This window comes from Pantoea sp. Ap-870 (assembly GCF_011752515.1).
Classification (GTDB): Bacteria; Pseudomonadota; Gammaproteobacteria; order Enterobacterales; family Enterobacteriaceae; genus Pantoea; species Pantoea dispersa.
This window is the reverse complement of the sequence record NZ_VWXG01000002.1, coordinates 115,343-230,685: the sequence shown is the minus strand read 5'-3', so window position 1 is coordinate 230,685 and position 115,343 is coordinate 115,343. Positions and strand designations below refer to the sequence as shown.

95 protein-coding genes and 3 pseudogenes (2 of these 98 running past the window's edge) are annotated in these 115,343 nt (G+C 57.8%); 52 read left to right on the top strand and 46 right to left on the bottom strand.

What is annotated here, in order from left to right:
* The 3 genes in view from F3J41_RS07115 to F3J41_RS07105 are tightly spaced (each overlapping or abutting the next) and all read right to left on the bottom strand, a layout consistent with a single transcriptional unit that may run on beyond the window.
* Positions 1 to 618, bottom strand: partial view of an MmgE/PrpD family protein gene (locus tag F3J41_RS07115; RefSeq protein ID WP_166710437.1) — the beginning only. Its footprint begins 699 nt before the window's first position; the window shows 618 of its 1,317 coding nt (coding positions 1-618); its start codon is at positions 616 to 618; its stop codon lies beyond the left edge, outside the window.
* A complete protein-coding gene (locus tag F3J41_RS07110; protein ID WP_058775941.1) occupies positions 615 to 1,766 on the bottom strand; it encodes an amidohydrolase in 1,152 nt (383 codons plus the stop codon). The genes F3J41_RS07115 and F3J41_RS07110 overlap by 4 nt, the downstream gene beginning before the upstream one ends.
* Complete coding sequence (locus tag F3J41_RS07105; RefSeq protein ID WP_166710435.1) at positions 1,763 to 2,308, bottom strand: GNAT family N-acetyltransferase; 546 nt, start codon at positions 2,306 to 2,308, stop codon at positions 1,763 to 1,765. Before F3J41_RS07105 ends, F3J41_RS07110 begins: the two co-directional genes overlap by 4 nt.
* A 252-nt stretch (positions 2,309 to 2,560) precedes the next feature.
* Here F3J41_RS07105 and F3J41_RS07100 point away from each other — a divergent pair, with 252 nt between their 5' ends.
* Genes F3J41_RS07100 through F3J41_RS07090 form a run of 3 tightly spaced genes read left to right on the top strand, consistent with a single transcriptional unit; the run spans position 2,561 to position 6,184 of the window.
* Positions 2,561 to 3,631 (top strand): iron-containing alcohol dehydrogenase family protein, encoded by a 1,071-nt coding sequence (locus tag F3J41_RS07100; RefSeq protein WP_058770256.1) that lies wholly within the window; start codon positions 2,561 to 2,563, stop codon positions 3,629 to 3,631.
* A 34-nt stretch (positions 3,632 to 3,665) separates the two neighbouring features.
* On the top strand, positions 3,666 to 4,964 hold the full coding sequence (locus tag F3J41_RS07095; RefSeq protein WP_166710433.1) for an LLM class flavin-dependent oxidoreductase: 1,299 nt from the start codon (positions 3,666 to 3,668) through the stop codon (positions 4,962 to 4,964).
* A 20-nt stretch (positions 4,965 to 4,984) separates the two neighbouring features.
* Positions 4,985 to 6,184: an aminotransferase class I/II-fold pyridoxal phosphate-dependent enzyme gene (locus F3J41_RS07090; RefSeq protein WP_166710431.1), complete on the top strand. Its 1,200-nt coding sequence runs from the start codon at positions 4,985 to 4,987 to the stop codon at positions 6,182 to 6,184.
* Positions 6,185 to 6,353: 169 nt separating this feature from the next.
* Here the strand turns inward: F3J41_RS07090 and F3J41_RS07085 are convergent, their stop codons facing one another.
* Complete coding sequence (locus tag F3J41_RS07085) at positions 6,354 to 6,755, bottom strand: H-NS family nucleoid-associated regulatory protein (protein WP_021509031.1); 402 nt, start codon at positions 6,753 to 6,755, stop codon at positions 6,354 to 6,356.
* A gap of 712 nt (positions 6,756 to 7,467) precedes the next feature.
* On the opposite strand from F3J41_RS07085, the gene fhuE reads away from it, so the two are divergent.
* Positions 7,468 to 9,666, top strand: coding sequence for a ferric-rhodotorulic acid/ferric-coprogen receptor FhuE (fhuE, locus tag F3J41_RS07080; protein ID WP_166710429.1), 2,199 nt, complete (start codon positions 7,468 to 7,470; stop codon positions 9,664 to 9,666).
* Positions 9,667 to 9,765: 99 nt separating this feature from the next.
* On the opposite strand, the gene F3J41_RS07075 is transcribed toward fhuE, so the two are convergent.
* Positions 9,766 to 10,665 carry a nickel/cobalt transporter gene (locus F3J41_RS07075; RefSeq protein WP_166710806.1) on the bottom strand — a complete coding sequence of 300 codons (900 nt, stop codon included), beginning with the start codon at positions 10,663 to 10,665 and terminating at the stop codon, positions 9,766 to 9,768.
* Positions 10,666 to 10,825: 160 nt separating this feature from the next.
* Between F3J41_RS07075 and fetA the strand changes: the two genes are divergently transcribed.
* Both fetA and fetB read left to right on the top strand, forming a co-directional pair.
* The gene (gene fetA / locus F3J41_RS07070) at positions 10,826 to 11,494 is read left to right on the top strand and encodes an iron ABC transporter ATP-binding protein FetA (RefSeq protein WP_021509034.1); all 669 of its coding nucleotides are present in this window, start codon (positions 10,826 to 10,828) and stop codon (positions 11,492 to 11,494) included.
* Positions 11,481 to 12,242: an iron export ABC transporter permease subunit FetB gene (gene fetB / locus F3J41_RS07065; RefSeq protein WP_166710427.1), complete on the top strand. Its 762-nt coding sequence runs from the start codon at positions 11,481 to 11,483 to the stop codon at positions 12,240 to 12,242. Before fetA ends, fetB begins: the two co-directional genes overlap by 14 nt.
* 83 nt (positions 12,243 to 12,325) lie before the next feature.
* Here the strand turns inward: fetB and F3J41_RS07060 are convergent, their stop codons facing one another.
* Genes F3J41_RS07060 through F3J41_RS07015 form a run of 10 tightly spaced genes read right to left on the bottom strand, consistent with a single transcriptional unit; the run spans position 12,326 to position 22,392 of the window.
* Positions 12,326 to 12,625: a YicS family protein gene (locus F3J41_RS07060; RefSeq protein ID WP_166710425.1), complete on the bottom strand. Its 300-nt coding sequence runs from the start codon at positions 12,623 to 12,625 to the stop codon at positions 12,326 to 12,328.
* Positions 12,622 to 13,644, bottom strand: a complete 1,023-nt coding sequence (locus F3J41_RS07055) for an HAD family phosphatase (RefSeq protein WP_166710423.1) — start codon at positions 13,642 to 13,644, stop codon at positions 12,622 to 12,624. Before F3J41_RS07055 ends, F3J41_RS07060 begins: the two co-directional genes overlap by 4 nt.
* Positions 13,641 to 14,657, bottom strand: coding sequence for a BatD family protein (locus F3J41_RS07050; protein WP_166710421.1), 1,017 nt, complete (start codon positions 14,655 to 14,657; stop codon positions 13,641 to 13,643). The genes F3J41_RS07055 and F3J41_RS07050 overlap by 4 nt, the downstream gene beginning before the upstream one ends.
* Entirely contained in the window at positions 14,654 to 16,156 is a 1,503-nt protein-coding gene (locus F3J41_RS07045; RefSeq protein WP_166710419.1) for a VWA domain-containing protein, read from the bottom strand. The genes F3J41_RS07050 and F3J41_RS07045 overlap by 4 nt, the downstream gene beginning before the upstream one ends.
* Positions 16,153 to 17,130: a VWA domain-containing protein gene (locus tag F3J41_RS07040; RefSeq protein WP_166710417.1), complete on the bottom strand. Its 978-nt coding sequence runs from the start codon at positions 17,128 to 17,130 to the stop codon at positions 16,153 to 16,155. The genes F3J41_RS07045 and F3J41_RS07040 overlap by 4 nt, the downstream gene beginning before the upstream one ends.
* Complete coding sequence (locus F3J41_RS07035) at positions 17,123 to 17,560, bottom strand: DUF4381 family protein (RefSeq protein WP_166710415.1); 438 nt, start codon at positions 17,558 to 17,560, stop codon at positions 17,123 to 17,125. Before F3J41_RS07035 ends, F3J41_RS07040 begins: the two co-directional genes overlap by 8 nt.
* Positions 17,541 to 18,470 (bottom strand): DUF58 domain-containing protein, encoded by a 930-nt coding sequence (locus tag F3J41_RS07030; protein WP_021509042.1) that lies wholly within the window; start codon positions 18,468 to 18,470, stop codon positions 17,541 to 17,543. Before F3J41_RS07030 ends, F3J41_RS07035 begins: the two co-directional genes overlap by 20 nt.
* Positions 18,467 to 19,468 (bottom strand): MoxR family ATPase, encoded by a 1,002-nt coding sequence (locus F3J41_RS07025; RefSeq protein WP_059012126.1) that lies wholly within the window; start codon positions 19,466 to 19,468, stop codon positions 18,467 to 18,469. The genes F3J41_RS07030 and F3J41_RS07025 overlap by 4 nt, the downstream gene beginning before the upstream one ends.
* Entirely contained in the window at positions 19,465 to 20,760 is a 1,296-nt protein-coding gene (locus F3J41_RS07020) for an anaerobic sulfatase maturase (protein WP_166710413.1), read from the bottom strand. Before F3J41_RS07020 ends, F3J41_RS07025 begins: the two co-directional genes overlap by 4 nt.
* A 48-nt stretch (positions 20,761 to 20,808) precedes the next feature.
* Positions 20,809 to 22,392 (bottom strand): arylsulfatase, encoded by a 1,584-nt coding sequence (locus tag F3J41_RS07015; protein WP_166710411.1) that lies wholly within the window; start codon positions 22,390 to 22,392, stop codon positions 20,809 to 20,811.
* Between the two features lie 621 nt (positions 22,393 to 23,013).
* Between F3J41_RS07015 and F3J41_RS07010 the strand changes: the two genes are divergently transcribed.
* A complete protein-coding gene (locus tag F3J41_RS07010) occupies positions 23,014 to 23,280 on the top strand; it encodes a YdgH/BhsA/McbA-like domain containing protein (RefSeq protein ID WP_058770242.1) in 267 nt (88 codons plus the stop codon).
* Positions 23,281 to 23,434: 154 nt separating this feature from the next.
* Here F3J41_RS07010 and F3J41_RS07005 read toward each other — a convergent pair whose 3' ends face one another.
* The 8 genes from F3J41_RS07005 to F3J41_RS06970 are packed head-to-tail and all read right to left on the bottom strand — an operon-like array spanning position 23,435 to position 31,842.
* Positions 23,435 to 24,283 (bottom strand): VOC family protein, encoded by an 849-nt coding sequence (locus F3J41_RS07005; RefSeq protein ID WP_166710409.1) that lies wholly within the window; start codon positions 24,281 to 24,283, stop codon positions 23,435 to 23,437.
* Positions 24,284 to 24,306: 23 nt separating this feature from the next.
* Positions 24,307 to 24,684: a peptidase dimerization domain-containing protein gene (locus F3J41_RS07000; RefSeq protein ID WP_166710407.1), complete on the bottom strand. Its 378-nt coding sequence runs from the start codon at positions 24,682 to 24,684 to the stop codon at positions 24,307 to 24,309.
* A gap of 2 nt (positions 24,685 to 24,686) precedes the next feature.
* Positions 24,687 to 25,790 (bottom strand): alkylhydroperoxidase domain protein, encoded by a 1,104-nt coding sequence (locus F3J41_RS06995; RefSeq protein WP_166710405.1) that lies wholly within the window; start codon positions 25,788 to 25,790, stop codon positions 24,687 to 24,689.
* Positions 25,791 to 25,802: 12 nt separating this feature from the next.
* Entirely contained in the window at positions 25,803 to 26,807 is a 1,005-nt protein-coding gene (locus F3J41_RS06990) for a putative FMN-dependent luciferase-like monooxygenase (RefSeq protein WP_059012114.1), read from the bottom strand.
* Positions 26,804 to 28,414: an ABC transporter ATP-binding protein gene (locus F3J41_RS06985; RefSeq protein ID WP_166710403.1), complete on the bottom strand. Its 1,611-nt coding sequence runs from the start codon at positions 28,412 to 28,414 to the stop codon at positions 26,804 to 26,806. The genes F3J41_RS06990 and F3J41_RS06985 overlap by 4 nt, the downstream gene beginning before the upstream one ends.
* On the bottom strand, positions 28,411 to 29,268 hold the full coding sequence (locus tag F3J41_RS06980; RefSeq protein WP_058770236.1) for an ABC transporter permease: 858 nt from the start codon (positions 29,266 to 29,268) through the stop codon (positions 28,411 to 28,413). The genes F3J41_RS06985 and F3J41_RS06980 overlap by 4 nt, the downstream gene beginning before the upstream one ends.
* Positions 29,265 to 30,209, bottom strand: coding sequence for an ABC transporter permease (locus F3J41_RS06975; RefSeq protein WP_199188986.1), 945 nt, complete (start codon positions 30,207 to 30,209; stop codon positions 29,265 to 29,267). The genes F3J41_RS06980 and F3J41_RS06975 overlap by 4 nt, the downstream gene beginning before the upstream one ends.
* Positions 30,210 to 30,219: 10 nt before the next feature.
* The gene (locus F3J41_RS06970) at positions 30,220 to 31,842 is read right to left on the bottom strand and encodes a TIGR04028 family ABC transporter substrate-binding protein (RefSeq protein ID WP_104093335.1); all 1,623 of its coding nucleotides are present in this window, start codon (positions 31,840 to 31,842) and stop codon (positions 30,220 to 30,222) included.
* A gap of 417 nt (positions 31,843 to 32,259) precedes the next feature.
* Between F3J41_RS06970 and F3J41_RS06965 the strand changes: the two genes are divergently transcribed.
* From F3J41_RS06965 to F3J41_RS06930, 8 genes are all read left to right on the top strand, one after another.
* Entirely contained in the window at positions 32,260 to 33,255 is a 996-nt protein-coding gene (locus F3J41_RS06965; protein WP_058781525.1) for an MsnO8 family LLM class oxidoreductase, read from the top strand.
* Between the two features lie 18 nt (positions 33,256 to 33,273).
* Entirely contained in the window at positions 33,274 to 34,404 is a 1,131-nt protein-coding gene (locus F3J41_RS06960) for an amidohydrolase (protein ID WP_371815453.1), read from the top strand.
* Positions 34,405 to 34,483: 79 nt separating this feature from the next.
* On the top strand, positions 34,484 to 35,797 hold the full coding sequence (locus tag F3J41_RS06955) for an LLM class flavin-dependent oxidoreductase (protein ID WP_058770232.1): 1,314 nt from the start codon (positions 34,484 to 34,486) through the stop codon (positions 35,795 to 35,797).
* Positions 35,798 to 35,814: 17 nt separating this feature from the next.
* Entirely contained in the window at positions 35,815 to 36,747 is a 933-nt protein-coding gene (locus F3J41_RS06950) for an ABC transporter substrate-binding protein (RefSeq protein ID WP_166710399.1), read from the top strand.
* Positions 36,748 to 36,756: 9 nt separating this feature from the next.
* Positions 36,757 to 37,269, top strand: coding sequence for a GNAT family N-acetyltransferase (locus F3J41_RS06945; RefSeq protein WP_021509059.1), 513 nt, complete (start codon positions 36,757 to 36,759; stop codon positions 37,267 to 37,269).
* 11 nt (positions 37,270 to 37,280) lie between these two features.
* Positions 37,281 to 38,207 (top strand): amino acid ABC transporter permease, encoded by a 927-nt coding sequence (locus F3J41_RS06940; RefSeq protein ID WP_021509060.1) that lies wholly within the window; start codon positions 37,281 to 37,283, stop codon positions 38,205 to 38,207.
* Entirely contained in the window at positions 38,191 to 38,985 is a 795-nt protein-coding gene (locus F3J41_RS06935) for an amino acid ABC transporter ATP-binding protein (protein WP_021509061.1), read from the top strand. Before F3J41_RS06940 ends, F3J41_RS06935 begins: the two co-directional genes overlap by 17 nt.
* Entirely contained in the window at positions 38,985 to 39,896 is a 912-nt protein-coding gene (locus tag F3J41_RS06930; RefSeq protein ID WP_166710397.1) for an ABC transporter substrate-binding protein, read from the top strand. The genes F3J41_RS06935 and F3J41_RS06930 overlap by 1 nt, the downstream gene beginning before the upstream one ends.
* Before the next feature lie 117 nt (positions 39,897 to 40,013).
* Here the strand turns inward: F3J41_RS06930 and F3J41_RS06925 are convergent, their stop codons facing one another.
* A complete protein-coding gene (locus F3J41_RS06925) occupies positions 40,014 to 41,372 on the bottom strand; it encodes a bifunctional diguanylate cyclase/phosphodiesterase (protein ID WP_166710395.1) in 1,359 nt (452 codons plus the stop codon).
* A 372-nt stretch (positions 41,373 to 41,744) separates the two neighbouring features.
* On the opposite strand from F3J41_RS06925, the gene F3J41_RS06920 reads away from it, so the two are divergent.
* From F3J41_RS06920 to F3J41_RS06905, 4 genes are all read left to right on the top strand, one after another.
* Positions 41,745 to 42,305, top strand: a complete 561-nt coding sequence (locus tag F3J41_RS06920; protein ID WP_010618047.1) for a non-canonical purine NTP pyrophosphatase — start codon at positions 41,745 to 41,747, stop codon at positions 42,303 to 42,305.
* Complete coding sequence (locus F3J41_RS06915) at positions 42,302 to 43,096, top strand: SIR2 family protein (RefSeq protein ID WP_010618046.1); 795 nt, start codon at positions 42,302 to 42,304, stop codon at positions 43,094 to 43,096. The genes F3J41_RS06920 and F3J41_RS06915 overlap by 4 nt, the downstream gene beginning before the upstream one ends.
* A gap of 76 nt (positions 43,097 to 43,172) precedes the next feature.
* On the top strand, positions 43,173 to 43,502 hold the full coding sequence (locus F3J41_RS06910; protein ID WP_058775925.1) for a YebG family protein: 330 nt from the start codon (positions 43,173 to 43,175) through the stop codon (positions 43,500 to 43,502).
* A 476-nt stretch (positions 43,503 to 43,978) separates the two neighbouring features.
* The gene (locus F3J41_RS06905; protein ID WP_021509066.1) at positions 43,979 to 45,919 is read left to right on the top strand and encodes a methyl-accepting chemotaxis protein; all 1,941 of its coding nucleotides are present in this window, start codon (positions 43,979 to 43,981) and stop codon (positions 45,917 to 45,919) included.
* 72 nt (positions 45,920 to 45,991) lie between these two features.
* On the opposite strand, the gene cybB is transcribed toward F3J41_RS06905, so the two are convergent.
* Both cybB and F3J41_RS06895 read right to left on the bottom strand, forming a co-directional pair.
* The gene (cybB, locus tag F3J41_RS06900; protein WP_031280003.1) at positions 45,992 to 46,531 is read right to left on the bottom strand and encodes a cytochrome b561; all 540 of its coding nucleotides are present in this window, start codon (positions 46,529 to 46,531) and stop codon (positions 45,992 to 45,994) included.
* Positions 46,532 to 46,618: 87 nt separating this feature from the next.
* Positions 46,619 to 47,107 (bottom strand): MarR family winged helix-turn-helix transcriptional regulator, encoded by a 489-nt coding sequence (locus tag F3J41_RS06895; RefSeq protein WP_166710393.1) that lies wholly within the window; start codon positions 47,105 to 47,107, stop codon positions 46,619 to 46,621.
* 110 nt (positions 47,108 to 47,217) lie between these two features.
* Between F3J41_RS06895 and F3J41_RS06890 the strand changes: the two genes are divergently transcribed.
* Together F3J41_RS06890 and F3J41_RS06885 are read left to right on the top strand one after the other, a co-directional pair.
* Complete coding sequence (locus tag F3J41_RS06890) at positions 47,218 to 48,366, top strand: MFS transporter (RefSeq protein ID WP_349844602.1); 1,149 nt, start codon at positions 47,218 to 47,220, stop codon at positions 48,364 to 48,366.
* 80 nt (positions 48,367 to 48,446) lie between these two features.
* Positions 48,447 to 48,875, top strand: a complete 429-nt coding sequence (locus tag F3J41_RS06885; RefSeq protein WP_211075126.1) for an NUDIX hydrolase — start codon at positions 48,447 to 48,449, stop codon at positions 48,873 to 48,875.
* On the opposite strand, the gene F3J41_RS06880 is transcribed toward F3J41_RS06885, so the two are convergent.
* Entirely contained in the window at positions 48,872 to 49,618 is a 747-nt protein-coding gene (locus tag F3J41_RS06880) for an SDR family oxidoreductase (RefSeq protein WP_021509071.1), read from the bottom strand. The two genes, F3J41_RS06885 and F3J41_RS06880, sit on opposite strands and share 4 nt — an antisense overlap.
* A gap of 99 nt (positions 49,619 to 49,717) precedes the next feature.
* On the opposite strand from F3J41_RS06880, the gene F3J41_RS06875 reads away from it, so the two are divergent.
* Positions 49,718 to 50,662, top strand: a complete 945-nt coding sequence (locus F3J41_RS06875; RefSeq protein ID WP_166710389.1) for an AraC family transcriptional regulator — start codon at positions 49,718 to 49,720, stop codon at positions 50,660 to 50,662.
* Between the two features lie 307 nt (positions 50,663 to 50,969).
* On the opposite strand, the gene F3J41_RS06870 is transcribed toward F3J41_RS06875, so the two are convergent.
* A complete protein-coding gene (locus tag F3J41_RS06870) occupies positions 50,970 to 51,770 on the bottom strand; it encodes an SGNH/GDSL hydrolase family protein (RefSeq protein WP_166710387.1) in 801 nt (266 codons plus the stop codon).
* 569 nt (positions 51,771 to 52,339) lie between these two features.
* Between F3J41_RS06870 and F3J41_RS06865 the strand changes: the two genes are divergently transcribed.
* Together F3J41_RS06865 and F3J41_RS06860 are read left to right on the top strand one after the other, a co-directional pair.
* Positions 52,340 to 53,467 carry an acyltransferase family protein gene (locus F3J41_RS06865; protein WP_058759114.1) on the top strand — a complete coding sequence of 376 codons (1,128 nt, stop codon included), beginning with the start codon at positions 52,340 to 52,342 and terminating at the stop codon, positions 53,465 to 53,467.
* A gap of 300 nt (positions 53,468 to 53,767) precedes the next feature.
* The gene (locus tag F3J41_RS06860; protein ID WP_166710385.1) at positions 53,768 to 59,746 is read left to right on the top strand and encodes an autotransporter outer membrane beta-barrel domain-containing protein; all 5,979 of its coding nucleotides are present in this window, start codon (positions 53,768 to 53,770) and stop codon (positions 59,744 to 59,746) included.
* Between the two features lie 16 nt (positions 59,747 to 59,762).
* On the opposite strand, the gene F3J41_RS06855 is transcribed toward F3J41_RS06860, so the two are convergent.
* The 6 genes from F3J41_RS06855 to F3J41_RS06830 are packed head-to-tail and all read right to left on the bottom strand — an operon-like array spanning position 59,763 to position 65,769.
* A complete protein-coding gene (locus F3J41_RS06855) occupies positions 59,763 to 60,830 on the bottom strand; it encodes an ABC transporter ATP-binding protein (protein WP_166710383.1) in 1,068 nt (355 codons plus the stop codon).
* A 3-nt stretch (positions 60,831 to 60,833) separates the two neighbouring features.
* On the bottom strand, positions 60,834 to 61,658 hold the full coding sequence (locus tag F3J41_RS06850; protein ID WP_104187407.1) for a carbohydrate ABC transporter permease: 825 nt from the start codon (positions 61,656 to 61,658) through the stop codon (positions 60,834 to 60,836).
* A 9-nt stretch (positions 61,659 to 61,667) separates the two neighbouring features.
* Positions 61,668 to 62,588, bottom strand: coding sequence for a carbohydrate ABC transporter permease (locus tag F3J41_RS06845; protein WP_058759118.1), 921 nt, complete (start codon positions 62,586 to 62,588; stop codon positions 61,668 to 61,670).
* A 24-nt stretch (positions 62,589 to 62,612) separates the two neighbouring features.
* Positions 62,613 to 63,884 (bottom strand): sugar ABC transporter substrate-binding protein, encoded by a 1,272-nt coding sequence (locus F3J41_RS06840; RefSeq protein WP_058781512.1) that lies wholly within the window; start codon positions 63,882 to 63,884, stop codon positions 62,613 to 62,615.
* Positions 63,885 to 63,905: 21 nt separating this feature from the next.
* Positions 63,906 to 65,072, bottom strand: coding sequence for a PLP-dependent transferase (locus tag F3J41_RS06835; protein WP_166710381.1), 1,167 nt, complete (start codon positions 65,070 to 65,072; stop codon positions 63,906 to 63,908).
* Positions 65,059 to 65,769: a FadR/GntR family transcriptional regulator gene (locus F3J41_RS06830; protein ID WP_021509083.1), complete on the bottom strand. Its 711-nt coding sequence runs from the start codon at positions 65,767 to 65,769 to the stop codon at positions 65,059 to 65,061. Before F3J41_RS06830 ends, F3J41_RS06835 begins: the two co-directional genes overlap by 14 nt.
* A 604-nt stretch (positions 65,770 to 66,373) precedes the next feature.
* Here F3J41_RS06830 and F3J41_RS06825 point away from each other — a divergent pair.
* Genes F3J41_RS06825 through F3J41_RS06815 form a run of 3 tightly spaced genes read left to right on the top strand, consistent with a single transcriptional unit; the run spans position 66,374 to position 79,217 of the window.
* On the top strand, positions 66,374 to 68,038 hold the full coding sequence (locus F3J41_RS06825; RefSeq protein WP_166710379.1) for a ShlB/FhaC/HecB family hemolysin secretion/activation protein: 1,665 nt from the start codon (positions 66,374 to 66,376) through the stop codon (positions 68,036 to 68,038).
* A 12-nt stretch (positions 68,039 to 68,050) separates the two neighbouring features.
* Positions 68,051 to 78,799 carry a hemagglutinin repeat-containing protein gene (locus tag F3J41_RS06820; protein WP_166710377.1) on the top strand — a complete coding sequence of 3,583 codons (10,749 nt, stop codon included), beginning with the start codon at positions 68,051 to 68,053 and terminating at the stop codon, positions 78,797 to 78,799.
* A gap of 1 nt (position 78,800) precedes the next feature.
* Positions 78,801 to 79,217 (top strand): Imm63 family immunity protein, encoded by a 417-nt coding sequence (locus F3J41_RS06815; RefSeq protein WP_132467039.1) that lies wholly within the window; start codon positions 78,801 to 78,803, stop codon positions 79,215 to 79,217.
* A 57-nt stretch (positions 79,218 to 79,274) separates the two neighbouring features.
* Here the strand turns inward: F3J41_RS06815 and F3J41_RS06810 are convergent, their stop codons facing one another.
* On the bottom strand, positions 79,275 to 79,478 hold the full coding sequence (locus F3J41_RS06810; RefSeq protein ID WP_104187388.1) for a SymE family type I addiction module toxin: 204 nt from the start codon (positions 79,476 to 79,478) through the stop codon (positions 79,275 to 79,277).
* Between the two features lie 375 nt (positions 79,479 to 79,853).
* On the opposite strand from F3J41_RS06810, the pseudogene F3J41_RS23650 reads away from it, so the two are divergent.
* The 7 genes and pseudogenes from F3J41_RS23650 to F3J41_RS06765 form a co-directional block, all read left to right on the top strand.
* Positions 79,854 to 80,953, top strand: a pseudogene (locus tag F3J41_RS23650) (DNA/RNA non-specific endonuclease); the annotation flags it as partial.
* The gene (locus F3J41_RS06795) at positions 80,953 to 81,285 is read left to right on the top strand and encodes a hypothetical protein (RefSeq protein WP_058775901.1); all 333 of its coding nucleotides are present in this window, start codon (positions 80,953 to 80,955) and stop codon (positions 81,283 to 81,285) included. The pseudogene F3J41_RS23650 and the gene F3J41_RS06795, both read left to right, overlap by 1 nt.
* Before the next feature lie 142 nt (positions 81,286 to 81,427).
* Positions 81,428 to 81,640, top strand: coding sequence for a colicin D domain-containing protein (locus F3J41_RS23645; protein WP_104187384.1), 213 nt, complete (start codon positions 81,428 to 81,430; stop codon positions 81,638 to 81,640).
* Positions 81,641 to 81,743: 103 nt separating this feature from the next.
* Positions 81,744 to 81,914 (top strand): annotated as a pseudogene (locus tag F3J41_RS23640) (colicin immunity domain-containing protein); the annotation flags it as partial.
* 517 nt (positions 81,915 to 82,431) lie between these two features.
* On the top strand, positions 82,432 to 82,767 hold the full coding sequence (locus tag F3J41_RS06775) for a VENN motif pre-toxin domain-containing protein (RefSeq protein WP_233209800.1): 336 nt from the start codon (positions 82,432 to 82,434) through the stop codon (positions 82,765 to 82,767).
* 222 nt (positions 82,768 to 82,989) lie between these two features.
* The gene (locus tag F3J41_RS06770) at positions 82,990 to 83,466 is read left to right on the top strand and encodes a polymorphic toxin type 17 domain-containing protein (RefSeq protein WP_199189140.1); all 477 of its coding nucleotides are present in this window, start codon (positions 82,990 to 82,992) and stop codon (positions 83,464 to 83,466) included.
* 15 nt (positions 83,467 to 83,481) lie between these two features.
* A complete protein-coding gene (locus F3J41_RS06765) occupies positions 83,482 to 83,709 on the top strand; it encodes an Imm31 family immunity protein (protein WP_104187380.1) in 228 nt (75 codons plus the stop codon).
* A gap of 45 nt (positions 83,710 to 83,754) precedes the next feature.
* Here the strand turns inward: F3J41_RS06765 and F3J41_RS06760 are convergent, their stop codons facing one another.
* The gene (locus tag F3J41_RS06760) at positions 83,755 to 83,892 is read right to left on the bottom strand and encodes a hypothetical protein (protein ID WP_164861077.1); all 138 of its coding nucleotides are present in this window, start codon (positions 83,890 to 83,892) and stop codon (positions 83,755 to 83,757) included.
* A gap of 301 nt (positions 83,893 to 84,193) precedes the next feature.
* On the opposite strand from F3J41_RS06760, the gene F3J41_RS06755 reads away from it, so the two are divergent.
* From F3J41_RS06755 to F3J41_RS06745, 3 genes are all read left to right on the top strand, one after another.
* Complete coding sequence (locus F3J41_RS06755; protein ID WP_166710373.1) at positions 84,194 to 84,409, top strand: hypothetical protein; 216 nt, start codon at positions 84,194 to 84,196, stop codon at positions 84,407 to 84,409.
* Between the two features lie 187 nt (positions 84,410 to 84,596).
* Positions 84,597 to 86,579: an autotransporter outer membrane beta-barrel domain-containing protein gene (locus tag F3J41_RS06750; protein WP_104187376.1), complete on the top strand. Its 1,983-nt coding sequence runs from the start codon at positions 84,597 to 84,599 to the stop codon at positions 86,577 to 86,579.
* A 341-nt stretch (positions 86,580 to 86,920) separates the two neighbouring features.
* Positions 86,921 to 88,780, top strand: coding sequence for a hypothetical protein (locus F3J41_RS06745; protein WP_127834919.1), 1,860 nt, complete (start codon positions 86,921 to 86,923; stop codon positions 88,778 to 88,780).
* A gap of 40 nt (positions 88,781 to 88,820) precedes the next feature.
* On the opposite strand, the gene F3J41_RS06740 is transcribed toward F3J41_RS06745, so the two are convergent.
* Positions 88,821 to 90,113: a glycoside hydrolase family 10 protein gene (locus F3J41_RS06740; protein ID WP_058770213.1), complete on the bottom strand. Its 1,293-nt coding sequence runs from the start codon at positions 90,111 to 90,113 to the stop codon at positions 88,821 to 88,823.
* Between the two features lie 172 nt (positions 90,114 to 90,285).
* Between F3J41_RS06740 and F3J41_RS06735 the strand changes: the two genes are divergently transcribed.
* On the top strand, positions 90,286 to 90,606 hold the full coding sequence (locus F3J41_RS06735; protein WP_058759124.1) for a hypothetical protein: 321 nt from the start codon (positions 90,286 to 90,288) through the stop codon (positions 90,604 to 90,606).
* Between the two features lie 31 nt (positions 90,607 to 90,637).
* Here the strand turns inward: F3J41_RS06735 and gabP are convergent, their stop codons facing one another.
* Entirely contained in the window at positions 90,638 to 92,035 is a 1,398-nt protein-coding gene (gabP, locus tag F3J41_RS06730) for a GABA permease (protein ID WP_104093304.1), read from the bottom strand.
* A gap of 104 nt (positions 92,036 to 92,139) precedes the next feature.
* Entirely contained in the window at positions 92,140 to 93,393 is a 1,254-nt protein-coding gene (gene gabT / locus F3J41_RS06725; RefSeq protein WP_166710371.1) for a 4-aminobutyrate--2-oxoglutarate transaminase, read from the bottom strand.
* A gap of 109 nt (positions 93,394 to 93,502) precedes the next feature.
* Here gabT and F3J41_RS06720 point away from each other — a divergent pair, with 109 nt between their 5' ends.
* On the top strand, positions 93,503 to 94,996 hold the full coding sequence (locus tag F3J41_RS06720; protein ID WP_193751880.1) for a PLP-dependent aminotransferase family protein: 1,494 nt from the start codon (positions 93,503 to 93,505) through the stop codon (positions 94,994 to 94,996).
* Positions 94,997 to 95,010: 14 nt separating this feature from the next.
* Here F3J41_RS06720 and F3J41_RS06715 read toward each other — a convergent pair whose 3' ends face one another.
* A complete protein-coding gene (locus tag F3J41_RS06715; protein ID WP_166710369.1) occupies positions 95,011 to 95,874 on the bottom strand; it encodes an aldo/keto reductase family oxidoreductase in 864 nt (287 codons plus the stop codon).
* Positions 95,875 to 95,971: 97 nt separating this feature from the next.
* On the opposite strand from F3J41_RS06715, the gene F3J41_RS06710 reads away from it, so the two are divergent.
* A complete protein-coding gene (locus tag F3J41_RS06710; RefSeq protein ID WP_166710367.1) occupies positions 95,972 to 96,883 on the top strand; it encodes a LysR substrate-binding domain-containing protein in 912 nt (303 codons plus the stop codon).
* Here F3J41_RS06710 and F3J41_RS06705 read toward each other — a convergent pair.
* Positions 96,864 to 97,466, bottom strand: a complete 603-nt coding sequence (locus F3J41_RS06705; RefSeq protein ID WP_166710365.1) for a TetR/AcrR family transcriptional regulator — start codon at positions 97,464 to 97,466, stop codon at positions 96,864 to 96,866. The genes F3J41_RS06710 and F3J41_RS06705 overlap by 20 nt on opposite strands.
* Before the next feature lie 129 nt (positions 97,467 to 97,595).
* On the opposite strand from F3J41_RS06705, the pseudogene F3J41_RS06700 reads away from it, so the two are divergent.
* A pseudogene (locus tag F3J41_RS06700) lies at positions 97,596 to 97,988 on the top strand (RidA family protein).
* Positions 97,989 to 98,071: 83 nt separating this feature from the next.
* Here F3J41_RS06700 and F3J41_RS06695 read toward each other — a convergent pair.
* The 3 genes from F3J41_RS06695 to F3J41_RS06685 form a co-directional block, all read right to left on the bottom strand.
* Positions 98,072 to 99,538 carry an aspartate aminotransferase family protein gene (locus F3J41_RS06695; protein WP_166710363.1) on the bottom strand — a complete coding sequence of 489 codons (1,467 nt, stop codon included), beginning with the start codon at positions 99,536 to 99,538 and terminating at the stop codon, positions 98,072 to 98,074.
* Positions 99,539 to 99,550: 12 nt separating this feature from the next.
* A complete protein-coding gene (locus F3J41_RS06690) occupies positions 99,551 to 100,933 on the bottom strand; it encodes a diaminobutyrate--2-oxoglutarate transaminase (protein ID WP_021509096.1) in 1,383 nt (460 codons plus the stop codon).
* A gap of 215 nt (positions 100,934 to 101,148) precedes the next feature.
* Positions 101,149 to 101,913 carry an A24 family peptidase gene (locus tag F3J41_RS06685; RefSeq protein WP_166710361.1) on the bottom strand — a complete coding sequence of 255 codons (765 nt, stop codon included), beginning with the start codon at positions 101,911 to 101,913 and terminating at the stop codon, positions 101,149 to 101,151.
* Here F3J41_RS06685 and F3J41_RS06680 point away from each other — a divergent pair.
* On the top strand, positions 101,912 to 102,067 hold the full coding sequence (locus F3J41_RS06680) for a hypothetical protein (RefSeq protein WP_155519926.1): 156 nt from the start codon (positions 101,912 to 101,914) through the stop codon (positions 102,065 to 102,067). The two genes, F3J41_RS06685 and F3J41_RS06680, sit on opposite strands and share 2 nt — an antisense overlap.
* A gap of 487 nt (positions 102,068 to 102,554) precedes the next feature.
* Here F3J41_RS06680 and F3J41_RS06675 read toward each other — a convergent pair whose 3' ends face one another.
* Positions 102,555 to 102,770 carry a hypothetical protein gene (locus F3J41_RS06675; RefSeq protein WP_227746467.1) on the bottom strand — a complete coding sequence of 72 codons (216 nt, stop codon included), beginning with the start codon at positions 102,768 to 102,770 and terminating at the stop codon, positions 102,555 to 102,557.
* A 457-nt stretch (positions 102,771 to 103,227) separates the two neighbouring features.
* Between F3J41_RS06675 and arnB the strand changes: the two genes are divergently transcribed.
* From arnB to arnF, 7 genes are read left to right on the top strand one after another with little or no spacing between them, the layout of a single operon-like run.
* Positions 103,228 to 104,364: a UDP-4-amino-4-deoxy-L-arabinose aminotransferase gene (arnB, locus tag F3J41_RS06670; protein WP_058776364.1), complete on the top strand. Its 1,137-nt coding sequence runs from the start codon at positions 103,228 to 103,230 to the stop codon at positions 104,362 to 104,364.
* Position 104,365: 1 nt separating this feature from the next.
* On the top strand, positions 104,366 to 105,352 hold the full coding sequence (gene arnC / locus F3J41_RS06665) for an undecaprenyl-phosphate 4-deoxy-4-formamido-L-arabinose transferase (RefSeq protein WP_021509379.1): 987 nt from the start codon (positions 104,366 to 104,368) through the stop codon (positions 105,350 to 105,352).
* Complete coding sequence (gene arnA / locus F3J41_RS06660) at positions 105,349 to 107,328, top strand: bifunctional UDP-4-amino-4-deoxy-L-arabinose formyltransferase/UDP-glucuronic acid oxidase ArnA (RefSeq protein ID WP_166710359.1); 1,980 nt, start codon at positions 105,349 to 105,351, stop codon at positions 107,326 to 107,328. The genes arnC and arnA overlap by 4 nt, the downstream gene beginning before the upstream one ends.
* Entirely contained in the window at positions 107,325 to 108,209 is an 885-nt protein-coding gene (gene arnD, locus F3J41_RS06655) for a 4-deoxy-4-formamido-L-arabinose-phosphoundecaprenol deformylase (RefSeq protein ID WP_166710357.1), read from the top strand. The genes arnA and arnD overlap by 4 nt, the downstream gene beginning before the upstream one ends.
* 31 nt (positions 108,210 to 108,240) lie before the next feature.
* Positions 108,241 to 109,896: a lipid IV(A) 4-amino-4-deoxy-L-arabinosyltransferase gene (gene arnT, locus F3J41_RS06650; RefSeq protein ID WP_166710802.1), complete on the top strand. Its 1,656-nt coding sequence runs from the start codon at positions 108,241 to 108,243 to the stop codon at positions 109,894 to 109,896.
* Positions 109,893 to 110,213, top strand: coding sequence for a 4-amino-4-deoxy-L-arabinose-phosphoundecaprenol flippase subunit ArnE (arnE, locus tag F3J41_RS06645; RefSeq protein ID WP_166710355.1), 321 nt, complete (start codon positions 109,893 to 109,895; stop codon positions 110,211 to 110,213). Before arnT ends, arnE begins: the two co-directional genes overlap by 4 nt.
* Positions 110,210 to 110,572, top strand: coding sequence for a 4-amino-4-deoxy-L-arabinose-phosphoundecaprenol flippase subunit ArnF (gene arnF, locus F3J41_RS06640; RefSeq protein ID WP_058781501.1), 363 nt, complete (start codon positions 110,210 to 110,212; stop codon positions 110,570 to 110,572). The genes arnE and arnF overlap by 4 nt, the downstream gene beginning before the upstream one ends.
* Positions 110,573 to 110,575: 3 nt before the next feature.
* Here the strand turns inward: arnF and F3J41_RS06635 are convergent, their stop codons facing one another.
* The gene (locus tag F3J41_RS06635; protein WP_141495976.1) at positions 110,576 to 111,919 is read right to left on the bottom strand and encodes an MFS transporter; all 1,344 of its coding nucleotides are present in this window, start codon (positions 111,917 to 111,919) and stop codon (positions 110,576 to 110,578) included.
* A gap of 317 nt (positions 111,920 to 112,236) precedes the next feature.
* Here F3J41_RS06635 and F3J41_RS06630 point away from each other — a divergent pair, with 317 nt between their 5' ends.
* From F3J41_RS06630 to F3J41_RS06620, 3 genes are all read left to right on the top strand, one after another.
* Entirely contained in the window at positions 112,237 to 113,682 is a 1,446-nt protein-coding gene (locus F3J41_RS06630; RefSeq protein ID WP_058759139.1) for a sugar porter family MFS transporter, read from the top strand.
* A gap of 136 nt (positions 113,683 to 113,818) precedes the next feature.
* Positions 113,819 to 114,640 (top strand): TIM barrel protein, encoded by an 822-nt coding sequence (locus F3J41_RS06625; RefSeq protein ID WP_166710352.1) that lies wholly within the window; start codon positions 113,819 to 113,821, stop codon positions 114,638 to 114,640.
* A 31-nt stretch (positions 114,641 to 114,671) separates the two neighbouring features.
* Positions 114,672 to 115,343: the 5' portion of a Gfo/Idh/MocA family protein gene (locus F3J41_RS06620; RefSeq protein WP_166710350.1), read on the top strand. 339 nt of this gene lie beyond the right edge of the window; only the first 672 of its 1,011 coding nucleotides appear in the window; it begins with the start codon at positions 114,672 to 114,674; its stop codon lies beyond the right edge, outside the window.

The window sequence follows — 115,343 nt, the reverse complement described above, 5'->3', positions numbered from 1 at the left end:
TTTCGCCAGCGTCAGCTGCGCCGCCATCACTGCACGCTCTGCCGCCAGTCCGGCATGCAGCGGCTTCACCGCTGAACCAAACTGGGCGCGCAGTCCGCTGGCCTGGGTCGCCGCGATGCCGATCAGCGTGGCGCAGTCGGTTGCATTAAGCTGCAGCAGGCGTGCCAGCGCGGCCGCCGCCGCCAGCGTGCCCAGCGTGGCCGTGTTGTGATAACCCAGCGCATAGTGCTGCTGGCTGGCGGCCAGTCCCAGCCGGCCAGCCACTTCCACGCCGATGACATAAGCATCAAGGAACGCTTCGGCAGTGGCGGGCTGCTGTTGCTGCCAGGCAAACAGCGCAGGCAGAATCGCCACGCTGGGATGGCCGCGAAAATCGGCATGGAAATCATCGTAATCCAGCGCATGACCGGCATAGCCCAGCAGTAACGCCTGTGAGCGTACGCTGCCGTCGCCATAAACCTGTCGCAGCGCCGGTAAGCCGCTGTCCGGGACCTGCTGCTGTAACACCGGCCAGCTCACAGCCAGAAAATCCTGCACGCCAGTGCGCGCGGCATCACGTGCCGCCGCATCCGGCTGGCTTTGCAGGATGCGCTCAGCCAGCGCGTGGCTCAGGTTCATGCCTGCTCCAGACTGCGCAGCGCCGCCACGGCGAGCTGTGCGAGGTAGCGTGAGGTGGGCAGCAACACCGCATCATTGATGCGAAAAGCCGGATGGTGCAACGCATAAGGTTCGCCAGTGCCGATCATCACAAAGGCGCCGGGCAGCTGTTGCTGATAAAAAGCAAAATCTTCGCCGATCGGGCTGGCTTCCACCACGCGCGCCTCAAGTCCGCTGGCGGTGGCCTGTTGCAGAGCAAAATCCGCCCAGTGCGCATCATTCACCACCGCAGGCGGACCGGCGTGCCAGTTAAACTCAACCTCTGCGGCAAAAGCCGCACCGAGGCCGAGCACGATTTCGCGGAAGCGCTGCTCCAGTCGCTCACGCGTGGACTGAGAGAAGGTGCGCACCGTGCCTTCCAGCCAGGCGCTGTCCGGAATGACGTTCCAGGTGCTGCCGCTGTGCAGCTGGGTGATCGACACCACCGCGTTGTCAGCGGAGGGGGCGTTACGGCTAATCAGCGTTTGCGCCGCGGAGACAATCTGTGCCGCGATAACGATCGGATCGTTGCCCTGATGCGGTTTGGCAGCATGGCTGCCGGTGCCGGTGATGCGGATATCGAAGCGATCCACCGCCGCGGTCAGCGCACCGGCTTTGCTACCCACCACGCCAGGCGGCAGCGACGGATCGTTATGAATGCCGAAAATCGCCACCGCCTCCTGCAGCGCGCCGGTGGCGATGACATCCGGCGCGCCCTGGCCGGTCTCTTCGGCGGCCTGGAACAGAATCCGCACGCGGCCGGGCAGCGTTGCCTCCTGCTGCTTAAGCAGAATCGCCGCGCCAAGTGCAGCGGAAGCGTGAAAATCGTGGCCGCAGGCGTGCATCACGCCGGGACGCTCCGAGCGAAAAGCAACGTCCGACTGCTCTTCAATCGGCAACGCATCAATATCCGAACGCAGCACAATCAGCGGTCCCTGTGCCGGGCCGACCTCTGCCACCAGACCGGTTTTCAGTGGCAAATCAACGATGCGAATCTGGTGCTGTTCCAGCTGCTGGCGCAGGCGGGCGGTGGTTTCAAACTCCTGATTAGAGAGTTCCGGAAAACGGTGCAGTTCGTGGCGAAAGGCGATCAGCTGCTCGCCCAGCGCTGTTTCATTCAGTTGGCTCATGCCTGGCTTCCTTGTGATGCCGCCTGGCGCGTCAGCCAGGCATCGTGCGCGGTTTCATCCAGCACTTTTTTCATATATTGCGTGATGTGGCCTTTGCCGAGATCGGTGGTGTGCATGAGCACAAATCCGCGCTTGCGATACATATCAATCAGCCACGGATGGCTGATGGCGGTACCGAGCGAAACCGCCGGTGCGCGTAACTGGCCGCGTAAAATTTCCTGCTCCAGGCGATCCTGAACCTGGCGGCCAAACTGCTGCCCCGCATAGTCCGGGTGGGCGCCAAACCAGCCGATGTGCGGCAGGCCGAACGGACCCGGCAACGGGCCCCATGGATAACGCACGGTGACCGAGGAGACCATCACGCCCTGGGCATACAGCGCATACACGCCGTGGCTTTGCAGATGCCGCAGCGTTTTCTCGCGGTCAGCGGTGGCCGCATCAAATTTGATCCTCAGCGCCAGCGTGGGCGCATAGGCGGCATGCATCAGCGCCTGATAAGTGTCCACTTCGTCTTCTGTGACCTGACGAAACTCAAGTGTCATAGCTATCCCCGGAAAACCGCCCGGCGGGCGATAAAGAAAGAAGGCTCAGAGTAGCAGTAAAGCGCTGACGGGCTATATGTGAAATCCGGATAAGCTAATGCAAATTTGTGAAAATGAAATGGCGGCTTTTTCATTGCACAAATCGCCATTTACCGTAGTATGCATAAAATACATAGCGCTATAACTATTTCGCATTAATCCTCTGAAATATAACAATTTTGTTATGGCGTTTTTCCTAATCAGGGTGACAACGTGTTAGCGATTAAATCTCCGCGTGCCTACGCACACGAACCGGGACTGCGTGCGCGCACCGGCGAATTCATTAAACCTTATGCTACGCATATCCGTATTTTCACCTCTCCGCGCGCCTGGCAGGCGGTTAATCCGCAATTAACGCAAAGTCTGGAAACCTGTGGTATTCGCTGGGAAATCGAGTATTTACACGGCGAATGCACCGACGCGGCCATTGATACGCTGAAAAGCAATCTGCAACAGCAGCAGGCTGAACTGCTGCTGGCAATTGGCGGCGGGCGCGTACTGGATGCGGCTAAAGCGGTCGGCAGCCAGTTACCGGAAATCACCGTCGTCAATTTCGCCACCGTCGCGGCGACCTGTGCCGCCTGGTCGCCGGTGGCGATTATTTATGACGCGCAGGGCGGCCACGTGCGCAGCCAGCCGCTGGGCAAAATGCCTGAACTGGTGCTGGTAGACAGCGAAGTGATTGCGCAAAGTGATGTGCGTTACCTCAAAGCGGGCATTGTCGACGCGCTGGCTAAATACTACGAGTTCTATCCTTATCTGCGGCACAACCCCCACGATCTCGCCCTCGATCTTAAAGTGATGACCGCGCAGCGCGCGCTGGATGTCTATCGCCAGCACGGTGCCGCCGCCGTGCTGGCCAACCAGCAACAGCAGGTAACGCCGGAACTGGTGAAGGTGATTGATGCCAGTATTGTGCTGGCCGGCCTGGCCAACAGCGTGCGTGACGTGCTGCCAACGCCAGGCTTTGCCCACGCCATTCATAACCGTCTGACCCATCAGCCGGAGCTCCATCACTGGCTGCACGGTGAAAAAGTCGGTTACAGCCTGCTGGTGCAGTCGCTGATTGAGCACGACGGTGAGCCGGACGCCGCGCTGCTGGCGCTGCTGCGACAGTATGATATGCCGCTGACCTTAGCGCCGCTGCACGGCGATCGTCGCGCAGCCATCAGAAGCATTGCTGAACAGATCAAATTCCCGGCGGCCAGCGCCGAACGTCTGCCGTTCCGCATCAGCGCGGATGCCTTAGAGCAGGCGCTGCTGGCGACCGAGAACGCCTTTTAATTGTTATTGACCCTTTTATTGACCAGGAAAAAATATGGCTACTTCATCTTCACGCCGCATCCGTTTAGGGCTGTTTGTGCAACCGGTAGGACAGCATGTGAGCGGCTGGCGGCTGACGGAAAATCTGGGCGATCCGACGGATATTGACTGGCTGATCACCATCGCGAAAAAAGCCGAAGCCGGTAAGTTTGATCTGTTCTTCGTGGGTGATGCACTGGCGACCAGCATGTATCGTCTGCCTTCCACCATGGCGCGTCTGGAGCCGTTAACGCTGCTGTCGGCGCTGGCGGTCAACACCAAACGCATTGGCCTGGCGGCGACCGCCTCGACCACCTTCAGCGACCCGTTCACCATGGCACGCAGCTTCTCGTCGCTGGACCACATTAGCCGCGGCCGCGCCGCCTGGAACGTGGTGACGTCGTTCTCTACCGATGTGGCGCGTAACTTCAGCCGCAGCGATATGCCTAATCATGCGGAGCGCTACGCGCGCGCGCGTGAATTCCTTGATGTTACCTGTAAGCTGTGGGACGGCTGGCAGGCGGGGGCGGTGCAGCCCAACAAAGAGACCGGTCAGTACTTCATTGATGACAAAATTCAGCCGATTAACCACGTCGGCGAGCACTTCCAGGTGCAGGGCCCGCTGAACATTACCCGCTCACCGCAGGGGCGTCCGGTGATTATCGAAGCCGGTTCTTCCAGCGATGGGCAGAAGCTGGCGGCAGAGACTGCCGAGGTGATTTTCACCGCCTCGGCCAGCCTGGAAGAAGCACAGAGCTTCTACCGTTCGCAGAAAGATCAGGTGATTGCCGCCGGACGCAATCCGGATCACGTGGTGATCATGCCTGGCGTGATGCCGATCGTTGGCCGCACGCGCGAAGAGGCCAAAGCGCTGTGGAAAGAGCTCAACACGCTGGTTGATATCGACAACGGTCTGCGTCAGCTCTCGCTGCGTTTCAATATGGATCTGAGCCAGTATCCGCTCGACGGTCCGGTGCCGGAAGTGCCGCTGGGTGAAGGCAACCAGAGCCGCGTGAAACTGATGACCGACATGGCGAAACGTGAAAATCTGACGCTGCGCGAACTGGCTGCGGTAGCCGCCGGATCGCGCGGTCACCGGGTAATCGTCGGTACCGCGCAGGATATTGCCGATGACTTTGAGCTGTGGCTCAACGAGGGCGGCGCCGATGGTTTCAACATCATGCCGGCGATCATGTCCGAGCAGCTGGATTTGTTTGTGGAGCTGGTGATTCCGGAACTGCGCCGTCGCGGTCTGTTCCGCGAAGAGTACGAGTTCGCCACGCTGCGTGAAAACCTCGGCCTGCCGGTGGTGTGAGAGACAGACAGGAGCGAAACATGATCACCCTATCGAAGCGCGTACAGTCTGTGTCGCTCTCGGCTAATGCGGCGGCACGTCAGCTGACGCGCCAGCTAAAAGAGCAGGGCGTGGATATTCTTGACCTCACCACCGGTGAGCCGGATTTTGATACGCCCGCGCACATCCGTGCCGCCGCCAGCGCCGCGATGGATGGCGGTGAAACCCGTTATACGCCGACCAATGGCACCACCGCGCTGCGTAAAGCGGTGCAGGCCAAACTGGCGCGCGAGAATCAGCAGCAGTACGCGCTGGGTCAAATCTGTATCGCCAACGGCGCAAAGCAGATTATCTTCAACGCGTTTGCCGCGACGCTAAACGACGGCGACGAGGTGATTGTGCCCACGCCATACTGGCCAACCTTCCCGGACAGTGTGCGCTTCAACGGCGGCGAGGCGGTGCTGCTGCCTTGTCCGCTTGAGCAGCAGTACAAGCTGCAGCCGGCGCAGCTGGCGCAGGCGATCACAGAGAAAACCCGCTGGCTGGTGCTGAACAATCCCGGCAATCCCTCTGGCATGGTGTACAGCGCCCAGGAGTTGCAGGCCCTGGCGACGGTGCTGCGCGATCATCCCAATGTGCTGATTATGCTGGATGAGCTGTACGAACATATCCTGTTTGACGATCGTCAGCACGTTAGTCTGCTGCAGGTGGCGCCGGAGCTGGCTGAACGCGTTTTGCTGGTGGGAGGCGTGTCGAAAACCTATGCCATGACCGGCTGGCGCATTGGCTTTGCTGCCGGGCCGCAGCCGCTGATTGATGCCATGGTGGTGGTGCAGTCGCAGAACAGTTCTGGTGCCAGCGCCATCAGCCAGGCGGCGGCGGTTGCGGCCTTTAACGGTGGGCTCGATTTCCTGCCCCCGCAGCGCGCCGCGTATCAGGCGCGACGCGATGTCATTGTGCAGCAGTTGCAGCAGGTGGCCGGCATTGAAGTGCTGCAACCTCAGGGCGCATTTTTTGTCTTTTGTCGCTGTGCCGGCCTGCTGGGCAAAACCCGGCCTGACGGCGCCGTACTGCATGACGAACAGGATGTGCTGAATTATCTGCTGGAGAGCGGTGTGTCCGGCGTGGCGGGCAGTGCTTACGGCCTGTCGCCGTATTTCCGTTTATCGATCGCCACGGATATCGATAGCGTGCAGGAGGCGGGTAAACGCATTGCGCGCGCCTGTGCAGCGTTAATCTGACGGGCGGGTGTGGGAAGGCGTAATAGCCCGATCACCTCGCGGTACTCTTCATGAAAGGATTGCATGAAAAGATTGCCTGAAAGGATTGCATGAAAGCATCTAGGGTGCCGCGATACAGGGGCGGTGATGCGGCAATTAGCCGGTTCCGCCCCGATTTCCTGCGACTGGATTAAATCAGAAAATCATCCAGCGAACCGCCAGCGTCAATCGCTGACTTTATCGGCGAGGGAGTACGACCCTGACCGGTCCAGAATTTCTCATTACCCTGTTCGTCGGTAAATTTATACTTCGCCGGACGCGGTGCACGTTTTGCTTTGCTCTTCGTTTCACCCTGGTTTAATTGCGCCAGTTCATTAATTGTAATGCCGTCTTTGCGCAGCATCTCTTTATATAACGCCAGCTTCTCTTCTTTTTCGCGCTGTGCAGCACTCTCTGCAGCCGTCTCTTCGCGGCGTTCGGCGACCACCACGGCAAACTTCTCCAGCATTTCGTTTAATACCGCAACCTCAATATTACGTGCTTCAGCACGCAGCGTACGAAGATTGTTCAATGCCTTGAGTGCATCGCTCATGTATAAACCCTTATTACTGATACCACTGATTTGAAAGCGTGCATTCTACGGCAATTTTATTCAAATGGAAATATTCACCCGCCGACAGATTTGTCCGGAAATATGCCCCGACCTGTACAGTTTTTGATTGGGCGTAAAGATTTTTGTCTCTTCATTGATTACGCATAAACATGTTAGCGGCTGATTTAATATTACTCGCCACCTACGTCAAGCCGTTCATTTAACATCGCGGCATCTCACACAATATACGTCACGGCGATTTACAGCTTAATAAATGGCGTCATGTTAACAACGCAGCGATTGCTGCAGGGATTAAAAGCGTAACTGGTCAACCTTAGCGCAGAAAAGGAAATTTTATAAACACCTTCCCATCGGCAGCGTAATTATAAATCAATGGCGGTGACCGGGTACCAGGCTGGTACATGCGTGGTGTTCAGATGCCATAGCAGGATGCAGGCACAGCCGTTCAGGCGGGGAGGCCGTAGGTCACGCACCGGTTGACTCAGATTAAGGATGATTTCAGGCGTGATAGTTTCCTGTAAAGCAGTATCAGTGCCGTTACTCCCTGAAGCATAAGATTTTTTCGCAGTGTAAAGGCGTCAGAAAGGCAGTAACAATTTCTTGCAATGTTAATCTTAATGCGTATATTTCTCATTTGCTTTCTTAACCACATGCTCACCACAAAATAACGATAAGCCGATTGAGGAATATTATGTCTTGCAAAGAGATGCGCGTCCGGGACGCAGGTCTTGCGCCGCAGCGCGCGCTGCGCCTGTCACTGCTGGCAGTGCTGGTTGCCTCGGGTGTCGCTCAGGCGGCCGATACGCAAAACAGTGAGGCCACCCTGACCGTTGATGCCAGCGCCAGCGCGGAAGCGCAGCAGACGCAGGCCGCAGCGGATTACAGCGTACCGGTGACGCGGGCCGGCACCAAAATGGCGCTGACCGCACGTGATATTCCCCAGTCGGTCACCATCGTCAGCAAGCAGCGCATGCAGGATCAGCAGCTGCAGTCGCTGAACGACGTACTGAGCAACACCACCGGCATCCACGGTGTGGCCGCCGATATGGACCGCATCAATTACTATTCGCGCGGTTTTCTGATTGATAACTATATGACCGACGGCATTCCGACCGCGTTTGCCCAGCGCTGGAACCTCGGTGATGCGCAGACCGATACCGCGCTGTACGAGCGCGTCGAAGTGGTGCGCGGCGCAACGGGCCTGCTGACCGGACCGGGCAATCCTTCCGCTGCCATCAACATGGTGCGTAAACATGCCGACAGCAAAGAGTTTACCGGTAGCCTTGAAGCTGGCTATGGCAGCTGGAATAAGCAGCGTTACGTCGCCGATCTGTCTGCACCGCTGTCACCGGAAGGCAACGTGCGCGGTCGCCTGGTGGCCGGCTATGAAGACAAAAACAGCTTCATTGAACGCTACGGCGCCGATAAGAAGTTTATCTATGGCGTGGTCGACGCTGATGTGACGGACGCCACCAGACTGTCAGTTGGTTATGAATTCAGCCAGGTAAATACCGATTCACCGATGTGGGGCGGTGCGCCGCGCTGGTACACCGACGGCACGCAGATCCACTCCCGTCGCGGCTATAACACCGCACCTGAATGGGCTTACAACAACAAAGAAAATAAAAAGGTCTTTGTTAACCTGCAGCAGAATTTCGATAACGGCTGGAACATCACCCTTAACGGCACGCATAACGAGATGTTCCTTGACAGCAAGCAGCTGTATCTCGACGGCTACTTCGATAAAACCACTGGCGCAGGCGTCTCTGGCTATGCCGGCTATCCGGTGGTGGGCGGAACCGGCTACAACACCGGTAAACGTAAGGTGGATGCGGTCGATGCCTTCGCCAGCGGTCCTTATGAACTGCTGGGCCGCCAGCATGAGCTGATGGTCGGGGTGAACTACAGCCGTCAGGACAACAAATATTACAGCGCCTGGGCCAACATTTCGTCAGCCGAGCTGGGCAACTTCAACCAATTTAACGGCGATTTCCCGGAAACCGACTGGAATCCGCGTGAACCTGCGGCCGACACCCAACTGGTGCGGCAGAAGTCAGCGTATCTTGCGACGCGCATCAATCTGGCCGATCCGCTGCACCTGATTGTCGGGGCGCGCTACACCAACTGGAACCGCCAGACGCTGACGGCAGAGATGGAGAAAAACAACATCACGCCGTACGGTGGGGTGATTTGGGACTTCTACGATAACTGGTCTGCCTACGCCAGCTACACTTCGGTGTTCCAGCCGCAAGATTATCAGGATGCGTCAGGCGCGTATCTCTCACCGGTAATTGGCAAAAACTACGAAGCGGGCGTGAAATCTGACTGGTTCAACAGTCGTCTGACGACGTCGGTATCGATTTTCCGCACCGAACTGGATAACGTCGGCCAGAGCACCGGTCAGACCAATGCGCAAACCGGTAATACTATTTACGTGGCGAAGAAGGGCGTGGTAAGTCGTGGCGTCGAGTTTGAGGTCAACGGAGCGCTGACCGATAACTGGCAGATGACCTTTGGCGGGACCTCGTATGTGGCGGAAGACGCCAACGGCGATCGCTACAATTCACAACTCCCGCGCACCTCGTTCAACCTGTTCACCAGCTATCGCCTGCCGATGCTGGACCAGCTGACGCTGGGCGGCGGGGTGAACTGGCAGGCGAGAACTTACGCGGACATCAGTGGCCCGGATGGCAATGGCACCTGGCGCACCCGTCAGGGCAGCTATGCGCTGGTGGATCTGTTCGCGCGCTACGACGTGACCAAAAACCTCAGCCTGCAAGCCAACCTGAATAACCTGTTCGACAAAGAATACGACGAAAACGTCGACAGCACCGGCATCGTCTACGGCGAACCGCGCAACTTTATGCTGTCCGCGAAATACCGTTTCTGATCATTAAGCCCGTGCCCAAAGCGGCACTTAACGTCCCCTCTCCCGCGTGCGGGAGAGGGTTAGGGTGAGGGGAAAACCGCACCCTCCCAAACCATGCCCTCAACATCCCGCCGCAATATAATCCCCGTTGGCACTCACCGGCACCACGGTAAAAAACAGCACCAGCGCAAACATCACCAGCAAGATCCCACCGGCGATCCGTACCGCTCTCAGCAGCGACACCGCCTGCGGCGAGCGCTCTGCCAGCCACAGCTGTCCGGCGCGCTGACGATAATGCTGCACAAACAGTGCCAGCGCCACCAGCGCCATGCCGGTACCGAGCGCCATACTCATCACCGCCAGCATGCCCCAGCGCGTAATGCCGATGACGCTGGCGAACAGCAGCACCGTCAGCGCACCGCTGCACGGCCGCACGCCGGTGGCAATAATAATACCCGCCCAGCTTTTCCAGTCCCTGCCGTGCCCAGCCGCGACGCCATGCGCGTGGCCGCAATGATCATGATGATGCTCCGCTGGTGGCCTGCGCCAGGCTTGCAGCAGCAGCATCACGCCCAGCCCGGCAATGAACACAGCGCTGGCTTTCTCCAGATACCAGCGGCTCAGGCTGAGATCGCCGGTGGTCAGGTTAAAACCAACCGCCAGAATAAAGACAAAGGCAATCGCGCTCAGGCCCTGCACCAGGCTGCCCAGCAGCGGCACGCTCAGCGCCACGCCGCGCGGGGGCTGATGGGTGGTCAGCCAGGTGGTAACGATAAATTTACCGTGGCCGGGACCCACCGCGTGCAGAATGCCGTAAATGAAGGTCACGGCCAGCAACCACAGTCCGGCACTGTACTGGCCGCTATTGATTTGCAGTAAATGGGTAACCAGCAGCCGGTGCAGCTGAATCTGACTTTGCAGCGCCCATGCCTGAAACGCGCTCCAGTGCAACGACAGCAGCGTCAGCGCGCTCAGCAGCAGCACGCTCGCGCAGAGAAATCCGGTTTTGGTGGCGGTCATAGTAATGAAGAAAGTGGTCCTGAATGTCACCAGCATGCGGATTTCTGCCGCGTTGTAAAGCCACGGCGGTTAAACGGCAGCCGCTCTCCGCATCGTGACGCATTCCCCTGCCTTGTGCAGCTGTCTATAATCTGCCGACAATTTCTCACGGATGCCTTTTATGTCTGCTGATTCTCCTTTGCTGGCGGTACAAGACGTCACGCTGGCCGTGCAGGGGCGCACCTTGCTGGCGCCGGTATCACTGCAGCTGTACGCCGGTGAAACGCTGTTGCTCACCGGCCCGTCCGGCAGCGGCAAAAGCACGTTGCTGAAAATTATTGCCTCACTGCTGGAGCCCGATAGCGGCCAGATCCTGTTTCAGCAGCGGGATATTCACACGCTGAAAGTCGAACACTATCGCCAGCAGGTCTCCTACTGTTTCCAGACACCGCAACTGTTTGGTGACACGGTCTATGATAATCTGGCGCTGCCGTGGCAGCTGCGTCAGCAACAACCGTCGCGCGAGCAGCTGGTGGCGGCGTTGCGCAGTCTGCATTTATCCGCCGACATGCTGGACAAAAACGTTGCCGGACTCTCTGGCGGTGAAAAACAGCGGGTGGCTTTGCTGCGCAATCTGCAGTTTCTGCCACAGGTATTGTTGCTGGACGAAGTGACCAGCGCACTGGACGAGCCCAATAAACAACGGGTTAACCAGCTGATTGCCGCGCTGGTGGCGGAAAAAGGGCTGGCGGTGATCCGTATCAGCCATGACGTACAGGAGATTGATGCCGCTGAGCGCATTCTGCGACTGACCCCACCCGCAGCGGGAGAACAGCATGAGTCAGCATAATATCAGCGACAGCTCGCTGCTCCTTTCACTCATGCTGGTGCTGGTGGCGCTGCTGATTAGCCAGAAAGAGAAGCTGGGGATGAGCAAAGACATTCTGTGGAGTGTGACGCGCGCCATTATCCAGCTGGTGATCGTCGGTTACGTGCTGAAGTCAATTTTCGATGTCAATAATGACTGGTTGACGCTACTGATGGTGCTGTTTATCTGCGTCAATGCAGCGCTGAATGCGCGCAAACGCAGCCGGCGGATCGATCATGGTTTTATCATCGCGCTGGTGGCGATTACCAGCGGTACGGCACTGACACTAACGGTGCTGCTGCTGAGCGGCGCCATTGCCTTTGTTCCCATGCAGGTGATCCCCATTTCCGGCATGATTGCCGGTAACGCCATGGTGGCGGTCGGGCTGTGTTTCACCAATCTCAATCAGCGCTTTAGCGACAACCAGCAAAAAATCATGGAGATGCTCAGCCTGGGCGCGCCGATCAAACGCGCATCCGCCGGGCTGATGCGTGACAGTATTCGTGCCGCGATGATCCCCACCGTTGATGGCGCAAAAACGGTGGGGCTGGTAAGTCTGCCAGGCATGATGTCCGGGTTGATTTTCGCCGGGATCGATCCGGTTAAGGCCATCAAGTATCAGATCATGGTGACGTTTATGCTGATTGCCACCGCCAGCCTGTCGACCATCATCGCGGCGTATCTGTCCTACCGTCGCTTTTACACCGCGCGGGCGCAGCTCAAACCGTAGATCACGCCTGAAACCGCAGCGCCACGCCGCTGGCCTGTTCCGCGCTGAACACGATGGTGTCTGGCGTTTCCTGTCAGCGACGATCAGCTAAAATCCGGGCAGGTTATCTGCGACACCAGCTGCTGATAATGCTGATGCTTGCCCATCTTCAGCGCATCAGCCGCCTGCAGCAGCGCGTTGTGATTGCTCTTATCCGCCAGAAAGGTCTGCTTGATTTTTTCGTCGGCGATGGAGACCGGCACGCGGCAGTGAGTGCGCAGATCGTTGATCATGGTCTGCTGCCGCAGCGCCAGCGCCAGATTCTCATACGGCGATACCGCCAGCGCAGACGTGGCACTCAGGGTGAGCAGGGCGATCATGGCAGTGAAAGGTAATGTTTTCATTTTGCTTCTCCTTGATGAACGGGAACGGCGGCCGGGCACTGGGCGGGATCGAACACCGTACCCCAGTCCTGTTTCATATCGACAACGGTCCAGCCATAGTGCGCGGCCAGCCTGAGACCGTTAACCAGTTTGCCGCTGGCCGGCGGATGCGCATCGTAGGCGTATTCCCGCTGTGCATCGGTGTGATGCACCAGCAAGCCGAAGGTGCTGGCGGCAGGGTTGCCCGAGGTGTATTGCAGCATCGGCACATCGCCGTCGCTGTTGCCGAACGCTGCTACTGGCCGATGACCCATGAACAGATGGATGGCCACCGGTTTGGCCGCTTCATCATCATAAAATGCACCATTCATGGTTTTCCGCAACTGCGTGCCGTTGTCGCTGAGTGAAAATTCCGCAAGGGAAAACGAGCCAACCACCTGCTCAGGTGGAATGCCGTACATCTGTTCCGCCAGCACGCGCATAAAATCGATGCCGCCGCCGGAGATAATCCAGGTGCGGAAACCGTGAGCGCGCAGATAATCCAGCAGCTGGCGCATCGGCAGATAGCCCATGCGATCGTAGCGGCAGCCAAAACGCGTATCCCGCTGCGTCGCCACCCAGTTCTGCACGCGCTGGGCAAACTCATCGGTGGTGATACCGCTGTGGGTCAGCGTCAGCAAATGCATCAGCCCCTTTTTCCCGCTGGCGGCAATAGCGGCCGTGTTGTTGCTGAGCACCGCCTGCACCAGCGCATCCTGCTGCCACTGCGGATGCTGCGGTGCCAGCCGTTTCACTTCATCGAGCGCAAACTGCAGCTGAAAGGTGAGCGGTGCTTCCGGCCATAGCGTGCCGTCATTATCGAACACCATGTAGCGCTGGTTAAGAGGAATAAAGTCAGCGCTGCCGGCGCGGGTGGTGTCATCCACCCACTGTGTAATGGCACGCTTTGCCGCACCCTCACGCCAGGCGGAGAGATCGTCAGCCTGACTGACGCTAGCGAGGCACAGCGTGAGGCCCGCCAGTATAGAAACAGTTTTCATCGGCGACTCCTGTGATGTGGAACGAGATCGGGCAGCGCATGAATACGCCACAGGCGGCTCCACGTATGGCCGGCAAACATCAGCGCCTGACGCAGTAAATGGCGGCCAGCCCACAGCACCGCGACGAGGAGAACCACGGTTGCGGCGAGCAGCAGCCACTGCCACCAGGGGCGTTCAGGCCCGGCACGCAGCACCTGTTCGCTGCCGGCCGTGCGCGCAGGCAGAATGTCATAGTGATGGGCGGGCAGCGTGGCGAGCTGCCATGTCTGTTGTCGCGTATCCCACCAGCGCAGCTGCACCGGCGGCAGCGTCAGGCTGCCGGCGCTGTCCGGCAGATAGCGCAGCCGCTCGCGTCGCTGGCTGCCAGTGATTTCACCGCGTCCGCTGGTCAGGACGCTAACCTCGGGCGTCAGCAGCTGGGTACTGGCACCGGGCAAATCGATCAGCACCGGTGGAATCTGTCCGGAGACCACACCACTGGCCTGCAGCGTAATCTGACGTTCCACCACGTCGCCTGCGTGTAGCGCGTCGCCCTGCGCGGCACGATACAGTGTCACTTTTTCCTGCAGATGAAGCGTGGCGGCGGGCAGGAAGCGATCCGGCTGCTGCACACCCGGCGGCCAGCGCACATTTTTTTCCAGCGCTGGCAGCGTAACGGTCTGCGGCGGCTGGCCCGCGGATTGCAGTGTGATGTCCAGCGCCGGCAGCTGCAGTTTGCCCTGATCCCAGGCCATCAGCTGGCGCTCCATGCGGATGCCGCTCCAGCTGACACCGTCACGCTGACGCGATACCAGCTGATTGGGAATGGCCGCCGGCAACAGCGTGCCGTTGCTGACCAGGAAGTCAGGCCACTGTGGCGGCGGGTTAAACCAGCTATCGGTCCAGTAGGTTACCGCGACGCGCAGCGGCTGACCCGGCACCAAACGGTCATCGCCTACCAGCTCGCGCGTGATGTCCATCGCGGCGCGCGCGGGCCCGGTCAGCAGCAACAGGCAAATCAGCAGCGTTCTCATGGTGACTCCTGACGATAGAGATTTTCCAGCAGGCCACCGGGCGACAGGCTGAGATTGTCGTACCACTGACTGACCTGCGGTGCCGCGTGACCTGCAGGCTGCATGACCTGCTGCGCGACGCCTTGCTGTTTGTGCAGGTCTTTTTTGCTGCCGTCAGGATCGTAATCCTGCTCTTTTCCCTGTGCCGCCTGGCGATCGCGCTCCTGCTGACGAAGCTGCATCACAATGCGCGCGATGCTGGCGCGATTTTGCTGTGCCATTCGCCAGTCGGGACGCAGGCTTAGCGCCTGATCGTAATGCTGCAGCGCCTGCTGCCACTGTTTCTGCTGCGCCAGGCTGTTGCCCAGCCACAACAGCGATTCAGGCGTCACGGGTGCCTGACGAAAAGCGCCGCTGGCGGCGGAAAAATCACCGGCATAGTAGAGCGCAATGCCGCGGCGCAGCGGATCAACATAGTGCTGCGCCGCGCGCGCGTAATCCTGCCGTTGAAAGGCGTGTTGCCCTTGCAGGTCGGGCGGGATAAACGCATCCAGCAGCGCGGCGGCCGCCGGCGGCGTTATCCCACTGAGCGGCAACACAATCAGCACGATCAATATCTGACGACGCCACCACAGCAGCAGCAACAACATCGGCGCAATCAGCCAGTAGCCGCTGTTGTGCCACGGCAGATCCCCGCGACTGTTTTGCTGGGCGCTGAGGCTTTGCTGAATATGGTGCCTGATGGCAGGCAGATCGCTGTCATCGGGGGTGGCGAGCGTAACCGCCACGCCGTTGGCGCGTAGCTGCTGGAAGCGCGCCACGTTGAGGCGGGTATCAATAGCCTGACTGGCGAAAGCGGGCGGCAAGGTGCCGCCTGGCGCAGTGCCGGGCACCCACAGCTGCAGCGGCAGTGAGGTCTGGCTGAGCAACCGGGCATCTTCCTGGCGCAACGTATCGGCCACCAGAACAATGCTGCGCGGCGTGTCCGGCAGATTATCATCGGCCAGCCTGAGAGCGGCCGCCAGGCCATTGCCCTGACCGTCCGGCAGTAACGTTGGCTGCTGCGCCTGCAAGAACAGCGAGTAAAAGGCCGGATCGTTGGTCAGCGGCGTGGTCAGCCAGGCACCGCCGCGATACACCACCAGGCCAAAGTGGCTACCCGGCATCTGCTGCATCAGCTGAGCGATCTTATGCTGCATGCGCTGATGCCGGTCGGGCGGGAGATCCTGCGCCAGCATGCTGAGATCCTGTTGCAGAATCACCATCACGTTACTTTGCGGCGTAACGCCGCCCGGCAACGCCTTCTGCCATGACGGCCCTGCCAGCGCCAGCACGCCGAGCGCCAGCAGCCACGGTACGGGTGACAGCCGCTGCAGTCGCTTACCGGTAATCAGGGCGTGAAACGGCGCTGTCATAATGCGCTGCCAGGCGCTGCGCGGCGCGCGCAATAGCCACGCCAGTGCCAGACAAACCAGCAGCCCGGACAGCCACCACGGGTGCAAAAAATGAAAGCCATTCATGCTGCACGCTCCCGCAGGCGCGCCAGCAACAACGCCGCGGTTAACAGCGCCAGCGCCGCGCCGAGCGGCCAGGCAAACAGCGAGCGCGTAAACGACAGACCGAGCGTCGCCACCTGCGCGGGCGTTTGGGCGTCAATGGTTTGCCAGACACGTTGCAGTGCGCTGCCTGAGGTAGCCGCCTGAAACGCGCTACCGCCGGTGATGCGGGCAATATCCTGCATCAGCGCGCTATCGACTTTGTCCTCGCCGCTGGCGTTAAGATCGCCAAAGGCGATGGTATCAACCTGCACCTGATGCTCTGCTGCCAGCTGCGCAGCGAGGGCGGGCGGCAGCTGTGAAGCGGTATCGTTGCCGTCGGTAAGTAAAATCACCATGCGGCTGGCGTCCTTTTCCAGGCTGCTGTCCAGCAGTTTGACCGCCACCCCCAGCGCATCGCCGATGGCGGTTTGCTGGCCCACCATGCCGGGTGCCAGCTGGTTGATGCGCGCCAGCAGTGCCTGCTTATCGGCGCTGATCGGCGCAAATGGCCATGCCTGACTGGCAAAAATCACCAGCCCGATGCGATCGCGGGTTCGCTGCAGCACAAAATTGTGCACCGAGCGCTGCACCGCCTGCAGGCGAGTGGTGCCCGCGCCGGCGTCGTTTTTCGCCATCGAACCGGAAACATCCAGCACCAGCACCACATTGCGCATCGGCTTATGCTGTAGCTGCGGTGGCAACAGCAGCTCAGGGCGCGCCAGCGCGGCCAGTAACAGCAGCCACACCAGCCAGAACAGTAGCGTTTGAGGCCAGCGGCTGGCCGGAGGGGCATTCTCCAGACGCAACTCCCTCACCAGTTCTGGCAGGAACGGCACGCGCACCTCTTCGCTGACCGGCTGGCGTGGCGGTAGCAGAAAGCGCGTCAGCAGCGGCAGCGGCAGCAGGAGCCAGACCCACGGCCAGGCAAAATCGAAGCGGGTAAGCAGTTCAGACATCGGGCAGTGCCTCCAGCCAGCGCCGCAGCTGTCTGCGCAGGCGCTGCATTTCATCAGGCGACAGGCTATTGTCCGGCTGGCAGTAGCCGTCAAGCAGCCGCTGATAGGTCGCGGCATCCAGCGGTAGCTCCTGCAGTAACTGGCTGAGGCTCAGTTCACTGACCTGAGCACGCGGCTGGTGCACCAGCCGCACACGCTTAATCAGCCGCAGCCAGCTATCAATGCTGTTGTCGTGACGTAAAACCTGACGCGCTTCACGCCGCCAGCGGTTGCGCAGCCAGCGCGCTGTGCGCCACAGCGCCAGCAGCACAAGCAGGGCCGCTAACGCGCCTGCCAGCCACCACCAGCCCGCAGGCAGCGGCAGCCAGGAGACCGCGGGCGGCAGGTCAGGCTGCAGCAGTGGCGGAACGCTAAAGCCTTTTTCCAGCATGCTCGTCTCCCTGCGTCAGCTGACGCAATAACGGTTCACTCACCACAATGTGCTGCACGCGGATGCCGAGCCGCAGCAGTCGCGTCTGCTGCTGTGCCAGCCGGGCGGTGACCCGCTCGCTAATCTGCTGACGCAACGCGGGCGAAAGCGGCAGCGTAACGTGCTGATGCTGGTAATGCGCGGCGAGATAGCCCTGATGCGGAAGCCGCAGATGCAGATCGTCGAGCAGCACAAAGGCGGTGATATCACACCGGCGCGCCAGCGCCGCCAGCAGCGCGTCACTCTGAGCGTCAAGATCGTGGAAATCGCTGATCAGTGCCAGCCAGCTTCCGGCAGGCACCTGAGCGCGGATACGTTGCAGCACCTGATGGAGTGGCAGACTGCTGGCGGGCTCCTGCGGATAGCGCGCCGGCAGCTGATTATTCATTTGATGCAGGTCGTTCAGGCACGGCGCCAGGGCGAGTTTCGGCGAGCGGCAGCGCTGCAATCTCAGGGAATCATCGCTGAACACGGCGGCCCCGAGACGATCGCCATCGTGCCAGCTACGCCACGCCAGCAGCGCTGCCAGATGGGCGGCGGCGACCGATTTGGTGTGCCCGCGTGTGGCGAAATACATATCCAGGCGCTGATCGACCAGCAGAAATACCGGCCGCTCGCGCTCTTCGTTATACAAGCGCACCCAGGGTGTGCGCAGACGCGCGGTGGCCTGCCAGTCGATCAGCCGCACATCATCGCCCGGCTGATAGCGGCGCAGGCTGTCAAAATTGAGTCCGCGTCCCTGCTGACGCGACACGCGCTCGCCGGCCATCGCGCCGGGTGGCAGCTGAGCCGGCGGATTGCGCAGCTGCTGCGCTGCACCCGCCAGCGCCAGCAGGCCGGGCAGGGTGACGGCCAGTGCGGTATCCGTCATGCGACCACCGCATCCAGCAGCATGCGCACCACGTCATCGGCGGTCACCTGGTCGGCGCTGGCCTGATAACTCAGCAGCAGACGATGCCGCAGCACGGCCGGGGCAATGCGCTGAATATCGTCCGGCAACACCGCATCACGCCCTTCGAGCCACGCCTGCGCGCGCCCGGCGCGGTCCAGTGCCAGCGTGCCGCGCGGGCTGATACCCAGCGCCACATAACTGGCAAAGGTGTCGCTGACCTGCTGCGGCTGGCGCGTCATTTCCACCAGCGAGACGATGTAATCTTCCACCGTGGGCGCGACGTAAATGTCGGAGATGGCCTGCCAGCAGCAACCCATATCCGCCTGGCTGATTTTCACCGGCGGCGGCGCAGCGGCGCTGACGGCAGAGGTGTCCTGTTCGCGATATTTTGCCTGCTGTTCGGCGCGCACCAGCTGCATCACGCGCTGTTCATTCTCTTTCGAGGGATAGTGCACCAGCACTTTCATCAGGAAGCGATCCAGCTGCGCTTCCGGCAGAGGCCAGGTGCCTTCCTGATCAACCGGGTTTTGCGTCGCCAGCACCATAAATACGCCGGGCAGCGGCCAGCTGTTGCCCGCCACCGTGACATGACGCTCCTCCATGGCTTCCAGCAACGCCGACTGCACGCGGGCCGAGGCGCGGTTGATCTCATCGGCCAGAATCAGGTTGCCGAACACCGGGCCTGGCCGGAAACGAAACTGCTCCTCTTCACGCGTGGCGTGTTGCTGATAAATTTCGCTGCCGGTGATATCCGAGGGCAGCAGATCCGGTGTGAACTGAATACGGCTGAAGTCGCCTTCAATGTGGCGCGCCAGCTCACGCACCGCACGGGTTTTGGCCAGTCCGGGCAGTCCTTCCAGCAGAACGTGGCCGTCGCACAGCAGCGCGATAATCAGCATGCGCACCAGCTCTGGCTGACCCAGCACCTGCTGGTTCATGCTCGCTTCCAGGTCGAGAAACCGTTGCCGCAGGGTCATTGCGTCACTCCCTGTTTTTCCCGCTCAAGCAGCGTGGCGATACCTACCAGGATCGGCTGAGCATAGGAAAAAAACGCTTTGATGCCGGGACAGAGATAGTTAAGGCCGGGTTCACCCTCTGCGCTGCGCACGATGCGGTTTTTCGGGCATTCGCCCCAGCATAATTTGAGGTAAGGACAGCGTTTGCAGACGGCGGGCAGGGTGTCGCGTTTCCCAAGGCCAAACGCTTTTTGCCGTTCGGAAAACGCCAGGTGCGCCAGTTTAGTGTTGGCAATATTGCCCAGCTGATACTCCGGATAGACGTAGTGATCGCAGGCATAGATATCACCGTTTTTTTCAATGGCGAGGCCTTTGCCGCAGAACTCTGAGGTCACGCAGATCTGGCCCGGCAGGCCCAGGGTTTGCGCCACTGCCGTTTCAAACAGGTTAACCTGCACGCGCCCTAAATCGTTGTTGACCCACTCCTCAAACACGGCGATGAGAAAGCGTCCCCAGTCATCGGGATCGACCGACCAGTCGGTCACCACCGAGTCGAGATCGCCTGGCCGCGCGCGGCGGGAACCGCTCACTGGGATGCTGTCATCGCGCCAGAACTGCGGCGCGGTTTGGGTAAAATCGACCGGCTCAACGCAGGGATTGAATTGCAGATAGGTCGCGCCCAGTTCGCGCGTGAGAAAGCGGTACACCTGCAGCGGAAAGCGTGCATTGGTCCGGTTGACCGTGACCAGCGCGTTGAACGGCACGCCGTGGCGTTGCAGCGCCGCCACACCCGCCATCACTTTGTCGAAAGTCGGTTTACCGCTGCGTGTTACGCGATAGCGATCGTGCAACTCGCGCGGGCCATCAATCGACAGCCCGACCAGAAAGTGATGCTGCTTCAGAAAGCGCGCCCAGCTATCGTTCAGCAGGATGCCATTGGTTTGCAGATCATTCTCGATGCGTTGTCCTGGCTTCTGATACTTTTGCTGCAGCGCCACCACCTTTTCGAACCACGGCAACCCCATCAGCGTCGGTTCACCGCCTTGCCAGGAGAACACCACCTGATCGCCATCCTGACTATCAATGTACTGGCGAATATAGTTTTCCAGCACCTCATCAGACATGCCGCTGTGATGATCCTGCTGCAGCAGTTGCTCTTTATGCAGGTAAAAACAGTAGTTGCAGTCGATATTGCAGCGCGAGCCGGTGGGCTTGGCCATCACGTGAAAGCGGCGTTTATACGCCGGGCCGATGCCGTTGTATTTTTCCGCCGAGGGCAACGGGCGAACCGGCAGTGTGGTGCTGTATTTCATCAATGCCTCCGAATACCGGGCACGGCGTGCCCGGCTGTGAGTCTTAACTCAGTTAGTGGCCGGGCTGCCTTCGTCAATCAGTTTCTGCACATCCGAAACGGTGAAGGAACCGGGTTTCTGACGAGGCGGGAACTCTTTAAAGCTTTGCAGCATTTCTGCGGCATATTTCTGCGCGCCACCCAGCAGGAACAGACGGTCATAGAACCAGTGGTTGTAATCCATACCGCTGTCACCGCGCTCCAGCGGGTCGATCTCCAGGTCGAAGATCAGTGGCGTGCGCAGTTTAACGAACGGATATTTCCACAGGTCGAGGCCGGTGTGTTCCTGAATCATGAAATGGGCTTTCCAGCGACCGTAGCGCATCGCTAACAGATCGCCGTCATCGCTCCAGTAGAAGAACTCATTACGCTGATCGGGCCCTTTGCTCTGCAGGAAATCCAGCTGGTTGTAACCGTCCAGATGCACTTTGTAGGTCATGGCGCTGGTCTTATAGCCTTTCAGCAGCTGCTGTTTGATATCCGGCACGCCCGCTGCGGCAACCAGCGTCGGGAACCAGTCATTGCTGCCGAAAATATCGTTGATCATCGTGCCAGGCTTAATGTGTCCCGGCCATTTGATCATCGCTGGGACGCGGAACCCGCCCTCCCAGCCGGTATTTTTCTCGCCGCGGAATGGCGTCATGCCGGAATCAGGCCAGGTGGCGATCATCGGACCGTTGTCGGTGGTGTAAATCACGATGGTGTTATCTTCGATACCCAGATCTTTGATTTTCTTCAGCACCTCGCCGATCATTTTATCGTGCTCAACCATGCCGTCTGCGTAGTCGCCGAGGCCGGTCACGCCCTGATCCTGCGGTTTAATGTGCGTTTTGTTGTGCATGCGCGTGGTGTTGAACCAGGTAAAAAACGGTTTGCCCGCTTTGACCTGACGCTCCATGAAATCGTTGTTGGCGGCGAGGAACTCTTCATCCACCGTGCCCATACGTTTCACGTTTAGGGGCCCGGTATCTTCAACCTTGCCATCCGCGCTGGCTTTAATGACGCCGCGCGGACCGAACTGTTTACGGTACTCAGGATCCTTCGGATAGTCCGGGTTCTCCGGTTCTTCTTCGGCGTTCAGGTGATACAGATTGCCAAAGAACTCATCGAAGCCGTGTGCGGTAGGCAGGAATTCATTGCGATCGCCCAGATGGTTTTTACCAAACTGACCGGTGGCATAGCCGAGCTGTTTCAAAATTGAGGCAATGGTCGGATCTTCTTTCTGCAGGCCCTGCGGCGCACCTGGCATACCGACTTTACTCATGCCGGTGCGGAACGGCATCTGCCCGGTGATAAACGACGAGCGTCCGGCGGTGGAGCTTTGCTCGGCGTAATACGAGGTGAATTTGGCGCCCTCGGCGGCAATACTGTCGATGTTGGGCGTTTTGTATCCCATGGTACCCTGGTTATAGGAACTGATGTTCCAGTAGCCAATGTCATCGCCAAAAATCACCACGATGTTAGGCTTGCCCGAATTTTGCTCGGGCGCGGTAGAGGGCGTCGGGGATTGAGGAGCCGCATGGGCGCTCCAGGAACAGCAGGCCACAGATAGCATGGACGCTAATAGTGACTTGCTAAAAGGTAATCTGGACATTTCTGCACTCCGATAATTGTATTCCGACCAGGTCAGAATTTTTCCGACCGAATAAGTGCTGCGCAGACGGTTATTTCCTCCTTACCCTGAAAGGACGGCAGATGAATAAACGCATCTTTTTGATAGCTATTTCCCGGTGCGGAATGGCGGTGCTCAGTCAGTCTGATTATCTGTGATTTTAAATAGTTTTTATTAAAGCGTGGCCCGCTGCACGCAGGCTGCGTGCAGGCGAAAAATATGCGGTGTGCGAGAGGATATAAGTAACCAAGGTATAAAAATGCAAAAAATGAGCAGGCTGTGTATCTGGTTATGTAGCAACCATAGCGGCTCATAACTGGAATGCCAAGTGCTATTTTAAAAATGTGAGCGGCAGAGTGATTTTTTTCTGCTGTATCGCACTGCTCCGCATTTCGTCTAGGGAATTTCTTATTTTGAATAAGCTTAAAATAACTTAATATATTGTAATATATGAATAAATTTTCTGTGGGCTGAAAGTGGCTGGTTATTTTTTACGAGGCGGGTCATATTTTTCAGCGTTCAGGTTTGCGTTATTTTTATGGCTCACCTAAGCCTTAAAAGGCCATCCGGAACGGGATGGAATCAATTAATCTGGGGTGATTTATGAAAAAAATTACGGTAGCAATAATGTCATTGCTGGTGGCGTCAACTTTCTCTTTATCGGCTCTGGCAGCGCAGGAGATTACTAAAGAAGAGGCTAAGCAGTATCAGGAAGTTGGTAAGGTTAGTACCAATAATGAATACAGTTCACCGGCAGAGGCCATGGCTGAAATCTCGAAAAAGGCCGATGAGATGGGGGGTAAATATTTTGTGATCACCTCCGGCAAAGAAGGCAAGAAAATACAGGGTACGGCAACAGTGTATAAATAATAAATTATACGCTGCAAATCAGGCGTCATAGTCATTGCAACAGGCCGTTTTAATAACGGCCTGTTGTCGTGTTTCTATTTCTACAGTAAGCGATGAGATTAAGATCTGGTTCGCTTGCCAGGTCGTCAGCAGGCAATCTACTCCGACAATGCTTTCATAGCTGAAACCGCAGCGCCACGCCGCTGGCCTGTTCCGCGCTGACCACGATGGCATCCGGCTCTTCGCGGAAAGGCACATCGCCCAGCAGCAGGCTGGCTTTCACCCTGCGTAAGTCGCTGCTGCGCAGCGTCAGCGCGGCCATACGCGCACTGCCGTCATAATCTGGCGGCAGGCCGGTAAAGCGCTGCTTCACATAGTGCGCAGCGGCAAAGCGCACGGTGGCCACGCCCGCTTTCAGCACAAACGCGCCCTGCTGGCAGGCGGTGAGCTTATCGGCACCAAATAAACGACTGTAGGGCAGCGCGGCGGCTGCCGGATCCTGGGCCACCACCACAAACTCAATAATATCGGTCACCGCGTTGGGATGCTGCTGCCACACTGGCTGCCAGACCGCCTGCGGTGTCTCATGCTGGCAGAAAAAACTGCGTCCATTTGGCACCAGAGCGGGGCGCAGGCGAACGGTGCGAAAACGCGCCTGCTGTGCGCTGCCATCCGGCAACTGCACCGGCCGGTAAAAACTGGCGGCGGGATCGCCATCAATACCCTGACTTTCCAGATAGCGCCACACCGCATCGGCATCGCCGGTTTTCCATACCAGACCGCTCAGGCCCGCCGGTGCCTGCCAGATATCCTGACGCTGGTGCGCACGCCCGGCTTCATAGCCCAGCAGTTCCAGATAATTATCACCAAACACCGCCAGATGATTACTGGAGCCCAGCGAGTGATGGCCGCGTGGCGTGAGCTGGAAACCGAGCCGGCGATACAGCGCGCTGGCGTCATCCAGCCGATCGGCAACATTGATCACTGCATGATCGAGCTGTGGAACGGGTACCGGTATCGCCATTATCTGCCTCCTGGTTCGCATCATTACGATGACCGCGGTGTCGCGCTGCGTTCGGCTTCGCGTTGCGGTTGCCAGGCGAGCTGCGCTTCGGCGCCGAACGCCCGGGCAATATGTCTGACCAGCGTCGCGGCCTGCGCCGATGACCGCTGGCGCGCACTGGCATCCTCGCTGTGCAGCACGCCTTCCACGACGACCTCTGGCGGCAGCACGTTCCAGCTGTTGCCACCCTGAAAGCGGGTGACATCCAGGCCGGCGGCCGCCAGCGCGCTGACGATGTGGCTGCCGGTAACGATACTGTCGATGCCCTCATGCGGACGTGCAGCGTGAGCGCCTTTGCCGTGAATGGTGATATGAAAATGGTCAGTAAACGCTGCCGGTGTGGCAGATAACGTGTGTGTCATGGTCATCCCTGCGGCTGTTCGGGTAAGAAAGGTTCGCCCAGCGTTAGCATCAGGCGGTTGGCCCAGGCAAAAAACGCGGCGGACTGGATCAGGTCCAGCAGTTGCAGCGTATCCAGTCCGTGCTCGCGCAGCGCCTGCAGTTGGGTCTGGCTGCTGGCGACCGGAGTTAGCGATAAGGTGGCGACAAAATCGATAATCGCCGCCCAGCGCGCGGACTGGCCGTGTGCCAGCTCGGCACCCGGCGCGACATTCAGGAGTTTTTGCACCGCAGTCTCATCTTTTGACAGCTGACTGGCTTTGCGGGCATGCACGGACGCGCAGTAAATGCAGCCGTTGACTTTACTCACCACCGTGGCCGCCAGTTCGCGCTCGGCGCGAGGTAAACCGCCCGGCGTATAAAAGATGCCTTTATCCGTCAGCGTGCGTTGTTCCAGCAGCGGCAGATTGCGCGCCAGCAGACGGAAATAGTCGGACTCGCTATGACCATTTTTTGCCAGCGTCGCCTGTTCTTCCGCCGTAAACTCGCTGAGCGGTTTGGCTGCCAGCCACGGCTCCCAGCCCAGCTCCTGCTGGGTAAACGCGGTGAGCGCAGTCTGACCGCTGGCCGTGAGCGGGGCGCTATGCCATTTGCCGGCCACCGCATGGGGCTGGGCGCGCGATGCTTCACCGCTCAGCAGGCGCAGGCCGGTCAGCAGGCGACTCTGAAAGCTGACAAATCCCACCAGCTGCGCCAGCGTGACGATGCCGCGCGGCGTCCAGCCGGCATGGCGCAGCGTGGTCAGTTGTTGCGGTGTGGCGTCGACCGGATGCAGGCTCAGCAGTTCAGCAAAGGCGCGACCGGCGGCAAAGCGCGTATCTGTCGGGGTTTCGCTGGATTGCTGCTGATAGTGTGCCTGCAATGATGTGACGCCGTGCCAGCCGGCGACCTGCCCGGCGAGCGCGTAGCGCTGCGCCAGCGGGAAATCGTCGTCATCCTGGCCAAACAGCACCTCATAGCTGCCCTGGGCGTGTCGGGTCGCGGCCTGACGCACGTTGCGCGCCTCTGCCAGTTGCGCCGCCGGGTCGATATCGGCCAGCGCCGCCAGTAAATCTGTAGCCTGAGACATGGTTTTCTCCTGTTAAGCGGTACCCAGCGCGCGCAGCGTGGGGGCAATATGTTCAGCAATTAACGCTACCGAACGCAGCGTATCGGCGTGCGGCGGATCGATAGAGTGCACCTGGAAGGTGATGTCGGTGGCGCGCGTCAGCGTACTGTCGGCCAGCAGCGAAGCCAGCACCGCGTCGGCATCGCCGATATGCGCATCGAGCTGGCGCGCGTGGCTCTCCAGCGTGCTGCCGGTGATGTCGTGGCCCGCCTTGCGAAACTGCTCCGCCTGGCGCTGCAGACCGGGCGCGGCAAGGCGGCGCGCGTAGTCGTTCGAGTCGGCAACAAACGCGGTGCGTGAAGCCAGGATGCGGGGCGCCACGCCCGACGGCAGCGCCGCGAGATAAGCATCGATCATCGGGTTTTGCAACTGCTGCAGCGACAGGTCCGGCTGGCCCGCCGGCCGCGGCTGGGTACGCGATAACATCAGCCCGTGACCGGCCTGGCCGGCACGCGTCGCGCCTGCAACGGAAAAGGTGGCGATCCACACGCGCTGCGCCAGCGTGGGAGCCGGCGGATAGAGATGATTGTCCGGATGGGCCAGCGTGTCGCCGCGCCACGCGCTGAGCAGCGTATGCAACTGGTCGGCAAACACGCCGGCGCGCTGTTCGCTGGTCAGGCCAAACGGCAAAAATGAGGTTGGCGTGCCGCCGGAGCCGAGCCCCACCTCCAGTCGTCCGTCGCTCAGCAGGTCCAGCACCGCCGCGTCTTCGGCCACGCGCAGGGCATTTTCCAGCGGCAGGGTGATGATGCCGGTGCCGAGGCGGATACGACGGGTGTGCGCGGCCACGTGAGCAAGAAACACCAGCGGTGAGGGCAGCCCGCCTTCCTTTTCATGAAAGTGATGCTGCGCGATCCAGGCACTGTCAAATCCGCAGCGTTCAGCGTGCTGAATTTGTTCCGTCGCCAGCCGGTAGCGCTGTTGCGCCGTGGTGTCGTCGAGCAGGCGGGTAAAAAAACCGATGCGTTTGCGCGTCATGCAGACTCCTTAATCAGCGGACGGAAAACCGGAATGGCGTCAATTAACGCGCGGGTGTAGGGATGCTGCGGCGCATTAAACAGTGTGACGGTGTCACCTTGTTCAACCACTTCGCCGGCGCGCAGCACGGTAACGCTGTGTGCCAGTCGTCGTACGGTGGCCAAATCGTGGGTGATAAACAGATAGGTGAGGCCCAGCTTGCGCTGTAACTGTTGCAGCAATTGCAGAATCTGCGCCTGCACCGTGACGTCCAGCGCTGACGTTGCCTCATCCAGCACCAGAATCGCCGGTTGCGGGATCAACGCCCGTGCGATGGCGACGCGCTGACGCTGGCCGCCGGACAGCTCGCGCGGCCTGCGCGTCAGCAGATCCAGCGGCAGTGCCACCCGCTGCGCCACCTCGTGCACCCGCTGCTGGCGTGCGGCGGCGCTGAGCGAGCCAAAGTTGCGCAGCGGTTCTTCAATGATGTTAAACAGCGTCTGGCGCGGATCGAGCGAGGCGAACGGATTCTGGTAAACAAACTGGATTTTGCGCCGTAGCTGGCGCAGCGCTTCGCCGCGGAGGCTGCTGGCATCAATGCCGTCGATCACCACTTTGCCGCGATCGGCGCGTTCAAAGCCAAGCAGAATGCGCGCCAGCGTGGTTTTGCCGGAGCCGGATTCACCCACCAGCGCGTGCGTCGTGCCGCGTGGCACCGTCAGGCTGACCGCTTTCGCCACCGTCAGCGTCTGCTGCCTGCCGAGCGCAAACTGTTTATCGATGGCGTTGAGCTCAATCGCCGGTGTGGAAAAACGGGCTGCGGACGGATAAGGCAGAGCGGCAGCATCGGGCACCGCGTCCTGTAACAGCTGGCGGGTATAAGGATGCTGTGGCGCGCTGACCAGCGTCGCTGCGCTTCCCTGTTCCTGGATCTCGCCGTGACGAAACACCAGCAGACGGTCAGCGCGTTCCGCGGCCAGCGCCAGGTCGTGGGTGACAAACAGCACGGCGGTGGCGAACTCACGGCGTAGCTGGTCGAGCAGATCGAGAATGCGCTTTTGCACCGTGACATCGAGCGCGCTGGTTGGCTCATCGGCGATGATCAACTGTGGTTGCAGGGCGAGCGCGATGGCAATCAGCACGCGCTGCTTCATCCCGCCAGAGAGCTGATGCGGATATTGATGCAGGCGCTGCTCCGGATGGCTCAGCCCAACTTTTTGCAGCAGTTCCAGTACGCGCTGCTGGCGCGCGGTCCGGCTAAGCTTCTGATGCAGCTGCAGGATCTCGCCAACCTGATCGCCAATGGTCTTCACCGGATTAAGCGAATTACCGGGATCCTGCGGCACCAGGCTGATATGCACGCCGCGCACGCTGTCCATGCGCCGGGATGACCAGCCAGCGATATCGGTGCCGTTCAGCAAAATTTTACCGCTATCGCGCCGGGCATTGTCCGCCAGCAGACCGATAATCGCCTGGGCCGTGGTGGTTTTGCCTGAGCCGGATTCACCGACCAGCGCCACCATTTCGCCCGGCTGCAGGGAAAAGCTCACGTTATGCACCACTTCACGCCACACGCCGCGCTGGCGATAGCTGAGGCTGAGGTTTTCCACGCTTAATAGCGCTGTCATGCGTCACCTCCTGCCAGCTGACGGCTGACGCGATTCGCCGCCAGCACCACGGCGACCACCACCACGCCGGGAAAGGTAGTCAGCCACCACGCGGTAGCCAGATAGTTGCGGCCTTCGGCGATCAGCAAACCCCATTCGGGGGTCGGTGGCGGCGTGCCATAGCCGAGAAAGCTGAGGGTTGAGAGCGCCAGAATGGCCTGACCAAACTGCAGTGCGGCGAAGGCAATCACCGCGGTCAGCGAGTTCGGGACAATGTGGCGCCACAGTACCTGCCAGAAACGGCCGCCACTGCCGAAAGCCGCTTCCACATATTCACTGCGGCGTACCCGCACCACTTCGCCGCGCGCCAGCCGGGCAAAACTGGCAATCGAAGCGATGCCCACCGCCAGCGCAGCGTGCACGGTGCCAAAACCCAGCAGGATCAGCAGGCTTAATGACAGCAGCAGCGCCGGGATTGAAAGCAGCACATCCACCAGTCGCATCAGCGCCTGTTCAGTGCGGCCGCCCACGGCCCCGGCCAGGACGCCCAGCGCGGTTCCGCCAGTGAGCCCCATCGCCACCGCCGCGACCGCCGCAGAGAGCGACTGCGAGGCACCATAAACGATGCGCGCCAGCAGGTCGCGTCCGAGTTGATCGGTACCGAGCCAGTGCGCACTGTGCGGCGCTAAGCGCTGCGCGCCGGCAATGCCTTCGGTCGGGCTATAGTGGGTAAACAGTTGTGGTGCCACGGCCGCCACAAACGCCAGCGCCAGCACCGTCCATGCCAGCCACAAGCCGGGCTGCAGGCGGCGGGCACGATCGCGCCGCAAGGCCGGCTGTCCCTGACGCGCGGTAGAGTAATCGACCAGACTCATGAATTTCCTCCGGCTACGGTTTGCAGACGTGGGTCGAACAGCGGCATCAGCAGATCGACCAGCAGGTTGATCAGCACAAACGCCAGGGCGGAGATCATTACTACCGCCTGTAACACCGCCATATCCTGATTGTTGACCGCCTGCTGGGTCAGCTGGCCGATGCCGCTTAAGCCGAACACGGTTTCAGTAATCAGCGCGCCCGCGATCAGTTCCCCCAGCAGCAAACCGGCCACATTGAGCACCGGTAGCAGCGCGTTACGCATGATATGGCGCCACAGCACGTGTTGTGCGCTGGCACCTTTGGCGCGGGCCACGGCGACAAACGGCTGAGTAGCAACCTGATCGATGCTGCGCAGCAGAATCTGGGCCAGCGGGGCGGAGATGGGCACGGCGACGGTCAGCACCGGCAGAATCAGCCCCTGCAGGGGCGATGGGTTGATCACCGGGATCCAGCGCAGTTGAAAGGAGAACAGCTGAATCAGCGCGATGCCAAGCCAGAACGTCGGCAGCGAAATAAACAGTGCCGGCAGCGACTGCAATAGCGTACGCAGCAGGCGCAGCGCAGGCAGTCGCGCCAGCGCCGCCAGTGCGAAGGCCACCACGCAGGCAACGGCAAATCCGGCCAGCGCCAGCTGCAGCGTGGCGGGCAGATTGCTGCGCAGCAGATCGCTGACCGGCACACCTGCCTGCACCGAGTAGCCAAAGTCACCGCGCAGCATCGCCAGCAGCGTATGCAGATACTGCTGCCAGATCGGGCTATCGGCACCGTAGGCCTGCCGCATCTCTGCAATTTGCTGCGGGCTGAGACCCAGATCCGGATTCTGGAACTTGATCAGCACCGCATCGCCCGGCAGCACCTGCAGCAGCAGAAACGACAGGGTAAACGCCGCCCATAACACCAGCAGGCTTTGTCCCGCTCTATGCAGCAGTGCGTGTCGCATCATCATCCTCTCAATGTTTTTCCAGCCATGCGCCGTAGAACGACGGTCGGCCTACGGCTTCAAAGCTCACGCCCTTCAGCCACGGCGCGCCGGCAAACACCTGCGGCTCTTCAAAGATCGGGATCACATAAGCCTGATCCAGCAGATAACGCTGGGCGTCTCCGGTGAGCGCCAGACGTTTCGCCGGATCGACTTCGGCCGAGATCGCCACCAAAAGCTTGTTGAGTTGGTCGTCACGGAAATGCCGGACTTTGTCGCTGGAGCCGCCTTTTTGCAGCAGCGCATCGCGGTTGGCGGGATAAAACATGCTCTTCACCACGTCCGGGTCGGCGCGGCCCACTTCCGAGACCGTGAGCGGGGTTTTTAGCGGATCGAGGTTGTCCAGCGTGCGGCTGCCGGCGTCACCGGCTTTCACCGTGAGCTGGACGCCAACCTGACGCCACTGCTGGGCCACCAGCTGCAGCACTTCTTTGTTCTGCGGCTGCGGCAGCGATTCATACACGGTCAGGGCCAGCTTTTGCCCCGCTTTGGCGCGGATGCCGTCGCTGCCGGGCTGCCAGCCAGCCTCATCAAGCAGTTGCCTGGCGCGGGCGGGATCATATTTCAGTTTGTCCGCGAGGTTGACATACCCGGCGGCCGAGGCGGCGAGTACCGAGGTGGCCTGCGGATAGTTAGGTGAAAACAGGGTTTGCACCACCTGCTGCGCGTTGGTCGCGTGCAACAGCGCCTGACGTACGCGCAGATCGCTGACCAGCGGGTTATCCGGGCGGAAGCTGATGCTGTCGTTGACGCCACGCGTCGGCGCAGCGTAAACCGGGAACGCCTGCTGCTGTGCCTGTTTTTCGTCATACGCCTGCACCTGGCGAATAAAATCGGCCTGACCGGCCAGCAGTGCGCCGATGCGCACGCTATCTTCCGGTGTGACGATAAATTTGATGCCAGCCAGATTCGCCGGTCCCTGCTGGGTGCTGTTTTTCGGTCCCCACTGGTAATCTTTGCGCGCGGTTAAATCCACTTCCCGCCCGAGCTTTTCATCGCTGACCACAAACGGCCCGGAGCCAATAATATGGCGCGCATCGCCGAGCTGATCGAAACTACGTTGCAGCGTGCTGAGCGAAACCAGCCCGGAGCCAATGGTGGCCGTGCCCTGTAAAAATCCAGGTGAGGGCTGTTTGAAATAAAACTTCACCGTCTGCGGATCAATCACTTCGCTGCGTTCGTAATTATTAATCACTTCAGACACCGGCAGGCGCTGGGCTTTATTACCGAGTCCGTAAGTATCAAAGTTTTTCGCCACGGCATTCGCATCCAGCGGCGTGCCATCGGAAAAAGTGACGCCAGGGCGAATTTTAAAGGTGTATTCCGTTTTATCCGCGTTGCTGCTCCAGCTTTCGGCAATCCACGGTTCCACCTGTAGCGTTTTTGGATTTTGCCACGTCAGTTTGTCGGTGATCTGATTGAGAATGCCGCCGTTGGGATAAAAACCCCCGGCCGGCGGATAAAGATTGGTATGTGCCTGCTGTTCCAGATAAATCAGCGTGCCGCCTTTGACCGGCGTCTCCGCCGCGTGGGCGCTAAATATCCCTGTCAGCAGGGCTAAGCTCAGCGCCCGCAAGTGAAAATGCGTCTTCATGATGATTTCCTTTGTTATCAAGTGCCCGGTGGGCTGAAATCATCATCAAATGTGCAACCCGTGAGTTGAACCAATGAATTGCACTAAGCTTTTGCGAAAATAACAAAAGCGGAGAATTAATTGTATGCCGCAATTACCGGGTTGTTTTCCTGGCCCGATAAAATTGTTTTTTCTCAACCTGAAAACCTGCGCTGATGTTATTGCTTCTGCGGATCATTACCTCCGCGCGTAATGTTAACCCGACAGAAAGCGAAATCCGCTTTACGAAAAATCAGGCTTTCATCCACCAGTATTATGACTATTTCTCATTTCCTGAATCGCTTTGCCGATTTAGTTGTTTTACGAAATATAAATCTCCCCGCCACACTAAGCGCCATATTCATCGCAACCCTATTCATCGAAATAAGGAACAGGCGCATGTCATACCGACTGAGTTTGCTCGACAAATCACCGATTGCAGCAGGTGAGAGCGCCACGCAGGCCCTGCATCGCACACTGCAGCTGGCTCAGCGCGCGGAAGCCTGGGGTTATCACCGCTTCTGGCTGGCGGAACACCACAACAGCGACCAGCTGGCGAGTCCTTCGCCGGAATTGTTGATTGCCTGGATCATCGGCCAGACCCGGCATATCCGCGTGGGTTCCGGCGGCGTGATGTTGCAGCACTACAGCCCTTATAAAGTGGCGGAAAACTTCAACCTGCTGGCTGCGCTGGCACCTGGACGTATCGACCTGGGCGTGGGTAAAGCGCCCGGCGGACTGCCGCTTTCTACCCGCGCGCTGCAACTGGGGGTGCGCCAGCAGGAGAAAGGCAGCTTTGCCGAACAGCTGGCGCTGCTGGATAGCTGGCTCAGTGTGCCGCCGGTGGGGGATGAGGAGATCCTGCGCGCCACGCCGCAGCCGCCGCGTCCGGCCAATCGCTTTCTGCTCGGAGCCAGCGAAGCGAGCGCCCGACTGGCGGCAGAGCTCGGCTGGCAGCTGGTGTTCGCCGCACACCACAACGGCGATCCGCAACTGATGGCGCAGGTGCTGAACAGCTATCGCCAGCACAGTCAGGGTCAGCGTGCGCTGGTGGCGGTACAGGTGGTGGTGGCGGATTCGCCGGCAGAAGCCGACCTGCTGGTCGACACACTGCGTATTTATCACGTCAGCGTGACGGGCGGACAGAGCGTTAACGTCGGCAGCATTGAACAGGCTGAGCGCTATGTGCGTCAGGGCGGCTTCAGTGACTACGTGATTGAGCCACGCACGCCGTCGCTGCTGAAAGGGACCGCGGCACAGGTGCACGCGCAGCTTGATGCGCTGCACCAGCGCTACGGCATTGAAGAGTTTGTTATTGATACGCCGGTGGCGGAGGAGCAGGCGCGGGTGAAATCCCTCGAACTGCTGGCGACGCATCGTCTGGTTAGCGCCTGACCGGGAGGTCCTGTGACGATAGTAAACGAACAGCAGCTGATTGACTGGCGGCGCGAGCTGCACAGCTGGCCGGAACTCTCCGGTCATGAAGTGGAAACCAGCGCGCGGCTGCGCCGCTGGCTGCAGCAGGCTGACGTGCGCCTGCTGGATTATCCGCTGCACACCGGCGTGGTGGCGGAAGTGGGTCAGGGCGCGCCCCTGATCGCCCTGCGTGCCGATATCGATGCATTACCGATCCATGAAGCCACCGGGCTGCCTTTTCGTTCACGGCAAGCCGGCGTCATGCACGCCTGCGGTCACGATGTGCACAGTGCAGTGATACTGGGTGCCACGCTGCAGCTGAAAGCACGGGAAGATCAGCTACCGGGGCGGGTGCGCATCCTGTTCCAGCCGGCGGAAGAGATTGCCCAGGGTGCGCGCCAGTTCATCGACGCGGGTGTGCTGGATCAGGTACAGGCGATTTTTGGCATGCACAACGAACCGGGTTTGCCCACGGGCACCTTTGCCACGCGCAGCGGTGCGTTTTATGCCAACGCCGATAAATTTGTGGTGCGCGTGCACAGCACCCGCGCGGACGTGAACAGCATCCTGGTCGCCAGCCAGATTATTCAGGCGCTGCAATCCCTCACCAGCCGCAGCTTTAATACGCTGGACAGTCTGGTGCTGAGCGTCACGCGGATTGATGCACACAGGCACGACGGTCAGCAGACGGCTGAAGCGGAATTTGGCGGCACGGTGCGCACGCACGATAAACAGGTGCGCGCGCAGCTGGAGCAGCGTGCACGCGAGGTGGTGGTCAATATCGCCGCCGCCAGCGGTGCCACGGCCACCTTTAGCTGGCATCCGGGGCCGCCGGTGCTGGAGAACGACGCCCACTGGGCACAGTTTGCCAGTCAGGTTGCGCAGCAGGTGGGTTATCAGGTGCAACAGGCTGAGCTGCACCTTGGCGGCGAAGATTTCGCTTATTACCTGCAGCAGCTCCCTGGCGCGTTTGTCAGCATTGGCAGCGCCAGTGAATTTGGCCTGCATCACGGTGGCTTCAACCCCGATGAAGCGCTGATCGCCCCGGCGGCACACTACTTCAGTCAGCTGGCGCAACAGGCATTGCAGCAGCTAAACGCGCGATGTCGCGACGCCATCCTTAACTGATTTCCTTCCATTTCTGGCAGCGCTGTACGGCGATAAGGCTATCGCCGGCAGGCTGCGCCATGAGCAAAGAGAGACGATTATGACTGCAAGACAACTGCGCCTCGGCACCATTCTGCACGGCGCATCCGGCAACATGTCCGCCTGGCGTCATCCGGCGGCGCAGGCGGATGCCAGCATCAGTTTTGATTACGCCCGCCGTATCGCCCGTAAAGCCGAGGCTGGCAAACTGGATTTCCTGTTTGTCGCCGATGGCCTGTTCATTAATGAGAAATCGATCCCGCACTTTCTTAACCGCTTCGAACCGCTGACGCTGCTGTCGGCGCTGGCCGGCGTCACCGAGCATCTCGGTCTGGTCGGTACGGTGTCCACTTCCTACAGTGAGCCGTTCACCGTCGCCCGCCAGTTCGCCAGTCTCGATCATCTCAGCGGCGGGCGCGCGGGCTGGAATGTGGTGACATCGCCGCTGGAGGGCTCGGCAAAAAACTTTTCGCGTCAGCAGCATCCCGAGCATGCGCTGCGCTACCGCATCGCCGACGAATACCTGCAGGTGGTGAAAGGGTTGTGGGATTCCTGGGAAGAGGGCGCGTTTGTGCGCAACAAAGCCAGCGGTCAGTTCTATGCGCCTGACAAACTGCACACGCTGAATCATCACGGTGATTTTTTCCAGGTACAGGGGCCGCTGAACATTGAGCGCACGCCGCAGGGCCGGCCGATTATCTTTCAGGCGGGCGCCTCGGAAGATGGCCGCAAGCTGGCGGCGCGTCATGCTGACGCCATCTTCACCCATCAGCCAACGCGCGAAGAGGCGCAGGCGTTCTACCGGGATGTGAAGCAGCAGCTGGTGGCGAACGGGCGTGAACCGGGCGATCTGCACATTTTCCAGGGCGTCAGTGTGATCGTGGGGGAGGATGACGCAGACGTCGAGCGCCAGTACCAGACCACCGCGGCGCTGGTCTCGATTGAGGATGCACTCAACTATCTCGGTCGCTTCTTTGACCATCACGACTTCTCGCAGTATCCGCTCGACCAGCCGTTCCCGGACATTGGCGATATTGGCCAGAACAGCTTCCGTAGCACCACCGACGAAATCAAACGCAAAGCGCGTGAACACGGCCATACGCTGCGCCAGGCGGCGCTGGAAGCCGCGACGCCGCGTCCGCTGTTTCACGGCACGCCACAGCAGGTGGCGGATGGTCTGCAGCTGTGGTTCGAAACCGAAGCCACTGACGGTTTCATTATTCAGGGCGGCACGCCGGACACCTTCGAGCGTTTTGTTGATCAGGTGATACCGGTTCTCCAGGCGCGCGGCCTGACGCGTCGCGAATACCCGGGCAGCACGCTGCGCGCCAGCTTTGGTCTGAAACAACCGCTCAACCAGTTCACACCACAATAACGATGAGAAAACACGCTATGCAGAAAAAATCCCTGATTGTGCTGCTGTTACTCAGCCTGAGCAGTGCGGCTCTGGCCGAGGACGTGGCCGTCAATGGTCAGCAGGTGAGCCTTGCCGCCAATAAAACGCCCATCAACACGCCAGAGAATCCTGCCGCCGTGGCGCAAATTCCGGCGGGCCACAAATTTGCCGTGCCGGGATCGTTCACCGTGGCGGTGGCGGCACTCAACTCGCCGCCGCTCACGGTATTCAGCGACGACAATAAAACGCTGCTGGGCAGTGAGGTGGATATCGCGCGTCTGGTGGCCGACAGCCTCGGGCTGAAGCTCAACATCGTGCCTACCTCGTGGGAGGACTGGCCGCTGGGCGTGGCATCGGGCAAATATGACGCGGCGATCACCAACGTGACGGTGACCAAAGATCGTAAACAGCGTTTTGATTTTGCCACCTACCGTAAAGATTCGCTGGGCTTCTATGTGAAAACCAGCAGCCCGATTACCTCGCTGAGCAAGGCAGAAGATATCGCCGGCCTGCGCATCATCGTCGGCTCCGGCACCAATCAGGAGGCTATCCTGCTGGCCTGGGATAAAGAGAATCAGGCTAAGGGACTGAAGCCTTTTACACCGATTTATACCAAAGATGACGCTGCGCAGACGCTGGCGTTACAGGCCGGGCGCGCCGACGCTTACTTCGGCCCTAACGTGATTGGCGCATGGAAAGCGGCGCTGACCAAAAAGACCCGGCTGGTGGGTAGCGTGGACGGCGGCTGGCCGAAGGCGGCGCACATCGCGGTGACGGTGAAGAAAGACAACGGGCTGGTGCAGCCAATTAACACCGCACTCAATGGCGTGATCAAAAACGGTGACTACGACAAGGTGCTGAACCGCTGGGGTGAAGGCGTGGAGCGTCTGGATCGTTCCGAGATCAATCCGCCCGGACTGGGCGATTAAGGAGGCGGCATGAGCCAGCAATTTTTCCGCGAAGTGTCACCGGAAGCGCCGGAGCTGCAGCCGATTCTTGACGGTCTGTTTGGTGAATATGCAGCACGCTACGGCGATTTCTTCAGGAAGCACAATGAAGTTGAGCTGACCGAGTGGTATCTGCCGCCGCGCGGGCTGTTCATCGTGCTGGAGCGCGACGGTGAGATCATCGCCATGGGCGCCTACAAACCGTGGGATGCTACCACCGCCGAACTGAAGCGCATCTGGACGCGGCGTGACCTGCGCCGTCAGGGACTGGCACTGCTGATCCTGCAGGAGCTGGAGCGCCGGGCGCTGCGCGCAGGCTATCAGCGCGTGTTTCTCACCACCGGTTTCCGTCAGCCGGAAGCGGTACAGCTGTATATCGGCCACGGTTATCAGCCGCAGTTTGAGCTGCGCGAAGATATGGAGATTTACGGCCAGCCGCCGCACGATGGCCGGCTGCGTTTTCTCAAAGTGATTGATGTGCACAACGTGGCGCAGGCCAGCTAAGGAGAGCCACCATGAGTAAGCAACAACCTTTGACCGTGGTGCCGGCACGCTATCCGGCGCGTACCGTCGGTGCCATCATCGCGCTGTTTATCCTTGCGGCGGTGATCGATTCCGTGGCCTTTAATCCGCGCTGGGAGTGGAGCGTGTTTGCCCGCTGGTTTTTCGATCCGGTGATCCTTAATGGCCTGGGGCAAACGCTGCTGCTGACGCTGTGCGGCACGCTGCTGAGCCTGATATTCGGCGGCCTGCTGGCCCTGGCGCGGCTCTCGTCATCGTGGCTGCTGAGCACGCTGGCGTTTGGCTATATCTGGCTGTTTCGCTCGCTGCCGCTGATTGTGGTGCTGATCATTCTGTATAACTTCTCGTACCTGTACGACACGCTGTCGTTCGGTATTCCGTTCACCGCCCTGTCGTGGGGGCACTTCCAGACCATCAACGTGCTCGGCCAGTTCCCGGCGGCGGTGATTGGCCTGACGCTGGTGCAGAGCGCGTATAGCGCGGAGATTATTCGCGGCGGGTTTCTCGGTGTCGATCACGGTCAGTTTGAAGCCGCTTCGGCGCTGGGATTATCGTCGTCGCGTCGCACGTTTCGCATCATTCTGCCGCAGGCACTGCGCGCGATTATTCCCACCACCTTTAATGAGATCATCAGCCTCGCCAAGGGCACCTCAATGGTGTATGTGCTGGCGATGCCCGAGCTGTTTTACACCATCCAGATGATCTACAACCGCACCCAGCAGGTGATCCCGCTGCTAATGGTCGGGGCCGCCTGGTATCTGATCATCACCACCGTACTGTCGCTGCTGCAGCACAGCGTCGAGCGCTGGCTGGCACGCAGCGTCACGCGTGAACCGCAACCTTCGCGCTGGCGCCAGTGGCGCAACCGCAGCGTGAACCCTGCCGTCAACGAGGAGCTGTCCCATGTCCGAAGCCATTGATTACCGCTATCTGCATACCACCGGCGCCATCAGTATTACCGGCGTCAGCAAGACGTTTGGCCGGCATAAAGCGCTGGATGAGGTGTCGCTTGAGCTGGCTCCCGGTTCGGTGACGGTGATCCTCGGACCGTCCGGTTCTGGCAAATCGACGCTGCTGCGCACCATCAACCATCTGGAGCGCGTGGATGAAGGCTTTATTCAGATCGATGGCGATTACATCGGCTACCAGCGGCGCGGCGATAAGTTGTATGAGCTGAAAGAGAAGGCGATTTTGCGGCAGCGCATCAACGTCGGCTATGTGTTCCAGAACTTCAATCTGTTTCCGCACCTGACGGTGCTGGAAAATCTGATTGAAGCGCCGATTGCCCATCGTCAGCTGTCGCGCCGGGCAGCGATCGATCGCGCCGGTGAACTGCTGGATGTGGTCGGCCTGCGGCACAAAGCCGATGCCTGGCCGCGGCATCTCTCTGGCGGTCAGCAGCAGCGCATTGCGATTGCGCGTGCGCTGATGCTCAACCCGCGCGTGATGCTGTTTGATGAGCCGACTTCGGCGCTTGACCCGGAACTGGTTGGCGAAGTGCTGGATGTGATTAAAAAACTGGCGCGCTCCGGCACCACGCTGGTGATTGTCACGCACGAGATCGGCTTTGCGCGTGAAGTGGCGGATAACGTGGTGTTTATGGTTGACGGGCGCGTGGTTGAGCAGGGCAGCAGCCAGCAGGTGCTGAATCAGCCGCGTCATGAGCGCACCAAACGTTTCCTCGCCAGGGTGCTGTAATGAAGCAAGTGATCATAGTCGCGCTGGCGGGTGCGGTGCTGGCGGCACCCGCGACAGGCGCGCAACAGCTGGACGCCAGTCATAACGAAACGCCGATCACCATGGCGGCCAATCCGCAGGCGATCGCGAAGATCCCCGCCGGATTTCATTTTGTTCACCCCGGCTATTTAACCGTCGCCACCTCAGCCAATAATTCACCGCCGATTGGCCTCTGGGCGTCCGATAATAAAACGCTGATCGGCAGCGACCCGGACATTGCGCGCCTGCTGGCCGACAGCCTCGGTCTGAAACTCAGGCTGGTGCCGGCGGCGTGGGAGGACTGGCCGCTGGGCATCACGGCAGGGCGCTATGATGTGGCGATGTTTAATATCGCGGTGACCGAGGAGCGCAAGCAGAAGTTTGATTTCGCCACCTATCGCGCGGATAACCACGCCTTCGCGGTGAAAGCGGACAGTAAAATCAGCGCAATTCGTCGCCGGGAAGACGTGGCCGGCAAACGGATTATCGTGGGCTCCGGCACCAATCAGGAGCGAATCTTACTGAGCTGGGATGAGAAGAATCGGGCGCAGGGCCTGGCCCCGGTGCAACCGATTTATCTCAACGATGATGCCTCCGCCACGCTGGCGCTGCTCTCTGGCCGGGCCGATGCGTCATTCGGCCCGCAGGCCATGGCGGCGTGGAAAGTGGCTTCGCGCGGGCAAACCAAAATTGTCGGGCACGGACCGTTTCGCGCCTGGGTGGCGGTCACCACGAAGAAGGGCAATGGCCTGGACGTGGCGCTGCAGCAGGCGATCAACGGCGCTATCGCTGGCGGCCAGTACCACCAGGTGCTGGCAAGATGGGGTGAAGAGGGCGAAGCAGTAGAGATTTCGCAGGTTAATCCGCCCGGGATTGTTTATCAGGAGAATTAGGGCGGGGTGGTCAGGCGTGCGGTGTGGTCACCATAAATGGCGACCCTGCAGCTCGCACGGGCTTTCGTAGGGTGCGCATTGATGCGCACTGGCTTAAAAAATGAAGGCTCGCCCGGTTTATCCTGCTTTTTTTATCCACTGCAAAGCTTCGGCGGCGGGCAGCGGGCGGGCAAAATGGTAGCCCTGGAATAAATGGCAGCCCTTATTGCGCAGGTGCTCGAAATACTCCTCGCTCTCAATGCCTTCCGCCAGCACGTTCAGCCCCATCGCGCGCGACAGCTCAATGGTCTTTTGCACCACAATTGCCGCCGATTCGTTTTCAAAAATGTGCATGATCAGGGATTTATCAATCTTAATATCATCAATAGCGAAATCACTCAGCGACTTAAGCGAAGAGTAGCCGACGCCGAAATCGTCGATCGCCCATTTGATCCCTAACTGGCTGAAGTGGTTAATGACATCCCCAATGCGCTGCTGATCGTAAATAAAAGTGGTCTCGGTAATTTCAAACTTCAGCCGCTCGGGACGGATTTTGTAATGCGACAGCGTCAGCAGCGTGTCATGGGTGAAGTCGCGGTGCATCAACTGCAGCGGGCTGATATTGATGGAAAACACCAGCGGGGGCAGCCGCAGCACGCGATCCCACTCAACGATTTGCTGCAGCATGCGCTCCAGCACCCACTTGCCGATATCGATAATCAGCCCGCTTTTTTCGGCTACCGGAATAAACACTTCCGGCGAGATAAAGCCTTTCTCCGGGTGCTTCCAGCGCAGCAGCGCTTCAAAACCGATGAGATTTTTGTCGCCATCGACCTGCGGCTGGTAATAGAGCTCCAGCTGCTGGCGCTCAATGGCGGACGCGAGCTCGCGCTTGATAAGATCGGTGGCGGAATAATTGCCGCCATAGGTGAACACGGTCGACAGCAATGCCGTCACCGGCACTGCACAATTGAAAACGGTAAAAACGGCTTCCTGCGGAATATTCAGATGGAAACGATTATTTTCCCAGATCAGACCGGTGGAGACAAAAAACAGATAACACAGCAGGCACAGCAGCGGAAATATTTTACTCAGATAAAAGGATTGCTGGCGCAACACCAGTGCCGAACCGATGATCAAGGCCACCAGATAGTTATATTCTGAACGCTTGCCGGCAGTGTGATGATTATCCACCAGCAGCAGCACGATGATGGTGAATAATAACGCATGGGTAATGATCGCCAGATGCCGCTCCAGCCGGTCGCTAAAGGCGCCGATGATGATGTAGCCCCCCAGCGCTATACTGGCGATATACAGACAGCCAATATCATGATGACCGCGACTGAAATTCAGTGTTGCCATAAAGATACCGGCCACGATACTGGCGACGCCGGCAATCAGCAGCGTCAGGCGGAGCTTTTTTTCCGGGCTATCACCCTGCAGAATGAAGGGCAGATTACGGATGCGCGACCAGGCTGAACTCAACAATGGGTTCATAAACGGTTCCGGGTTTTATTGTCATGACGCGTGAAGGTGTAAACGCCACATAATATATTTAAGCGAGACGACTGTCATAATTGTTTTCAGATTATTTGCGCGTTATGCGCGGATTTTTATATTTGACATAAGCGGCGTCAAATAGCGCTATTAACGCATTCAGGCGCAATATTTAACGCCGCCAGCGATAAGCGATGCGCTATACCGGCGAAGGCGCGCGCAGCGCGACCCGATTGTTCCTCGCCAGTGACGTCGCCGCAGAGTAGAATGACCACGCGGCGCGGCGACAGCGTGCCGGACAATAACAGCCGGAACCGCAGCCGGATATGCGTCACCAGGTTGGACTAACCCACTTTCAACATACTGATTGCAATGAAAATTCGTTTCTTATCTGCTAATGAACTCAAGCTGGCCGAGGTGCGTACCATCCTTGAGCCGGTGGGTGTCGAAGTGGTGCCCATTGCGCGCCGTATTGAAGAGATTCAGACCGAAAATGAGGTGGAGCTGGTTCGTGACAAACTGACTAAAGCCTTTTCAATCATTGGCCGCCCGCTGTTTGTCGAGCATACCGGTCTGTATCTGGATGGGCTCAATGGCCTGCCCGCCGGTCTGACGCGCATCTTCTGGAGCCGGCTGAACGCGGAACGCTTTACCAAACTGGTGAACGGCCTGGACAGCCCGGGCGTGACCGCCAAAACCGTCCTCGGCTACTGTGACGGGCGCAAAATGTACCAGTTTGAAGGCCAGCTGCGCGGCACCATTGCCCGGGAGCCGGCGGGGCCACGCGAATTTCAGTGGGACTGCGTCTTTATCCCGGAAGGGCACACCCAGACGTTCGCTGAAATGGGCGAACTGAAAAACGAAATCTCGATGCGCCGCCTGGCGCTGGATCGCTTTGCCACCTTTCTGAAAACTTCGCGGGGGCTGGCATGAAACCGGAACTCAAACGCGCTTACGATGCCGGCAAACTGATTCTGTTCGCCGGTGCGGGCATCTCACGCAATCTCGGACTGCCGGAGTGGCACGAGCTGATTGCGCATCTGGCTAATGAGCTGGGCTACGATCCGAAGATCTTCAATACCTACGGCACCCATTTGTCGCTGGCGGAGTATTACAAACAGCGCAAAGGCTCGCTTGGCCCGCTGCGCAGCTGGATGGATCGCGAGTGGCACCGTCCGGACATCGACGTGCGCAGCTCTGAAATTCACACCATGATCACCCAGGGCAATTTCTCACGCATCTATACCACCAATTACGACCGCTGGCTGGAGATGGCGCATGAAGCGCACAACGTGCCGTACAGTAAGGTCGCTAACGCCGCCGATCTGGTGTCGCTGACTGAAGATAAGCGCCATATTATTAAACTTCATGGCGATTTTGACGATGATACCTCCATCGTGCTGGATGAGAGCAGCTACTTCGAGCGGCTCTATTTTGACTCGCCGCTGGATATCAAACTGACCCATGATGTTATGGGTAACTCCGTGCTGTTTGTCGGCTACAGCATCAGCGATTTCAATATCCGCCTGCTGTTTTATCGCCTGACCAAGATGTGGGGCCGCACCGGGCTGGCGACCGCACGGCCTAAATCCTACCTGTTCACCAACCGTAATAATCCGGTGGCGAAAGAGGTACTGGGGCAGTGGGGCATTGAAATGATCGTGTCTGAAGAGGACGATCCGCGCAAAGCGCTGGCAACCTTCCTCGAAGAGCTGCTGGCTTAAACGGCAAGCAGAAAATCGTTGGCTAAAAAAGCTGAATGAAATATACTGTATATAAACACAGTAAATGAGGTGCATCATGGCAGTCGAAACCAAATATGTTGTGGTCAGAAAGGGTGAAGAGAAGATGACGTTTGCCAATAAAAAAGACGCAGATGCATGGGACAAAATGCTCGATATGGCCGACGCGTTCACCGACTGGCTGCAGCAACATCAGCCAGCGATGGATGAGGCCCAGGCCGAAGCACTGGGTATGCTGCTGGCCGAACAGAAAGACGCGGTGCAACACATTCTGCGCACCAGCAAACTGCCGGACGCGGTGAAAGACAGCGGCGAAACCGCTGCTGACGACAGCGATACGGCTGCGCCGGAAAAAGAGAAGAAGGTGCGAGCGGTCAAAGCCGCCTGAGGAACAGCGCGTTCGCTTTGTACTGCTGCTGAATCCGGGCCAGCCTCTGTGCTGGCCTGGGAACCGTGCTAAGGATCAGTGCAAAGGATCAGTGCGTGAAAAGAGAGAAGGTGCCTGAGTAGTAACTGACCATCCACGCCACATACACCAGCCAGACCACCATTAACCCTGCCAGACTCAATTTACCTGCCATGTTGCATTCCTCTTTTTATGCGGCGCGTTGCGCCCGTACGCAATAACCTGACAGCACAACGAAGTGGCGATCTTGCGCCAGATCAAATTCCCTCTTTTTTACTGCATCGTCTTAGCGTTTTTAATGGCGAGTCAACGCCACAACAACAGTTGATGGTTTTCTGATCGGACCTGCCAGGCCATCAAGTTCCCGGATTGTGCGCCGATAGAGTGATTACAGGGATGCAGGTGCACAGGGCGTGATTCTTTTTCAGTAATAAAGTGTCAACACCAGGAGCGCCGACATGGCCACAACCGTATCTAATAAGAAAAAAATGAGCACCCGCACACAAATGCTGCTGACGGGCGCCTTAACCATCACCCTCGGCTTCGCCGTGACTATCGGCGTGCTCAGCTGGCAGTCCAGCAATGAGCAAAAATCGCTGGCGGAAAGTTACTTACAGCAGATTGCGCAGAGTCAGGCGCTGCAAATCCAGCAGGAGCTGAGTTACGCACGCGATGTCGCACACAACCTTGGCCACAGTCTGATTGCCCTGCCGGCTGCCGGCGTGCAGGACCGCAAAGTGGCCGATAAGCTGCTGGTCTCTGCACTGCGTGATAATCCGGACTATCTCTCTATTTCGGTCATCTTCGAAGAAAACGCGTTTGACGGACGCGATGCTGAGTTTGCCTCTCAGGCTGGCGCGGCACCTAAAGGACGTTACGCCTATTTCGTCGATCGCGACCAGGGCGGCAATTTTGCCCTGCATCCGCTGACCTCAATCTTTACGCCAGGCCAGGGCGATTACTATCTGCTGCCGCAGAAAAGCCAGAAAGATACGCTGATCGAACCTTATAGCTATGCCTATAACGGTGTGCCAACACTGCTGACCTCGGTGGCCGCGCCAATTATCAGCCAGGGCAAACTGTGGGGCGTGGTGACGTCCGATATCTCACTGGCGTCACTGCAGGAAAAAGTGAACAGCATCAAACCGTGGGAAGGCAGCGGTTACGCCATGCTGCTCTCGAGCGCGGGTAATGTGGTGTCTTATCCGGACAAGAGCCAGACCAGCAAAGCCTGGAAGGGCGACACACATAATTTCAGCAGCACGGTCACCGAACAGCATGACGCTATTCTGGGCGAGGATGCGCTGGTGGCCTGGCGGCCGGTGGTGATCGGTAACAGCGATCAGAAATGGTATCTCGGCGTGGTGGCCCCGGTGAGCAAGGTGATGGAAGCGGCGCACCGTCAGCTGATTAACGCGGTGATTTTAATGGTGATCAGTATCCTGGTGGTGTGCGCACTGCTTGGGCTGGTATTTAGTCGCAAAGTGCTGAAGCCGATTGGCGGTGAGCCACTGACCGCAGCCACCATTGCGCTGGCGGTGGCCGATGGCAAACTGGATAACGCTATCCCGCTGAAAGCGCGCGACAGCAGCAGTCTGTTCTTCGCCTTGCACACCATGCAAAACCAGCTGCGCGAGATTGTCGGGCAGATTCAGGATGCCAGCGCGTCGGTGCGCCAGGGCGCGGGTGAAATCGCCAGCGGCAACCTCAACCTCGCGTCACGTACCGAAGAGCAGGCGGCCGCGCTGGAACAAACTGCCGCCAGCATGGAGCAGATTACCGCGACGGTGAAACACAACGCTGCTAACGCGCATCAGGCGACGACGCTGACCGATAACGCCACGCACATCGCCAGCCGCGGTGAGTCACTGGTGGGCCAGGTAGTGCAGACCATGGCGCAAATCGACGACAGCGCGAAGAAAATCGGCGACATCACCGCCATTATCAACAGCATCGCCTTCCAGACCAACATTCTGGCGCTCAACGCCGCGGTTGAAGCGGCGCGCGCCGGGGAACAGGGACGCGGTTTTGCCGTGGTGGCGTCGGAAGTGCGTAATCTGGCACAGCGCAGCGCCAATGCGGTGAAGGATATCGCTGCGCTGATTGAAGAGTCCGGCCAGCGCGTCGGCAGCGGTGTGCAGCTGGTGCAGGATGCCGGTAAAACCATGCAGGAGATGACGCAGGCGGTGAACTCGGTGCGCACCATTATCGGCGAGATTGTTACTGCGTCAGACGAGCAGGCGCGCGGCATCAGCCAGGTAACGATCGCGGTGAACGAGATGGATGGCACCACCCAGCAGAACGCCGCGCTGGTCCAGCAGATGTCAGCCGCCGCCAGTTCGCTGGAAGACCAGGCGGCACAGCTGGCGCATACCGTGGGACGTTTTCACCTCAGCTGAGGTCGGTGACCAATCGCCGGCACGCTGCGTAAATCAGGACGGTCGCCACATCAGGTGACCGCCTTATTCCTTTCATCCGTTTCGCCGTGACGGCATCATGCGCAGCAACGTATTGTCTTTAATCAGATAATGATGCACCAGCGCGGCCGCCGCGTGCAGACCAATCAGCCAGTAGCCGTATGGCGCGAGGGTTTCGTGCCAGTCGCTCAGCATATCGGCAAAGTCGGGATCCGGGCTGGCGCTGACTGGCATCGGAATCGCAAAAATCCACCAGTTACGGCCCATGTAGAAGCGCGAAAGAATGCCGAGAATCGGCAGCACGATAAAGAACAGATAGATCGCCAGATGCATCAGATGCGCCAGTCCGGTTTGCCAGTGTGGCGGCTGGGGTTCAATTTTCGGGCTGCGATGGCGAAAACGCAGCACAATGCGTGACAGCATCAGCAACAGCACACAACTGCCGGCGCTGAAATGTCCGACGATCATCGTGTAGCCTTGCCAGGATCCGCGCGTGAATAAGCCGCGAAACTCCATGGTGCAGTAAGCGGTGGCCACCAGTACCAGCGTCAGCCAGTGAATAAAGATTTGCGCAGGGGCATATTTGTTACGCATAGCCAGTCCGAAAATAAGCGGTGTGGGATGCTTAACATAGCGAAAAACGCGCTGAATTAATTCATTTTTTGCCACATCCCGTTCGGCTTACTGTTCGGCTGCCTGCAACAGCTGACGCAGCAGGGCGGCAAGCTGCTGCTGCTGCCGATCGTCCAGCGTGGCCAGCAGCGCGTTCTGCGTTTGCGTATGCACCTGCAGCGCCTGATCAATCTTCGCCAGCCCGGCCGGCGTCAGCATCACCAGCGTGCTGCGCTTATCATCGGCATCGGCAACACGCGCAATCAAGCCCTCTTCTTCCAGCCGGTTAAGCCGGTTGGTCATGGCACCGGAGGTGACCAGCAGCGATTTGTAGAGCTGCGTGGGCGACAGGCGGTAAGGTGCGCCGGCACGCCGCAGCGTCGCCAGCACATCAAATTCGCCGTCGCGAAAACCAAAGGACGCCAGCGCCTCAGCGCGCTTTTTCGCCAGAAGCTTCATCAGGCGCAGCATGCGGCCAAAAATCGCCATGGAAGAAGCGTCCAGCTCCGGCATGGCGCTGGCCCATTGCGCAACGACAAAATCTACGTGGTCAGTCATGTTAACTCTCATCAGTTCACGGCGGGCAATGTGTCGCTTTGTGCGCACCCGCTATCGTTCTTCCGCAAACTATCTTAACGTTAAGATAATTTGGTGTATGGAGATAGAATGTGAATCGTACCTTACCTGCTATTGGCATGTTTGCTTTACTGGTTTTTGTGGTGGCGCTGAATTTGCGTCCGGTGATGGCGGCCATCGGACCGCTGTTCCTGCAACTGCAGCACGATGCAGGTCTCAGCGCCACGCAGCTGAGCCTGCTGACGACGCTGCCGGTCATTATGATGGGGCTGGCGGCGCTGGCCGGACCGCTGCTGCTGCGCAGGCTGGGTGAAGCGCGCGGCATTACCGCTGGCCTGATAGTACTGGTGTTCGCGGGTGGCGCGCGTGGCGTCGATCACAGCGCCGCCATGCTAACCGCCAGCGCGCTGCTGGCCGGCTGCGGCATCGGGCTGATCCAGGTGCTGATGCCCGCGCTCATTAAACGTCACTTCGCCTCGCGTGCCGGTACGCTAATGGCACTGTTCACCACCGGTATTATGGCCGGAGCCGCAGTGGCCGCAGCCAGCGCCGCACCGCTCGCCAGCCATGCCGGACTGACGATTGCCCTGATGCTGCCGTCGCTACCGGCGCTGATCGCATTGATACTGTGGCTGCGCCTGCAACCTGTGACCACAAGAGTAAACACGCCACCGGCTGGCGGCGTACACCGCACGCCGCGTGCCTGGCTGTTGATGCTGTTTTTTGGCATCGGCACCGGTGCTTACACGCTGGTGCTGGCGTGGCTACCGCCATTTTACATGCAACACGGCTGGCTGCCGGCGCAGAGTGGCTACGTGCTGGGCGCATTAACCCTGACCGAAGTCGCCGCCGGATTTATGCTCTCCGCACTGATTCATCGCTGCCGCGATCGCCGCTGGCCGCTACTGCTGGTGCTGGCTTCCATCCTGCTGGGGCTGATCGCACTGCTGTGGCTGGGCGGCGAACACGCCTGGTTGCCGACGCTGCTGCTGGGATTGGGGATCGGTGCGCTGTTTCCGCTATCGCTGATTGTCACGCTTGACCATGCCCGTACGCCGGAAGAAGCCACTGCGCTGCTGTCTTTCGTGCAGGGCGGCGGCTATATGCTGGCCGCACTGATGCCGCTGATGGCCGGCATCGTGCGCGACCGCGCGGCATCGCTCGACAGCGCGTGGCAAATCATGGCGGCGGGCGTGCTGCTACTGATGCTGATGGCGCTGCGACTCAAACCCCAGCGATAACGGCAGGAAACCATTGTCAGATGGAATACGCTGTTTTATAAACCGTGCAGAGTGAGAGGATCGATAAATCAGGAGCAATGATGTCCCCGCAGGTCGGTGTTGGCGTATTAATTTTCCGCGATGGCAAGCTGTTGCTCGGCCAGCGTAAAGGCAGCCACGGTGCCGGTGACTGGTCGGCGCCGGGCGGCCATCTGGAGTTTGGTGAATCACCGGAAGCCTGTGCACGGCGGGAAGTGCTGGAGGAGACCGGTTTACAACTGCACAGCGTACACAACGGCGCCTTCGTCAGCGATGTGTTTCCGGCGGTCAACCGGCACTATATTACGCTGCTGATGGTAGCGCCGGACGCCAGCGGTGAGCCGCAACTGCGGGAACAGGATAAGTGCGCAGGCTGGCACTGGTTCGCGCCTGAGGCGCTGCCTGAACCGTTGTTTGCGCCGCTGCAAAGCTGGCTGGCGCGCGACGGTCTGGCGGCACTGCAGGCGCTGACCCAGCGTAAAGATCGCTAACCGTATTGCTTCATCGAAGCTTCGGCATCTTCTCCGGCCGGGATGCGCATCGGTGCGGCGGGATCGGTCGCGGCACGCCACACGGCAGCGGCAACGTCCTGTGCTTTAGTGGTTGGCTGAGGCTGTTGCATGCCGGCGATGATGCCATCAAACATCGGCTGGTAAGGCTCAAGCAAGGTGTTTTCCATGCGCGGCCGGGCGTTTTTGCCAAAGTCGGTGGTGGGTGCCAGCCCGGGCAATACCAGTCTCACCTGAACATTAAAGGGTTGCAGTTCCAGCGCCAGCGACTCGGTAAAGGCGTTGACGGCCGCTTTGCTGCCGGTATAAACCGCCAGCAGCGGCAGGGATTTCAGCGTCACCGTCGAGGTCACATTGATCACCATGCCACTGTTTTTCGCACGGAACTGCGGGATGACCGCCTGCGTCATGGCGATGGTGCCCAGCGTGTTGGTTTCGAACACTTCCCGCACCGAGGACATCGGCGCGCCTTCCAGCGAGGTTAATAATCCGATGCCGGCATTGTTGACCAGCACATCAATCTCTCCTGCTTCAGCCAGCGTTTGCCTGATGCTGGCGGCATCGGTGACATCCAGTGGCAGCAGGCGCAGATGGGCGGATTCGGGAAACAGTTCGGCGCGCGGGGTGCGCATGGTGGCGATGACTTTCCAGCCGCGCTCCAGAAACCAGAGCGCGGTAGCATGACCAAAACCAGAAGAGCAGCCGGTGATTAAAATGGTTTTCATGGTTCACTCCTGCATTGCGTTGGGTAAGAGCTCACTATAGAGTGCCACTACCGGACTCACTACAACGTACAGTCCTGGTTTCATTTGCAGGAGTCCATTATGATCGATCCGCTCGCCGAAATGGTGTCACTGTTACAGCCCGGGGCGGCTTATTCCAAACGCGCGCGTGCCAATGGATTATGGCGTGTGCAGCGCAGTGAGACCGGCCAGCCGTTTTACTGCGTGGTGCTGGAGGGGCGCACCCGGCTGGAAATGAAAGGTCATCCTCCGGTTGCGCTTGAGCCGGGGGATTTTGTCCTGATTCCGGCTGCGTGGGAGTTTTGCATGACCAGCGAGCAGCCACCGGCCGCAGATGCGCCTGATTCGATGCCGGAGATGCTTGCGCCGGGCGAAGTGTGGCTTGGCGATCGGCAGCAGCCAGCCGAGGTACAGACGCTGATTGGTTACTGCCAGTTTGCCGCACCCGACGCGGGATTGATTGTCTCGTTACTGCCACAGTTTATTCATGTGCGTGGCGCATCGCGTCTGACCACGCTGGTGCAGCTGGTCAGGGATGAGTGTCGTGCACAGCGTCCGGCACGGCAGATCGTACTGGAACGTTTGCTGGAATTACTGCTGATCGAGGCGCTGCGCGCAATGCCCGCGGCGAATGCATCGCCTGGCGTGATGCGGGGACTGGCCGATGAGCGGCTGGCCGGGGCGATTCGCGCCATCCACGCCATGCCTGCCCATGGCTGGACGGTACCTCAACTGGCGAAACACGCGGCGCTATCGCGCTCGGCGTTTTTCGTACGTTTTCGCGATGCAGTGGGCATGGCGCCGATGGCGTATCTGCTGACGTGGCGCATGGCGCTGGCGAAAAATCTGCTGCGCAGCAGCCGCCTGTCAGTAGCCGACGTGGCTGAACGGGTGGGTTATCGCTCTGCCAGCGCCTTCAGCATCGCTTTCACCCGCTTCACCGGCCAGACGCCGACCGGCTTCGCTGGCGCGGAACGGCGCAGCGAAGCCGCAGAAGCTGAGCCAGCAATCGCCCGGGTAAGTTAACCACGCCCGGAGCAGCGGCCAGCGTAAGACGGGCCGCCATAAAGCGTGCAATGCCGTTCAGTTCAAAAATACCCTGTTAATGCCGGTGCGCATCAATGCGCACCCTACAAAACCGTGCCGTTACCGTTACCCGGCAGGGCCACCATTTATGGTGACTCAAAACATATTATAAAACTGCGCAGTTACCTTGTAGGGTCGCCATTTATGGCGACCAGGGAATACTTGCCTGCGCCACAGACGACCATACAAGACAGCCATAACGCTACAATATCGTTAAGCCGTTTTCACCGGTCAGCCAATCACCGGCTTAGCGTTTCGCCACCTGCTCGCCATCCGGGTTTTTGCCATGCCCGGCAGCAGCCAGCTCGGTATTAAAGTGGGAGACCAGCACCGAAAAAGTTTCCTCTGCTTTCATGCGGTACAGCTGTTCGGACGGATGAATACAGTCGGGTGACATCAGCGACTGCCAGTCTTTCATCTGCAGGATGCGCTGATACTGACGCGCCAGCGGCACCGATTCTGCTTTAGCCAGCGCGTCCAGTTTGGTGACATAAGGTGCAACGTGCCATTTCTCCGCGCGGCCACAAATCGGGTGCGGCTCCTGTAATATCACCTGCTTACCCTCTTCACGGGCAATAGTAATCAGCTGTGTCATCACCTGGGTATATTTATCCGGGCTAACCTGGTAATCCTTTTCTATATCGCGGAAATGGAAATGGCGTGCATCGTTGGTGGCAAAATTCAGCAAAATGATTTTGGCCGGCGATTTCTTCATCTCTTCGCGCCAGCTTTTATTATTCTTGTAGAAATATTTGCCATTTAACAGGTCCATGGCCTGCGATGAGGACGCGCCTTTATTCACTACGCGAATGCCATCGCCATACTTCTCCTGTAGCCACTGGTTAATCAGAGCAATCTCATTGTCTTTAATATAAATTGCGCGCAATTTGCCATTTTCCTTTATCGCCATGGCACCGCGCGTACTGGAACCGCCATAGGCTTCAATAATAAAGTTATTATCGGGCTTGCCGCTTTCGGCGAATGCGTTATTGCACAGACAGGCTGTGGTAATCAGCAAAGTGACGATGCCAGATAGCGCTCGTTGCATAACAAATTTCCGCCTTTTGATACTCAAGGTTACATGGAGAATCGGTTGTTTACCGTAAGCGAATTACCTTAACAGGGGAGATTGCGGGTCAACAATCCGAAAGCACGGTTGTCGGGTGAAAATTAGGTCAACTCTGAGAAAAAAGCCGCTTGCTGAATAAAAGTTATTTAAATTCAATAAGGTAAAAACCAGCCCTGCCTAATAGCCTCCCTTCAGCCAGAAAATCCCGCATTGACGCCTGCTTAAAACATCACGGTCGCTTCAGGACATAACGCAGCTTGATTAGCGAATTTTCGCACTGCGAGTCGAACCGTTAATCCACAACCTGTTGTAAAAGAGTGGGTTTTCGCTGTTTTTCCGGGAGTTAGCTGCGAATAAGCACTGCCTGACGATAACTTTTACCATCAGAACATTCTGGCTTAAGCTTTATGGACATTGCACAGTGACATTCTTTACACTATGGCGAAATTCTGAAACGTTTCTAAACATAATGTATACAGATTAATCCGGTGTTAGCATTCTGACTGAATCATTATGATTGCGTTACAACTCATTTCAGGATGTGCAATGTGAAAACAGAATCCTTTTTATCCAGCCGTAATATTGGCCTGGATCTGCTGCGTGCCGGCCTAATTCTGGAAGGGGTGTTATTACACGCCTCACGGAGTTTACCGGGTGAGAATGGCTGGTATTATGTCGCGCAGCGCGATCCCTCGGAAATATTTACGGCACTGCTGAGCATGGTGCACACCTTCAGGATGGAAGTGTTCTTCTTTCTTTCGGGCATGTTCTCCGCGCTGATTATTTTGCGCAAAGGGCAGAAATTCTTTACGGATAATCGCCGTAAGCGCGTCCTGATTCCGCTGATATCAGCCTATCTGTTTATTCCGCCGCTGATGTATTTTATCGCTGGACAGATGAATAACACCCCGCTGAGCCTCGAAGGCTGGCTAAACAGCTATACCATGATGCACCACCTGTGGTTCCTCGTGTCGCTGTCGGTGATGTCGCTGCTGGTACCCGGCGCGTTTTATCAGTGGAGCGCCCGTCAGTTGGGCAAAATGTCGTTGCCAATGCTGATCGCCACACTGGTGATTCTGGGTAACGCCTGCTTCGTGCTGAAGTTCCTGGTAAAAGGCCGCGGTGAATTTGTCGAGCTCATCCCAGTGACCGCACGCTTCCTCGTCTACTACACCGCCGGTTTTGCGTTATACGTCAACCGCGAGAAAATTGCCCGGTACGCCAACAGTAAACTGATGAATGGCTGGCTGGTGGCCGCGCTGGTGCTGGCGGTGTGGGCCGCCTGCTATGTTGTCGCGCACAACCACATCACCGGGGTGATGAAATATGTGCCGGTGATGCTGGGCAGCGTGCTGTCGGTGATGCTGTCCTACTGGCTGGTGTTTAGCTTCGAACGCATCAACGTGAAAGAGAGTCGCATTCTGACGGCAATTGTGGATTCCGCGCTGATCATCTATTTGCTGCACTATCCGGTGGTGATCATTTTCTCATGGCTGCTGGATGTCTGGTTACCGGATAACCTGTCAGTCCTGTATGTCCTGATCGATTTTGCCCTCGGCATTGCGCTGAGCGCGGTGTGTTACGCTATCGTCAAACGTTCACGCTTCGCCTCATTCATGTTTGGCCTCAAGCCGAAAGATAAAAAGGTGGCGGTGCCGGTCGAAGCGCGACTGTAATTGTCATCATGCCCGGCCGCCACTGGCGTGCCGGGTATTATTTCCCGCCATCTGATTTTTGCCATTTTCTGCATTTTTAGTTCCAGATAATTATCTCAGGCCGTTAGCGCAATTCCTAAAGCTTATCGCCGTCATCACAATTCCTTAAGTCAAACTGGACGTTTTAACCTGATCGCGGTAATACTCATTTCAATGGATTTCCAGCCGTAAGCTATTACGACAATATATTTCGCTTCGCTATTTCCCCGTACTGCGCATTCGCTGTGCGGCATTTGTCTTTTCTCTGGTGAGGAAAATAGTGTGTTTAAATTAAATCCCTTGTTACTAAGCCTGCTTGCTGCGCAGGGCTTAATGCTGCCTGCCACACCGGTATCGGCGGTGGTATTAAAACCTTTCACTCCCGAACGCAACGACAATAAAGTTGGCGCTTATTGCTTATGTAATGGTTCCACCCAGACGCTAAGCGGCGTGCCGCGCTTTACCGTCGGAGAAAGTGGCATGAGCAGCGTCACGCTGGGTGAACTACAAAAGGTTGGGCGTATTATTAATGACAATTTAATCGGCGAGCCCCGCCTGCAACTCGGCGCACAAAATTACGCTATTGGTATTCCGGATGAAGAAACAGGCAGTTATCGTGTCTATCAGGTTTATAATAGTGCGGAAATGATTTCGCCGGCGGAAATTAATGGCGCTACGGTAGTGCCAGATTATTATGATGTGAACGATAAACAATATATTGATGCGCGCGTGGCGACAGTCACCAATGGCCGGTTGAATATCAATATTGGTCAGCAAGGCGCAGCCGCTAACGCCAGCACCAATCGCTGGTCAATGGCTGCCAAACAGAGTCAGTTATTTGCCAGCAGTAATAACGGCCAGATTAACTGGGACAGTAATAACCGTATCCGCTTTACCGCCGCCACGCCGCCGTACGGTGGCGATCGGCTGGCATTTGATGCCGGAGGTGTGGTGACCTACGCCGGTCTGTTTGATGTCACGCTCAAGGATGGCAGCAGCAACGCGTACTACGTCAGTAATCTCAATGAATTGCGTAACTATAACGACTGGCTAATTGACCAGATTAGCGGCGGCAACCTGAGCCCGGAAAGTTATAACGCCGCGCTGAACCAGGCGTTCAGCCTGCGCGACGGTCGTGTGGTTTACCGCATGAGCACCGGCAATTACGATGATGAAGTGGCTGCCGCACTCGGCGATCAGGTGGTGCTGAGCGCCGATGGCGCGAAAGCCAGTGTGAAAATCAATCGCGGCAAAACGCTGGAAGTGGCCAACAGCGCCAGCGCCGTGATGCGCGCCAGCAACGGTGCAACGGCGATTATCGCCGGAAAACTGGCGACCAGTAACGCGCTCTCATCCGAAGCGGGCGCGCTGGAGCTGATCAGCGGCGCGCGCGGTATCAATAATGGTGTCATCAACAGCGGTTTTTTCAACGCCGCCAATGGACGCGGCGTGGCGGAGGATTCTCTCGGCTATGCGGGCACAGCGGTGTCGGCGATTTATGACAGCGAGTTCCGCAACAATGGCGTGCTCAATGTGCATATCGGTGATGCGCCGTGGGGCACCGCCGGCTTATTTCTCGGCAGCAGCAGCGCGGTCAACCACGGTAATATTAACATCGGCATTCACGATGTGGCGAACGGCTCCTCAGCAGCAGCGGTGAGTTTCAGCGGCGAGGGCAGCTTCGTCAACGCGCGCGATGGCACGATTTACCTCGGCCGCACACCGCAAAATCATAAGGGCGACGTCACGCAGGATGTCGCGGTCAGCCTCGGCGGTGGCATCAGCGCCATTTCCGGCCTGCTCGACTCGCGTGCCATCAATGATGGCCGTATTGTTATCGGCTCAAAAGTCGAGAACGCCGTTGGCATGCGCATCGAGGCCGGGCCCAACGCGGTGTCACTGAATAACGGCGTTATCGATGTCAACGGTATGGCGCAGGCGCTACCGCGCGAAAATATCGCCATGCTGGCGATGGATTCCGGCAGCGGCGGCCAGGTGGGCAACCGCGGCACCCTCAATCTGAATGGCTATAACAGCACCGGCCTGAAAGTGATCGCCACGGCGGGCAACCAGGCGCACGCCTTCTCCAGCGGGGCGATCAACGTGGCGGGTGACGCCGACCGCTTTGGCGGCACCAACAATACGGCGGTGTGGGTAACTGGCGAACCGGGCGGTCACGCCAGTGCCGATATCACCGGCCCAATCCGGCTCAGCGGTAAAGCGGGCATCGGGATTCGTGCTGAAGGCCAGGCAACGGTCAACGTTAGTGCCCGCGCCATTCCCACCTCCAGCGGCAGCGACAGCATGCTGGATAGCGGACAGATCAGTTTCTACCGTATCGGCCCGGATGCGCGCATTAATCTGCCGGCCAACGGCCGCTACAGCGCCTCCGTGTGGAACGGCACGATTTTTCGCGTCGAGCAGGGCGCGGATTTTGACGGGCGCGGCCTGACTTTGTCGATGAACAGCCCGTTTGCGACCGGTGTGTACGGCAGCGGTGCCGGCACCGGCATTACTACCCACGGCGCGACGCTGAACATCGCCAGCTTTGCCAGCGGGCTGACCATTACTGATGGCGCCCGCGCTACCATTGATGCCGCAACGCGTATTCACCTCAACGGGTCTGATGCCCGCGTCGCCATCGCTGACGGTAATCGCTATACGCTGCAGGGTAACGTTGTTAACCCTGATACGCAGTTCGACCCGAACACTTTACTGATCAATCAGGCGGCGATAGACGGCCGCGCCAATAACCAGCAGCCGTTTACCGTGATGAATCATGCGCGGCTGGTGAATCGCGGCGCGATCTCCCTGCGGGGTGAAGGCGTAACGGGTATCTACGCGCATTATGGCGCCACGGTCGACAACCGCGGCGATATCAACATTTTACGTAACGGCCGTGCGCTGTTCGCCGATGGTTATCCAGGCACCGGCGACGGCAAAACCCTGACGGAGATTAACAATAGCGGCACGCTTAATCTCTACAGCGGTCAGAGCACCCAGCAAACCACCACCTTCGGTGCGGTCTCGTATCACCAGCTGGGGCGGATTAACCAGAACGGCACGATTAATCTGTACGGCGATAACGTGGTCGGCGCGAAAGCCTTTGCCGGCGGTCGTATTACGCTGGGCGCGAACAGCCGTGTGGTGTTCCACGATGCGCAGCAGATCGGCTATCAGGTTTTTGATCCCGGCTCACGCCTGATCGTCAACGGCAGCCCGATTGATGTCAGCAGTCGTAACTCGACGCTGTATGAAATCCGCAACGGCGCGTGGCTGTACAACCAGGGCTTTGGCAACGTCACGCTGAGCGGCAGGGACAGCACCGGCATCGTGGTCAGCGGGACGGATGCGCTGGTATCCAGCACCGATGTTTATCAGGTCACCGGTAAGGGTGCCACCGTGCTGCGTGCCAGCGATCGCGCGCAGGGGATTATTACCAGCCTAATCGCGCTGAACGGCAAAAACACCCTCGGCGCGCAGGCGACAGGCGATGGCACCGAGGTCTACGCTGCCTCGCTCATCACCGGCACCGGGCGCAACGCCACGGCGTTTGATGTCAGCGGCGACGCGCGCCTGTTTAATCAGCAGCAGGGCGTAGTGGATTTGCGTGGCCGCAACAGTACCGGGGCCCGGGTGCATGATGGCGGTAACTTTATCAACCGCGGCTCGGTTAGCGTCGCCAGCGGCACCGGCGTGGATGTCAGCAGCGGTTATGGCCAGTATGTACCGCTCGACAGCACCTTACGCGTCAATGACGGCACCGCCGCGCTGCGCGTGGGCTCCGGCGGCACGATGAAAATTTACGGCGATGGCCAGGGGGCCAGCACGCTGGCGGCTTACGGCAAAGCCGATGGTTTGCTGCTCGACAGCGGTGCACAGCGCTTTGAAGCCAACGACATCATCATCGGCGCTTACGGCAGCGGCACTGCGCTGAACAATCGCGCCGGCATCAGTGATATTTCGCTGAGTAATGTGCGCTTCGAGGCCAACGGTGGCACCGGCATTCGCTCTGCCACCTCGTTCGATCCGGCGGGCAGCGCGCAGATTCACGTCGGCGCAGGCGGTACCGGCTATCGTTTTGAAAACGCAGATGGATCGACCACGGGCAACGATTTAGTGATTGGCCGCGACTACCGCATTGAAGTCAACGGCAGCGGCACCGGCGTGCGTGCCAACACCCGTGGACGGGTGATCGCTCAGGGCCTGATTGATATCCGCGATGCCGATGGCGGTTCGGCAATTGTCACCCGCAGCGCCAGCCAGGTGGTTAACCAGGGCACCATCCGTTCACAAAGCCGCGTCGCACCGCTTATTGATCTGCGCGGCGGCGAGACGGTGTTTATCAACCAGGGCACGCTGGATGCGCCGTACGCCGATCAGGTGGTAGTGGCGGGCGGCGCGACCCGTGATGTGGTGGCACTGCTGGCGGGCAAAGTCACGGGCGAAGTGAACACCGGCAACGGCAGCGATACGCTGCTGGTTACGGGCGGCACGCTGGATGGCGGCCTGAGTATGGGTGACGGCAGCGCGAATCAGGCGACGGTGCAGGCTATCAGCCTGAACCAGACCCGTCATATCACCAGCGGCGGCGCGGATAGCACGCTGAACCTCAGCCAGCTCAATGCGCGCGGCGGTTCGTTCCGGCAGGACGACCTCACCAAAGGCACCAACCTCGGCGCGGGCTGGAGCACGCTGAACTTCATCGATACGCAGTGGACGCTGAGCGACAACATTAAACTGGCGCACAGCACCATTAATATCGATGCCGGGTCCACGCTGTTCGCCGGCGATGGCGTTAACGCGCGGCTGCAGGGGGCCAGCAATGATTCGCTGGTAGTGAATAATGCAGGCACGCTCGACCTGACCAACGGTGGCAATGTGGCGGCAAATACCCTGACCATCGAAGGTAGTCTGGCCTCCGCGCAGGGCCGCCTGAAACTCAATTCGACAGCCACCCACAGCGACGTGCTGCTTGTTAACGGTAACGCCAGCGGGACGACCTGGGTGGATGACCGCCTGCAGGGCGGCGGGCTGCTGGACAGCAATCGTGACAACGTTATTGCCGCTAGCGAAGGCGTTTCGCTGGCGCAGGTGATCGGCAGCGCCAGTGCCGACAGCTTCAGGCTGAGCAATGGCTATGTGGCAGCCGGGCCGTGGCAGTATGGCCTGTACAGCTTTGCACCGGGCAGCAGCGCAGGCGGCAACGTATGGGACTATCGTCTGGCAAACAATTTCATCTGCAGCGATGGCTCGCTGTGCCAGCCGCAGGCGGGCAGTGCGGTTAAGGCGGTGCGTCCGGCGGTTACGCCGCAGGTACCGTCCTGGATCTCCGCACCGGTCGGGCTGGCGTACTACTCGCTGGCAGTCACTGACGATCTGCATAAGCGTCTCGGCGAACTGCGCCAGCAGCCGGCAGACAACGCAGAGATGTTTATCCGCTACCTCGGTTCGGATTTGCAGTATCGAAGCAATCGCGGCCTGGACGCCTGGGGTTATGACTTCGACCTCAACTACAGCGCCGTACAGCTCGGCGGCAATTTGCTGCGCGCCGATGGCGCTGAAGATAGCGTACGCGGCGGCGTTGCCTATACGCGCGGTAACACGCGCATTCGCCCGCATGCCGCTGACGGTTACAGCTCCACCAGCTTTGATAGCGATACGTTGTCACTTTATGGCACCTGGCTGCGCAGCAGTGGCTGGTATGTTGATGGTTCGCTGAGCTGGAGCGGCTACCGTGGCGAAACCGACATTGCGCGGCAGAAAGCGGTCGCTAAACCTAAAGGGCACGGCTGGACGGCGTCAGTCGAGTCTGGCTATCCGCTGATGCTGGCGGGTGATGTGCGCCTGGAACCGCAGGCACAGGTTAGCTGGCTGCGTATGAACATGGACAGTTTTACCGATGCTGACGGCGCGCGCGTCTCCTATAACGATTACGATCAAACCATTGGCCGGCTCGGCGCACGCGTGGCGCGCAGCTGGCAGGACAGCAGTCAGAACCAGTACACGCCGTATCTGCGCGCTAACTACTATCGTGGCTGGGGCGGAACGGCGCAGGTCAGGGTCGGCGCCAGCGACAGCGACCTGAGCCAGAGCTTCAGCAGCGGCAAATTTGGCCAGATGTGGGACGTCGGCCTCGGCGGCACGGCGACGCTGATCAACAACGTGGCGCTGTATGCCGAGGCGGATTACCGCAAAGAGATTGCCGGCAACGGCGTCAAAGGCTGGCGCTACAATGCCGGGGTGCGCTGGTCGTTTTGATCGCTTAAACGTGCAATTACAGGCGGCGCTGTGATGCGGCGTCGAACAGCATCGCACGTTCGCTGTCCAGCGTGACCGGTAAAATATCACCGGCACGCGCGCCGGAACGCTGGGTGGTAAACAGCATCAGCGGGTGGCCAAACAGTGAACCGTGAATCAGTTCGGACAAGCCGGTCGGCTCCACCAGCGACACTTCAAGGGGCAACGCATTCTGCTCACCCGGCTGCGCCAGGCTGATGTTTTCCGGACGGATGCCGTAAATGACGTCGCGGCCAGCGGCCTGTGCTGCCCAGTGCGTATTCAGGGGCAACTGAGCGATGTCGCTGATACGCACGCCGCTGGGGGTCATCACGCCGTTGATAAAATTCATCGACGGTGATCCGATAAAACTGGCGACAAATTTATTGGCCGGTGTGTCGTACAGCTCCAGTGGTGTGCCCACCTGCTGAATGACGCCGTGGTTGAGCACCACGATGCGGTCCGCCAGCGTCATGGCCTCAACCTGATCGTGGGTAACATAAACGATGGTGTTGTTCATTTGCTGATGCAGTTTTTTGATCTCCACGCGCATCTGGCCGCGCAGCTGCGCATCGAGGTTGGAAAGTGGCTCATCAAACAGAAACACCTGCGGCTGACGCACAATGGCGCGGCCCATCGCCACGCGCTGACGTTGTCCACCCGACAGCTCTTTTGGCCGGCGATCAAGCAGGTGTGTCAGGCTGAGAATCTCCGCCGCTCGCCGGACTTTCTCCTCAATCTCAGCACGCGGTCGTTTCTGAATTTCAAGGCTGAAGCCCATATTGCGCGCGACCGTCAGATGCGGATAGAGCGCGTAGCTCTGGAACACCATCGAAATATCGCGGTCTTTCGGCGCCACCTCGTTCATCAGCTGACTGCCGATATGGATATTGCCGCCCGTCGCTAACTCCAGGCCGGCAATGGTGCGCAGCAGGGTGGATTTACCACAGCCGGACGGGCCGACCAGCACCACGAACTCACCATCTTTAATGGTCAGATTGATGTCGCGCAGAACCTCAACGTTGCCATAGCGCTTTTCAATCTGCGCCAGCGTAATTTCAGCCATTATTTACCCCTTAACCGCACCGGCGGTGAGTCCCTGAACCAGGTAGCGTTGAATGAAAGCGAAGAACAGACAGGCTGGAATTAACGCCAGCACGGCGGCAGCCATCATTTCGCCCCACGAAACGGCGAATTTGGAGACGAAACTGAGCAGCCCGACCGGAAAGGTCATAACTTCGTTTTTGTTGATTAACATCAGTGAGAACAGCAACTCACTCCACGCGGCGGTGAAAACAAAGCCGAGCGTCGCTGCCATGCCGGGCAGCGTCAGCGGCATCAGCACGCGGTACAGCGCCTGAAAGCGGGTGCAGCCTTCCAGCATGGCGGACTCTTCGAGATCTTTCGGGATGGCATCAAAAAATGACTGCATCAGGAAGGTGGCGAACGGGACATTGAAGGCGCTGTAAATCAGAATCAGCCCCAGCAGACTATTCGTCAGTCCCAGCGGGGCCATCACCCGGTAAATCGGCGCAATGATCATCACCAGCGGAAACATCTGCGTAAACAGCAGCAGGGCCGCCATCACCATCTTGCCGCGAAACTGAAAGCGGGAAAAGGCATAGCCGGCACCCGCAGCAATCAAGGTGGTGAGCGCGGCAGTGCTGCAGGAGACAATGAGACTGTTAATAAAAAACGTGGGGAAATCACTGTCGGTCAATACCTTCGCAAAGTGGCTCAGGGTGAAACCGCCAGGTAACAGCGTCACGCCCTGACTGAACAGTAACCTGTCCGGCGTGACGGCAATTTTAATGATCCAGTACAACGGAAACAGCGCAAACAGCAAATAGGCGGCGATGCTGAGACGATGACCGATCAACGGTAACAGGCGCATGCAGACTCCTTACTTAAGTAACTGATGGCGGATGCGCAGCAATACCAGCGCATAGCAGGTCATCAGCAGTAACAGACACACCGCCATCGCCGAGGCATAACCAAAATCCAGTTTGCGATAAGCGGTGGTGAAGATGTAACTGGAAAGAATCGAGGTTGAACCGGCCGGACCGCCGTCGGTCATCACCACAATTAAATCGGCAAAGTTAGCGATCCAGATGGTACGCAGCATCACGGTAATGGCGATCATCGGGGCGAGAAACGGCAGGGTAACCCGGCGAAACTGCTGCCAGCCGCTGGCACCGTCAATGGCTGCTGCTTCATACAAATCTTTGGGAATCGATTGCAGCGCCGCCAGTAAAGTGATGGCAAAAAACGGGATGCCGAACCAGACGTTAGCAATCACCGGCCCCCACATCGCCAGTTGCGGATCGGAAAGAATATTGTAGGGTTCGCTGAGAATGCCCACGTCGCTGAGCCACTGTGGCAGCGGACCCACGACCGGGTTGAGCAGCCAGGACCAGGTCAGGCCGGAAAGAAATGCCGGCACCGCCCACGGTAAAAACACCAGCGCCTGCACCCAGCGGCGAAAGCGAAACTCGCGGTTAAGCAGCAGCGCCAGCGCGAGGCCGAAAAAGAACTGCAGCAGCAGTGAACTCAGCGTCCAGTTCAGGGTATGGCCGAGTGCGCGAAAGAAGCGGCGATCGTCGAGCATCTGCGCAAAGTTCGCCCAGCCAACCCAGCCGCTCTCCAGCGGATTGAGCAGGTTCATGCTCTGAAAAGCGTAAGAAATGCCGATCGCCATTGGCACGAAGATGAACAGGGCGATCAGCAACAGGCCCGGTGACAGATACCACCATGGCTCAGCAAGCCGGGTCCAGCGCCAGCGGCGGCGCGCCGGGCTGGCAGGAAGAGAGATTTCAGGCATCATTTCAGGGCTCCGGTTTACACGAGATTACTGGCTGGCGAGCCAGGCTTTTTGCTCTTTACTCAGATAGCTGGCCCAGTCCTGCACCATATCTTTGGTGTCGTTTTCGCCCAGTAACGTCTCCTGGCTGCTCTCTTTCACGATCACTGAATTGAAATAGCCCCAGCCTTTAAGGTGGGTCGGCATGGTGAGCGGCACATAATTTGGATCGTTCAGCTCCTTAAACCAGCCGGCAAACTGCGGCGTCTGATAGAACGGGTCCTGTTCCGCACCTTTATAGATGGGTAGGGTGCCGACAAACTTCGCCCACGCCAGGTTGTTGGTTTTATTACTGAGGAAGGTAATCAGCGGCCAGGCGACATCGTTTTGTTTACCCTGTTTGAACATCGCCCAGCCGGTATAGCCGATGGTCGGGAAAGCTTTACCGGACGGTCCGACCGGCATGGGCGCCACAGCAAAATCCTCAGCCGCCATGCTATTTTTAATCGCGATCAGCGCGTCCGGATCCTGATCGAGCATGGCGCATTTGCCGGAATAAAAGCCCGAGACAATCTCGTTAAAGCCCCAGTTCACGCTGTCTTTAGGTGCGCCACCTTGCTGATACAAATCGACCAGCAGTTGTGCCCCCTTTATCGCCCCCGGCTGGGTTAAAGTACTGTTGCCGTCTTTATCAAAGAAGGCAGGCGAACCGTTCATCGCCGCCATAAACATCATCCACGCATTGGTTCCCCCCACGCCGCCGCGCATGCAGTAGCCGCTGATACCTTTACCTGACTGACTAATACGCTTCGCGTCGCTGGCAAACTCTTCCATGGTTTTCGGCGGCTCACTCAGTCCTGCCTGCTTAAACAGCTTCTTATTCCAGAACAGCGCCCGCAGGTAAAAACCGTACGGCACCATGGTGGCTTTGCCGTTCGCGGCCCGCGCCATTGCCAGCGTTTTGTCAGTCAGCTGAGCGCTTTCAGGCCAGCTTTTCAGGCGGGGTTCAAGATCTTCCAGCATATTGTTGCTGGCGTATAAGCCTTGCCAGGTATCGGGCATCTCCACCACATCCGGAACCTGTCCGCTCTGTAACATGGTGCCCAGTTTTTCAAATGCCTGACCCCACGGCAGCGAAATCAGCTCAATCTCGGTACCGGGATGCTGGGTCTTATATTCGTCGAGCATTTTTTGCAGAAGCGCGGTACGTGGCGGGCTGGTAATAACTTCCACCACGGTGAGTTTTGCGGCGAGGCTGCAAAAGGCGCTGCCTAAACCCACGGCGAGTACCAGGGCTTTCAGGGCGAAACGTGTTGTCATGGCTGTTTCTCCGGATCGTGATTAACGGTGAGTGGCGGCAGCAAGTGCCTGATTCAGATCGGTCCAAAGATCGTCGGTCTCTTCGAGGCCAACAGAGATACGGATCAGGCGCGGCGAGACACCAAAATCCTGGGCTGAATTAAATTCACTGGCCTGATTAATGACCGAAATCGCCGGCATCACCAGGCTCTCGAAACCTCCCCAGCTGACGCCCATGTGGAACAGTTGCAGAGCGTTGCAGAATTGCGGTATGTCGACCTGTTCGGTCACGGCAAAGGAAAACAGCCCGCTGTAACCGCGCAGCGTGGACCATGCAGGGGGATTGAGCCCGGGATGGCAAACCGCGCTGACCTGCGGATGGTCACGCAGCTTTTCCGCCAGCTGCAGGGCGCTGTGCTGATGCTGCTTCATACGCAGCGGCAGCGTGCGCAGGCCACGCATCAGCAAAGAGGCTTCGTTCGCGGACAGTTTGCCGCCAAGGAACGGACTAATGTGACGGGCAATGTTGTTGATGTGCTGGTGGCTGGCAATCACCAGGCCGGCCACTACATCGCTGTGGCCGCTGATGTACTTCGAGGCGGAGTGCACCACGATGTCGATACCACACAGCAGCGGCTGCTGAAAAATGGGCGAAGCCCAGCTGTTATCAATCAACGTGACGACGCCCGCATCGCGCGCCAGCGTGGCCAGCTGCCGCAGGTTCTGTTCACTCATCACCCAGCTGGAGGGACTTTCCAGATAGAGCAGGCTGGCGCCGGGCAGCGCGGCGGCTATCGCCGCTTCATCGTCGCCATCAACAAACTGCGTCGTGATGCCGAAACGCTGACAAAAGCCGCGCAAAAAGCGGTAAGTATCGGGATAGACATGATTGACGCAGACCACTTTCGCGCCTGGCTGAACCACACTCAAAATCGCGTTGCTGATGGCTGCCATGCCGCTGGCAAAGGCGAGGCAGGCGTCGCCGCCTTCCAGCGCGGCAACTTTATCCTGTAGCGCTTTGACCGTCGGATTATCAACGCGGGAATAGAGCGGCTGGTCGCTCTCACCGCGAAAGCGGGCGATCATGCTGTCGTAATCGCTGAAGGTAAACAGCGAAGACTGATAAATCGGTGGCGTTACGGCGCCCTGTTCGTGGCGCTGGTCGTGGGTCAGCAGTGTTTGTTGCGCAATAGGTTTAGCGTTTGGCATGGATCACGTCCTTCATGTCGCGTTCGGTGATATCAAGAATCTGGTGGCAAAGGGCGCGCGCGGCCTGGCTGTCGCGGGCGCGGATGGCGTTAAACAGTTCACGGTGCAGGGGAAACGAGTCTGAAAACAGCGCCTGCTCCGGCGGGGACTCGAAAAAGGCGTGCAGCGTGTCGTAGACGCCGTTAAGCATCTGCAACAGCAGCGGATTACCGGCGGCGCGGTAAATGCTGGTGTGGAAAGCCCAATCCTCCGGCCCGGCGGAACCGATAGCCAGGTGCACACGCTCCATCTCTTCCAGCCGCCGTTCGATTTCCAGCAGGTCGTCGGCGCTGGCGCGCTGCGCGGCCAGCACGCAGGATTCGGACTCAATGATGCGGCGCACTTCCAGCGCATGAAGCATGTTGGCGGAGTCGTTTTTAAAGCGCAGAGAGAGAAAGCTGTCATGCAGACCGACTTCCGCCTGCAGAAAGGTGCCGCTGCCTTTTTTGCGCACAATGATGCCGAGTGCTTCCCAGCGCTTGAGCGCCTCGCGCACCGTATTACGGCTGACGCCCAGTTTCTCCGCCAGCTCGCGCTCCGGCGGCAGGCGACTGCCCGGCTGCGCGCCGGCATGCGCCATGTAGCGCGTGAGCGCATCAAGAATCAGCGTATCGCTGCGCGTGGGAATGATGGGATGGAGTTCAGCCGGGTCATGCATCGCTATGCCTTAATTGGTCCAACATCTCTACCAAAGGCTTAGCAACCCGCATGCCAGAATCGTGAGGCTTTGATTCAGCAGGAAATTTGATGCCGTAATAAGCACAGATTATGAGATTTACTGGTGCAAAAAGCGCCACGGTGCACCGTGGTGTGGCGGTGCGGTGCTCGTTTTTTGATTAATCGGGGTATGAATTCAGCAGATGCGGTGGCACAGCGGCAACGCTCAGCCAGCAAAACCGTTAGCCATGACGTTAAGGTAAAAGAAGAGCGTTGTGACCGGTTAAATGACCCGGCACTGCGGCGTCAGCGCAGATTGCCGTGGCGCTTATCAATACGGCACTGATTTATCGCTGACATGATCTCATATCATTCGGTCTGCTTATGCGGGGGTCATGCCGCCATCGCTTTGTGTTAATGAATCAAAATCTCCTGCTAATTTTCTGTTGTCTATTTGTGTTAAGGAGAACTTTTTTTTTCGCGTAATTAAAACTTTGCGAAATTTATTGTCTTTTAATATTAAGCGGAACTCTCTGATTGTTTAGGTGATATTCTGCGCACAGAAGCTTACAAAACCTTTACAATTAATTTTACTTAAGTCTTTGATGATGGCAAAAATAAGGATATTGCTGGCGCTGTCTATTATTATAGCGTCAGGCCAGATTATCGCTGCCCCTTTGACACCCGGCGACCGCGATTATCTGCAAAACCAACAACAGCAGCGACTGGAACAGGATCAGCAGCAGCGCGATGCACTATGGCATGCTGTGGCACCGCTGAATGCGCCGGACGCCTCCCCGGCGGGCCCCGGCCCCTGTTTTCCGATCCAGCATATCCGTCTGCAGCACGTCACGCTGATATCCGATCGTCAGCAACAGGCGCTGACGGCACCTTATATCAATCGCTGTCTGAATTTGAGTGAAATTAATGCGCTGGTACATGCGGTCTCTGACTGGTATATGCAACGTGGTTACATTACCAGCCGGGCGTTTTTAGCCGAACAGGATCTGTCGCATGGGCAGTTAATTATTCCGGTGCTGGAAGGAAAACTATTCGCTATTCGCCTCGACGGGGCGCAGCCGGCGATGTTAAAGATGGTTTTTCCTCATATTGAAGGAAAAATACTTAACCTGCGCGATATTGAGCAGGGTATGGAGCAAATTAATCGCCTGCGCCGCACCCCGGTACAGATTGAAATTCAGCCTGCGCCGCAGCCCGGTTATTCAGTGGTGAACCTGACGACAGCGGCAGAATTTCCGCTCAGCGCCGCGCTGGGATTTGATAATAGCGGACAAAAAAGCACCGGTGTCGGTCAGTTAACCGCATCGCTGACCGGCAACAACCTGTTAGGGCTGGCGGATCGCTGGTTTATCAGCGGCGGTCGCAGCAGCGCATTCAGCGAGTGGCGTGACGCGCAGAATGTGCAGGCGGGTGTCAGCGTGCCGTATGGCTACGGCCTGCTCGACTACAGCTATAGCTGGAGCAGTTATCACAGTCATTTTGATAACAATGGTTTCACCTGGCTGAGTAACGGCGACAATATTGCGCATCGCCTGAATGGCTCATGGGTGCTGTTTCGCAACGGTGAAATCAAAACCAGTTTGCAGCTCGGCCTGAATCACTACACCAGTCACAACTATCTCAACAATACCCTGTTGCAGAGTAGCAGTCGCAAAATCACCAGTACCCAGATCGGATTCAACCATACGCAAAAGGTGTTCGGTGGCGTGGCAACGCTCAACCCAACCTTTAGCCGCGGTATGCCGTGGTTTGATGCGGAAAGTGATGCCGACAAAAGCGGGGACTTACCGCGGGCGCAGTTTCGCAAGTGGAGCCTGAGCGGCAGCTTTCAGCGACCGGTTTCGGACAAGTTATGGTGGCTCAGCAGCGTATACGGCCAGTGGTCACCGGATCGGTTATACGGCAGCGAACGCCTGACGCTCGGCGGCGAAAGCTCAGTCAGGGGTTTCAAAGAACAATACCTGTCAGGCGACGCGGGTGGCTATTTGCGTAATGAACTGGATTACACCCTGTTCACCTTGCCGTTGGTCGGTGACGTCAGCGCCCTGGCGGCGGTGGACGGCGGCTGGCTGAAGAGCGATGCGCAGAACCGCGAGTCTGTTGGCACGATATGGGGCAGCGCAGTGGGGATCAGCACCCGCAGCCGTTTCTTTTATACCCAATACACGGTTGGTTTTCCGCTCAGTTATCCCGGCTATCTGCAACCGGATCACGTTAGCATTTATGCCCGGGTCGGGCTGGTTTTTTAAGAGGCAATGATTATGGATGATCGTCAACCGGTTTCCCCGTTTCGTCGCGCGCTGAGCTACTTCATTTGTTATCTGGTGGCGGTACAGCCACTGCTGCCGGTTGTGGCCGCGGAAATTACCCCGGTTACGCCGGGCACGCGCATGGATGCCGCGGGTAACGGCGTGCCGGTGGTCAATATCGCCACGCCGAATCAGGCAGGTATTTCCCATAACCAGTACCAGCAGTACAACGTCGGTCAGCAGGGGCTGATTCTCAATAATGCCAGCGGGCAACTTACCCAGACGCAACTGGGCGGACTGATCCAGAATAACCCTAACCTGCAAGCCGGGCACGAAGCCCGGGCGATCATCAATGAAGTGGTGGGAGCTAATCGTTCGCAGTTGCAGGGCTATACCGAAGTCGCGGGTAAAGCCGCGAATGTGATCGTGGCCAACCCTTACGGCATAACCTGTAACGGCTGTGGCTTTATTAATACGCCCAACGTCACGCTCACCACCGGAAAACCGCAGCTGGATGCCAGCGGCAATCTTGCCGCGCTGGAAGTCACCAAAGGCGATGTGACGGTTGAGGGCAAAGGGCTGGATGGCAGCCGCGCTGATGCGGTATCGCTCATTGCGCGCGCCACCAAAATTAATGCGGATATTCATGCCAGCGATCTCGCTATCACGGCGGGTGCCAACCGCGTTGCGCAGGACGGTTCGGTTACGCCAATCGCCGGAGAAGGGCCAGTGCCGTCGGTGGCGGTCGATACCGGTGCGCTTGGCGGCATGTACGCTAACCGGATTCATCTGGTGTCGAGCGACAAAGGCGTCGGGGTCAACATCGGTAACCTGCTGGCCAACCAGGGTGATATCACGTTAAACGCGAATGGCACCCTGACACTGGGGAATGCCAGCGCCAGCGGCAAGCTGCTCGCGAATGCCCGCGATATGCAGCTGCAGGGGACGCAACAGGCGACCGGTGACGTAGCGCTGAACAGCCAGGGCAATGTGCAGCTGCGTAACAATAAACTGACCAGTGGCGGTAATCTGCGCCTGGCAGCAAGCGACGTCACGGCAGATCAAAACAGTACCGTTGCAGCTAACGGTGACATCAGTGTGACGGCGCAGACGCTGAAGAATAACGGCCTGATTCAGGCGCAGAAAAACCAGACTATTACGGCAAATACCTTACGCAACCAGGGACGCTTACAGTCGGCAGGCGGGCAAACGCTCAGCACTGCATCGCTGGACAATCAGGGATTGATCGGGTCTTCGCGTGCGCTGCATATCAGTGCCACGCAGCAGGCGCTGAATGGCGCAACGGGGACTTTACTCGCCGGTGAAGAGCTGAATTTAGCGGGTGGCGATTTCACCCTGAACGGTTCTGTAAGCGGTAAAAACGGCCTGACGCTAAGCAGCACCTCATTGCAAACCGCAGCAGACGCCCGGCTTAGCAGCCAGCGCAACATTAATCTCAGCGCCCGTCAGCAAATACTGCAAGGCGAGATTGCCAGCGGCGGTAGCCTGATGTTAAACGGCGATACCCTCACGCTTGGCAGCACAGGCAGGCTGCACAGTGACGGCGACGTCTCACTGACTTCCAGCCAGCAGGCTACGATCGGTGGTCAGCTGGACGGAGATAATGTTCAGCTGAGCGGTGGTGCCTTGCACCTGAGCAAAACCGGAATGCTCACGGCTCAGCAGGACCTTAGCCTGACCAGCGCACAGCAGCAGCTGGATGGACAAAGCCGTGCGGGTGGCAATGTCACTTTACGTGCAGACCGCCTCAACGCTCTCAATGAGGGCAAGCTATCCGCCGGTAATGACATTGCATTACAGGTTAATGATCAAAGCCAGTGGGCTGGCACGCTGATTGCCGGGCGCGAGCTGGCTTTCAGTGCAACTGACTTCGTCAATAGCGGTACGCTGGCGGCGAATGGTAATACGCACTTTAGTTTTGATCATCTGACCAACGCGGGTCTGCTGCAATCGCTCGGCCAGCAAACGCTTTCTGGCCGCGTATTAACAAATAACGGTACGGCACAATCTGGCGCCGGGCAGTTGCTGGATGTCGGCAAGCTGGATAACAACGGTCTGCTGGGCGCGCAGGGCGACTTAACGCTGAATGCGGATCAGTTTACCGCTGGCGATGGCAGTAACACCTTGACAGACGGCGCTCTGCGGGTGCACTCCAGCCAGGCTGACCTCGGTGGAACGCTGAGCGCGAAGCACAACCTCGATTTCCAGTCAGAAAAACTGACGACCCGCGCAGGTTCGTTACAGACCAGTGAGCAAAATATTCAGCTCAATGGGCAAAATATTGATCTGAACGGCACGCTTTCCGCCGACCAGGCCCTGACACTGAATTCGCAACAGTTAAGCAGTGGTGATAACGCGCGCACACAGGGCAAAAGCGCCATCGCGCTCAACGTTGCCGACCAGGCCGATCTGGCTGGCCAGTGGTTTACACCCGGCCAGCTGACTTTGCAGGCGGGTACGCTCAACAACCGGGCGCAGACCGGCGCGCAGGATCTGACCATTGCCGCAGACATTATCAATAATGCGGGCACGCTGAGCGCCAATAATCGCCTGGATCTGACCGCTGACTCATTACAGCAGCAGGGCACTCTTAACGCGCTGGGCGCGATGGCGATCCGCAGCGATGCATGGCGCAACCAGGGGAAAACCTCTGCACGAACGCTGGATATCAGCGTGAAAAACACGCTCGATAACGCGCCTGAGGGCTCACTGCTGGCCTCAGATGGGTTGACGCTGAACACTTCCGCGCTGAGCAACGCAGGTAACCTCAGTGGACAAACCCTCGAACTTGATACCGAACAACTGACTAACAGTGGGCTGATGCAGGGCAATCAATCGGTCACGCTGCGCAGTGATGCGCTCAATAACCTGCAATCCGGGCAAATTCTGTCAGGCGGTGCGCTGAAAGTGGACGCTGGAAGCACACAAAATGCCGGACGTTTGCAGGGCAGCTCGCTGCAACTGCGCGGCAATACGCTGAATAACAGCGGTATCGCCCTCGGCAGCAAAGGGCTTGATGTTGCGTTGCAGCAGACGCTGGACAACGCAGGTAGCCTGTTGTCGGACAGCGCCGCTACGCTGCAAAGTCGCGAGCTTAATAACAGTGGCAAGCTGTTGAGTGGTGAACAACTTTCGCTGACAGGCTCGCAGTTGCGTAATCAGGGTCAGATGCAGGGCGATACGCTGGCGATTCAGGCGGACAGTGTAAGCAACAGCGGCAATCTGATCGGCTTGAAATCCCTGGTGTTGCAATTACAGCAGGATCTGACCGATGCCCAGTCGGGCCGGTTACTGACTCAGGGCGCGTTGAACGTGAATGCGCAACGTATTAACCAGCAGGGCAGCTGGCAGGCGAACAGCATTGATGCCCGTGCCAGCCAGATTGATGTCAATGGCAGCATCCAGTCCGCAGTGCGCACCAGCCTTACGTCGACCGGCAACCTGCACACGCTGGCGCAGGGTAATATCGTTTCCAGTGGTCTGGCGGCCATTCAGGCGGCGAGCCTGAACAATGAAGGCAAATGGTCGGCAAAAAATCTGCAGCTGCAGGGTAATTCGCTGCTTAATCAGGGAAGTGCTACAGCAACAGACGAGCTGACAGCCAACCTCAGCGGACAGTTGCAGCAGCTAAAAGGCGCTGCTTTGCTGAGCGCGGGAACCAGCACCCTGAAAGCGGGCTCGATTGATAGTGCCGGTGATATCGAAGCCAAAAATCTGGTGATAAACAGCGGCAACCTGACTAACCGTGGTCAGCTGTATGCCCAGCAGAACCTGAGTGGCGACGTTGAACAGGCGATTGCGAATCAGGGCGGGGTTCTGCGCAGCCAGGGTGCTCTGCAACTCAACGCGCAATCTTTACTGAACCAGGGACAGATTCAGGGCGATGGCATTACGACGATAACGCTAAGCGACAGCCTGAATAACACGGGCAGATTGCTTACCGGTGGTCCATTGACGCTGTCGGCACCGACGGTACTGAATAGCGGCCTGGTGCAGGCGCAGGGGCTGGCTTACAGTGGTAACAACCTGGTGAACAGCGGGACTTTTACCGGTCTGGGTGATAGCCTGGTGAATGCCAGCCAGATGACCAATCAGGGACAGCTGCAGGGCGATAATTTACAGGTGCGCGGCGGTGTGTTGCACAACAGCGGTAGCGTATTCGCCAGCCGTGCGCTGGCCCTGACCTTACAGAATGCTGATAACCAGGCAACCGGCAAACTCTATAGCGCAGGCGATCTGACCCTCAATACGCCGGTGCTGAATGCGGCCGGCAGTCTGCTGGCGCTGGGCAATATGACCCTGCAACTGGGATCGGGGTTCACGCAGAGCGGCACGCTGGCAGCGGGTAAAGCGCTGAATCTCAGTACACAAGGCGATCTCACCGTTCTGGGGACGCTGCAGGGCAACAGTCTGCAACTCAGCAGCAATAATTTCATCAATAATGGTCAGCTACGCAGCGGCAGCGGCGCGTTGAACGTCGATGCCAGCAACATGACGCTTAATGATAGCGGAAGCGTCCAGGCTGGCGGGGATATGCGTCTCACCAGTCGCGGCCAGTTAGTGAATTATGGCTTCGTCGGGACAGCAGGGAATTTGCTGATGACAGCAGGCAGCCGGATAGAAAACCGTGCGCTGCTGTATGCCGGGAATAATATGCAACTGCTGGCCAGCAGCATTCAAAATAATCGTGGCGATATCCTGGCGAATAATAACCTGTGGCTGCAGCGTGATGCGGCGGGTAACGCCAGCGATGAAGTGATCAATACCTCAGGCAACATTGAAACCTCGCTCGGAGATATCACCATCCGTACCGGGCATCTGCTGAATCAGCGTGAGGGGATTAGTCATTCGATTTCCTACCAGGCAGCGACCGATGCGCCTGCGGGTCTTGGACAAGCTACCATCAAGATGAAACTCGGTCAGCTGAATGATGATGAAATTGGCATCTATAAAGGTACGGAATACGAGGAGATAGGTGGCAGCCGCGGTAATGGAAACGGAGGGACAATATCAGTTCCGTTCACCAGTCTGGCACCAAAAATCGATGCTGCATCGCGCCAATTTCTTGTGGGATCTACAGTCACCAGTGCTTACTCTAATGGCGGCGCCGGGCGTATTGCTGCAAACCGAAACCTTATCGTCTCAGCTGACTCTTTAGATAATAACGCCAGTAATTTACTGGCAGGTCAGGACATTAATTTATTGGGAACAAACCTCAACAATCAGTCCTGGCAGAACAGCATTGAAAAACAATATTTGCTCTACAAATATACAGGCGTCACAGGCTCTGATAATACATCGCCTAAAGTGATTAGCGATCTTCGGAACGGTCAATCTCATGGCGTTAAATACCGTGACGGCCTGGGCTCCGAGGTGGTTTATACCCTGCAGGGCGCACCCGTTTATGAAACCATCCAGACGGGCGAAGGTCTGCGTGCCGTGATTCAGGCTGGCGGCAACGTCAGCGCGCGTTTTACGAATAACCTGAGCAATACGGATACCGTGGCTAACGCTGGCAGCATGGTGCATGCTATTAGCAAACCGGGTATCGCAGGAACTGCGCCACTGCAATCCGTAGGTGGCGTGCAGAACCAGCAGCTTGCCGCCGTGCAAACTCTCGCCGTCGGGTCTCCGCAGTGGAAGGATGCGCTGACAGGCGCGCTACAGCAAATAGGTAATCAGGGCGCGGCGTTAACTGATTATCCACTGCCTGCCGGTAACAACGGCCTGTTTGTCGCCAGTAAAGATCCTGCCAGTCCCTACCTGATTACCACTAACCCACAGCTGGCAGAGGTCGGTAAAACCGACGGCAGCCTGTTTGATGGCCTCAATGCGTTTCTCAGGAACCCGACTTCCGGGGCAGTTCAACAATCGGCTCAGGCGGTAACGCAACCGGCGCTGAGCAGCAGCCCTCGAGTCGAAACGGCGGCAATCTATACCGACAAAGATAAATTCCTCGGTTCTGCCTATCTGCTGAATCGTCTGCAGCTTACACCCGATAAGGATTATAAATTCCTCGGTGATGCCGCGTTCGATACCCGCTACGTAAGTAACGCCATATTGAGCCAGACCGGGCATCGCTATGTGGCTGGTACCGGCTCCGATCTGCAGCAGATGCAATACCTGATGGACAGCGCGGCCCGGCAACAGGCGGGCCTGGGCCTGCAACTGGGGGTTAGCCTTTCGCCGGAACAGGTGGCGGCCCTGACCACGAGTATTGTGTGGTGGGAAAAAACCACGGTTAATGGTCAAACCGTGCTGGCTCCGAAACTCTATCTGGCGCCAGGCGACAGTGAGATCGCGGCAGGTAGCGTGATTGCTGGTCAGGCGGTGAAACTGGATGCCGGGCAGATCAATAACGACGGTAGTACTATTAAAGCCGAGACGCTGCTGTCAGCCAACAGCAATAGCTCACTGAATAACCTGCACGCTGGTTTACTGGCTTCGGGCGGCGATCTGCAACTGAATGCGATTGGCGATATTAATAATATCGGTGCATCGATTTCGGCCGAAACCGTTTCGCTCGCATCGGCGGCGGGAAACATCAATAACGTTACGCAGGCTCAGCAGTGGAGCAGCCTGGTGCTTAAAGGCATCAAAAATGCGCCCGAGTTAAGCTTCAGTGATACCCAGTTAGGGGATGTGGCCAGTATCTCAGCCAGCAAAAATGCCAGCCTCAGCGCGGGTGGCAACATCAATAACACGGGTGCGACGCTCGCTGCTGGCGGTGATTTACAGCTGGGTGCGCGGGGCGATATCAATATCGCCGCCAATGCGCTGCATACCGATCGCCTTAATAAAAATAGCAGCGCGGTGGTGACCTCCAGCCAGGACGGTAGCGTAAGCGCGGGTGGCGATCTCACCGCGCGTGCCGGTCACGACCTGAATCTGAGCGGCACCACGCTGGTGTCAAAAGGCGATACGACGCTGGCCGCCGCAAATGATATCAATCTGAATACGCTGGATAACAGTAGCCATCAGACGCAGGGCAATAGCAAAAACGACAGCATTAACGCTACGCGCAGTACCATCCAGAGCAGCGGAAATTTAGCGTTGAGCGCCGGTCGCGATATTAACTCGCAGGCAGCGCAGCTGATGGCCGATTTAAACGCTTCCCTGAGCGCAGGGCGCGATCTGAACCTGAATGCCCAGCAGAGTCGCGTATACAGCGAGAGCCGGGGCGGCAAAAAAGTGACGATCAACGAGCAGGTTCGTCAAACCGGCAGCGAAATCAGCAGTGGCGGTAATATCGTGCTGGCCGCAGGGAATGACATCAACAGCGCAGCCAGTGAGATTACGGCAAAACAGGATATCGCCGCGCGCGCCGGGCATGATATTAACCTCACTACGGCCACCGAAAGCGATTATAACTATCGCGAAGAGACGAAAACCAAAAAAGGTCTGTTCAGCAAGAAGACCACCCACACCATTCAGGAAGACAGCGCTACGCACGAAAAAGGCACGTTGCTCAGTGGCAACAATATCTCCGTGAGCGCGGGTCACGATCTGCTGGTAAAAGGATCGCAGGTCGCGGGTGATGATAACGTGGCGCTCAGCGCCGGTAACAATGTCGGGATCTCTGCTGCTACCAACACGGAGTCGAGCTGGCGCTTCTCCGAGACGAAAAAAAGCGGCCTGATGGGAACCGGTGGGCTGGGTATCAGCATCGGCAGCAGTAAATCACTCCACGATCTTAAGGAAAAAGGCACGACGCAAAGCCAGAGTGTCAGTACCGTTGGCAGCACCGGCGGGAACGTTTCAATCACCGCAGGCCAGCAGTTGCAGGTGCAGGGGGCGGATTTGATTGCCGGCGGCAACATGGCCCTGAAAGGTGACAGCGTAGCAATCACGCCCGGCCACGATGTACGTACGCGCGACGAACGTTTTGAGCAGCGCACCAGTGGACTGACGCTGGCGCTTTCAGGCGCAGTAGCCGAGGCGGTGAACAGTGCTGTCTCTGCCGCACAGTCCGCCAAAAAAGAGAGCGATGGCCGTCTGGCCGCATTACAGGCAACCAAAGCGGTGCTTTCCGGTGTTCAGGCGAACCAGGCAAGCCAGCTTGCGCAGGCCAATGGCGATCCTAACAATGGTGTTGGCATCAGTATTTCGCTGACCACTCAAAAATCAAAATCTCAGCAGCATCAGGAGTCCGACGCCGTCAGCGGTTCTACGCTGAATGCCGGGAAAAACCTCAGTATTGATGCCACCGGTAAAGGCACTAATGCCAACAGCGGTGATTTGCTGATTGCTGGTAGCCAGCTCAAGGCTGGTGGTGATACGTCACTGCATGCAGCGAACGACATCAACCTGACGGGCGTAGCAAGCACGCAACAAACCAGCGGTAAAAACAGCAGCAGCGGTGGCGGTATCGGGCTAAGTTTCGGCGTGGGCAGTGGCAGCGCAGGACTGAGTATTTTCGCCAGCGTTAACGGGGCGAAAGGCCATGAAAAGGGGAATGGCATCGCCTGGAGCGAAACCACCCTCGACAGCGGCGGTGCTGTCGACATCCGTAGCGGTCGTGACACCACTTTGACTGGCGCGCTGGTTAACGGTAACAGCGTGACTGCTGACATTGGTCGCAACCTGTCTATTACCAGTCTGCAGGATAGCGATAACTATGATTCGAAGCAGATCAGTTTTGGTGCCGGCGGCAGTTTCACTTTTGGCTCAATGACCGGTTCCGGTTATATCAACGCCAGCCAGGATAAAATGCACAGCAATTACGACAGTGTGCTGGAGCAAAGCGGCATTTATGCCGGTCAGGGCGGGTTTGATATTACCGTTGGCAGTCACACCCAGCTCAATGGTGCGGTGATAGCCAGCCAGGCTGACGCGGATAAAAACCATCTTGATACCGGTACGCTGGGCTTCACGGACCTGCATAATCAGGCAGATTATAAAACCCAGCACCAGGGGATTGGCCTCAGTTCGACAGGCAACTTCAGCGGCCAGTTCAAAGGGAACATGGCCACCAGTATGCTGGCGGGCGCAGGCAGCAGTGGCCACGCAGAGGGAACCACGCAGTCAGCCGTTGCCCAGGGAACGATAGTGGTGCGCGACCAGGCAAATCAGCAGCAGGATGTTGCTGCACTTAGCCGCGACACCGAGCACGCTAATGACAGCATCAGCCCGATTTTCGACAAAGAGAAGGAGCAGAAACGCCTGCAGACGGCTCAGCTGATCGGTGAAATAGGCAGCCAGGTTGCGGATATCGCCCGGACGCAGGGGCAGATTGAGGCGACGGAAGCAGGTAAGAAGGAACTGGCAAAAAACAACATAAACCAGCCGGATGCCGACGCGCCTGCGGCTAAAAAGAAAGCGTATCAGGAAGCGCTGGAAAACAGCAGTGATTATAAGAAGGCCATGGCACTCTGGGGCACCGGCAGCGATATCCAGAAAGGGATTCAGGCGGCGACTGCGGCGATTCAGGGTTTGGCGGGTGGCAATCTGGCGCAGGCAACCAGCGGCGCAGCGGCACCGTATCTGGCCGAGCAGATACACAAATATACCGCTGACAATCAGGCCGCAAAAGCGATGGCTCATGCAGTGGTAGGTGCGGTAACATCGTGGGCGGCAGGCAACAGCGCGGCAGCAGGCGCGACCGGTGCGGTCAGCGGAGAGCTGATGGGTCAGTTGATCATGCATTCGATGTATCCGGGTAAACAGGTCAGCGACCTGCAGGAGTCGGATAAGCAGATCATCAGTGCACTGAGTACCCTGGCTGCAGGTCTGGCCGGCGGCGTGACCGGTGGCAGTAGCGCCAGTGCGCTGGCCGGCGCTCAGGCAGGGAAGAATGCGGTTGAGAATAACTGGCTGAGCGTGCAGGAAGCCGACAGAAAGAAACAGCTGGAGACGAAGCGCGACTATCTGAAACAGGAACTGACACCGGCTGAAGCGAAAGAGCTGGCGACGATTAATCAGACAGATAAAGCGCGTGATGAAGCGATAAAAGCGGTCTGTACGGATGGTAATAAAGGTGGTTCAGCCTGTGGTGCGCTGATTGGCCCGGCTCAGGAAGCATTTAATAAATATGGTGAAAATGCGACCTACTCATTGTTGTACAGGGATTTATATCCACAGGATGTGAAAAACCTGGAAAGTGTTTTGCAGGGACTGGATGCAGGCAGTATCAGCCGCGACCAAGCCATAACAGCAATAGCACAGGCGTCCGGTGTGAGCTGGGAAACAGCAGCAGGCCGTTATGATATAGCAATGCAGACTCAGGAACTGGCTGCCGCTCTGGCGGGTGCTTACGGGCTGAAGAGTGTAATTAAGGAACCGACAAAAGAGAGTTCAGCAAAAAAACTATCTCAACCTTCAGCCGGAAGAACGGCAGAGCCAAATAGAAATGCTGCTGATGAGGAAGCTTCAGGGTGGTCACAGTACGATAAATACCGTAATGAAAGCGGAGACTGGAACTGGCCTGCAAAATTAGGTTTTGCCGAAGAACCAGTTAAAACAACGCTTCCTGTAGGCACTCATTTGGATAGGTATGGCAAGACAAATGGTTCTTTCTTGGCACCACAAGGTACGCCCCAGGAACAGCGCGCTTTAGCACCTGGCTCCTTAGCGGATAAGTACCATGAATACGTTGTCATAAAACCGTTGCCTGTTATGCAAGGGAAAATAGCCCCTGCTTTTGGTGAACCTGGCGGAGGTATTCAGATTCTGCCTAATATGCAGGAACGAGTAAATGTACAATGGTTGTTAGACAACAAATATCTTGAGAAGGTTAATTGAAATGCTGTTGAGTATTAATGATCTTCAAAAAAAAATAGATACGCTGGTTTTGATATTAGGTTTTCCGGTTCACTCTGTTAACCTTTGCTCAGCACCTATTGATGATGGAACGCCTTATATTTCATTTGAAAATGGAAAGTATAATTATATCTGTTCCGAGAGAGGATATGAGTTCTCTAGAAAGGTTACAGATTCAACAGATGAGTTACTTTATTGGATTATGTATGATTTTATACATGATGTAGCAGTCGAGTACGAATTAAATAATCGGATTCCTGGTAAAGATAGTCGGCGTATTTATTTTCCAAAGATTATTGAGCTTATGAACAAAATCAACATCGAATGGGGAATAAAATCTCGAAAACATTTTGAAGAAATTCTTGCTGCCAGTCCTTACGATGATAGCCTCTACTTATAATCTTAACTCAATAAATCCCGGCCTTAGTGCCGGGATTTTAATCCACAGATCAGTTAATTACCCTTCATTCGCCAGCCGGATGAGCAGTTGCCCCGGCCAGGTGATCACCTCGATCTTCTGCCCGGACGTGAAGCCCAGCTGCTCCAGCCAGCGGCCTTTAATGGTGAGCTGCGGCAGCGGGTTCGGCTGGCCCCGGTTAGGCCGGTAGCCGAACCTGTAATCCGCAGGCAGCGGTTGTGGGCGTGCGGGTCTATGACTCATGATGCGTGTCAGCCATGATCAACTACTTCTTAGTTGCTCATGGTCAGCGGGCTGGGGTGCTCCAACACCTCAGTTCCGCGTCTGTTAATTACTCCGTTTTACTAATCGCTGCCGTAACGCCCTGGAAATGCTCACTTGTGGCTTAGTATCGTGCTCAGCCATGATTAACTACCTCGTATAGTTGGTTATGGTTAGCGGGTTGGGGTGTTGGCGCTCCTGAGCTCCGCGTCTGATATCTACTCTGTTTAAACAATCCCATCGTCCAGCATCTCAGCCACAAATTACTGCTTCGTCATTTGCAGTTGCCGGATCGCATCGATCTGCCTTTCCAGCCCTGGCATCCGTTCAATGGTTCGTGTGATACGATCGCGGGCAGCAGGCAACAGCGCGGCAGCAGGTGCGACCGGTGCGGTCAGCGGAGAGCTGATGGGTCAGTTGATCATGCATTCGATGTATCCGGGTAAACAGGTCAGTGACCTGCAGGAGTCGGATAAGCAGATCATCAGTGCACTGAGTACCCTGGCTGCAGGTCTGGCCGGCGGCGTGACCGGCGGCAGTAGCGCCAGTGCGCTGGCCGGCGCTCAGGCAGGGAAGAATGCGGTTGAGAATAACTCGCTGAGTGATATAGCGCAGGCGCAGTCTGAAGGTAAAACGCTTGAGCAGAAGGCCGGTGAGTATGTTGAGGCGGAAAACGAGCGCTATAAGAAGGAGAACTGTGCCGGATTAAGCGCGGAAGCCTGCTCGGTGAAGATGTACGACGAGCGGCGTGAATCGCTGAAAGAAACCCTTACCGCCGGTGCAGATTTTGTGCCGGTGGTGGGTGATATCAAGAGCTTTGCGGAAGCGCAGAGTGCGCTGGAATATCTTGCCGCAGCGGTAGGGTTGATGCCGGGCGCAGGGGATGTGGCGGGCAAGGCCATTAAAGCGGCTGAGACAGCGCTGACAAAGGGGAACTTGCTGAAGCCTCGAAGCTGATCAATAAGGCCAGCGATGAAATCGTTGCTGTATCAGGTAGTAAGGGAAACTGGAGTAAATAACTGAATAATCCCCTGCCAAATAAAACGTATAAAGTTGATGCTAATAAAACGTATGTGACCGATAATAATAGCCGGGTTGCGTCTGTTGAAGCAGATCTGTCATTATTGACAAAAGACCGTAATACATACCAACAGTGCAAAGCTGGTAAATGTGGGGTTGCAGGGGATGAAGGTGGTCACCTGATAGCCAGCATTTTTGGTGGTATGGGTGAGAAGCTTAATATTGTTCCAATGAGTGGTAATCTGAATAAGGGTGCCTGGAAACAAATGGAAAATACGTGGGCTTCTGCCCTGAAAGAGGGTAAGCAGGTGAATGTTAAAATAGATCCCGTTTATTCTGGAACTGGTGGTCGCCCTGAAAGCTTTAACGTTATCTACTCTATCAATGGTGGTCGCCCAATAGAAAAAACCTTTATAAATGCACCGGGAGGGAAATAATGAGAAATGATCAAGAGATTTATAAAGATATCGGTACTGTTTTATATAGTATCGCTCCCGACAAAGCTAAGAAGATCATTATGCGTGCAGAATTGTCACCGGAAAATGATCATTGTGAGTATGAATATGATTATCTTGATGATGATGATAAAACTCAATGGTTAACGGCAGGTGGAAGGGCGAATACAGATATCCTTCATTATCTAGTAGAGCTTCGCAACTACTATATTGAAAACAATCTGACCAATGGCCGCCCTGCGTGGCATGGATGTAAAGTGACTCTGGATGTTGAAAAAATGAAACTAAATATAGACTTCCGCTACGACGATTAGCAATCAATGATCCCGGCTCTCAAGCCGGGATCTTCCTATTTTTAGCCGTCAAATCTACCCATAATGCCCGTTCCCGCGCTTGATCACCGGCAGATCGCCGGTGTAGTTCAGCGCGCCAGGGAACGCCTTAAGTCACTGCTTCATCTTCGGCCTGTTAACGGAGACCACGCCACATTTAGATAACACAAGTACTTATGAACATGGCAAATACTTGTTAGTTCCAGAATTGAAAGTATTTTTTAACCCGCAAAAAAATAATGTAGTTGTGGTTGATAAAACAGGTAATTTTGTCAGTGGATGGAAGCTTGATCCTCAAACGAAAAAGTATGATAACGTTATGGATAACGAGATTTAAGATGAGTCAATCACTTAAGAGCTACATTGACAGTTTTATATCCAAGGACATAACCGCTGGCTGCTTTGTGGACACTTATATGATTAAGTAGAAAACAGAACGTGATAATGAATTACTTGCACAGGATGATGATAATTTAAGTGAGTTACTCTCCAGCGTATTTTGTATTGCTGATATGTATAACCCAGATAATGTTCGTCAAGAATGTGAATTTAATGAAGGTCAACTTTGGTGTGAAATAAATAAGCTAATAGCCGCTTATACAGATAACTAAAAGGAAATCCTGGCCATTGAGCCGGGATTTTTACATTATCACTCAGCTGCTGCCAGCCGGATAATCATCTGTCCCGATTCAGTGATCCCCTCGATCTTCTGCCTGGTCGCAAATCCCAGCTCAGCCATCCAGTGAACGCGGAGGGGGCTGGACGGTCAAAGCCTGTGCTGCAGGTGATCGCGGATAAATCCCACGGTATAACGTCTTGATTTAGTTGTGGGCGTGTCGGCCTCTGGCTTATGATGCGTGCCAGCCATAATCAACTCTTCGTTAATTACTTGTGGTCAGCAGGCTGGGGGTTCGAGCTCCTCAGTTCCGCGCCTGTTAGCTGCTCCGTTTACCCATCACGTTATCCATAATCTCAGAAATAAACTATTGCTTCGTCATTGGCATCTGTCGGATCGCATCGATCTGCCTTTCTGGCCGTGACACCAGTGCAATGGTTCGTGTGATAAGATCACGGGCGGCAGGAACCAGCGCGGCAGCAGGCGCGACCGGTGCGGTCAGCGGAGAGCTGATGGGTCAGTTGATCATGCATTCGATGTATCCTGGTAAACAGATCAGCGACCTGCAGGAGTCGGATAAGCAGATCATCAGTGCACTGATTACGCTGGCTGCAGGTCTGGCAGGCGGCGTGACCGGCGGCTTTAGCGCCAGTGCGCTGGCCGGCGCTCAGGCAGGGAAGAATGCGGTTGAGAATAACTGGCTAAGCGTGCAGGAAGCCGAAAGAAAAGCCATCCTGGAGCGTAAGGAGAAGGCTGGCACTAACACGCCTGACGAGCGGCAGAAGCTGTCCGGTATCAATCAGACCGATAAAACCCGTGACCAGGCTATTCACGATGTATGTACATAGAACAATAGAGGCAGAGCGGCCTGTGGGACGCTGGTCAGGCAGGCTCAGACGGCGCTGGATAAATACGGCGACAGGGTTACTTACTCGCTGATTTACAAAGACCTGTACCCGCAGGACGCTGCAAATCTTGAAAGCGTCCTGAAGAGGCTGGATGCGGGAGGCATCAGCCGTGATCAGGCGATAACGGCGATAGCAAAGCAGTCCGGGCAAAGCTGGGACAGAGTGGCTGAACAATATGATTCAGCCATGCAGGCACAGGCGATTGCTGTTGCGCTGGCGGGCATGAAGGGTATTGAGATAAAACAGCCCTTGACCGTCAGCAAGTCACCGACAGCTAAGACAGACAAGAACCTTAGTTATGTTGATGAACCACCGTTTAACCCCGGCGGTACAGCGGGAGGTGCGCAGTCCTGGTCCACAAAGGGACGTATAAAATACGTAGAGCTTCCGACTCAAGGGAAAATAAGGTTTGTTCCTGATGGCAATTACTCTTCCAGTAATCCGTTACCAGGAGGACCAAATAACGGTTATCTCGATAAGTTTGGTAATGAATGGGTGAAAGGCCCCTCCCGCACCGCAGGGCAAGCCTTCGAATGGGATGTTCAATTATCACCCAAAGGGAAAGCTCAGCCTGGCTGGGCGACAAGAGATGGATCGCACTTGAATGTGTCCCTTGACGGAAAAATCACACATAAATAAGTAAGGCGCGTATTTATGGAAAGTAAAATCGGTTTTTATCAGGAGATAGAAATAACTTCTGGTTGCAAAGATAAAAATAAAAAGTATGTCGGTAAGAAAGGCGGAGTCATGGGAATAAGTGAAGAAGACGGAGTACTGTACGGATACTCAATAAAACTTTACGACGAAGAATATCTTTTATCTTTTGATAAAGATGAAGTGGTTCCGACAGGTAAACAACTCACTCAAGAAGACTTTTACTGATCCAACACAGATCCCGGTTATTGGCCGGGATCTTTTTTTACCCTTTCACACCGCCCGCCATTCGACCTTACCGTTGCGCCATGGCCGCTTCTGCGGTGTGCTGACGGCGGGGATAAACGGCGCTATCTGCTCCTGCTTACGCGACGACAGCTTTTTGCAGGCTTTGCGCAGTTGCGCCACCACCTCCGGCTCAGCAGGAGGCTGCGGTGCTTACTCTTTCGCTGTCAGTATCAGCGCGCCGTTCAGCACCTGCACTTCCAGCCCTGTCAGACCTAAAATCCTCACCGCATCTGACTGTAAGGCGCTGTTCCTGCATCAGCACTCAGCCGCCAACGGATAATCATCCGCCCCGGCGTAGTCATCACCTCGACCTTCTGTCCGGTAGCAAATCCCAATCCGATCAACCAGTGACCTTATAGAGTGATGAAGGATGAAGGTTTGTGCTCCAGGCGAATGCGGATATTTAGATGCGTGCTCAGCAAAGATGTATAACCAGCTTACTCAGACGCGGCAGAAAAACCCGTTGTTCGAGGTAAATTCTGTTCCTGGTTCGGATGCTATTGACAGCTTTTCAACAGCCCTGTCGGCGCTGAATTATCTGGCTGCGGCAATCGAAATGATTTCGTCTTCAGTCAACGCCGCCGCTTCGTCACTCAAAGCACCGTTCCTCACGCTGCGATTATCAGCCCGCAATCCCTGACGTGCCGATCCACCCCGCAAATTTCCGCTCTCTGCCTGGTAAAGGCGCGCCTGCCTGACTACACCTTAAGCATCCTTGTTATCACTGTCCTTTCCGCTGTTTAAGCGGTTTTCACCCTGCGCCAAGGCATCCTGCCGCGCTGGCACCTTAAGCGGTCAGACATGATTTCTGACCTGATTCGGAGTGAATGATGAAAAGTCGCAACCTGACGCGATCGGCGGTCGCGTTTGCCACATTGAGTTGCCTGTATGTGCCGTTCAACGCTCTGGCGTGGGATAACCTGACGGTATTCGGCGATAGCCTGAGCGATGGCGGTAATGTCAGGCGTTTTACTTATGATGGCGCCCAGCATCCGCTGTATGACGAGATTCTTGCTGCACAGCTCGGACAAACGCTGCAGCCGTCGTCGCGCGGTGGCAGCAACTATGCGCAGGGCGGCGGCGTTACCGTGCCCGCGCTGGATGCCAGCCTCAATACGCAAGACCAGCTGGCTGCTTATCTGCAATCCACCGGCGGACGCGCAGATAGCAACGGACTGTATATTCACTGGGTAGGCGCTAACGATATCGCGGCGGCGGTGACCAATCCGCTTACCGCGCGCGAGACCATCAGCAACAGCGCCAGCGCGGCGGTGTCGCAAATCAAAACCCTGCTGGATGCCGGTGCGGGGGCGGTGATTGTGCCAAACGTGCCGCAGCTTGGCTCCACGCCTTTCATGGTGCAGGCGGTGCTGAGTGTGCTGGGCCCGGCGGCGCAGTCGGCGATGGTCGCGGCGTTTGCCTCGCTGGACAGCCATGCCACGCCCGACGTGGCTGCGCGCCAGCAGGCGGTGCGCGACGCATTCGATCAGGCCGCCGCACAGATATCGACCATCCCGGCGCTGCGTGCCGCGCTGGCGCAGCAGCTGTTTTCGGCCTGGCAGGTGCTCAGCGAGCAGGTGACGGCCCTCTCCGATGGCTATAACCAGCAGGAAGAGGCCGGGCTGGTGGCGCTGAATGGCAACATTGTGCGTGCCGACATCGCCGGCCTGTTCAACGAGGTAATTGCCGATCCGCAACGCTATGGCCTGAGCAACACGCTGGGGATGGCCTGTCCGGTTGGCACCTCTGCCGCCGAATGCACCTCGTCAACGCCCGGTTTCAGCAACGCGCAGGCCTATCTGTTTGCCGACCGGCTGCATCCCAGCCCGGCGGTACATGCCATGATCGCCGACTACATTCAATCGATCCTTGACGCACCCGCGCAGGTGGCGGCGCTGGCACGGGCACCGCTGATGCTGTCGCGGGATATGCAGAACACCCTCGACGGCCATTTACAGCAGCAGCGTCAGCAGCCGGCCAGCGCCGGTCAGGTCAGCGTGTTCGGCGGCTATGCCGGTCAGCATATTGATTATCGCGGCGATAGCCTGCTCAACGGTGACGCCAATACCGGCAGCCTGACGCTGGGATTGGGCTATCAGTTCACGGATAACTGGCAGGCGGGTCTGCTGTTGTCCAGCACCGCGCAGCACCAGCATCCTTCGGCGCACTATGATTACAAGCTGCGCGGCAATTTGCTGGCGCTGTATAGCCAGCTGACGCTGCTGGAGCAGGGCTGGATCAATGCGGATGTGCACTATGCCGATCTCGATTTTGACAGCATCGAACGTCGCATCAATATCGGCCCGGCAACGCGCACCGAACAGGGCAGTAGCAGCGGAAAAATGCTCGGGCTACGGGTGCAAACCGGCTGGGATCTGCCGATAGGCGAACACCTTTCTACCGGTCCGGTTGCCAGCTACGCACTGGATTATGTGCGGGCAGGGGGCTACAGCGAAAACGGCGACAGCAGTACCGCTATGCGCTTTTCCGATCAAACCCTGCATTCGCAAATCGGCGCGCTTGGCTGGCGTATCGACAGCAAACAGTGGCCGGTGAATCCGTGGGCGCAGCTCAGTTATAACCACCAGTTCGGCGATACGCAGAACGCGGTGCGCGCCGGGCTGAAGTCAACGCAGACCGGCTTTGTACGCAGCGTCAGCGCCGGTGATAAAAACTGGCTGGATATGTCGCTGGGGGCCAGCGTGCCGCTGGGTGAAACGGTAAACGCCTTTGCCGGGGTTTCTGCGGTCGGTGGCAACAGCGCCTATCATCAGCTGAGCTGGAATATTGGCCTGAACGCGACATTTTGACGGCGACGCGCCAGTCGAAAATTTTTACTGGCGCGTTATCTCGCGTAAAAAATTAAACTGATGATCGCGGGAAATATTTCGATAATTCAAGCCATTCTTCTTCGTAAGTCAAATTAATCAGAACGTTCGTACCGGCGATTACCACAATTATTCTGCGATAAATCTGTAAAACGTATTTTTGTCGCTTCGCTTTCCTTCCGGAATCATATCGTTATTCTCTCTCGCCACATCACGCCGCTGAAAAGCTCCCGTATAACCTGGCACAGGTCAATATATTAATTTTCAATCACTTATACTGCTGATGCTCTGTCGTATTACGTTAATAATTTATGGGGAACACCATGGCGAATACATCTGGCACCACCAGCACTACCACACCATCTGCCACCGGGACGGTGATTCAATTACATACCATTGACGATTTACGTAAACAGGAACCTGTTTCGATTGGCGAAATTGCGTCGGTGCTGGAATACAGCCGTGGCAGTCGGATGGGCGGCGGCGTGTTTGTCTACGATGCCACCGACAACAGCACGCCCGATGACGGCGGGCTGAATTTTGTGACGTCCGGTAAAAAGCGCTGGAAAAGAGTAGTCCTTGATTACAGCGCGGTCACGGTGGTGGATTTTGGCGCGATAGCCGATGGCACCACCGATTGTATTGATGCGGTGATCCGCATGTTTAAATGGTCGCAGCGTGTTTTACCCTCCGCGGGCATTCGCTTTACCGCCGGTGAGTTCAGCCTGTCCGGCTTTGATTTAGCGGAAGTGCTGGGCAGCGACAGAGAGATTAACCGCTTTAAAATTTCCGGCGCGCCGGTCAACTTCGGTTATTTCCCCACCACCACGCTGAAATTTAACTGGGGACCGAAACCGCGCAAAACCCATTTCTTCAGCGTGCGCGCACGCTATGTGGAAATTTCCGGTTTTGTGGTGAAAGGCATGAGTTCTGACAGCGGCGAAGACGGCGGCACGGCGTTTAATAATGTCGGCTTCTTTACCAACAGTATTATCGGTGGCCAGTTTCTGCGCGTCAGCAGTATGGAGTTTCGCTACCTCGGCGGGCGGGCGCTGGAACTGATTGATACGCTGGACTGTAAAATCGACCAGTTTTATTCACGTGGCTGTCAGGGCAGTATTGTCTATGCGCGCTGGTCCGATCGGGAAAAAGGCGCCTGGGATCATTCGACCGCGATTGAACTCTCCAACTTTAATTTGCAGCGCAGCACCAGACAGCCGGTATTCGATCTGCCGCGCTGTACGCAATCGTTTATTCGTAATGGCTGGATCGAGCACTCCGAATTCGCCGGCGATCTCACCAATGGTCAGTGGACCATTGAAGGGCTGGTGATTGAATCGACGCAAAATCCCATGAAAATGGGCTATTGCCGCGCGATGATTATCCAGAAAAGCGTGCACCGCGACAGCGCGGGCTTTGACTTCAGCAAAGAGGGCATTGAGCCCTGGACGCTGCTGGCGGAGGGCGATCGTGGCGTGATGGAGATTTCCGATCTCGGCGCGATCATTCAGGGATCGCTGAGTTATGACTTCACCACCTCGCAGCATCACATGGATAACCGTGGCAAAGACGCGAAATGGTTTTACGTCGGTGAATTTAATTTTTCCGACGCCACCTCACAAATTCACGTGCGCATTGTCGGCAGCGCGCAGTATGTTTCCCAGTCGGAAACGCAAACCGATTACAGCTACCGGACACCGGAAGGCGTGGCGCATATTTATCTGCAGGCGCGCAACGACGATAACACCATTGGCAGTTGGTACAGCGAAGGCTCCTCACCCGTAATTAAGGTGCATATTGAGGGCAAAGGCGCGCACACCAAACTGTACGTTAAAATTGCGGCCTATACCGGCTTCTCGATTGCGCTGGTGGAAACCAACGGGCGCGATCGCTATCAGTCCGGTCAGTGTTTTATTTTCCGCAAAAGTTTTACCGCCTGCAGTGCGGAAGAAGCCACGGTGCTGGACAACCAGCCGGTCGTCGCCTTTGAACAGCACTGGGTGGGCAATAAAGATGTCGGCTTTGGCTACAACAATAATAAGGAACTGCTGCTGCGTGGGCCGTTTTTTGAACGGCAGGAGCAGGATGCCGCGGGGAAGTGGATCACCCGCCGTTTCCTGAAAGTCCGCGTGAACGGTGTGCCGCGCAGTATTGAATTACTCGATCCGGATAACCCGCGCTAACGCTTCAGGCCAGCAGTATTCCTCTGCTGGCCTGAATAATTCATTTCCCCCAGCGCTGACGTAAATAATCGACTGCCTGCTGCGTCTGCGGCTGATTAAGGTAATCTTCGCGAAACAGAATGGTGCCGTCGATGTGCGGCAGCGATTCATTCAGATCGAGCTGTTTTTTCAGCTCGGGAACGCCGCCCTGAACCGTCCAGTCCGGCTCACTTTTTGAAGCTTCACCCACCTTATACAGCGCCACGCCGATGTAAAGCCGGGTGTGCGTTGGCTGTACCACATTGGCCCACCAGCGCGCCAGGACGTCATAGCGCGCGGCCTGACGGGCAAACGGCCAGTAGAGCTGCGGCGCGATGTAATCCAGCAGGCCAAGCTGCACCCAGCGGCGCGTGTCGGCATAGGCTTCATCATAAGCCGCCGCACCGCGCGTATCGGAGCCGGCCGCATCGTGCGACAGATTACGCCATACGCCCGCCGGGCTGACGCCGAACTCAACGCCCGGCTTGAGCTGTTTAATCGTGTGGGAAACCTGTTCGATCAGCAGCTGGGTATTGTGCCGCCGCCAGTCGGCTTTGCTGGCAAAGCCCGCGCCGTACTGGCGGAAGGTGGCGCTGTCATTGAGCGGCGATGCCGCGGTTTCGGTGTAGAAATAGTCATCGAACTGAACGCCATCAATGGCGTAGTTGGACACCACTTCCGCCACGATGCTGGTGATCCAGTCGCGCGCCGCCGGAATGCCCGGATCGAGCACGAAGCGGTCGCTGGCGGTGCGGATCCAGTCGCGATGCAGCACAAACACGCTGGCCGGCTGCAGCTGGAGCGTGTTGTTTAACGCCGTCACGGTGGCAGGTTTGGTATTGGTCGACACGCGATAAGGATTAAACCACGCATGCACCTTCATACCGCGTTTGTGCGCCTCGTCGAGGATAAATTGCAGCGGATCGTAACCCGGATCCTGCCCGATATTGCCGGTCAGGGTATCGGACCATGGCAGGATACGCGAACGCCACAGCGCGGTGCCATCGGGCTTCACCTGGAAAAACACCGTGTTGATCCCCAGGCTGTGCAGCTTATCCAGTTTGGCCGTCAGTGCCTGCTGCTGCTGGCGGATACGCAGTGCCGGGCTGGCTGTGACGGAGGATATCGGCGGCCAGTCGAGGCGCGACACCGTAGTGAGCCAGACGCCGCGCACTGGTTCAGTCTGCGCTGCGGGTTTAGCCGGAACAGGAGGTTTAGTCGGCGACGGAAACGGGGTGACCAGCGATTTTGGCGGCTCCGAGGCGCAGCTGGCCAGCAACAGCACGGCAGACAGCAGACGGGCGACGCGTTTAATGTGGGTAACAGAGAGGTAACGCGCTGAACAGGCTATGATAAACTCCGTTTCTTGTAGTCCGTTATTCGCAGGCGTTCATTCTCTGATCCTCAGACATAATGTCAAGACATTGGCTGATATGAATGCTGCCGCGGAGATGTCACGCGTCCCGCATCTTACAGGAGTTCTCACTATGCAATACGAAGACCTTTATCGCCGCATTGGCCAGATCATTTTCAGCTGTGGTCCCGACGGCGCGCAGGTGCTGGTAGTGCAGGCGGAGCTGTTTGCCGATGAGGAGGGCGGGCAGTTTCAGTTTAACTACCTTGATGAAAACGGCGAACCGGACTGGTTCGAGCCGGATGCGCGCGCGATTGGCGATCTCAGTGCCGCGCTGAAAGACTTTCAGCAATACTTTATCGAACATGAGATGACTGAAGGGCAGCCGGTGTGGACGCACTGCACCGTGACGATTAACGTGGCGGATGAGTCGATCAGTATTGATGTGCAGTAACGGCGGGCTTCCGTGCCCGTTAAGGCGAGCGTTACGAACGCAGCGCTACCATCTCCTCGCTGTTTTTACGCGCCGCGCGCTTGCGGTGCACAATCTGGCTGGCGACCAGCACCAGCAGCGTTAACAGCCCGGTGGCGATAATTTCGGAACGATGCTGCGCATTGAACAGCATTGACGTCAGTACGCCGACAATGAACACCATGGTGGCCCACGTCAGACCCGGGAACAGCCACATGCGATAGCTGAGCTGCTCGCCGCGCGCCTCGCGTTTTTTCCGCAGCACCAGATGCGAAGCGGCAATGACCAGATAAACCAGCAGCGCGATCGCACCGGAACTGGCCAGCAGGAACTCAAACACCGCGCTTGGCGCCAGATAGTTGGCGATCACCGCCAGAAATGCTGCGGCGGTAGACATCAGTACTGCGACCCACGGCGTGCCGCTGCGCGTGGTGCGCGAGGCCGCCGCTGGCGCATCCTGACGACGCGACAGGGAATAGAGCATGCGCGACGCGGTATAAAGCGCAGAATTAAGACAGCTGCATACCGCGATCAGCACCACCACATCGACAATCTGCCGGGCATACGGCACGTTCATCATCTCCATCGCCGTCTGGTAAGACCCGGCTTTCATCAGCGACGGCGTATTCCACGGCACCAGCGCCACCACCAGAAAGATCGACAGCAGATAAAACAGCGCAATACGCCAGATCACCGAGTTGGTGGCGTGGGTAATTTGCTTGCGCGGTTCGTTAGATTCGGCGGCGGCAATAGTGACGATTTCCGTGCCCATGAAAGAGAACATGGTGGTGAGAATGGCGGCGAGCACGGCACTGATACCGTTAGGCATAAAGCCGTTAGTGTCGTACAGATGTGAAATACCCTGCGTGCTGCTGCCGGGCAGCAGGCCAAACAGCGCCAGGCTGCCGGCACAAAGAAAGGCGACGATAGCCACCACTTTCAGCAGCGCGAACCAGAACTCAAACTCACCGTAGTTTTTCACGCTGAACAGGTTGCTGATGGTCAGGAAGCTGGTGATCGCCAGCGTGTATTCCCACACCGCCACCTGCGGGAACCAGCCGTGCAGAATGGTGCCGGCGGCGTTGGCCTCCAGCGGGATCACCAGTACCCAGAACCACCAGTAAAGCCAGCCGATGGTAAAGCCGGCCCAGCGGCCAAGAGACTTGTCGGCGTAAGTGGAGAAGGAACCGGAGTCCGGTGAGGCGACCGCCATCTCCGCCAGCATGCGCATAATAAGCACCACCAGCGCGCCGGCGGCGATATAGGCCAGAAGCACCGCCGGTCCGGCTTCGGCAATCGCATGGCCGGAACCGACAAACAGCCCGGCGCCAATCACTCCGGCAATCGACAGCATGCGCACGTGGCGGGGTTTCAGGCTTTGAGCCAGTACATCGGCATTCTGAGCAGTCATCAATATCTCTCCAGATCGTCTCTCAGGCAGGGCAGACCCCGCCTGTTATGCAGGTGAAACTTGCCTGCACGCGGCAGGCAAGCGATCGGACAATGGGTGGAACGCTAAGGCTGGCTGAGCAGGCTGTCGAGAATATCCAGCGCCTGACGGAACTGGGCATCCGGAATGGTGAGCGGATAGAGGAAGCGGATCACGTTACCCTGCGGGCCACAGGTCAGCAGCAGCAGACCGCGTGCCATCGCCTGTTGCTGCAGCGCCTGCGCCTGCTGCGCACTGGCAAACTCCACGGCTACCATTGAGCCCAGCGCACGCACGTCGGTAATCGACGCGTTAGCGCGGCGCGCGCGGTGCAGCAGTTCGCTCAGCGTCGCGCCCAGTTCGCTGGCGCGCTGGCACAGCTGTTCTTCGTCGATGACATCCAGCACCGCATGCGCGGCGGCAATCGACAGCGGATTGCCGGCGTAGGTACCGCCCAGCCCGCCCGGACCGGGCGCATCCATGATGTCAGCACGACCGCTCACCGCCGACAGCGGCATGCCGCCCGCCAGGCTTTTCGCCATGGTGATGAGATCGGGCTGCACGCTGTAATGTTCCATGGCAAACAGCTTGCCGGTGCGGGCAAATCCGCTCTGTACCTCATCGGCAATCAGCAGGATGCCGTGCTCATCGGCCAGTGCGCGCAGCTGCGTAAGAAACTCTGCCGGCGCGATGTGAAAACCGCCTTCGCCCTGTACCGGTTCCAGCACAATGGCGGCCACATCCTGCGGCGCGATGTCGTGGCTGAACAGATCGTGCAGGCTGGCGATAGAGTCCTCAACGCTGATGCCGGTGACCGCGTTAGGGTAGCGGGCGTGAAACACCGAGGCCGGCATCGGGCCAAAATCGCGCTTGTAAGGGGCCACTTTGCCGGTCATCGCCATGGTCATAAAAGTGCGGCCGTGAAAGGCGTTACCGAAGGTGATGATGCCGTGACGACGGGTAGCGGCGCGCGCCACTTTAACCGCATTCTCTACCGCTTCAGCGCCGGTGGTGAAAAAGGCGGTTTTGGCTTTACCGGCAATTGGCACCCGCTGATTGATGCGTTCCGCCAGCGCCACATAGCTCTCATACGGCGTGACCTGGAATGCGGTATGGGTGAATTTTGCTAACTGATCGGCAATGGCCTGCACGATACGCGGATGACGGTGGCCGGTGTTAAGCACCGCGATGCCGCCGGCGAAATCAATCCAGCTATTGCCCTCAACATCACGCAGCGTGGCGTTTTCGGCCTGATCGACATACCACTGACAAAGATTACCGGTGCCGCGCGGCAGCGCGTCATCTTTGCGTTGTTGCAACTGGCTGTTTTTACCTTCCATAACCTTTCCTTAGCGATAAGCGTCTTTACAAATCACGACAAACACGCTTATTTATGCCTGCACTGAGCGCGGTTGCCAGAGCCAATTTCACTGAGAAGGATGGAGCCAATTGCGGAGTTTGTACGCCGATCATGTATTGGAACGACTACAGTTTGTCGCGGAAGGCACGCTGCAGCAGCGCCTGCTGCACTGCATGCAGGCGGCGATTGTAGAGGGCATTTTCCCGCGCGGCTCACGCCTGCCAGCGACGCGTGATTTAGCGCGCGAGCTGGCGGTGTCGCGTAATACGGTGCTCAACGTCTATGAAAATCTGGTCGCGCAGGGATATGTCAGCGCGCGCACCGGCAGCGGCACCTGGATTGCAGAAAACCTGCCGGAAGGGTGCCTGAACAGCGCGCCGGCGCTGCCGCTCAGTGAACCCCTGATGAGTAAACCGGCGGCGATTTCAAAACGCGGCGCCACGCTGCTCGGTCACGCCAATGCCTCGCCTTATCAGTGGGGTGCGTTTGTGCCCGGCGCGCCGGATGTGCGTGAGTTTCCGCATAAGTTATTTAGCCAGATTCAGTCGCGCCTGAATCGCGAACCTGACATCGAGCGGCTGATTTACAGCAGTAACGGCGGCTGTCCGCAGCTGCGCCAGGCGCTGGCTGAGTATCTCAGCGTGGCGCGCTCGGTGCGTGCCGACGCCGATCAAATCATCATTACTGAAGGCATTCATCAGGCGGTGGATCTGGTGACGCGCGTGCTGTGCGACGCGGGCGATCCGGTGTGGATCGAGGAGCCAGGCTACTGGGGCACGCGCAACCTGTTACGCATTAACGGGCTAAAAATTCAGGCCAAAGCGGTGGATGAACAGGGCATTATCCCGGAGCTGGCACCGCGCAGCAAAGCGCCGAAGATGATTTTTGTGACACCGTCACACCAGTATCCGCTGGGGGTGCATCTCAGTCTGGAGCGGCGCAGGCAACTGCTCGACCTGGCGCGCAAACACAAAAGCTGGCTGGTGGAAGATGACTATGACAGCGAATTTCGCTTTGCCGGCCAGCCATTTCCGTCGTTGCAGGGCTTTGAGCCAGATGCGCCAGTGATCTACATGGGCACCTTCAGTAAAACGCTCTATCCCGCACTGCGTCTCGGCTATCTGGTGGTGCCGAAAGCGCTGGCGCAGCCGCTGCGCGTGGCGGCGGCGGAACTCTATCGCGGCGGCCATCTGCTGGTGCAGCGGGCACTGGCGGAGTTTATTCAGAAAGGCCACTACATGACACACATCCGCCGCATGCGCAAACTCTATAGTCAGCGCCGGCGCTTTATGATGACGCTGATTGAGCGCTACCTGGGCGCGGCCTTTATGCCGGTGGTCAATCATGAAGCCGGGCTGCATCTGGTGCTGAATCTGCCTCCGGGCTGCGATGATGTGGCGATTGCCGCGCTGGCGCTGCGACGCGGCGTGAAGGTGCGGCCGCTGTCGCAATACTATATGCATCCGCAGGAGCGACGCGGTCTGCTGCTCGGTTACGCCTGCGTGGATGAGCGCCAGTGTCAGGATGCGTTTGGTGTGCTCAAAGCCTGCCTGGTGGAAGCGGGCATCGCCGGGCGGGGATAGCCCCGGCGTGTGCCTTACGCCCGACCAATGCTGTCCAGTTGTGCAATCACTTCCGGGCTCAGCGTCAGCGCCGCGCTGGCCAGATTTTGCTGCAGATGCTGCGGCGAGGAGGTGCCGGGAATCAGCAGAATATTATCTGAGCGTTGCAACAGCCAGGCGAGCGCCACCTGCAGCGTACTGGCGTTGAGCGTGCTGGCCACCGCGCTGAGCTGTTCCGACTGCAGCGGCGAAAAACCGCCGAGCGGAAAGAACGGCACGTAGGGAATGCCCTGTGCGGCCAGCTGGTCGATCAGCGCATCATCCTGACGATTGGCGAGATTATACAGATTCTGTACGCAGGCAATCGGCGTCATCTGCTGTGCCTGCGCCACCTGACTGGCAGTCACGTTGCTCAGGCCAATGTGCCGAATCAGGCCACGCTGCTGCAACTTAATCATCGCCTCAATTTGCGGCTCCAGCGAGCCTTCTGCTGGCCCATGAACGCTCAGCATCGAGCGTAAATTGACCACCTCCAGCACGTCGAGCCCCAGATTACGCAGGTTATCTTCAACCGCCTGCGTCAGCTCCTCCGGCGTGCTGGCGGGCAGCCAGCCGCCTTTGGCATCACGTCGGGCACCCACTTTGGTCACCAGCAGCAGATCGCTGGGGTAAGGATAGAGCGCTTTTTTGATCAGCTGATTGGTGATGTGCGGCCCGTAAAAATCACTGGTGTCGATGTGATTCACACCGGCAGCCACGGCATCGCGCAGCACCTGTAGCGCGCGGGCTTCATCTTTTGGCGGGCCAAATACGCCGGGACCGGCCAGCTGCATGGCACCGTAGCCGAGACGGGCAACCTGACGGTCGCCCAGCGTATAAGTAGTTGTAGCCTGTGACATGTAAACCTCCTTCATCGGATAGTGTTTAAATTGTAATCACAACGGTGCTGTGCGACTATCCGTGTAAATCAGGACAGACTGTACGGAGTGACGCACAATGGCGCTGGATATGGCATTGCTGCATGCGGTAGTGGCGGTGGCAAAAGCCGGTGGATTTCGCGAGGCGGCGCGCATGAGCGGCAGCAATCCGTCGCGTTTGAGTGATGCGGTGCGGCGCGCCGAACAGCAACTGGGCGTTCGGCTGTTCAATCGCACCACGCGAACGGTGGTGCTGACCGAAGCGGGCCGGGCGCTGATGTCACGGCTGCTGCCCGCCATGAACGAAGTGGATGCGGCGCTGGATGCCCTGAACACGTTCCGTGACACGCCGGGCGGCACGCTGCGGCTGAACGTGCCGGTCAGCGCGGCGCGGCTGGTATTACCGGCGATTGTGCCGGGATTTTTGCAGCGCTATCCCGACATCCGGCTGGAGATCGTGGCGGAAAGTAATGTGCAGGACATTTTTCGCGACAGCTGCGATGCCGGTATCCGTTACGACGATCATCTGGAACAGGATATGGTGGCGCTGCCGATTGGTCCGCGCGTGCAGCGCTTTGCCGCGGCCGCGGCGCCGGCCTATCTGGCGGCTCACGGTACGCCGCAGCATCCGCGCGACCTGATGCAGCATCGCTGTCTGTATGGTCGTTATGCCACCGGGGTGACGGCCGAATGGGAGTTCAGCCGCGGCGCGGAACGCATCACGCTACAGCCGCAGGGGCCGCTGATTTGCAGCATAGGTGCGGCGATGGAGCTGACGGTGTCAACGGCCATCGCCGGTGCCGGCGTGGTCTACCTGTTTGAGGAATGGCTGAAGCCGGCGCTGGCCAACGGCAGTCTGCAACCGATTCTTGCCGACTGGTGGCTCAGCTTTCCCGGCCTGTGGCTGTATTACAACGATCGTCGGCTGATCCCGGCACCGCTGCAGGCGTTTCTCAGCTGGATACGCGAACTCAATGCGACGCCGGGTTGACCAGCAGCCCGGAAACCAGCAGCCGAAAGGCCTGCACCGCACGGGGCAGCGCCGCGACCGGCTCATCGGCAGCGGCAATCCACAGCGCGGCATTGAGCGCGGCGCCGTTGACCAGTTGCGCCGCCGCTTCGGTATCGACCGGTTTCACCGTACCTTCCTCAATCAGTTCCGCCAGCATGGCGGCGGTGGTGCGCAGACAGGCGGTCTGATTAGGCCAGCGCGACGGATCGCCCAGCACCGCCGGGCCATCCAGCAGCATGATGCGCTGGACTTCTGGCTCCAGCGACATCTCGATATAGGTAATGGCTTCCGCCAGAAACGCGTGCCAGCGAGTGTGATACTGCTGCCCGGCTGCGCGCATCTGCTCAAGAATCTCACCGTCAATCTGGTCAATAACCGCCTGCAATAACCCTTTCTTGTCGCCGAAATTATGATACAGCGCACCGCGCGTCAGCCCGGCGGCTGCCGTGAGGTCATCCATTGACGCTTCGCTGTAACCTTTCTGCGCAAACGCGCGTCGTGCAGCGGCAATCAGTTTGCCGCGCGTCTCTTCCACCTGGTTTGCCCGTCGTCTGGCTGCCATCGCTGTTCCTTAAATTTTGCATTGACATACGCCGCGTATGTAAAACATAGTAATACATACGCGGCGTATGTTAAAGCGAAAGCGGGCATAGCTAACCCGCTTTCTTCTCTCATCTTCAGGAGTACGATTATGAACAAACGCGATGCTGTTTTTCCAGCGGGCCGTCAGGCGTTGTACAACATCAATAAATACTCTGCGGCGATTCGCTCCGGCGACCTGCTGTTTGTTTCCGGCCAGGTAGGCAGCCGGGATGATGGCACCGCCGAGCCGGATTTCACGCGTCAGGTTAATCAGGCATTTACCAATCTCGCGGCGGTGCTGAAGGCCGCCGGTTGCAGTTTCGATGACGTGGTTGATGTCACTACGTTTCATACCGATCCGGAAGCGTAGTTCGCCACGGTGAACGAAGTCCGGCTGCGCTTCTTCGGCGATGAGCCTTATCCCAACTGGACGGCGGTGGGCGTCAACTGGCTGGCGGGTTATGATTTTGAAATCAAGGTAATTGCACGCATTCCGCAGTGAGCCAGCGTGCGGCGATCTGTTTTTAAGCTATAAAAAAAGCCGCTAACCGTTGCCGGTTAGCGGCTTATTTACTTCACGCCTAATCAGGCGCTCAGCAATTGATCAGCAGTTTTTTCTACCAGCGCCAGCAGCAGCTTGATGTCTTCCAGCGTGACGGTCGGGTTCAGCAGCGTCAGCTTCAGGCAGGTCACGCCTGCATGCTCGGTCACACCGACGTTAGCGCGGCCAGACTCCAGCAGCGCATCGCCGATACGCTGGTTGAACAGGGCGATCTGCGCGCTGTCGCTCAGCTGGGCTGGACGATAGCGGAACAGCACGCTGGCCAGCTGTGGCTGCATTACCAGTTCCAGACGCGGCTCAGATTCAACGAACTGCGCGACGTCCTGTGCCAGGCTTACGCCGTGGTCGATAATCGCGGCGTACTGTTTCTGACCCAGCGCTTCCAGACCCATCCACAGTTTCAGCGCATCGAAACGACGCGTGGTCTGCAGTGATTTGGACACCAGGTTCGGCACACCGGCTTCTTCATCGAACTCGGAGTTCAGGTAAGCTGCCTGATAACGCATCAGCTCATAGTGACGCGCGTCTTTCAGCAGGAACGCGCCGCAGCTGATGGTCTGGAAGTATTGTTTGTGGAAGTCGAGGGTGACGGAATCCACCAGCTCCAGACCATCCAGGTAATGACGATACTTTTCAGACAGCAGCAGCGCACCGCCCCAGGCCGCATCCACGTGCACCCAGATGTTGTGCTCGGCGGCGATGGCTGCGATTTCACGCAGCGGATCGATGGCGCCGGCATCGGTGGTGCCTGCCGTCGCGACGATCGCCAGGATCTGTTCGCCGTTGGCTTGAGCCTGTGCCAGTTTGGCTTTCAGGTCATTCACGTCCATACGGGCGAACTGATCCGATTTCACCTGCACCACAGACTGATAGCCGTGGCCCAGCAGCGCCATGTTCTTCTGCACGGAGAAGTGGGCGTTTTCTGAGCACAGCACTTTAATCTTACGCAGATCGCCAGTGATGCCGTGCTGCTGCACGGAATGGCCCTGACGTGCATAGAAAGCGTCACGTGCCAGCATCAGGCCCATCAGGTTGCTCTGCGTACCGCCGCTGGTGAACACGCCCGCATCACCGGCCGGATAGCCAACCTGCGCACGCAGCCACTCAATCAGTTTGATTTCAATAATGGTGGCAGAAGGGCTCTGATCCCACGAATCCATGCTCTGGTTAGTGGCGTTGATCAGCACTTCAGCCGCCTGGCTTACCACCAGGCTAGGACAGTGCAGGTGCGCAACGCACTGCGGATGGTGCACCGCCAGACTGTCTTTGAGGAAATATTCAATCGCACGTTCAATCGCGGCCTGGTTGCCCAGGCCGTTTGGATTGAAGTCGAGCGTGATACGCTCGCGCAGTTCGGCAACCGTTTTGCCCTGGTACATCTCAGGCTGTTGCAGCCACTGCACAACCGCGGCGCTGCTCTGGGCAATCGCCTGCTGGTACGCCTCAATGCTCGGGGCCGAGGCGGCCAGAATCGGGTTTACTTCAGACATTTACTCTTCCAGTCAAACAGGTTTGACGCCAGCGCCCAGCAGCGCCTGCTCAAATTTATCCAGGAACACGGCCAGCTCTTCATTGCTGATCAGCAGTGATGGCAGCAGGCGCAGTACCGCACCGTGACGACCGCCACGCTCCAGAATCAGACCGGCTTCGAAGCATTTTTTCTGCAGCAGTGCAGAGAGTTCGCCGTCGGCCGGGAAGCTGCCCATGTGGTCAGCTGGCTCGTGTGGCTTAACGATTTCGATACCGATCATCATCCCGAGGCCGCGTACGTGACCAATAACCGGGAAGCGTTTCGCCATCGCGTTCAGCTGGGCTTTCAGCCATTCACCCTGTTCTGCCACTTTGCCGGCGATGTTCTGCTCGGTCAGGATCTTCAGCGTCGCCAGACCGGTTGCCATCGCCAGCTGGTTGCCGCGGAAGGTACCGGTGTGGTGGCCAGGTGACCAGGCGTCAAACTGCTTTTTAATACCCAGCACGGCCAGAGGCAGACCGCCACCCACCGCTTTAGACATCACGATGATGTCTGGCTCAATGCCCGCGTGTTCGAAGGCAAAGAACTTACCGGTACGGGCAAAGCCAGCCTGGACTTCGTCAAGGATCAGCAGAATGCCGTGTTCCTGGGTCACTTTGCGGATGCGCTGCAGCCACTCAGCTGGCGCCGGGTTCACGCCGCCTTCACCCTGTACCGCTTCGAGGATCACGGCCGCAGGCTTACGCACGCCGCTTTCAACGTCGTTGATCAGGTTTTCGAAGTAGTAGGTCAGGGCTTTCACGCCAGCTTCGCCGCCGAGGCCCAGCGGGCAACGGTACAGGTGCGGGTAAGGCATGAACTGCACTTCTGGCATCATGCCGTCAACCGCTTCTTTCGGCGACAGGTTGCCGGTCACGGACAGCGCGCCGTGCGTCATCCCGTGGTAACCGCCAGAGAAGCTGATTACGCCGCTGCGGCCGGTGACTTTTTTCGCCAGTTTCAGCGCCGCTTCAACGGCATCAGCACCGGATGGACCGGTGAACTGCAGGCAGTACTCTTTACCCTGACCTGGCAGCAGCGAGAGCAGAGATTCGGAGAACTGATCTTTCAGTGGCGTCGTCAGATCAAGAGTATGTAACGGCAAGCCGCTGGTAATGACATTTTGGATGCTCTGCAGAACATCAGGATGGTTATGACCAAGTGCCAGCGTCCCTGCGCCAGCCAGACAGTCAAGATATTGTTTGTTTTCAACATCCGTAATCCACACGCCATTGGCTTTGGCAATCGCTAAAGGCAACTTGCGCGGGTAACTCCTGACGTTTGATTCAAACTCAGCCTGACGGGCTAAGAATGCGTCGTTGTTTCCGTTGAATGAGTTGGCACCAAAAGTATCAATACGGACTTTATCCGTCATCATATCTCTCCTTCAACCGGGGCTCGAACAGGCTGGCCGATTGACTAGTTGAACAAAAAAGTATCAGTGGCTCAAAAAACGCGGCCAATATAGAGCCTTTTGACGCACATCACAATGATTAATTTTGTTTAGAATTGTTTATTCTTTTCATATAGGAATCAGGACGTTGGACAGAAACTGGCCACTTATTTTAGCGCCGCGATATGAACAGGCGATTAAATAATCGTGTGAATAAAAAGACTTATGCCCGCCAGTGCCAGCCAAGGACCAAAGGGCAGCACGTAATGCAGCTCGCGTTGCCAGCCTAATCGGGCCAGCAGAACAAATAAAATTGCGCCTGTGCAAGCCAGTAACAGCACAAAGGGTAAAAGCGCCCAGCCAAGCCAGGCACCCAGCGCAGCCAGCAGTTTGGCGTCTCCGCCACCGAGACCGGGGCGCTTTTTTATCAGCTGGTAGAGTCCACCCATTAGCCGCAGTGCGCTGTAGCCGGCTATCGCGCCGAACACCGCGTCATGCAGCGTTCCGGGCAGCCAGTGCAGCGCTTTGAACAGCAGGCCAAGCCACAGCAGTGAAAGGGTGAGAGCGTCCGGCAACAGCAGATGCTCAATGTCGATGAGGGTCAGCGCCAGCAGAATCCAGGCGAGCAGCAGGGCGGCAGGCAGGCGGCTATCGGGCGGCAGCAGCCAGGCCAGCGCCAGGCTGATCGCGGCGGTGAGCAGTTCCGTCAGCGGGTAGCGCAGACTCACCGGGTGGTGGCAGTAGCGACAGCGTCCGCGTAATAGCAGCCAGCTGAGCAGCGGCAGCATATCGATCGCGCGCAGCGTGGTCTGGCAGTGTGGACAGTGCGAGCGCGGCAGCAGCAGGGGAATGCCGGGTTGCGGGTTCATTACCTGCTGCGGCAGGCGATAAATGACCACGTTGAGAAAGCTACCGACGCACAGCGCCAGCAGTGTACCGATTAGCCAGTAGGCGATTTCCATGATGTTTTCTCCTGCTGTCCATGCAGCGTTGGGTTTTTCTGTCGCCATCAATGGCGACCGTGCAGTTCATGGCGCGGTTACAGTGGGGGCGATTTTTTGCCCGATTGCACAGCAGGTTGCCATAAAGGTGCCGCATAACCTGTTTGCGCGATAAATCGCGCCGCTACGGATTTGTGCGGTTTGACGGCAGGTCACCATAAATGGCGACCCTACAGGTTTCGCCGGGCGCGCATTTATGCGCACCGCGAAATCGCGCCGCTACGGATTTGTGCGGTTTGATGGCAGGTCGCCATGAATGGCGACCCTACAAAACCTGTAGGGTGCGCATGGATGCGCACCGCGATCTGTCGACAACCCTGGCCGGTGTGCGAGAGTCACAATACGCCGGTGGAGACGGCGTGGCGAGCAGCAAAGCGGCGTTGCAGCGATTTGCAGCAGGATTTACGAGCGGGTTCCAGAGAACAGAGAAGATATAAGCGGGGATGCGTGAATTTCACCGGCTGGCAATGACCAAATCGATGCGAAGACAGGCAAAAATCCTATCGATGCGCTAGCTGAGGCTGGCAACAATCTAACCAATACACCAGCGGAGACAGATCATAATCCAATCAGTGCGCCAGCGAATTTACTGGCTCTGTAATTTACTGGCTTTGTTTAAACTGCTGCATGGCTTCCAGCACATTGCTGGTGGCGAGCGACATCACCCATTCGCTGTTGCGAAATACGTCGTAATGGCCGGCGTTATAGCGAAACACATACAGCTCACCGCGGAAACGCAATCCTTTTGTTTTCACGCCAATGTGATGCCGGCGCAGTGCTGCCTGTGAAAGTCTGTCAGTCGCGGTTCTCATCATCATTCTCCTGTCCAGCCTTTGGCGTCACTATCCCAGGGAAGAATAAGCAGCCAACCTTAGGATAACCTTAAGAACAGTATAGTCTCTTAGTTAATGTATTGAAAAATAGCCACTTTGATTGCCGTGTGTCGTCATGCAGGCCAATGATGTCTGATCCGATGCTGATTTCCGGCCCCGGCGCGCAATCTTCTACCAATCTTCAACATCACGTAAAAAAGTCAGCGTGCCGCTTTGCCATTTAATGTTCAGTTAAGTTTTCCCCCGTATTTTGGTTTCTTATAGCGATAAAACAGACCTGCTTAAGTTTTGTTGCGCGCAGATGACAACAGCACATCAAACGCACTCGTTTAAGTAACGTTTAAACAAAAGGTTACAGCGTGTTTCATCAGGTTGTCATGCGCGGCAATAACGCTTGTTTTATTTTTCAGCATGTTTTCAGGCACAACAGTAAGGTTATCTTATGAGTTTCCTTCCGTTTTCGCGCCCGGCATTGGGTGAGGAAGAACTGGCCGCGGTGCAGGCGGTATTTGCATCGGGCTGGATTACCACCGGACCGCAGAATGCTGCGCTGGAGCAGGCGTTTTGCCAGCTCACCGGCAACCAGCACGCTATTGCCGTCAGCTCCGCCACAGCAGGCATGCACGTCACGTTGATGGCGCTGGGTATCCAGCCCGGTGACGAGGTGATCACCCCGTCGCTGACCTGGGTTTCTACGCTCAATATCATTACGCTGCTGGGCGCTACGCCGGTGATGATCGATGTGGATCGCGATAACCTGATGGTGAGCGCAGAACAGATCGAAGCGGCCATTACGCCGCGCACCCGCGCCATCGTGCCGGTTCACTATGCCGGTGCGCCGGCGGATATCGACGCCCTTCGCGCCGTCAGCGCGCGCCACAATATCCCGCTCATTGAAGATGCGGCCCACGCGGTAGGTTGCTACTACAAAGGCCGGCACGTCGGGCAGCAGGGCACCGCAATCTTCTCGCTGCACGCCATCAAAAACATCACCTGCGCCGAAGGTGGCATCGTCGTGACCGATGACGCGCAGCTGGCTGACCGCCTGCGCAGCCTGAAATTCCACGGCCTCGGCGTCGATGCCTACGATCGCCATACCCATGGCCGCAAACCGCAGGCCGAAGTGATCATGCCCGGTTTTAAATACAACCTGCCAGACATCAACGCCGCGATTGCGCTGGTGCAGCTGCAAAAGTTGCCGGCCATCAATGCACGTCGCCAGGCCATCGCCGCGCGCTATTTGCGCGAGCTGGCAGATACGCCGTTGCTGCCGCTGGTGCAGCCGGCGTGGCCGCATCAGCATGCGTGGCATCTGTTTATCATTCGCGTGGACGAAACGCGCTGCGGTATCAGTCGCGATGCGCTGATGGAGCAGTTGAAAATTCATGACATCGGCACCGGCCTGCATTTCCGCGCCGCGCATACCCACAAGTATTACCGTGAACGCTATCCGCAGCTCTCGCTGCCGGCCACCGAATGGAACAGCGAACGTATCTGCTCGCTGCCCCTGTTCCCCGACATGCTCGATGACGATGTAACGCGTGTGATTACTGCCTTACGCCACCTTGCGGGAGCCTGAGATGCTGGAAGAAAAACCGATTCGCAAAGTCTCCGTGGTGATCCCGGTGTACAACGAAGAACAGAGCCTGCCGGAGCTGGTGCGCCGTACCGACGCTGCCTGCCGCACGCTCGGCCTTGATTATGAAATCTTACTGGTGGATGACGGCAGCGCCGACCGCTCCGCGCAGATGATCGCCGATGCGGCGGATATGCCGGGCAGTCACGTGGTCGGCGTGCTGCTGAATCGCAACTACGGGCAACACTCGGCGATTATGGCCGGTTTCAGCCATGTTTCCGGTGATGTGATCATTACGCTGGATGCCGATCTGCAAAACCCGCCGGAAGAGATCCCCAATCTGGTCAAAGCCGCACAGCAGGGCTATGACGTGGTCGGCACCGTGCGTCAGAACCGTCAGGACAGCTGGTTCCGTCGCCGCGCTTCACGCACTATCAACCACCTGATTCAGCGCGTGACCGGCAAAGCGATGGGCGATTATGGCTGCATGCTGCGCGCCTATCGCCGTCACATTGTTGATGCGATGCTCAACTGCCACGAACGCAGCACCTTTATCCCGATTCTGGCGAACACCTTCGCGCGCCGCACCATTGAACTGCCGGTTACGCATGCCGAGCGTGAGTTTGGCGACTCCAAATACAGCTTCATGAAGCTGATCAACCTGATGTATGACCTGGTGACCTGCCTGACCACCACGCCGCTGCGTCTGCTGAGTATTGTCGGCAGCTTAATCGCGCTGGCCGGTTTCGCCTTTTCTCTGATCCTGATTGTGCTGCGCCTGTTCCTCGGTGCCAGCTGGGCCGGTGACGGTGTGTTCATGCTGTTTGCCGTGCTGTTTATTTTTGTCGGCGCGCAGTTTGTCGGCATGGGCCTGCTGGGCGAATACATCGGTCGTATTTATAACGACGTACGCGCCCGTCCGCGCTACTTCATTCAACGTGTTATCCATCCGCAACAAGATGCCCCGTCTGTACAGGAAATTAAGCAATGAAAACTATCGTCTTCGCCTATGCCGAAATGGGCTGTGCAGGCATCACTGCGCTGCTGAACGCAGGCTATGAAATCAGTGCCATCTTCACCCATGCGGACACCTCGCCGGAGAGCCATGCGTTTCCTTCGGTAGCACGCCTCGCGGCTGAGCAGGGCATTCCGGTTTATGCGCCGGAAGATGCTAACCATCCGCTGTGGGTGGATCGCATCCGCGCCATGCAGCCGGACTTTATCTTCTCGTTTTATTATCGCGCACTGCTGAGCGATACCATTCTGAACTGCGCGCGGGTTGGCGCGTTTAACCTGCACGGTTCGCTGCTGCCGAAATACCGTGGTCGTGCGCCGCTTAACTGGGTGCTGGTCAACGGCGAGACGGAAACTGGCGTAACGCTGCACCGCATGGTGAAACGTGCCGATGCCGGCGACATTGTGGCGCAGCAGCGCGTGGCGATTGACCCGCAGGATAATGCGCTGACGCTGCACCGTAAGCTGGTGGCCTGCGCCGGCCAGCTGCTGGAAGGCGCGCTGCCGCCGATGAAGCGCGGTGAGATTGCCGCCACGCCGCAGAACGACGCGGAAGCGACCGTGGTCGGTCGCCGCACGCCGGAGGATGGCCGTATCAACTGGGAGCTGCCGGCGGCTAAAGTGAATAACCTGGTGCGCGCAGTCACCGATCCCTGGCCAGGTGCGTTTGCGTATGCCGGCACGGTGAAATTCGTGGTGTGGAAAGGGCGGGTTCACCAGGATGCGCCCAGCGCCAAACCGGGCACGGTGCTGTCGGTAGAGCCGTTCCTGATTGCCTGCGGCGAGGGCGCGCTTGAAGTGGTCACCGGGCAGAGCGACAACGGTGTTTACATGAACGGCAGCCAGCTGGCGCAGAGTCTGGGCATGGTGCCGGGTGCGCTGCTTTACTCGCAGCCGGTTGCTGCGGTAAAACGCCGCACGCGGGTGCTGATCCTCGGCGTAAACGGCTTTATCGGCAACCATCTCACCGAACGCCTGCTGCAGGATGATAACTTTGAGGTTTATGGCCTGGATATCGGTTCCGATGCCATCAGCCGCTTCCTGGATGAACCGCGCTTCCACTTCGTTGAAGGGGATATCAGCATCCACTCTGAATGGATTGAGTATCACATCAAGAAATGTGACGTGGTGCTGCCGCTGGTGGCGATCGCCACGCCGATCGAATATACCCGTAATCCGCTACGCGTATTCGAGCTGGATTTCGAAGAGAACCTGAAGATTATTCGTGACTGCGTGAAGTATAAAAAGCGCATCATTTTCCCGTCGACCTCCGAAGTGTACGGTATGTGTACCGATCAGCATTTCGACGAGGATCACTCCAACCTGGTGGTCGGACCGATCAATAAACAGCGCTGGATCTATTCGGTATCAAAACAGCTGCTGGACCGGGTGCTATGGGCCTATGGCGAAAAAGAGGGGCTGCGCTTTACGCTGTTCCGTCCGTTTAACTGGATGGGCCCGCGACTGGATAACCTCAACGCCGCGCGTATCGGCAGTTCTCGCGCCATCACCCAGCTGATCCTCAATCTGGTGGAAGGTTCGCCGATCAAGCTGATCGACGGCGGCGCGCAGAAGCGCTGTTTCACCGATATTCGCGACGGTATCGAAGCGCTGTTCTGCATTATCGAGAACAAACACAACAACTGCGATGGCCAGATCGTTAACATTGGTAACCCGGAGAACGAAGCCAGTATCAAAGAGCTGGCGGAACACCTGCTGGCCAGCTTTGAGCGCCACCCGCTGCGCGATCGCTTCCCGCCGTTTGCCGGTTTCCGTGAGGTAGAGAGCAGCAGCTACTATGGCAAGGGCTATCAGGACGTGGAGCACCGCAAGCCGTCGATTAAAAACGCCCGCCGTCTGCTCGACTGGACGCCAACCGTGGCGATGGATACCACCATCGACAACACGCTGGACTTCTTCCTGCGCACCGTTGAGCTACAGGAAAAGCCATGAAGCGAGTGGGTTTGCGTGTTGATGTCGATACCTGGCGCGGCACGCAACTGGGCGTACCGGCGCTGCTGCAGCAGTTCAGCCTGCATCAGCTGCAGGCCAGCTTCTTCTTCAGCGTTGGGCCGGACAACATGGGGCGCCACCTGTGGCGCCTGATGAAGCCGCGCTTTCTGTGGAAAATGCTGCGTTCGCGCGCGGCCTCGCTGTACGGCTGGGATATTTTACTGGCCGGTACCGCCTGGCCGGGCCGCGAAATAGGCAAAGGGCTGGCGTCGATTATTCGCGCCACGGCAGATCACCATGAAGTGGGGTTACATGCGTGGGATCACTTTGCCTGGCAGACCTGGGCTGGCGTCTGGTCGCCACAGCAGCTGAATGCGCAGATTGCGCGCGGTAAAGCGACGCTGGAAGCCATTTTGGGTGACAGTGTCACCTGCTCTGCGGTGGCAGGCTGGCGCGCCGACAGCCGGGTACTGGATGCCAAGCAGCCGTTTGGCTTTCGCTATAACAGCGACTGTCGCGGCAGCGGGCCGTTCATTCCGCGCCTCAACGATGGCAGCCTCGGCACGGTGCAAATTCCGGTAACCCTGCCGACGTGGGATGAAGTGGTGGGCCAGCAGGTCAGCGCGGAGGGGTTTAACGACTTTATTCTCGCGCAGATGCATGCCGCCAGCGGTACGCCGGTCTATACCATTCACGCAGAGGTCGAAGGCATCGTCGGTTTGCCCGCCTTTGCCGATCTGCTGACGCGCGCGCAGCAGCAGGGCATCCGGTTTTGTCCGCTGAGCGAGCTGCTGCCGGACGATCTCAATACGCTGCCGCAGGGCCATGTGGTGCGCGGGCATATTGCCGGCCGGGAAGGCTGGCTGGGTTGCCAGAGTTAACATTTTACAGGACTCAAGTATGGAAACACCGATGCGCAGCCGCACCCGCATAGTGCTGCTGATAGCGCTTTTTGCTCTCTATTATCTGATCCCGGTGCCATTCCGTGATCTCTGGCAGCCGGATGAAACCCGCTATGCCGAAATCAGCCGCGAGATGCTGCTGAGCGGTAACTGGGTGGTGCCGCACTTTTTCGATTTGCGCTACTTCGAGAAGCCGATTGCCGGTTACTGGATCAATAATTTTGGCCAGCTGTTATTTGGGCATAATAATTTTGGCGTGCGCGCCGGTGCGATTATCTGTACCACGCTGAGTGCCATGCTGATCTACTGGCTGGGCAAGCGGATGTTCGCCAGCCGCAAAATAGCGCTCACCGCCAGCGTGATCTTTCTTACCTCGCTGCTGGTTTACGGCATCGGCACCTATGCCGTGCTCGATCCGATTCTGCTGCTGTGGCTGGTGGCGGCAATGTGCAGCTTTTGGTTTGCTGCGCAGGCGCACAGTACCTCACAGCGGCTGACGGGGTATGTGCTGCTCGGCGCGGCCTGTGCCATGGGGTTCATGACCAAAGGCTTTCTGGCGCTGGCGGTGCCGGTGCTGGCGATTGTGCCCTGGGTGCTCTGGCAGCGACGTTTTGGCGAACTGCTGCGCTGGGGCCCGCTTACTGTGCTGGTGGCGGCCGCGATCAGCGCGCCCTGGGCGCTGTCCATTCAGCATCAGGAAGGCGATTTCTGGCACTACTTCTTCTGGGTCGAACATATTCAGCGCTTCGCGGAGAGCGATGCGCAGCACAAAGCGCCGTTCTGGTATTACCTGCCGGTGTTGGTGGCGGGCTGTTTACCGTGGCTCGGCCTGTTGCCAGGCGCGCTGAGCGGCGCATGGCGTCAGCGTCAGCAGCACGCTGCCGCGATCTATTTGCTCAGCTGGGTTGTACTGCCGCTGCTGTTCTTTAGCATCGCCAAAGGCAAACTGCCGACCTATATTCTGCCGTGCTTTGCGCCGCTGGCGTTGTTAATGGCGCATTATGCGCACGGTAACACCGCGCGCCTGAAACAGGCGTTGGCGGTAAATGGCTGGATCAACCTGCTGTTTGGTCTGGTTGCCACGCTGCTGGTCGTGGTGGTGCTGGCACCCTGGGGGCTGGCGCACCATCCGGTGTACGCGCGCGATGAGTTGCTGCGGGTAGTGTGCGCTGCGCTGGCATTTGCCGGCTGGGCGGTGATGGGCTGGTTAAGCCTGAAAACAGGCCGCTGGCAACTGGCTGCGCTTTGCCCGCTGGCATTGGCGCTGCTGGTCGGGTTGGCTATCCCGCAAAAGGTACGTGACAGCAAACAGCCGCAGAGTTTCGTGAGTGCCGTGCGGCCACAGCTGGCGCAGAGCCGCTATCTGGTGGTGGACAATTCCGGCATCGCTTCTGCGGTCGCATGGGAATTGCGCCGCAGCGATATCACTTTCTTCGATGAAAAAGGTGAGCTGGAGTACGGACTGGGTTATCCCGATGCAAAAACGCGCTACGTCGACGAGGAAGCCTTCGCTGACTGGCTGCGCCTGCATCGCCGACAGGGTCCTGTGGCACTGGTGCTGCTGCTGAATTCTGACGAAAAGCAAGCGGATGCGCATCTGCCGGTGCCGGATGATGTGTATCAGCAGGGACGGCTGGTCTACTACGGCTACAACGCGACACCATGAATCTGCTGCTGATCCTGCTGGTAAGCCTGCTCAGTTGTGCCGCCCAGCTGTGCCAGAAACAGGCGGCCCACTGCGGCGGGCACCGGCTGTTCGGCTGGCTGGTGCTCAGCCTGTTGCTGCTGGGGACGGCGATGCTGCTGTGGCTGGTGGTGCTGCGCACCGTGCCGGTCAGCTTGGCTTACCCGATGCTGAGCCTGAATTTTGTGCTGGTGGCGGTGGCGGCGCGCGTCATCTGGCGTGAGACCTACACGCGGCGGCAGTGGCTGGGTACGTTGGCGATCGTTGCCGGGGTTGCGCTGATGGGGAGCCATCTGTGAAGGGCTGGCTGCTGGCGCTGGCCAGCGTGCTGCTGGTGTCGCTGGCGCAGCTGCTGCTGCGCACGGCAATGCTCGCGCTGCCACCGCTGGATACATGGACCGCGCTACCGTGGCAGCACGGCCTGATACCGTTAATCGGCGGACTGGCGGCCTACGGCTGCTCAATGCTGTGCTGGCTGCTGGCGCTGCGGCTGTTGCCGCTCAACCGGCTCTATCCGCTGCTCAGTCTGAGCTATGTGCTGGTGTGGCTGGCCGCCATTTCCCTGCCAGCCTTGCATGAAACCTTCCGCTGGAGCAGTCTCGCTGGCGTCATATTGATCGTCTGCGGCCTGCTGTGTGTGGCGCTGCCGCGCCGTTAACCGTTAATGCTGCTGCCACGGGTGATATTCACCCTGGCGGCGGCCTGGCGCCGTTTCCGGCAGACGCAGCAGGCCGAACAAAGAAATCACCCCCAGCACTGCAACATACAGCGCCAGACCATACCAGTGGCCATGGGTCACCTGCAGAATCTTCACCGCCACCAGTCCGAGTACGCCGCTGCCGATCAGCGAACCGATCTGCCAGATCACCGCGATACCGCTGCAGCGAATGTGCGTGGGAAACAGTTCGGGGAACCATGACGCCTGCGGGGCATAACACATGCTGTGGCCCAGCGTCAGCGCCACGATCATCGCCAGCTGCGTGAGCCAGTAGCTGTTGTGCGCCAGCGCGAGAAAAAAGGGCACGATCGAGAGCATGATCAGCAGCGTGCCGATCAGGTAAACCGGCTTGCGACCGATGCGGTCGGAAAGGGCACCCATCAGCGGGATCGCCAGTACTTCGAGGATCACCGCGACGATCATACTGTTCATCAAAATGCCGGCATCAAGCTGATTAGCCTTACCCCAGGCAAGGATGATGACGGTAAACAGGGCGAAGGCGCAGGCTTCGATCAGTTTCGCTGCCACGCCGTTAACCACCAGCCGTGGATTACCACGCAGCACCTCTTTTAACGGCCTGGATTCTGCCGCTTTGGTTTCACGAATGGCGGCGAAGACCGGCGATTCATCAATGCGCAGGCGAATAAACAGGCCGACAATCACCAGCAGCGCGCTGAGCAGAAAAGGTACGCGCCAGCCCCAGTCCATCATCTGCTCCGCGCTCAGCGCGGCATTAAGCATAGCGAACAGCGCCAGCGGCAGCAGAAACCCGACCGGAGCACCAATCTGCACCCAGCTGGCAAAGAAACCGCGCCGGGCAGGCTGCGCATATTCGGCCGTCATTAATACCGCGCCCGCCTGTTCGCCGCCAACGCCAAACCCCTGCAGCAAGCGGATGGCAATCAGTAATATCGGGGCCCAGACGCCAATTTTTTCGTAGGTTGGCAACAGGCCAATGCAGAACGTGCCAAGGCCCACGATCAGGATGGTCGCCACCAGCGCCTTTTTGCGTCCCACTTTGTCGCCGATGTGCCCAAACACCATGCCGCCAATGGGACGTGCGAGGAAGCCAACCGCATAAGTGGCGAAGGCAGCGAGTGTGCTGACCAGCGGATCGTGACTGGGAAAGAACAGATGGCCAAAGAACAGTACCGCTGCCGTACCGTAAGCGAAAAAGTCGTAATACTCTGCCGCCGTGCCTATCGCCGAGGCGCTGGCGACGCGGCGAATCAATGATTTAGGGTGAGCTTCAGCGGTATCAGATTGAGCAACAGTTGAAGAGGCCATGACAAATCCCTAAGAGGTTAAAGAGCGACTACCATACAAGAAGGTTTGTGCAGTTGTTGCGCGATTGATCACAAAGCGTGGCGACTCCCGGCGTAAAGGGGCCGATCTGCTGCGCTTAAATAACCACCTCGCCCGATCTTCATTCACCTTTTTTCTGCTGATGTAAATCCATCAAAATAAACCGGTCAAAAGGCTTGAACTCACAATTTGAAAAGCAGGTTTCAAATATAAATTAACATGAAATAAAAATGCCGATAGCCTGGACGCGCTGCTTTGTTCTGATGCTTTTCCTAACGCATTTTTTACCAGGAGGTATTATGGAAAAAGAACTTTATCTCTCCACCAACACCGCGTCCGGCCCCAACAGCACAACAAAAACCGAACCCTTCGTAAAAATCATCGCGCTGGTGGCGACACTCGGCGGGTTGCTGTTTGGTTACGATACCGGCGTGGTATCCGGCGCGCTGCTGTTCATGCGCAGCGATTTACATCTCACGCCGTTCACTACCGGGCTGGTCACCAGTTCACTGTTATTCGGCGCTGCCTTTGGCGCACTGCTGGCAGGGCACTTCGCGGATGCCCTCGGACGCCGCAAAATCATCATCACGCTGGCCTTTATTTTCGCCCTCGGCGCGGTCGGCTCTGCCTTCGCACCTGATGTGGTGACGATGATTGCGTCACGCCTGTTTCTTGGTATTGCCGTTGGCGGGGCGGCTGCCACTGTGCCGGTGTATATCGCGGAAATTGCCCCGGCGAATAAACGCGGTCAACTGGTGACGCTGCAGGAGCTGATGATTGTCTCTGGCCAGCTGCTGGCCTATGTCTCCAATGCCACCTTTAATGAAATCTGGGGTGGTGAACATACCTGGCGCTGGATGCTGGCCATCTCCACCGTACCCGCCGTGCTGTTGTGGATCGGGATGATCTTTATGCCGGAAAGTCCACGCTGGCATGTCATGCGCGGCAACACCGCTGGCGCGCGCAGGGTGCTGGAGAAAACCCGGGCGGCGGAGGACGTAGAGTGGGAGCTGGAGGAGATCGAAGAGACCATCGAAGAGCATCGCCAGCAAGGCAAAGGTCGCCTGCGTGACCTGCGCACGCCATGGCTGCGCAAAGTGTTTTTGCTGGGAATTGGCATTGCCGCCATCCAGCAGCTGACCGGTGTGAATACCATCATGTACTACGCGCCAACCATGCTCACTGCTACCGGCCTGAGCAACGATGCGGCGTTGTTCGCCACCATCGCCAACGGCGTGATCTCCGTAATCATGACGCTGGTGGGGATTGTGATAATCGGTAAGGTTGGTCGTCGTCCGTTGGTGCTGATTGGGCAGATGGGCTGTACCGCCTGCCTGTTCTTTATCGCTACGGTGTGCCTGCTTATGCCGGAGTATCACGCCGGTGGTGCGGTTAATCTGCTGCGGGCCTATCTGGTACTGGCCGGAATGCTGATGTTTTTATGTTTTCAGCAGGGCGCGCTGTCACCGGTCACCTGGTTGCTGCTGTCGGAAATCTTCCCGGCGCGCATGCGCGGCATTTGCATGGGCGGTGCCGTTTTTGCCTTGTGGATTGCCAACTTCGCCATTTCCATGGCCTTCCCGCTGTTGCTGGCCGCCTTTGGCCTGGCAGGGGCGTTTCTCACCTTCGCCGTGATCGGGATCGGCGGCGCCCTGTTTGTACTGCGCGCTATCCCGGAAACCAAAGGGCGCAGCCTGGAACAGGTCGAACACTATTTCTATGAACTGTATGACGGCAAAGGCTAAATGTGAGGGCGCTCAGGCTGATGTAAATCACTCAAAGAAGCCGCAGAGCGGGCAAAAAAGATAACTTACTATCAGGGCATGTCAGTACCTTGCAGCAAACAGAACCTTACCCAGTGATTATTATCCAGGAAAGATCATGACCTACAAAATAAGCAGTGACCGATTCTGTGTTAACCGTAAAATTGCCCCTCATCTCAGCATGGCGGAATTCTTCGCGCTGGTGGAACAGCTGGGATTAAATAAAGTTGAAATACGCAACGATATGAAAAGCGGCAGCGTGACCGACGGCGCAGGCGGTGAGGAGGTGCGTCGTCTGGCAGCGCAGCATCAGCTTGAGATCGAAACCATCAACGCGGTGTATCCCTTCAATCAGTTAGATGATGCGGTGCTGGAAAAAACGCGCGCGCTGTTAGCCGATGCGCGCGCCACCGGGGCGAAAGCGCTGGTGCTCTGTCCGCTCAATGATGGGACGCCAGTGAGTAATGAGCAAACCGTACAGGCACTGCAAACCCTGGCGCCGCTGTTTGCCGAATATGGTGTTGCCGGGCTGGTTGAACCACTCGGTTTTCCGCAGAGCTCACTGCGCTCCGCCGCGCTGGCGCAGCAGCTTATCGCTCAGGCCGGCGTGCCGTTTAACATCGTGCTGGATACCTTCCATCATCACCTGTACGAAGGCGCCGAACAGGATTTTGCCGGTGGCGTAGACGTGAATCATATCGGCCTGGTGCATCTCTCTGGCGTAACGGATGCGCGCCCGACTCATCAACTCACCGACGAAGAGCGCATCATGCTGAGCGCGGATGACCTGCTGAAATCCCGCGAGCAGGTGCAGCGCCTGGAAGAGATGGGCTATCACGGTATTTATGCTTTCGAGCCGTTTTCTTCGGTGATGGAGAGCTGGAGCGCTGAGGATATTGCGCGCGAAATCCGCAGCAGCATTGATTATCTCAACCACTAACCAATCCGGCATTTTGCTGAAGGAACCTCGCATGACACTCAATATTGGTGTAATCGGCACTGGCGCTATCGGCCGTGAACACATTCGTCGTTGCAGCCAGGTGCTGCAGCATGCGCGCGTGGTCGCGCTTAATGATATCAATCGCAACAACTGTGAGCAGGTGATTAGCGAGCTCGGCTTGCAGGCGGAGATTTACGACAACGCGCACGATTTAATCGCCGCGCCGGAGGTGCAGGCCATTCTGGTTACCTCATGGGGCCCGACGCATGAAGAGTTTGTGCTGGCAGCCATCAAAGCCGGCAAAGCGGTATTCTGCGAGAAGCCACTGGCGGTGACCGCGCAGGGCTGTATGAATATTGTCGAAGCGGAAATTGCCGCGGGCAAAAAACTGGTGCAGGTGGGTTTTATGCGACCGTACGACAGCGGCTATCGCGCGCTGAAAGCGGTTATCGACGGCGGCACCCTGGGTGAGCCGCTGATACTACACTGCGCGCACCGCAATCCGGCGGTCGGCGATGCTTATACCACCGATATGGCGATCACCGATACGTTGATCCATGAACTCGACGTGCTGCGCTGGCTGCTGAACGATGATTACGTCAGCGCGCAGGTGATTTACCCCCGCAAGACCCGCCACGCGTCATCGCACCTGAAAGATCCGCAGATTGTGCTGCTGGAAACCGCGAAGGGTATCCGCATTGAT

Bases quoted from the DNA above. Each gene is read 5' to 3' on its own strand.
- F3J41_RS07110 (WP_058775941.1), bottom strand. From the start codon at position 1,766: ATGAGCCAACTGAATGAAACAGCGCTGGGCGAGCAGCTGATCGCCTTT.
- F3J41_RS07105 (WP_166710435.1), bottom strand. From the start codon at position 2,308: ATGACACTTGAGTTTCGTCAGGTCACAGAAGACGAAGTGGACACTTAT.
- F3J41_RS07095 (WP_166710433.1), top strand. From the start codon at position 3,666: ATGGCTACTTCATCTTCACGCCGCATCCGTTTAGGGCTGTTTGTGCAA.
- F3J41_RS07090 (WP_166710431.1), top strand. From the start codon at position 4,985: ATGATCACCCTATCGAAGCGCGTACAGTCTGTGTCGCTCTCGGCTAAT.
- F3J41_RS07085 (WP_021509031.1), bottom strand. From the start codon at position 6,755: ATGAGCGATGCACTCAAGGCATTGAACAATCTTCGTACGCTGCGTGCT.
- fhuE (WP_166710429.1), top strand. From the start codon at position 7,468: ATGTCTTGCAAAGAGATGCGCGTCCGGGACGCAGGTCTTGCGCCGCAG.
- F3J41_RS07075 (WP_166710806.1), bottom strand. From the start codon at position 10,665: ATGACCGCCACCAAAACCGGATTTCTCTGCGCGAGCGTGCTGCTGCTG.
- fetA (WP_021509034.1), top strand. From the start codon at position 10,826: ATGTCTGCTGATTCTCCTTTGCTGGCGGTACAAGACGTCACGCTGGCC.
- fetB (WP_166710427.1), top strand. From the start codon at position 11,481: ATGAGTCAGCATAATATCAGCGACAGCTCGCTGCTCCTTTCACTCATG.
- F3J41_RS07060 (WP_166710425.1), bottom strand. From the start codon at position 12,625: ATGAAAACATTACCTTTCACTGCCATGATCGCCCTGCTCACCCTGAGT.
- F3J41_RS07055 (WP_166710423.1), bottom strand. From the start codon at position 13,644: ATGAAAACTGTTTCTATACTGGCGGGCCTCACGCTGTGCCTCGCTAGC.
- F3J41_RS07050 (WP_166710421.1), bottom strand. From the start codon at position 14,657: ATGAGAACGCTGCTGATTTGCCTGTTGCTGCTGACCGGGCCCGCGCGC.
- F3J41_RS07045 (WP_166710419.1), bottom strand. From the start codon at position 16,156: ATGAATGGCTTTCATTTTTTGCACCCGTGGTGGCTGTCCGGGCTGCTG.
- F3J41_RS07040 (WP_166710417.1), bottom strand. From the start codon at position 17,130: ATGTCTGAACTGCTTACCCGCTTCGATTTTGCCTGGCCGTGGGTCTGG.
- F3J41_RS07035 (WP_166710415.1), bottom strand. From the start codon at position 17,560: ATGCTGGAAAAAGGCTTTAGCGTTCCGCCACTGCTGCAGCCTGACCTG.
- F3J41_RS07030 (WP_021509042.1), bottom strand. From the start codon at position 18,470: ATGACGGATACCGCACTGGCCGTCACCCTGCCCGGCCTGCTGGCGCTG.
- F3J41_RS07025 (WP_059012126.1), bottom strand. From the start codon at position 19,468: ATGACCCTGCGGCAACGGTTTCTCGACCTGGAAGCGAGCATGAACCAG.
- F3J41_RS07020 (WP_166710413.1), bottom strand. From the start codon at position 20,760: ATGAAATACAGCACCACACTGCCGGTTCGCCCGTTGCCCTCGGCGGAA.
- F3J41_RS07015 (WP_166710411.1), bottom strand. From the start codon at position 22,392: ATGTCCAGATTACCTTTTAGCAAGTCACTATTAGCGTCCATGCTATCT.
- F3J41_RS07010 (WP_058770242.1), top strand. From the start codon at position 23,014: ATGAAAAAAATTACGGTAGCAATAATGTCATTGCTGGTGGCGTCAACT.
- F3J41_RS07005 (WP_166710409.1), bottom strand. From the start codon at position 24,283: ATGGCGATACCGGTACCCGTTCCACAGCTCGATCATGCAGTGATCAAT.
- F3J41_RS07000 (WP_166710407.1), bottom strand. From the start codon at position 24,684: ATGACACACACGTTATCTGCCACACCGGCAGCGTTTACTGACCATTTT.
- F3J41_RS06995 (WP_166710405.1), bottom strand. From the start codon at position 25,790: ATGTCTCAGGCTACAGATTTACTGGCGGCGCTGGCCGATATCGACCCG.
- F3J41_RS06990 (WP_059012114.1), bottom strand. From the start codon at position 26,807: ATGACGCGCAAACGCATCGGTTTTTTTACCCGCCTGCTCGACGACACC.
- F3J41_RS06985 (WP_166710403.1), bottom strand. From the start codon at position 28,414: ATGACAGCGCTATTAAGCGTGGAAAACCTCAGCCTCAGCTATCGCCAG.
- F3J41_RS06980 (WP_058770236.1), bottom strand. From the start codon at position 29,268: ATGAGTCTGGTCGATTACTCTACCGCGCGTCAGGGACAGCCGGCCTTG.
- F3J41_RS06975 (WP_199188986.1), bottom strand. From the start codon at position 30,209: ATGCGACACGCACTGCTGCATAGAGCGGGACAAAGCCTGCTGGTGTTA.
- F3J41_RS06970 (WP_104093335.1), bottom strand. From the start codon at position 31,842: ATGAAGACGCATTTTCACTTGCGGGCGCTGAGCTTAGCCCTGCTGACA.
- F3J41_RS06965 (WP_058781525.1), top strand. From the start codon at position 32,260: ATGTCATACCGACTGAGTTTGCTCGACAAATCACCGATTGCAGCAGGT.
- F3J41_RS06955 (WP_058770232.1), top strand. From the start codon at position 34,484: ATGACTGCAAGACAACTGCGCCTCGGCACCATTCTGCACGGCGCATCC.
- F3J41_RS06950 (WP_166710399.1), top strand. From the start codon at position 35,815: ATGCAGAAAAAATCCCTGATTGTGCTGCTGTTACTCAGCCTGAGCAGT.
- F3J41_RS06945 (WP_021509059.1), top strand. From the start codon at position 36,757: ATGAGCCAGCAATTTTTCCGCGAAGTGTCACCGGAAGCGCCGGAGCTG.
- F3J41_RS06940 (WP_021509060.1), top strand. From the start codon at position 37,281: ATGAGTAAGCAACAACCTTTGACCGTGGTGCCGGCACGCTATCCGGCG.
- F3J41_RS06935 (WP_021509061.1), top strand. From the start codon at position 38,191: ATGTCCGAAGCCATTGATTACCGCTATCTGCATACCACCGGCGCCATC.
- F3J41_RS06930 (WP_166710397.1), top strand. From the start codon at position 38,985: ATGAAGCAAGTGATCATAGTCGCGCTGGCGGGTGCGGTGCTGGCGGCA.
- F3J41_RS06925 (WP_166710395.1), bottom strand. From the start codon at position 41,372: ATGAACCCATTGTTGAGTTCAGCCTGGTCGCGCATCCGTAATCTGCCC.
- F3J41_RS06920 (WP_010618047.1), top strand. From the start codon at position 41,745: ATGAAAATTCGTTTCTTATCTGCTAATGAACTCAAGCTGGCCGAGGTG.
- F3J41_RS06915 (WP_010618046.1), top strand. From the start codon at position 42,302: ATGAAACCGGAACTCAAACGCGCTTACGATGCCGGCAAACTGATTCTG.
- F3J41_RS06910 (WP_058775925.1), top strand. From the start codon at position 43,173: ATGGCAGTCGAAACCAAATATGTTGTGGTCAGAAAGGGTGAAGAGAAG.
- F3J41_RS06905 (WP_021509066.1), top strand. From the start codon at position 43,979: ATGGCCACAACCGTATCTAATAAGAAAAAAATGAGCACCCGCACACAA.
- cybB (WP_031280003.1), bottom strand. From the start codon at position 46,531: ATGCGTAACAAATATGCCCCTGCGCAAATCTTTATTCACTGGCTGACG.
- F3J41_RS06895 (WP_166710393.1), bottom strand. From the start codon at position 47,107: ATGACTGACCACGTAGATTTTGTCGTTGCGCAATGGGCCAGCGCCATG.
- F3J41_RS06885 (WP_211075126.1), top strand. From the start codon at position 48,447: ATGTCCCCGCAGGTCGGTGTTGGCGTATTAATTTTCCGCGATGGCAAG.
- F3J41_RS06880 (WP_021509071.1), bottom strand. From the start codon at position 49,618: ATGAAAACCATTTTAATCACCGGCTGCTCTTCTGGTTTTGGTCATGCT.
- F3J41_RS06875 (WP_166710389.1), top strand. From the start codon at position 49,718: ATGATCGATCCGCTCGCCGAAATGGTGTCACTGTTACAGCCCGGGGCG.
- F3J41_RS06870 (WP_166710387.1), bottom strand. From the start codon at position 51,770: ATGCAACGAGCGCTATCTGGCATCGTCACTTTGCTGATTACCACAGCC.
- F3J41_RS06855 (WP_166710383.1), bottom strand. From the start codon at position 60,830: ATGGCTGAAATTACGCTGGCGCAGATTGAAAAGCGCTATGGCAACGTT.
- F3J41_RS06850 (WP_104187407.1), bottom strand. From the start codon at position 61,658: ATGCGCCTGTTACCGTTGATCGGTCATCGTCTCAGCATCGCCGCCTAT.
- F3J41_RS06845 (WP_058759118.1), bottom strand. From the start codon at position 62,588: ATGATGCCTGAAATCTCTCTTCCTGCCAGCCCGGCGCGCCGCCGCTGG.
- F3J41_RS06840 (WP_058781512.1), bottom strand. From the start codon at position 63,884: ATGACAACACGTTTCGCCCTGAAAGCCCTGGTACTCGCCGTGGGTTTA.
- F3J41_RS06835 (WP_166710381.1), bottom strand. From the start codon at position 65,072: ATGCCAAACGCTAAACCTATTGCGCAACAAACACTGCTGACCCACGAC.
- F3J41_RS06830 (WP_021509083.1), bottom strand. From the start codon at position 65,769: ATGCATGACCCGGCTGAACTCCATCCCATCATTCCCACGCGCAGCGAT.
- F3J41_RS06825 (WP_166710379.1), top strand. From the start codon at position 66,374: ATGATGGCAAAAATAAGGATATTGCTGGCGCTGTCTATTATTATAGCG.
- F3J41_RS06820 (WP_166710377.1), top strand. From the start codon at position 68,051: ATGGATGATCGTCAACCGGTTTCCCCGTTTCGTCGCGCGCTGAGCTAC.
- F3J41_RS06815 (WP_132467039.1), top strand. From the start codon at position 78,801: ATGCTGTTGAGTATTAATGATCTTCAAAAAAAAATAGATACGCTGGTT.
- F3J41_RS06810 (WP_104187388.1), bottom strand. From the start codon at position 79,478: ATGAGTCATAGACCCGCACGCCCACAACCGCTGCCTGCGGATTACAGG.
- F3J41_RS06795 (WP_058775901.1), top strand. From the start codon at position 80,953: ATGAGAAATGATCAAGAGATTTATAAAGATATCGGTACTGTTTTATAT.
- F3J41_RS06775 (WP_233209800.1), top strand. From the start codon at position 82,432: ATGGGTCAGTTGATCATGCATTCGATGTATCCTGGTAAACAGATCAGC.
- F3J41_RS06765 (WP_104187380.1), top strand. From the start codon at position 83,482: ATGGAAAGTAAAATCGGTTTTTATCAGGAGATAGAAATAACTTCTGGT.
- F3J41_RS06755 (WP_166710373.1), top strand. From the start codon at position 84,194: ATGTATAACCAGCTTACTCAGACGCGGCAGAAAAACCCGTTGTTCGAG.
- F3J41_RS06750 (WP_104187376.1), top strand. From the start codon at position 84,597: ATGATGAAAAGTCGCAACCTGACGCGATCGGCGGTCGCGTTTGCCACA.
- F3J41_RS06745 (WP_127834919.1), top strand. From the start codon at position 86,921: ATGGCGAATACATCTGGCACCACCAGCACTACCACACCATCTGCCACC.
- F3J41_RS06735 (WP_058759124.1), top strand. From the start codon at position 90,286: ATGCAATACGAAGACCTTTATCGCCGCATTGGCCAGATCATTTTCAGC.
- gabP (WP_104093304.1), bottom strand. From the start codon at position 92,035: ATGACTGCTCAGAATGCCGATGTACTGGCTCAAAGCCTGAAACCCCGC.
- gabT (WP_166710371.1), bottom strand. From the start codon at position 93,393: ATGGAAGGTAAAAACAGCCAGTTGCAACAACGCAAAGATGACGCGCTG.
- F3J41_RS06715 (WP_166710369.1), bottom strand. From the start codon at position 95,874: ATGTCACAGGCTACAACTACTTATACGCTGGGCGACCGTCAGGTTGCC.
- F3J41_RS06710 (WP_166710367.1), top strand. From the start codon at position 95,972: ATGGCGCTGGATATGGCATTGCTGCATGCGGTAGTGGCGGTGGCAAAA.
- F3J41_RS06705 (WP_166710365.1), bottom strand. From the start codon at position 97,466: ATGGCAGCCAGACGACGGGCAAACCAGGTGGAAGAGACGCGCGGCAAA.
- F3J41_RS06695 (WP_166710363.1), bottom strand. From the start codon at position 99,538: ATGTCTGAAGTAAACCCGATTCTGGCCGCCTCGGCCCCGAGCATTGAG.
- F3J41_RS06690 (WP_021509096.1), bottom strand. From the start codon at position 100,933: ATGACGGATAAAGTCCGTATTGATACTTTTGGTGCCAACTCATTCAAC.
- F3J41_RS06680 (WP_155519926.1), top strand. From the start codon at position 101,912: ATGATGTTTTCTCCTGCTGTCCATGCAGCGTTGGGTTTTTCTGTCGCC.
- F3J41_RS06685 (WP_166710361.1), bottom strand. From the start codon at position 101,913: ATGGAAATCGCCTACTGGCTAATCGGTACACTGCTGGCGCTGTGCGTC.
- F3J41_RS06675 (WP_227746467.1), bottom strand. From the start codon at position 102,770: ATGATGATGAGAACCGCGACTGACAGACTTTCACAGGCAGCACTGCGC.
- arnB (WP_058776364.1), top strand. From the start codon at position 103,228: ATGAGTTTCCTTCCGTTTTCGCGCCCGGCATTGGGTGAGGAAGAACTG.
- arnC (WP_021509379.1), top strand. From the start codon at position 104,366: ATGCTGGAAGAAAAACCGATTCGCAAAGTCTCCGTGGTGATCCCGGTG.
- arnA (WP_166710359.1), top strand. From the start codon at position 105,349: ATGAAAACTATCGTCTTCGCCTATGCCGAAATGGGCTGTGCAGGCATC.
- arnD (WP_166710357.1), top strand. From the start codon at position 107,325: ATGAAGCGAGTGGGTTTGCGTGTTGATGTCGATACCTGGCGCGGCACG.
- arnT (WP_166710802.1), top strand. From the start codon at position 108,241: ATGCGCAGCCGCACCCGCATAGTGCTGCTGATAGCGCTTTTTGCTCTC.
- arnE (WP_166710355.1), top strand. From the start codon at position 109,893: ATGAATCTGCTGCTGATCCTGCTGGTAAGCCTGCTCAGTTGTGCCGCC.
- F3J41_RS06635 (WP_141495976.1), bottom strand. From the start codon at position 111,919: ATGGCCTCTTCAACTGTTGCTCAATCTGATACCGCTGAAGCTCACCCT.
- F3J41_RS06630 (WP_058759139.1), top strand. From the start codon at position 112,237: ATGGAAAAAGAACTTTATCTCTCCACCAACACCGCGTCCGGCCCCAAC.
- F3J41_RS06625 (WP_166710352.1), top strand. From the start codon at position 113,819: ATGACCTACAAAATAAGCAGTGACCGATTCTGTGTTAACCGTAAAATT.